The sequence below is a fragment of the Stutzerimonas stutzeri KOS6 genome (assembly GCF_000307775.2).
GTDB lineage: Bacteria > Pseudomonadota > Gammaproteobacteria > Pseudomonadales > Pseudomonadaceae > Stutzerimonas > Stutzerimonas stutzeri_B.
The window spans coordinates 320152-402118 of the sequence record NZ_KK020676.1; the positions used below are offsets into that span (position 1 = coordinate 320152).

Annotated in this window: 71 protein-coding genes and 8 pseudogenes; 46 read left to right on the forward strand and 33 right to left on the reverse strand. The window is 57.0% G+C overall.

All coding sequences use genetic code 11. From position 1 onward, the window contains the following. From B597_RS46890 to B597_RS46900, 4 genes and pseudogenes are all read left to right on the forward strand, one after another. Positions 1 to 991 (forward strand): annotated as a pseudogene (locus tag B597_RS46890) (hypothetical protein); the annotation flags it as partial. Then, a complete protein-coding gene (locus B597_RS46895; protein ID WP_139048051.1) occupies positions 981 to 2618 on the forward strand; it encodes an integrase in 1638 nt (545 codons plus the stop codon). The pseudogene B597_RS46890 and the gene B597_RS46895, both read left to right, overlap by 11 nt. Before the next feature lie 89 nt (positions 2619 to 2707). Beyond that, a complete protein-coding gene (locus tag B597_RS46035; protein WP_138412367.1) occupies positions 2708 to 3076 on the forward strand; it encodes a hypothetical protein in 369 nt (122 codons plus the stop codon). Continuing rightward, positions 3077 to 5149 carry a tyrosine-type recombinase/integrase gene (locus tag B597_RS46900; protein ID WP_139048052.1) on the forward strand — a complete coding sequence of 691 codons (2073 nt, stop codon included), beginning with the start codon at positions 3077 to 3079 and terminating at the stop codon, positions 5147 to 5149. A gap of 78 nt (positions 5150 to 5227) precedes the next feature. Here the strand turns inward: B597_RS46900 and B597_RS30020 are convergent. From B597_RS30020 to B597_RS46905, 6 genes and pseudogenes are all read right to left on the reverse strand, one after another. Further along, positions 5228 to 5431, reverse strand: a pseudogene (locus B597_RS30020) (chemotaxis protein); the annotation flags it as partial. Positions 5432 to 5655: 224 nt separating this feature from the next. Further along, positions 5656 to 8181, reverse strand: coding sequence for an ATP-dependent helicase HrpB (gene hrpB, locus B597_RS30025; protein WP_003292681.1), 2526 nt, complete (start codon positions 8179 to 8181; stop codon positions 5656 to 5658). A 212-nt stretch (positions 8182 to 8393) separates the two neighbouring features. Beyond that, positions 8394 to 8672 (reverse strand): BPSL0761 family protein, encoded by a 279-nt coding sequence (locus B597_RS30030; RefSeq protein WP_082321474.1) that lies wholly within the window; start codon positions 8670 to 8672, stop codon positions 8394 to 8396. Between the two features lie 73 nt (positions 8673 to 8745). Beyond that, the gene (locus B597_RS30035; protein WP_003292679.1) at positions 8746 to 9930 is read right to left on the reverse strand and encodes a UvrD-helicase domain-containing protein; all 1185 of its coding nucleotides are present in this window, start codon (positions 9928 to 9930) and stop codon (positions 8746 to 8748) included. Next, a complete protein-coding gene (locus B597_RS30040; RefSeq protein ID WP_015275579.1) occupies positions 9923 to 11581 on the reverse strand; it encodes an ATP-dependent nuclease in 1659 nt (552 codons plus the stop codon). Before B597_RS30040 ends, B597_RS30035 begins: the two co-directional genes overlap by 8 nt. Positions 11582 to 12059: 478 nt before the next feature. Then, positions 12060 to 12308: a hypothetical protein gene (locus tag B597_RS46905; RefSeq protein WP_101153433.1), complete on the reverse strand. Its 249-nt coding sequence runs from the start codon at positions 12306 to 12308 to the stop codon at positions 12060 to 12062. A 63-nt stretch (positions 12309 to 12371) separates the two neighbouring features. On the opposite strand from B597_RS46905, the gene B597_RS47290 reads away from it, so the two are divergent. Together B597_RS47290 and tnpC are read left to right on the forward strand one after the other, a co-directional pair. Then, a complete protein-coding gene (locus B597_RS47290) occupies positions 12372 to 12548 on the forward strand; it encodes a hypothetical protein (RefSeq protein ID WP_003292677.1) in 177 nt (58 codons plus the stop codon). Further along, a complete protein-coding gene (tnpC, locus tag B597_RS30050) occupies positions 12545 to 12907 on the forward strand; it encodes a Tn3 family transposase post-transcriptional regulator TnpC (protein ID WP_003292676.1) in 363 nt (120 codons plus the stop codon). The genes B597_RS47290 and tnpC overlap by 4 nt, the downstream gene beginning before the upstream one ends. Before the next feature lie 25 nt (positions 12908 to 12932). Here the strand turns inward: tnpC and B597_RS30055 are convergent, their stop codons facing one another. Continuing rightward, entirely contained in the window at positions 12933 to 13892 is a 960-nt protein-coding gene (locus B597_RS30055; protein WP_003292675.1) for an arsenic resistance protein, read from the reverse strand. Positions 13893 to 14101: 209 nt separating this feature from the next. On the opposite strand from B597_RS30055, the gene B597_RS30060 reads away from it, so the two are divergent. From B597_RS30060 to B597_RS30070, 3 genes are read left to right on the forward strand one after another with little or no spacing between them, the layout of a single operon-like run. Next, positions 14102 to 14536: a disulfide bond formation protein B gene (locus B597_RS30060; protein ID WP_003292674.1), complete on the forward strand. Its 435-nt coding sequence runs from the start codon at positions 14102 to 14104 to the stop codon at positions 14534 to 14536. Then, positions 14533 to 15213: a DsbA family protein gene (locus B597_RS30065; protein WP_008569955.1), complete on the forward strand. Its 681-nt coding sequence runs from the start codon at positions 14533 to 14535 to the stop codon at positions 15211 to 15213. Before B597_RS30060 ends, B597_RS30065 begins: the two co-directional genes overlap by 4 nt. Positions 15214 to 15217: 4 nt before the next feature. Beyond that, on the forward strand, positions 15218 to 15679 hold the full coding sequence (locus B597_RS30070) for a methyltransferase family protein (protein WP_003292672.1): 462 nt from the start codon (positions 15218 to 15220) through the stop codon (positions 15677 to 15679). A 214-nt stretch (positions 15680 to 15893) separates the two neighbouring features. Here B597_RS30070 and B597_RS30075 read toward each other — a convergent pair whose 3' ends face one another. Beyond that, positions 15894 to 16814, reverse strand: coding sequence for a cation diffusion facilitator family transporter (locus B597_RS30075; RefSeq protein WP_003292671.1), 921 nt, complete (start codon positions 16812 to 16814; stop codon positions 15894 to 15896). A 494-nt stretch (positions 16815 to 17308) separates the two neighbouring features. Here B597_RS30075 and B597_RS47295 point away from each other — a divergent pair, with 494 nt between their 5' ends. Beyond that, positions 17309 to 17473 carry a hypothetical protein gene (locus tag B597_RS47295; RefSeq protein ID WP_226924958.1) on the forward strand — a complete coding sequence of 55 codons (165 nt, stop codon included), beginning with the start codon at positions 17309 to 17311 and terminating at the stop codon, positions 17471 to 17473. Positions 17474 to 17706: 233 nt separating this feature from the next. Here B597_RS47295 and B597_RS46260 read toward each other — a convergent pair. The 4 genes and pseudogenes from B597_RS46260 to B597_RS0223150 form a co-directional block, all read right to left on the reverse strand. Then, a pseudogene (locus tag B597_RS46260) lies at positions 17707 to 17912 on the reverse strand (IS3 family transposase); the annotation flags it as partial. A gap of 265 nt (positions 17913 to 18177) precedes the next feature. Then, entirely contained in the window at positions 18178 to 21348 is a 3171-nt protein-coding gene (locus tag B597_RS30080) for an efflux RND transporter permease subunit (protein ID WP_003292670.1), read from the reverse strand. 16 nt (positions 21349 to 21364) lie between these two features. After that, a complete protein-coding gene (locus tag B597_RS0223145) occupies positions 21365 to 22711 on the reverse strand; it encodes an efflux RND transporter periplasmic adaptor subunit (protein WP_031323264.1) in 1347 nt (448 codons plus the stop codon). 9 nt (positions 22712 to 22720) lie between these two features. Beyond that, the gene (locus B597_RS0223150; RefSeq protein ID WP_031323266.1) at positions 22721 to 24028 is read right to left on the reverse strand and encodes a TolC family protein; all 1308 of its coding nucleotides are present in this window, start codon (positions 24026 to 24028) and stop codon (positions 22721 to 22723) included. A gap of 839 nt (positions 24029 to 24867) precedes the next feature. On the opposite strand from B597_RS0223150, the gene B597_RS30085 reads away from it, so the two are divergent. From B597_RS30085 to B597_RS30095, 3 genes are all read left to right on the forward strand, one after another. After that, positions 24868 to 26187 carry an OprD family porin gene (locus B597_RS30085; RefSeq protein WP_023444719.1) on the forward strand — a complete coding sequence of 440 codons (1320 nt, stop codon included), beginning with the start codon at positions 24868 to 24870 and terminating at the stop codon, positions 26185 to 26187. Between the two features lie 320 nt (positions 26188 to 26507). Next, a complete protein-coding gene (locus B597_RS30090; RefSeq protein ID WP_003292664.1) occupies positions 26508 to 27182 on the forward strand; it encodes a heavy metal response regulator transcription factor in 675 nt (224 codons plus the stop codon). After that, the gene (locus tag B597_RS30095) at positions 27179 to 28552 is read left to right on the forward strand and encodes a heavy metal sensor histidine kinase (protein ID WP_003292663.1); all 1374 of its coding nucleotides are present in this window, start codon (positions 27179 to 27181) and stop codon (positions 28550 to 28552) included. The genes B597_RS30090 and B597_RS30095 overlap by 4 nt, the downstream gene beginning before the upstream one ends. Before the next feature lie 122 nt (positions 28553 to 28674). On the opposite strand, the gene cadR is transcribed toward B597_RS30095, so the two are convergent. Further along, a complete protein-coding gene (cadR, locus tag B597_RS30100; protein WP_003292662.1) occupies positions 28675 to 29079 on the reverse strand; it encodes a Cd(II)/Pb(II)-responsive transcriptional regulator in 405 nt (134 codons plus the stop codon). Positions 29080 to 29171: 92 nt separating this feature from the next. On the opposite strand from cadR, the gene B597_RS30105 reads away from it, so the two are divergent. Next, positions 29172 to 30062 carry a cation efflux transmembrane domain-containing protein gene (locus tag B597_RS30105; protein ID WP_003292661.1) on the forward strand — a complete coding sequence of 297 codons (891 nt, stop codon included), beginning with the start codon at positions 29172 to 29174 and terminating at the stop codon, positions 30060 to 30062. Positions 30063 to 30148: 86 nt separating this feature from the next. On the opposite strand, the gene B597_RS30110 is transcribed toward B597_RS30105, so the two are convergent. Further along, positions 30149 to 30781, reverse strand: a complete 633-nt coding sequence (locus tag B597_RS30110) for an HAD family hydrolase (RefSeq protein ID WP_003292660.1) — start codon at positions 30779 to 30781, stop codon at positions 30149 to 30151. A gap of 57 nt (positions 30782 to 30838) precedes the next feature. After that, a pseudogene (gene tcmP / locus B597_RS30115) lies at positions 30839 to 31642 on the reverse strand (three-Cys-motif partner protein TcmP); the annotation flags it as partial. On the opposite strand from tcmP, the pseudogene B597_RS46265 reads away from it, so the two are divergent. Next, positions 31640 to 31945: pseudogene (locus B597_RS46265) on the forward strand (tyrosine-type recombinase/integrase); the annotation flags it as partial. The pseudogenes tcmP and B597_RS46265 sit on opposite strands and share 3 nt — an antisense overlap. A gap of 613 nt (positions 31946 to 32558) precedes the next feature. On the opposite strand, the gene B597_RS46910 reads toward B597_RS46265, so the two are convergent. Beyond that, positions 32559 to 33605, reverse strand: coding sequence for a hypothetical protein (locus B597_RS46910; protein ID WP_015275572.1), 1047 nt, complete (start codon positions 33603 to 33605; stop codon positions 32559 to 32561). A gap of 198 nt (positions 33606 to 33803) precedes the next feature. Between B597_RS46910 and B597_RS30125 the strand changes: the two are divergent. The 13 genes and pseudogenes from B597_RS30125 to B597_RS30185 form a co-directional block, all read left to right on the forward strand. Continuing rightward, positions 33804 to 33908 (forward strand): annotated as a pseudogene (locus tag B597_RS30125) (integrase); the annotation flags it as partial. Between the two features lie 494 nt (positions 33909 to 34402). Continuing rightward, positions 34403 to 36766 carry a heavy metal translocating P-type ATPase gene (locus tag B597_RS30135; protein WP_015275571.1) on the forward strand — a complete coding sequence of 788 codons (2364 nt, stop codon included), beginning with the start codon at positions 34403 to 34405 and terminating at the stop codon, positions 36764 to 36766. A gap of 86 nt (positions 36767 to 36852) precedes the next feature. Further along, positions 36853 to 37233: a hypothetical protein gene (locus B597_RS30140; RefSeq protein ID WP_003292653.1), complete on the forward strand. Its 381-nt coding sequence runs from the start codon at positions 36853 to 36855 to the stop codon at positions 37231 to 37233. A gap of 92 nt (positions 37234 to 37325) precedes the next feature. Beyond that, complete coding sequence (locus B597_RS30145) at positions 37326 to 38579, forward strand: TolC family protein (RefSeq protein WP_003292652.1); 1254 nt, start codon at positions 37326 to 37328, stop codon at positions 38577 to 38579. Next, on the forward strand, positions 38576 to 40027 hold the full coding sequence (locus tag B597_RS30150; protein WP_003292651.1) for an efflux RND transporter periplasmic adaptor subunit: 1452 nt from the start codon (positions 38576 to 38578) through the stop codon (positions 40025 to 40027). Before B597_RS30145 ends, B597_RS30150 begins: the two co-directional genes overlap by 4 nt. Further along, positions 40024 to 43188 carry an efflux RND transporter permease subunit gene (locus B597_RS30155; protein ID WP_003292650.1) on the forward strand — a complete coding sequence of 1055 codons (3165 nt, stop codon included), beginning with the start codon at positions 40024 to 40026 and terminating at the stop codon, positions 43186 to 43188. Before B597_RS30150 ends, B597_RS30155 begins: the two co-directional genes overlap by 4 nt. Next, complete coding sequence (locus B597_RS30160; RefSeq protein WP_003292649.1) at positions 43185 to 43541, forward strand: copper-binding protein; 357 nt, start codon at positions 43185 to 43187, stop codon at positions 43539 to 43541. The genes B597_RS30155 and B597_RS30160 overlap by 4 nt, the downstream gene beginning before the upstream one ends. 142 nt (positions 43542 to 43683) lie before the next feature. Then, the gene (locus tag B597_RS30165; RefSeq protein WP_003292648.1) at positions 43684 to 44001 is read left to right on the forward strand and encodes a co-regulatory protein PtrA N-terminal domain-containing protein; all 318 of its coding nucleotides are present in this window, start codon (positions 43684 to 43686) and stop codon (positions 43999 to 44001) included. 32 nt (positions 44002 to 44033) lie between these two features. Next, positions 44034 to 44291 (forward strand): DUF2933 domain-containing protein, encoded by a 258-nt coding sequence (locus B597_RS30170; protein WP_003292647.1) that lies wholly within the window; start codon positions 44034 to 44036, stop codon positions 44289 to 44291. 23 nt (positions 44292 to 44314) lie between these two features. Then, positions 44315 to 44545 (forward strand): hypothetical protein, encoded by a 231-nt coding sequence (locus B597_RS30175; protein ID WP_003292646.1) that lies wholly within the window; start codon positions 44315 to 44317, stop codon positions 44543 to 44545. 90 nt (positions 44546 to 44635) lie between these two features. After that, entirely contained in the window at positions 44636 to 46009 is a 1374-nt protein-coding gene (locus B597_RS30180) for a heavy metal sensor histidine kinase (RefSeq protein WP_003292645.1), read from the forward strand. A gap of 204 nt (positions 46010 to 46213) precedes the next feature. Next, positions 46214 to 47782: a hypothetical protein gene (locus B597_RS0223155; RefSeq protein WP_226924959.1), complete on the forward strand. Its 1569-nt coding sequence runs from the start codon at positions 46214 to 46216 to the stop codon at positions 47780 to 47782. A 544-nt stretch (positions 47783 to 48326) separates the two neighbouring features. After that, positions 48327 to 48782, forward strand: coding sequence for a DUF305 domain-containing protein (locus tag B597_RS30185; RefSeq protein ID WP_003292642.1), 456 nt, complete (start codon positions 48327 to 48329; stop codon positions 48780 to 48782). On the opposite strand, the gene B597_RS30190 is transcribed toward B597_RS30185, so the two are convergent. The 7 genes from B597_RS30190 to B597_RS46275 all read right to left on the reverse strand — a co-directional run bounded on the left by B597_RS30190 (position 48757) and on the right by B597_RS46275 (position 55159). After that, positions 48757 to 49482 (reverse strand): SDR family NAD(P)-dependent oxidoreductase, encoded by a 726-nt coding sequence (locus B597_RS30190; protein ID WP_003292641.1) that lies wholly within the window; start codon positions 49480 to 49482, stop codon positions 48757 to 48759. The genes B597_RS30185 and B597_RS30190 overlap by 26 nt on opposite strands. Before the next feature lie 378 nt (positions 49483 to 49860). Next, positions 49861 to 50190 (reverse strand): four-helix bundle copper-binding protein, encoded by a 330-nt coding sequence (locus B597_RS0223160; RefSeq protein ID WP_015275568.1) that lies wholly within the window; start codon positions 50188 to 50190, stop codon positions 49861 to 49863. A gap of 478 nt (positions 50191 to 50668) precedes the next feature. Then, the gene (locus B597_RS46270) at positions 50669 to 51478 is read right to left on the reverse strand and encodes a c-type cytochrome (RefSeq protein ID WP_003292639.1); all 810 of its coding nucleotides are present in this window, start codon (positions 51476 to 51478) and stop codon (positions 50669 to 50671) included. 9 nt (positions 51479 to 51487) lie between these two features. Further along, entirely contained in the window at positions 51488 to 52486 is a 999-nt protein-coding gene (locus tag B597_RS30200) for a copper resistance protein B (RefSeq protein ID WP_015275567.1), read from the reverse strand. Beyond that, on the reverse strand, positions 52476 to 52778 hold the full coding sequence (locus B597_RS30205; protein ID WP_003292637.1) for a hypothetical protein: 303 nt from the start codon (positions 52776 to 52778) through the stop codon (positions 52476 to 52478). The genes B597_RS30200 and B597_RS30205 overlap by 11 nt, the downstream gene beginning before the upstream one ends. A 12-nt stretch (positions 52779 to 52790) precedes the next feature. Beyond that, positions 52791 to 54632 (reverse strand): copper resistance system multicopper oxidase, encoded by a 1842-nt coding sequence (locus B597_RS30210; RefSeq protein WP_003292636.1) that lies wholly within the window; start codon positions 54630 to 54632, stop codon positions 52791 to 52793. Positions 54633 to 54949: 317 nt separating this feature from the next. Then, on the reverse strand, positions 54950 to 55159 hold the full coding sequence (locus B597_RS46275) for a co-regulatory protein PtrA N-terminal domain-containing protein (protein WP_015275566.1): 210 nt from the start codon (positions 55157 to 55159) through the stop codon (positions 54950 to 54952). Positions 55160 to 55583: 424 nt separating this feature from the next. Here B597_RS46275 and B597_RS30215 point away from each other — a divergent pair, with 424 nt between their 5' ends. After that, positions 55584 to 56264, forward strand: coding sequence for a heavy metal response regulator transcription factor (locus tag B597_RS30215; protein ID WP_003292635.1), 681 nt, complete (start codon positions 55584 to 55586; stop codon positions 56262 to 56264). A 90-nt stretch (positions 56265 to 56354) separates the two neighbouring features. Here the strand turns inward: B597_RS30215 and B597_RS30220 are convergent. Both B597_RS30220 and B597_RS30225 read right to left on the reverse strand, forming a co-directional pair. After that, positions 56355 to 56693, reverse strand: a pseudogene (locus B597_RS30220) (hypothetical protein); the annotation flags it as partial. 219 nt (positions 56694 to 56912) lie between these two features. Next, positions 56913 to 57359, reverse strand: coding sequence for a hypothetical protein (locus B597_RS30225; RefSeq protein WP_003292632.1), 447 nt, complete (start codon positions 57357 to 57359; stop codon positions 56913 to 56915). Between the two features lie 104 nt (positions 57360 to 57463). Between B597_RS30225 and B597_RS30230 the strand changes: the two genes are divergently transcribed. Both B597_RS30230 and B597_RS30235 read left to right on the forward strand, forming a co-directional pair. After that, positions 57464 to 57754 carry a helix-turn-helix domain-containing protein gene (locus tag B597_RS30230; RefSeq protein ID WP_003292631.1) on the forward strand — a complete coding sequence of 97 codons (291 nt, stop codon included), beginning with the start codon at positions 57464 to 57466 and terminating at the stop codon, positions 57752 to 57754. A 166-nt stretch (positions 57755 to 57920) separates the two neighbouring features. Then, a complete protein-coding gene (locus tag B597_RS30235; RefSeq protein WP_015275564.1) occupies positions 57921 to 58520 on the forward strand; it encodes a DUF6088 family protein in 600 nt (199 codons plus the stop codon). A 27-nt stretch (positions 58521 to 58547) separates the two neighbouring features. Here B597_RS30235 and B597_RS30240 read toward each other — a convergent pair whose 3' ends face one another. Together B597_RS30240 and B597_RS47550 are read right to left on the reverse strand one after the other, a co-directional pair. Then, positions 58548 to 59012 carry a DEAD/DEAH box helicase gene (locus tag B597_RS30240; protein WP_003292629.1) on the reverse strand — a complete coding sequence of 155 codons (465 nt, stop codon included), beginning with the start codon at positions 59010 to 59012 and terminating at the stop codon, positions 58548 to 58550. A gap of 59 nt (positions 59013 to 59071) precedes the next feature. Then, the gene (locus B597_RS47550; protein ID WP_003292628.1) at positions 59072 to 59572 is read right to left on the reverse strand and encodes a hypothetical protein; all 501 of its coding nucleotides are present in this window, start codon (positions 59570 to 59572) and stop codon (positions 59072 to 59074) included. Positions 59573 to 59771: 199 nt separating this feature from the next. On the opposite strand from B597_RS47550, the gene B597_RS30245 reads away from it, so the two are divergent. From B597_RS30245 to B597_RS30260, 4 genes are all read left to right on the forward strand, one after another. Next, positions 59772 to 60188 (forward strand): hypothetical protein, encoded by a 417-nt coding sequence (locus B597_RS30245; protein WP_003292627.1) that lies wholly within the window; start codon positions 59772 to 59774, stop codon positions 60186 to 60188. Further along, a complete protein-coding gene (locus B597_RS30250) occupies positions 60188 to 61108 on the forward strand; it encodes a cation diffusion facilitator family transporter (RefSeq protein ID WP_003292626.1) in 921 nt (306 codons plus the stop codon). Before B597_RS30245 ends, B597_RS30250 begins: the two co-directional genes overlap by 1 nt. Positions 61109 to 61498: 390 nt before the next feature. Next, positions 61499 to 61978 (forward strand): Lrp/AsnC family transcriptional regulator, encoded by a 480-nt coding sequence (locus B597_RS30255; RefSeq protein WP_003292625.1) that lies wholly within the window; start codon positions 61499 to 61501, stop codon positions 61976 to 61978. 172 nt (positions 61979 to 62150) lie between these two features. Continuing rightward, on the forward strand, positions 62151 to 62369 hold the full coding sequence (locus tag B597_RS30260) for a DUF2788 domain-containing protein (protein ID WP_003292624.1): 219 nt from the start codon (positions 62151 to 62153) through the stop codon (positions 62367 to 62369). A 21-nt stretch (positions 62370 to 62390) separates the two neighbouring features. Here the strand turns inward: B597_RS30260 and B597_RS30265 are convergent, their stop codons facing one another. After that, positions 62391 to 63665 carry a sensor histidine kinase gene (locus B597_RS30265; RefSeq protein ID WP_226924983.1) on the reverse strand — a complete coding sequence of 425 codons (1275 nt, stop codon included), beginning with the start codon at positions 63663 to 63665 and terminating at the stop codon, positions 62391 to 62393. Positions 63666 to 63807: 142 nt separating this feature from the next. Here B597_RS30265 and B597_RS30270 point away from each other — a divergent pair, with 142 nt between their 5' ends. After that, positions 63808 to 65799, forward strand: a complete 1992-nt coding sequence (locus tag B597_RS30270) for a TonB-dependent receptor domain-containing protein (protein WP_003292622.1) — start codon at positions 63808 to 63810, stop codon at positions 65797 to 65799. A gap of 10 nt (positions 65800 to 65809) precedes the next feature. Here B597_RS30270 and B597_RS30275 read toward each other — a convergent pair whose 3' ends face one another. Next, positions 65810 to 66490: a response regulator gene (locus B597_RS30275; protein ID WP_003292621.1), complete on the reverse strand. Its 681-nt coding sequence runs from the start codon at positions 66488 to 66490 to the stop codon at positions 65810 to 65812. 154 nt (positions 66491 to 66644) lie between these two features. Here B597_RS30275 and B597_RS30280 point away from each other — a divergent pair, with 154 nt between their 5' ends. The 4 genes and pseudogenes from B597_RS30280 to B597_RS30290 all read left to right on the forward strand — a co-directional run bounded on the left by B597_RS30280 (position 66645) and on the right by B597_RS30290 (position 69615). Further along, positions 66645 to 66962 (forward strand): hypothetical protein, encoded by a 318-nt coding sequence (locus B597_RS30280; protein WP_003292620.1) that lies wholly within the window; start codon positions 66645 to 66647, stop codon positions 66960 to 66962. Next, entirely contained in the window at positions 66959 to 68569 is a 1611-nt protein-coding gene (locus B597_RS30285) for a PepSY-associated TM helix domain-containing protein (RefSeq protein ID WP_003292619.1), read from the forward strand. Before B597_RS30280 ends, B597_RS30285 begins: the two co-directional genes overlap by 4 nt. Further along, a pseudogene (locus B597_RS46280) lies at positions 68566 to 68885 on the forward strand (DUF3325 domain-containing protein). Before B597_RS30285 ends, B597_RS46280 begins: the two are co-directional and overlap by 4 nt. A gap of 16 nt (positions 68886 to 68901) precedes the next feature. Then, positions 68902 to 69615: a DUF4198 domain-containing protein gene (locus B597_RS30290; RefSeq protein ID WP_024161800.1), complete on the forward strand. Its 714-nt coding sequence runs from the start codon at positions 68902 to 68904 to the stop codon at positions 69613 to 69615. 13 nt (positions 69616 to 69628) lie between these two features. On the opposite strand, the gene B597_RS30295 is transcribed toward B597_RS30290, so the two are convergent. Beyond that, positions 69629 to 70270, reverse strand: coding sequence for a pseudouridine synthase (locus B597_RS30295; protein ID WP_031323273.1), 642 nt, complete (start codon positions 70268 to 70270; stop codon positions 69629 to 69631). A 290-nt stretch (positions 70271 to 70560) separates the two neighbouring features. On the opposite strand from B597_RS30295, the gene urtA reads away from it, so the two are divergent. From urtA to urtE, 5 genes are all read left to right on the forward strand, one after another. Beyond that, positions 70561 to 71829 carry an urea ABC transporter substrate-binding protein gene (gene urtA / locus B597_RS30300; RefSeq protein ID WP_003292615.1) on the forward strand — a complete coding sequence of 423 codons (1269 nt, stop codon included), beginning with the start codon at positions 70561 to 70563 and terminating at the stop codon, positions 71827 to 71829. Between the two features lie 161 nt (positions 71830 to 71990). Next, complete coding sequence (gene urtB / locus B597_RS30305) at positions 71991 to 73562, forward strand: urea ABC transporter permease subunit UrtB (RefSeq protein ID WP_003292614.1); 1572 nt, start codon at positions 71991 to 71993, stop codon at positions 73560 to 73562. Between the two features lie 214 nt (positions 73563 to 73776). Then, a complete protein-coding gene (urtC, locus tag B597_RS30310) occupies positions 73777 to 74856 on the forward strand; it encodes an urea ABC transporter permease subunit UrtC (RefSeq protein WP_003292613.1) in 1080 nt (359 codons plus the stop codon). Beyond that, positions 74853 to 75704: an urea ABC transporter ATP-binding protein UrtD gene (urtD, locus tag B597_RS30315; RefSeq protein ID WP_003292612.1), complete on the forward strand. Its 852-nt coding sequence runs from the start codon at positions 74853 to 74855 to the stop codon at positions 75702 to 75704. The genes urtC and urtD overlap by 4 nt, the downstream gene beginning before the upstream one ends. Positions 75705 to 75861: 157 nt before the next feature. Next, a complete protein-coding gene (gene urtE / locus B597_RS30320; RefSeq protein ID WP_003292611.1) occupies positions 75862 to 76560 on the forward strand; it encodes an urea ABC transporter ATP-binding subunit UrtE in 699 nt (232 codons plus the stop codon). Positions 76561 to 77123: 563 nt separating this feature from the next. Here the strand turns inward: urtE and B597_RS30325 are convergent. After that, entirely contained in the window at positions 77124 to 77912 is a 789-nt protein-coding gene (locus B597_RS30325; RefSeq protein ID WP_003292610.1) for an aldolase, read from the reverse strand. 212 nt (positions 77913 to 78124) lie between these two features. Here B597_RS30325 and B597_RS30330 point away from each other — a divergent pair, with 212 nt between their 5' ends. Beyond that, a complete protein-coding gene (locus B597_RS30330; RefSeq protein WP_003292609.1) occupies positions 78125 to 79444 on the forward strand; it encodes an aspartate aminotransferase family protein in 1320 nt (439 codons plus the stop codon). A 228-nt stretch (positions 79445 to 79672) separates the two neighbouring features. Here the strand turns inward: B597_RS30330 and B597_RS30335 are convergent, their stop codons facing one another. Beyond that, positions 79673 to 80119 (reverse strand): REP-associated tyrosine transposase, encoded by a 447-nt coding sequence (locus B597_RS30335; protein ID WP_003292608.1) that lies wholly within the window; start codon positions 80117 to 80119, stop codon positions 79673 to 79675. Positions 80120 to 80246: 127 nt separating this feature from the next. Beyond that, a complete protein-coding gene (locus B597_RS30340) occupies positions 80247 to 81743 on the reverse strand; it encodes a MocR-like pyridoxine biosynthesis transcription factor PdxR (RefSeq protein WP_003292607.1) in 1497 nt (498 codons plus the stop codon). Positions 81744 to 81967 lie beyond the last annotated feature (224 nt).

The window sequence follows — 81967 nt, forward strand, 5'->3', positions numbered from 1 at the left end:
CCTTAAGAATTTTCGTTTGTATGACGACAAAGGTAGAAGATCCGGCTTTGTGAAAACCGACACCGGGTATCAGTTGGTCGGCTTCAAGGATAGAAGAGGTGGAAAGCTAAGCGAGCAGAAAATACAACTAAACGCGAACTCAACAAAGCGAATCTTCGAAGTAATAAAGATCACAGCACCGTTAAGAAAATATCTCAAGGGAATTGGCGACAGCCGATGGAAGGAGTTATTCCTGACCTGCGGGAAGGGTTTCGGTCACCCGCGGAGCGCTGTAATTCCGACTTGGAACAAAGCGCTATTCGATAAACACACACGGATTTTTGAACGACTTGCACAACAATTTTCAAATCATACTTCCTTGAGGGGTACTGAACTAAAAAATTTCTTATCTCGAGTCACCCTTTCTAGTCTTCGAGCCTCATGTGGGGTAGAGGTATATTTAAAAACCCAAAGCGTCGAAGCCATGTCCAAAGCGCTCGGCCACGCAAACCACGACTGCCTGCAACTTTCTCACTACCTGCCCGAGTCAATACTAGCCTTCTTCCAAGCCCGCTGGATAAGAATTTTTCAGCGCGGCTTAATCTGTGACGCGATGAAAGATAGCAGCTTCCTCATAGAGGCCGCAGACTTCGAGACAATGGAAGAGTTAAATCTATTTCTTAAGAACCATGCACTAAAAGACATCCCTGACCACCTGGTCAACCCGGAGAACACTCAAACAACTGAACCCTATTCAGCGAATCAGTACTCAGAGGTCTACATCTCAGTGGATCCAGGGATAATGACCGCCCTCGTATCATTAGAGAAAGCAGTGGCTACAGCGGAACGACCCGAAGAAGTGACAGGAGTAGCACGATACTGGGCAGATCTAACGAAGGCCGTTGTTGCCGAGATCAGAAGGGATAATGACGCACTACTGAAAGACCACCTTTATGTCGCCGAGCAGAGGTGTAACCCCCGCAGAATGGAGAAGTTGATATATGAATGTTGAATTACCAGCAGAGCTAGACTTCCTAAAAGCGTTCTACACCGACCCTAGGACAGAATACAAAAAATCAAGTTGGTTGCTGAGTGATTTCGACTTGCACATATGGAAATATGATTTCAATTTTGCGACCCCCAACACGATCAACTGGGACATTACATTAGACGACGAAACTTCTCTGCTTGCCCAAAAAAACAAGCCATTACTAGACGGGCTAAAGTATTTTTTAACAACATCTACACGTTCTGTTCGAGGATCGGCGATCGAATTAGGTTCACTAGCCGCACAGATGACGATGTTTAACAGGGCCATTCACGTTGCCGATTACATTCTTCTGAATGCAAAAGAATATCAGCTATCCAGATTCGGATTGGCTGGAATCAACAGCCATCACATGAAGAGAATGCTAGACGTCTTCTCAAGCGTCAACGGTTCGGAAGAGTCGGTTTACGAGTGGACCAAGACTATCAGCAAATTTTGTTTAAGCTTAATAAACACTTCCAGTTCTATCGAACTCGATAGCATTCTAGATCAATATCCACGAATGCGCATTGTGACTGACGAACAACTAGATGAGCATCACCTGGAAATACCTTTTGATTTAATACCTTATGCAAGAGCTGCCTTGCATTTGCATGGATATTATAAAAAAAGATCAACTGCTGGAGTCCGCACCCCTAACACCTTGCAGCTAGCGAAATCGCTTTATGCCAACACACTGAAAGGCGGGCATCTAAAACTAAAAACATTAAGCTCATTAGAATTCTATACTGATAATGAGAGAGAAATAATATCGAGAGAGTATCCCGGTTCATCGGTCAGGACAGGTGACCATGAAGCAATGACATCCGGTCCATTTCGCGCCTACAGATTTTTAACATACAACCTTGGAATTCTTCATGAAATTGGGCTTCCAGCTCCCGAAGTATCAGAGCTGAAGCAGATACTTGATTATGAACCATCACTCTCTGAAGCTGCTCGGTTTCGGACGCTGCCGTACCCAATAGTGAGAGACGCCTTCAGAAAATCAATCGAGTACCATTTCAAGTATGGAGAACTTCTAATAGAAGGTTTCTGCCGCATGGCAGAGCATTGCAACCTCAATGGAATTGCCCCTACGCAACTTACCAATGGAGAGTTACAAGACATTATGCCCCCTGAGCTTATCGACATGGGAATTAGGAAGCTTGGGCTTGTATGTCAAACGGTGTCTATTAGGCACGGCGCACTGAGAAAGCAGTCAAATTACTTCATAGAACTCAGAAATAATGTGGGACTGATTGAGTGCTTACGCATCTATATTGGATGTGTCCAGATGGTAGTTGGAACAATCATGGCTCGCCGAATAGGAGAAATGCTCGATTTGCACTCGACTGACTGCCTAGATAAAAGCGAAAGATGGTTGATCTTCTTAAATAGAAAAAGCACATCCAACCTGTTCGGCATAAGACAACGCCAAGCACGCCCAATCGAACCCATTGCCGTAAAAATGATTAAAAACTTAATTTCCATGCAGCAGAGACTTTTAAAAAGCGGATTCATAACTGAAATGACTAGCCTCTTTGCCCCCCCGGACTCCTCGGAAATGCCGGGCTTAGTCAGCAAACAATGTATGCCTACAATAGAAACCTAGACTTGTTGTGCGATTATTTCGAACTACCACTAAATTCAAAAGGAGAAAGGTACTATATCCGACAACATCAACTTCGACGCTTTTTCTCCATGGTATTCTTCCACTCGAGCAGTTTTGGAGGACTGGAGACACTGCAGTGGATGCTCGGGCACACCGACATGCAGCATGTTTGGAATTACATTACTGAGTCCACTGATGGTGCAGTTTTGCGTAGCGCTAAGGCTCAGTTCATAGCAGAAAGCTTGCATAATGGCGATATCACTGCTTACGAAGATCTAGCCGAAATACTAAAAATTCGTTACAACACAGATAATTTTGCTCTAGTAGACACTGCTGAACTTGAAGACGCAATCACCGACATGATAAAGACAGGGAAAGTCCAGATTGAGCCAGAGTTTTTCACAGACGAAACCGGCCAACATATGCGCGTGGTAGTAAAAATTCAGAGCACAGACTAAATGAAAAAAATCTCCGACCTAGAGCCACATGCTAGCGCCACATTAATAACCAGTGAACTTTTAAAGCTAATCTACCGTAATCCTGACTATTTTTCCAAAAACGAGAACATTCTAAAGGCTCTCAGAAGCCAAGGAGCGCTAGCCAAGCTCGAATTCAATTTCGAGGACTCAGGGGCTATAAAGTCAAAATCCCCAATGAGCATCAACACTTTAAAATCTCACGCCAACTTACAGTTCAAGGGAGGATTTAAGGAACTTGATACCCTCCGCCTAGCGGCATTGAGGGCCATTGAGAAGGTCAATGGCAGCAAAGAGGCCACTTCAACAAAACGCACTAAGTCCGGACTTTCGCGACTAGTAACTGAACTAGAGGAGAGACTTGATAAGCAGCGCTGCGCCAACATGGTCCTCCTCCAGGGATTAAGCCTGGCAATTAACGAGTTAAGAAATATACGTAGCAATCTAGATCCCGCTCTACTTGAAAAGCGGGCAAGCGATGCCGTTCAGGCACTTACTGCTCTACTGAGCCTCCCTCCAGAACAGCCACCCCCCCTCCCCTTCTTCCGGAGACGGGCGAGTTACGCGACTGGAGGAGTATCGCAAGTGACAAACCACCTTCGCCAACAACTATTTAAACCACTTAAAGAGCTAACACTCTTTAGCTACCATGCGCATGGAAGTACTATAACAAAAGATGGTTCTGGCCTGCCGTTTTGCTGTTGGCCTGATGGCACGCCCAATAACGTCGCAAATCTCTACATGCTCGCACTACGTGACCGCCCTGGCCGAGGTGGAAAAGGCCTATCAAGGCACGGCGGTAAAGGCGGAAGCATTGGGGAGTATGCATCCAAAATAAGCCCACTAGTTCGCTACTGCTTCAGATACCGAACTGACTTTATAGGACTGTCTGACCAACAGTTCTCAGACTTCATTGACGAATTAAGAAAGGAGCGATCTGTCAACGATCCCACTGTAAATAGGCGCACCGAAACTACACTCCTAGCAATTGGTAGGATCTGTCTAGATTTTTTGCAATTCGTAGGACGTCTTTATGGCGACGATGCATTTGTATCAGAGAATGGAACCATCCGCGCCGTAATGAAAACATTTACTATCACAACGCGCTCAGGAAGAACGATAAAGCGGAGTTATCTGCATCACCACTCTCTTCATGTATCTGGAACGCGCTACCACACGCGCGATCCGATCCCGAGCGAACATATAAAGCTTTTGCGAGATTCAGCAAACAAAATCCACCCATCGAGACACCTTCAACTTCGACGGAATCTGGTGATTTCCTTGCTTGAGCATACGGGCGCTCGACGCAGCGAGATAATTGAAATTACCGTTTCGGACATACGTAATGCCATGAACATGTCGTTCCCATTGCTACGTCTGCGAACCTTGAAACGTGGAACCTATTCCGAGCGTTTTATCCCGATTTCAAGAGTGGTACTAAGCGAAGCTAAGAAATATATTCAGTTTGCCCGCAGAATATCTCTTCGCAACTTCAAGGACACGGATCACGACAGACTCTTTGTTCAAGAAAAGACTGGTAAGCCGCTCGGTGCCTGCAGTATTACGAATGAAATGATTCAACTTAGAAGTCACGCCGGCATCGAAGAAAAAGTCTGTGCACACATGTTCCGCCATGCTTTCATCACCAATCTTTTCGTACTCCTAATCAAAAGACACAAGTTCAAGCAAAAGGACGACTTCAGAAGCGCCCTGCTTAATAGCAAAAAGTTTCTTTACGACGTCATGCTGTGGACTGGCCACAAAGATCCCCTCTCGGTAGAACGGTATATTCATCTTGCATTCGCCAAACTTGATGGATACGAAGACATCGTTTCATCTGCCCATATAATCAGGACTAACCGTATATATGACCAGGCCGAGGAGCTACTTCTGAACGCATTAAAAAATGGTATGCCAGTTGACGAGTACGTGCGTGAACTGGAGAAGCTAAAGCAACTTCGGCAAGAAGATCTCAAGAAAGAGACAAAGGAAGAGGAAGAGGAAGAGAATACGGAGTCAGTCAAAAGCTGGGAGCATTGGCATAACCACCTTTGAATGTTGCGATACAACTCGCTTCACTGCCGAAGCGTCCATAAAGCGCGTGTCTAATGACGACGACGTTTACCGGTCGTTCACTGGGGCGAAAGAGACAATCCGCTCCTGCCCGTGCAAGGTGGCATCCTGAATGCCCGACTCAATCCGTAGGGCTCTGTCCGGATAGATGTCCTTGAGGTTCGTCATCACCTGACCCTTGTCAAGGCTGAAGATCACTTGGCCGTTGTGATCAACCAGGAATGCATGGTCGATGCCGCCAAAGTCCACGACATCTATGATCCTCCACTAGGGTGTCAAGGGTGAACCGTCGCTTAAGTTCCGGAGCACACATTTACAAAGGGCCGAAATCTGCAAAAAACGGGCACGTCGACTCTACGAATGGCAATACGGTAAAACTCGCACGGCCCTAGTACGCCGGTTGACTGGCACACTCAACAGAGAGCCAACCTGCGTTGCTCTCGAGGCAACACTGGGTTCCGGTTCACACGCCCGCATTGAGCAACAGCCTACGATTTTCGCGGCTTAGCTCTAGCTGTAGCCTGGGCCACAAGCGGGTCCTCAGGCCAGTAATGCTTAGGGTACCTACCTCGTAAATCTTTCTTCACTTCCGCGTAGGTATTGCGCCAGAAACTCGCCAGGTCCTGGGTGACCTGCACCGGGCGCTGGGCCGGGGACAGCAGGTGCAGCTTGACGCCCTGACGGCCACCGGCGATGCGCGGAGTGTCGGCGAGGCCGAACAGCTCTTGGAGGCGCACCGCGAGAACCGGCATCTCGTCGCTGTAGTCGAGGCGGATGCGCGAGCCGGAGGGCACTTCCAGCGTACGCGGCGCCAGCTCGTCGAGGCGTTGCGGCAGCGGCCAGGGCAGCAGGCCATGGAGGATGCCGGCGAGGTCGAGGTTGGCGAAATGGCTGAGGCGGCTGACCTTGCCCAGCCAGGGCTGCAGCCACTCCTCCAGGCTGGCCAGAAGCGCCGCGTCGGAGAGGTCTGGCCATTCGCTGCTGCCCGTGTCGGCCAGGTCCAGTCGGCGCAGCAGCGCCACCCGCGCCTGCCACTGGCGCAGCTCCGCACTCCACGGCAGCAGCTCCAGCCCCTTGCGTCGCACCAGACCGAGCAGCGCACGCGAGCGGGCCTCGTCATCCAGTTCGGCAAGGGCTTCGCGGGCCAGCACCAACTCACCCACTTTCACCTGACGTTCGGCGCGCAGCACACCTTCGCGCTCTTCCCAGTCGAGCAGGTCCTGGCACCTTACCTGTTCGGCCAGAGGGCCGTCGAACAGTGCGGGATCAAGGTCGGCCGCGAGATAGATGCGCTCTTCACGCTGGCCCTGGCGGCTACCGAGATCGGCGATCACCAACCAGGGCTCCTTCATCAGCGCATCCGGCTCGCCAAAGGTGGCTGCACGGCCATTGGCCAGCCGATAATCGGCCCCTCCGGCACGACGTTGCTGGGCAATGCGGTCCGGGTAGGCGAACGCCAGCAGGCAGCCGAGCCAGCGCGGGTGATCCGGATCGGCCACCGGCTCGCTGGCCGGGCCACGCAGGTAGGAACGGAACTGCCGCGCCAGCTGGCGAGCACGCTGCACGCCGCCACGAGCGCCACGCGCTGCCTTGTCGTTACCGGCCAGCAAGGCGAGGCGGCTGTGCAGGTCGGCACCGCCACCACGCAGGATGTCGCGCTCGCCCAGTAGGGCGGCGAGGTCACAGGCCAGGCCGCCGAGTCCCAGGGCGTGGCCACGTAACAGCAGGTGGGCAATGCGCGGATGGGCGGGCAGTTCGGCCATGGCCTGGCCATGGCGGGTCAAGTTGCCATCGTCGGCCAGTGCGCCGAGGCGTTGCAGCAGGTCACGGCCCTGGGCGTAGGCAGCCGTGGGCGGCGGATCGAGCCAGGCCAGTTCATTGGGATCACCAATCCCCCAGCGCGCCAGTTGCAACGCCAGTCCGGCAAGGTCGGCCTGGAGGATTTCCGCGCTCCCGTGGGCGGCCAGTTGCTCATGCTGGGCCTCAGACCAGAGCCGGTAGCAGGCACCCGGCTGCAGACGGCCGGCACGGCCGGCACGCTGGGTCGCGGAGGAGCGGGAAATACGCTGGGTGTCCAGGCGAGTCATGCCACTGGCCGGGTCGAAGCGCGGTACACGCTCCAGGCCCGCGTCCACCACCACGCGCACGCCATCGATGGTCAGGCTGGTCTCGGCGATGTTGGTGGCCAGCACCACCTTGCGCTTGCCCGCCGGTGCCGGCTCGATGGCCGCGCGCTGGGCAGCGAGGTCCAGTTCACCGTGGAGCGGGCAGAGCAGGATCTCTGACCGGCCAGCGAGGCGCTCGGCCAACTGCTCGGCGACGCGGCGAATCTCCGCCTGGCCGGGGAGGAACACCAGCAGGCTGCCAGGTTCATCGGCCAGGGCCTGGAGCATGGTCTGTACCACCCGGGGTTCGAGCGCCTCGCCGATCTGACTCGGCCGCCCCCAACGCTGCTCCACCGGATACATGCGACCTTCGCTGCGTACCACAGGCGCCTCGTCCAGCAGGCGCGACAGGCGCTCGCCTTCCAGCGTGGCGGACATCAGCAGCACCTTCAGCGGCGGTTCGTCGCGCAACAACTCACGGCCGTTGAGACACAAGGCCAACGCCAGATCGGCATCGAGACTACGCAGATGATACTCATCAAATATGAGCAGCCCAACGCCATCTAGGGCAGGATCGTCTTGAAGCCGACGAGTAAGAATGCCTTCAGTCACTACTTCAATTCGAGTCTGTGGTCCGACCTTACTCTCCAAGCGAATTCGATAGCCGACTGTTTGCCCAACGCTTTCTCCCAGCTCGCTCGCCAGTCGCTCAGCTGCGGCTCTGGCAGCTAGTCGACGTGGTTCGAGCATGACAATAGTCTGGTCGGCCAGCCAAGGCTCTTCCAGCAGCGCTATTGGTACTCGCGTTGTTTTGCCTGCCCCCGGCGCTGCCTCAAGTACAACTTCATTACGTGCAGACAAGGCATCTCTTAAAGCGGGCAAAACAGATTCAATCGGCAACAAACTCATGATGGCTCCTAGCTGAGCCACCAATTATAGATACGAGGGAAGCTGTTACGGCACGGCGGTATGTCAATCACGCCCAGTGCACGGCTCCCTTCGGGCCGCTCAGAGATAAACGGGGCCTATTTAAACGGCATGATGGACATCAAGGCCACAGCCAGCATCTGCCCCTTGAACACCTGACGAGGGGGATCCTCTTGCCAGTGTTGCGCCCCGGCTCAGCTGGCTCCGTGATCCGAAAACATCGGATCATTTAACAGCCAGCTGACTAACACCGGATGTAGAGGTCCATGCTTGTCGGCCAATAGGGAAAGCTCTTGCTTGGATCGCTCTTCCACTCGACCAGCCAACCAGACGACTTCTGCTGTCGGGTAATGCCGAAGTAGATTATTTGCTTGGTACCGTACGTTTTCAGGAAGGCTCGTGTCCCTAGCCAGCTCCTGTAGGAAGTCCCGTGTTTGAACAACGCTACGGGTGCGCTCATGGGCCATCGTCATGGTATTGCTCCTGAAATGTCCGCGGGGAGAGGCGGCTTCTCGTCACTCAACATGAGTCGTCAGCCTCTCCGCCTCACTTTTCGATCACTGCATTGAGCGCGCCAGAGCCATCCCATATGGGGTAAGGGAGCCCTTTCACCTTCTTATCCTCGACGAGGAAGGCCAGGCTATAGCGCGCGCGGGTAATCGCGACGTATAGCTTGTTTCGCGACTCCTCCGTCTTATCCTTGTCGAACACTTTGGCATTTCCGCCAATGAACTTCAGATGTTTATCTGACGGGATCACAAGCACTCGATCAAAGCCTAAGCCTTTGCAGGAACCGAACGTATAACAGATAAGGTTACCCGGTAGGTATCCAGTGCCGGTGGTGGACGACCAGCGCAGTACTTGAGGCTGAAACGCTGCCAAGTAATCGCTCACCTGAGATTGTTTCACTATGAAGGTGCCATGGTGATGCGATATTTCGTCTGGCACTTTCTCGACACCTGTTACCGTCTTGTCATACAGCCCCAGGTGGATCGTGTCGGAGAGGTCGCAGATTTCTTGTATGCACCTGCGATTCTTCGGCATCGAATGCTTTTCGAACTTCATTTTCCCGACGAAGTAATCGACCTTCTGTTGAGGCGTCTGCGGAGCCTTATGGCCGAACGTCGTTGTGTAGATTGTCTGTCGAAAGTCGCCCACACAACAGATCGAGTCGACCATGACCTTGTTGAGTGATTTGATCACGTCGTAGTCCCAACCGACCAAATCCTGCACTTCATCAAAATAGACCCTTTGATAAATCTCCTTCAACCGCTTGGCAGGGGCATTTTTGGATAGTTTCGCAATGAGGGTCGCAAGCTTTGCCAAAAACCCGGAGTACGCCTTTGTTTTGCAGGGCGTCAGGTAATGCAGTGGATTGATCGTGCCATCTTCCGATTTTTCAGCTCTGCCTTCAATGTAGTAGGTTGTACCCGATATTAAGTGAGGGTTGTTCTCAGTGAACGAGATAGTCGTGATCCGATCTGGAAATACCTCGCTCTGATAGGGACGCACCATATCTTCCAGGTAAAAAGAGAACAGCCCCTTGACGACGAAGTGCTCACTGCTAGCACCGTACAACTCAACAAAACGAGAGCGCAACTCTGCCTGATTATTGGTTGTATAGGTGACTACAAGCACACGTCCACCAGCCTTGATGGTCTCAATGGCTTCAGTAATGATCTTGTGCGTTTTCCCTGATCCGGCGCCTGCGACCCAGAGTTCGTTAGGCAAAATCGAGCACCTCGTCTAGAAAGGCTGGGTACTTGAAGTCCAGTGCGCCATCGAACAGTTTGACCGCAGAGTCGACCTTGCGAGCGCCTTTACCGTTGCCCTTTACGCTCTTGAACCAACGGATCAAATTTTCCCTTCGATCCTCCAGAGAGACCTCTGCGTTGTAGATATTGAAGGTTTCCGTCGACAAGACTTCCTTTGCGAAAGCGTCAAGGGTTTTAATGTCAACTGCGTTGGCATAAATCATCGCTGGCTCAAGCGAAAATTCGGCGTCGTTCATCGACGAGTACAGCTTGATGTTAGGAAACGCAGCGTATTCCAGACGTCCTTGTACAACGTTACCGTTATAGTCGCCGTCATTATCCCTGAGCACATGGATCTTGGTGCCGATCTCTTTACCGACTTCGATGAACGTCTTGAAACCTACACCGCGTACCACGATGATATCTATCCCGTCCTGCTCAGGCAGTCGGTTGTGTTTTCGTTGGTAGATTTTCTTGAGCACCAGTTCGTCCGACGGCCCCTCGACCAGGATGACCTTGCCCGACAGTGCCACCCGCAAGGTGTCGTAGCCAGGAAGACGCTTGAGGGTCTTCACCACTTTAGCGTCTAGCGTGTGCAGCCTTTTGTACCCTGACTGCACAAGGCAAATTTTGTCGATACTCAGCTTGTTCAACACATACGAGCTGTGGGTGGTCAGGAACAGCTGCTTGTCTCCTCGCTGGGTTTCGATGTAGTGCACAAGCTTGTTCAGATTGGTGTGAGATAGATGATTTTCGGGCTCTTCCATCATCACCAGATCGATGTCGTGGGATTTGTTCTGAATGGCCAGTTTAATCTGCACATTGCTCTGTTCACCCTTGCCGATGAGGTGAAAAGGCACATCATCGACCTCAAGCTGTAGGCCGGTCTGGATGGAGCCCGCAGGTAACGTACTTGCTGCAATGGTGAGCTTGCTATCGGTGATAAGGTGACCCGCATCAAGGCTGGCATTGACCGTCCTGACCTCCCCGGAGTTGTTAAACACCTGCAGGTTTTCACGATAATTGAGGGTCAGCTTGACGAGCTCTTCCTTCGCCAATGCGGTGTTGAGAATGCTCGAAATGTACTGGTTCTTCCCCATGGTTGGGTGGATACGTGTGGGGTCGATGTACAGCGCCTTAAACTTCTTAGCGATCGGTTTTATCGGATTCCAACCGAAATCGAGCCATTCCACCTTATAGAATTCGATCGGAATGCTGGTGATGTTCGGCTTGGTCAGCAGGTGGCTCTCGTATACGGCCTCCAGCGACGGGTCGAAACAGGCTTGTACCAAGACGCCCTGGGCGTCAGCCTTGAGGCTGTTGTTCGAGCCTCGGTACTCAGGCACACCGTCAATGTAGGCTTCGATGATAAGGCTGGGCAGGTGCTTGGAGCTCAAGTCAGAGGCGAGAAACCGCGTGACGGCATCCTGATTGAAAAGATCAGGGGAGAACTCGCCGTTGAAGGGCCGTCCACGATGATTGTAATTGAGCACAATTTCTAACGCTTCCAAGATTGTGCTTTTACCAGCATTGTTGTCGCCGACGAAAATATTGACGTCGTCGTTGAATTCTAGAAGTTCGTCGCGAAATTTTTTGAAGTTGATCAGCTTGATGGCTTTAACGTGCACTCTAAATCCCTCTAGGCATCGCTTGATAATGGCGTATTACCATGGCAAATGAACCGTACCTTGGGTGGTGTGTGCTGTCCATATGGCTATCAGCTGAAGACGAACGTCTAGAGCAGTTTTGAATCACCTCGAGTGCCGTGGTCACATCTAATGCCTGCTTTTGGCCCAGAGTGTGTAAAAACGCTTCGTCAAAATTGAAGTGCGCGCGTCTACGTGAAATCTGAAATTTTTCGGCACCTCAGCAGATGTGGATTTCGCCCAGATGCGCGATTTCCAGTCCGGTTTTGAGTACCTGTCGCGCTCGAAAACGTTTTTACACAGCCTCGGCCGATTGCAGCCGGTGACGACAGGCACCTGTCGGCCAAAAGCTGCCTGTCGTTGAGTGCAATTTTTGACTCATGGCTGCCAGCAACGGCAGCAGTTAAAATGCTCAGAGACGATCACTCAACGAGCAATAGACCTAGTTTGTTCGACCGAGCTAGATTAGTAAAAGCTCTTTCACTTTTTGCTTGATTTCAGCAGGGCTTTCTTCAAATCCGTATTTACCGGCATTATCTTTAGAAGAGTTATATCCCAAGAAATAACCATTGTATTGAAAGTAGTTAGTGTCAATTTTTCGCCTGCTTGGCTTGCCTTTTTCCAGCATATCCAGAAGCGTTTTTAAGTGTGAGCGTGTTAGCCAGAATTTTAGAAGTAATCCGCTCCCTAGCACTTCAGTGCCGATCATTGGAGCTGCTTGAAAGCCCAAGGCCTAGCTCAGGGCTAGTCGTCTACACCAGTTCCGCTATGTATGCTGAAGGGGGCCCAACCACTCTACCTGACCAGCAACCTCAAGCGCTTCGGCGAATTCAACCTCAAGCTAAACCGGCCACCGGAGCCCTGGATCAAGGACTCGGTGTTCCAACAAGCTGCCGGCTCGCTGCGGGTGATCAGACCTAGCCAGCTAGATACCGAGAAAACGCCATGATCAACATTCCTCCCGCATCCTTCCGCCTTACACCGTACGGCGAAGTGGACGCCGTGGCGTTGGAAAACCTGCGCGACAGCTTCGACACCTCTCAACTGCTCCGGCTGGTTGATCGCTTGGACGTCTGCTTGGTGGAACTGGGTGGAATCACCTCCATTCGCGACGAGCTACTGAGATTGCATGCGATGGCTCTGACGATAGTTGAGGGCATCGCTCTTACGGTGCCTGCCGAGAGTGCTTGTATCTGGACAGAAGCCCAATCTCTACAGATGGATCTTGAGGCACTGGTTTCTTGGGCGCGCTCCGCTCAGCTCATCATTGCGCCGCTGATCAATCTTGCTCCACAGCACGAGGCATGAGCGCTCTCGCCGATTTCGACGAGGCTCAACTGTTTCTGACCATGGCTGGAATCGCCCGTAAGTAGATCAATTCACCAATCAGTTCTACGAGTGTCTGAGTAATCACAGCCGCCGCGGCCAGCGCGCGAATGGACTCCGGGAGCGCTAGGGCCAGGGGAAGCACTACAAGCGAGTTGCGAGTGCCTGAGCTAAAGGCCACTGCCCGTGCGGCAGAAGCCTCCAAGCCAAATAGCCGGGAGCTGAGTACGCCGAGGGCCGGAGCGAGTAGTAGAAACGCTCCGTATACCGGAAGCAACGGCGCCAGGATGTCGAGTTGGTACACGACAGCCGCGATCTGCGAACCCACCACCACGATTAGAACCAGGGCCATTGCAGGCACTGGCAGCCAGGCCCAACCTGCGCTCCATGCGCGAAGCAGCAGAGATCGGCGTCCGCCAAATTCGGTGAGCACAGCCGCTACCAAGGGTAGGACGATCAGTAACAGGAAGGCTTCTGCGAAGGGCCACAGCTCGATCACTGTGCCGGCTTCGGGGCCAAGGATTAGCCGCAAGTAGAGGGGCAGCAGCAGAAGCTGGAGCAACAGCAGCAATGGCGTCGCCGCGAGCACCAGACGAGAGTCCCCTTTGCCCAGGTGGGTGAAGACCACCACGTAATCGATACAAGGCGTCAGCAGGACAAGCAGCGCGCCGACCAACAAGGCCTTGTTCGATGAGAGCGGCCACGTCACCAGCCACACCATCAATGGCACCAATAGGAAGTTGGCCAGCAACAAGGCACCGACGAAGCGGCGGTTGGCAAAAGCTTCTCGCAGCTCCAAAAAAGGAATCTGCAGAAACATGGCATACATCAGCACGGCAATCGCCGGTGTGATGGCCATGGCCGTCAGTCCGGTGAATTGCGCAGAGCTCAGGCCTGCAATGGCAGCGGCCACCACCGCCGCGAAATAAAATGCTATCTGGTGTTCTTCCAGCCAGTCCCGCGACATCTGATATCTTCCCTTGTTGCGCAAGGGCGACATTCTCCCACTGGCATCGGATTTAACCCAGCGTTGAGGCTGGTTGCTTTTCGCTTTGCCGTTGGGCGAAGTCCGCAACGGTCCTAACAAGTCCTGCCGATAAGAGGATGCATGATGTTTCGAAATAACTGGATGGCGGGTCTGAGGCAAGTGCTCGCCATCGCCAGGAGTTAACCGCAATGAATCCTCAACCTTCAGGCATGCCCTGGAACCTGCTGCTGCTAACCTGGCTGGTCGCACTGGTATCGACCCTGTCCGCGCTGTTCATTGGTGAGGTGATGGGCCAGGCACCCTGCGTGTTGTGCTGGTTCCAGCGTGCCTTCATGTTTCCGCTGGCGGTGATCCTGGCCATCGCCTGCTACCGCTCGGATTTCACCGTCTGGCACTATGCCCTGCCGCTGACCGCTATCGGTGCGGCACTGGCATTTGTTCACACGCTGCTCTATGCAGGGCTGATTCCACAGCCGATCCAGCCCTGCACGGCCACTGGTCCATCCTGCTCAGGCGCCGGAATGACCCTCTTCGGCGTGGTGCCCCTGCCGGCACTCGCCTTGTTCGCTTTTATCCTTATCGCCATCCTGCTCATAATCATCCGTCGGAGAACCACCCCATGAATCGCCGTTCCGTGGTCCTGATCGTCAGTGTCGTGATCCTGGCCGTCTTTGCTGCCGCCGCATTCTTCTATTCCCCCTCGCAATCGCCTCAACAGGCCCAGGCTCCCGGTTCGACAGCCCAAGAGACCGCGACACAACCCAAACAGAACGGCGGCCAGTTGGTTCGCTTCCACTCACCAGTGTTCGGCCCGGCGCAAGCGCCAGTGACCATCGTCGAATTCTTTGACCCTTCCTGCGAGGCATGCCGCGCCTTCCACCCCTATGTGAAGCAGATCCTCGCCGAGAACCCGGAAGACGTGCGTTTGGTGCTGCGCTATGTACTGTTCCATCAAGGCTCCGAAGAGGTGGCGCGAATGCTGGAGGCGGCGCGTAAGCAAAATCTCCATGAACAAGTGTTGGGGGCTGTGCTGGAAGCCCAACCCGGTTGGCACGACGACCCCAAGGTAACGCAGGCATGGGCTGCTGCAGAGCGCGTCGGTTTGAACTTGGAACAGGCCCGCCAGGACATGCATACGCCTGGCGTCAACGCCGTGCTGGAAACGGACATGCAGGACGTTAAAGCCGTTGGGGTTCGTGGCACGCCGACTTTTTTTGTCAATGGTCGTGCGCTCAGCGAGTTTGGCCCGGAGCCGCTGCGCCAGTTGGTGAACAGCGAAGTGGCCAAGGCACGAGAATGACACTATGAGCGCGCTGGAAAACCGCGTGCCACCGCTGCTCGTGGCCGGCCTGATCGCTGTGCTGATGGGTTTGTCGGGAACCAAATTGCCGGGTTTCGAACTGGCATGGACCGCGCGCCTGACCTTCGCTTTGCCAATACTGCTCCTGGGGCTCGGCGTGTGCCTCGCCGGCGTCCTGTCGTTTCGCCGCGCGCGTACTACGGTTAATCCATTGCAGCCGCAGCAGGCTTCTGCATTAGTGGAGGCTGGCATCTACCGGTACAGCCGCAACCCCATGTACTTAGGCTTTGCCATTATCCTGGCGGCTTGGGCGCTGGTCTTGGCCTCGCCTCTAACCCTGCTTGGCGTAGTTGCTTTCGTGCTGTACATGAACCGTTTCCAGATCCCAGCCGAAGAGTGGGCGCTGGAAACATTGTTCGGCGAATCATTTGCCCGCTACCGTGCACGAGTCCGCCGCTGGCTCTGAGCGTCCGCGGCGGTAGCGACTGGCGGGGCTTGCTCGTCGCGGCAGCCTGCCGAAGGTGCCACGACCTAGCCTGATCTCCTCGTGACGAGCTGCTTTGGCCACATGCCGCTAGCATGTCTCTGGTCGAAGACATAGCGCCAACGAGTGATGTCGCAAGTTCACTCCGTTGATATCGAGATAACTGTCTAGCAACAGCGTTGAGCGCAAAGCAGGCTTATGCTTCGCTGCGATGACTGTCGGCCTGCCTGGTGTCGATACAAACACTGCCGTCTAGCTCCATTTCAAGTGTCGAGTGGCTGACTTTGAATTGCTCATGAAGTACTCGTTTTAAATCAGTCTTTACTCGTTCAATATCGGGCAGGCTAGCCTTCTTGATGACAACATGTGCTTCCAGTGCGATTGTATGCTCAGCGATTTCCCATACGTGTACGTGGTGAACACTCACAACGTCGTTTACATGTTCCATGATATTGATTATGTCGGCGATGGAAACTCCTTCTGGCGCGCCCTCCATCAACAAGTGAATGGTTTTAGGTAGCATGCTAAAGCCCTGCCATAGCACGTAACCAGCAATCATCAGCGTCAGGACAGTATCTGTCCAATACCAGCCATACAGGAGGATCAATGTTCCGGCAATAATAACGCCGACGGAGGCCAACGCATCCGACACGTTGTGCAAGAATGCCGCCTTTATATTCATGCTATTCTTAGACATTGTGTAGGTGAGCAAGGCCGTAGCGATATCTACAATCAAGGCTATTCCCGCCACCACGACCACTGTCCATCCTTCAATGGGCTGTGGGGAAAAAAACCGACCTATAGCTTCGTAGATGAGGTAGAGACCAACGATAATCAGCGTGACCAAGTTAATCAAAGCCGCTATGGTTTCACTGCGTCGGTAGCCAAAGGTTTTAAAAGCATCTGGCGGTTTGCGGCCGATCTTACGTGCGATGAGCGCAATAACCAGTGATGCAGCATCGCTCAAGTTGTGTAGTGCATCCGCTATGAGCGATAAGCTCCCAGAAAGTATCCCGCCAACAACTTGTGCCAGAGTTAGTGCAGTATTAACGCCAATAGCTGCGATTAAACGCTTATCACCCATGGCTTCGGTGTTATGGTTATGTTCGTGAGCCATATTTTTACCGCTCCTTAAAAACTAGCGTAAGAAAAATAGGGGAGCCAAACGACCGCCCATAAGAGATAATAAAAATACTAGCGCCTATACCATCTGGCCCTCCAAGCCACACTGACAGAAAATGCGACCACCCTCGAGCGAGTTCGTGCGTTATCGTCTTTAACTCGCCGACAACAGGTCGATCTCTCTCAAACGATAAACGACGTTGCTCGCTAATGATATGGATTATGCGGTGCCATGATCTGAAGATGACAAAAATGTAATCTTCCAATCAATTTTGTCGTAGGCTCAAGCCCCTTGCAGATTGGTGCGCCTTGTTGCTGCAATGACGAAGCAAGGCGCTCATGTCACTCCACAATGGAAGCATTACATTTCAATAATGTAATGCTTGGCTCATGCTGCTGTTAGCTTCAGTCAGGCAAAATTCATTCGAACCTGTAGAGCTCACCGAGAAAGCTCAGCAAGCCACCTTTGAATTTAGCGAGGACTGCCCTATGAATCTGTTGAAAGCTATTGTTGTTGGTTTGGTAATTTTCGGCTCCGCATCGTCTTATGCAGGAGATGGATACGACCGTTCAATGAAATTTAATGAAAAATTCCGAGCAGATCAAAAGCGAATTCACGGAACCGAATCCGCCGAAAAAAAACAAACGAGTTGAAGGTTAATGATATTCGCCAAGATCAGAACAACACGGAAATTAAGAAAGAAACCAAAGCTGACTAACCGCTTAATATCTGAACGATATCCGCCGCCGGCAGCTTCCAAGCACCGTTGGAAGCAGTTGTACTCTAAGCGCCCTTCGGGGCGCTTTTTTGTGTCCATCACTTGCCCGCAACATCGCTACCAGCGAATCGCCCCGGCCTTTATAGGCCGTTTCGTTAAGTCAGGCCGCTATCGCCTGATCTGTCTGTTATTAGCGTTCGCAAGAGCATATCCGATTGAGCTGAACAGACGCTGGTGGCGTACAACGCATCCACGTCAGGGTCGCCATCTCAACGGCCTCGCGGTTCGTCCATGATTGAAGGTGTCAGCTCGGCCTTGTAAAGCCCGCTGATCGTTCCAGCCAGGGCGTTTTCGTAGCTATCGCCCGTGCTGCCGCCCGGGGCAGGTCAGCCGCTGCTTGCATAATCTTTCGTCAGCTCACCGTGGGTGAAAGCCATCAGCCGAGGAGGCGTATGTAGCGCGGAGTCATACGCACTAAGCGCTGAGCACCCTTTCTATTCACCGTTTAGATGCATTAGACCTACGCTATAAAGGCTTTGCTGCCCGCTGCGCCGCCGCTGAATCTTAGCACTCCGAAACCAACACGCCCCGTTCTCGCGAGCTAGCAAGAACGGGGCGTTGTGTGCCGCCATCCAATCTCTAGCTTGTTCTGTCAGCGGCCAACGCGATTTCTTGCTCCTCCAATTCGTCTTCGCGCCGATGAGCCAGCTGGTAGAGCAACGGCAGTACCAATAGCGTTAGCACCGTTGAGGAGAGAATCCCCCCGATCACCACCGTCGCAAGGGGGCGCTGTACCTCTGCACCGGTACCCACATTCAAGGCCATCGGAACGAACCCGAGTGAAGCCACCAAGGCTGTCATCAATACCGGCCGTAGCCGGGTCAGAGCGCCCTCGCGGATCGCGGTGCCCAGAGGTAAACCTTGCTCCCGTAGGCTACGGATGAAGGAGATCATTACCAGGCCATTTAGAACGGCGACGCCCGACAGAGCAATAAAGCCAACTCCTGCTGAAATGGACAATGGGATATCTCTCAGCCACAGCGCAACAATGCCTCCGGTGAGCGCAAATGGAATCCCTGTAAACACCAACAAGCCGTCTTTGACATTGTTGAACATCATGAAAAGCAGAATGAACACCAGGAGCAGCGCCACAGGGACGACAATCTGCAGCCGCTTCGTTGCAGATTCAAGCTGCTCAAAGGTACCGCCCCAGTCGATCCAATAACCTGACGGGATATCTACCTGGGCCTGGATTTTCTGTTCTGCCTCAGATACGAATGATCCAATGTCCCGACCACGGACGTTTGCACTAACGACAATTCGCCGTTTCCCTTCCTCTCTACTGATCTGATTCGGACCGGGGGCCAAATCCAGAGTGGCCACCTCGCCGAGGGGGATATAACTTATGGCGCTGTTTAATTCCCTTGGAAGGGCAATTGGGAGCCTCTCAATTGCGGCGAGATCGCTTCGTATCTCGTCCGGTAAACGAACTACGATATCGAAACGCCGGTCTCCTTGAAACAAGGTGCCTACCTCTCGGCCCCCGATGGCTACTGCAACCGCTTGCTGTACAGTATCTAAACTCAGGCCGTATCGTGCGATTTGATCGCGATCGATATCAATCGTGAGCATAGGAAGGCCAGTCGTTTGCTCGACCGTAACCTCGGAGGCGCCTGGTACTTGTCCTAGCACCTCGGACACTTCCGCCGCCGTGCTGTTAAGAACCTCCATGTCATCACCATAGATTTTCACGGCTACAGCGGCACGAACACCGGAAATCAACTCGTTGAAACGCAGCTGAATAGGCTGGGAAAACTCGTAGTTATTGCCCGGTAACTCAGCGGCGGATGCTTGGACCTCGCTTAAGAGTTCGTCGCGCGACTTGCCTGGATCCGGCCACTGCTCTTGTGGCTTCAGCATGACGTACCCGTCAGAGATGTTTGGAGGCATGGCATCGGATGCCACCTCCGCAGTGCCTGTGCGCGCAAAAATCCGCTCGATCTCCGGAAACTCATCCATGAGCTTTCGCTCCAGCTGCTGCTGCATCTCGACAGACTGACTAAGGCTGGTAGCCGGTACACGAAGGGCTTGGATAGCGAAGTCCCCCTCGTTGAGGCTAGGCACGAATTCACTGCCCATACGTGCCCCTACGAGGCCGGAAAGTACAACTGCAACAACGGCAAAGGTGAGCACTACTGGCTTGTTGGACATCACCGCATCGAATGCAGGTGCGTAGGCCCGTTTAGCATTGCGGATTAGAAAGTTTTCCTTCTCTGTAACACGCTTGCCGATAAAGAGCGCAACGGCTGCCGGGACGAACGTCACCGAGAGAATCATCGCCCCGAATAGCGCTGTCACTACGGTAAACGCCATGGGCGTGAACATCTTACCTTCTACCCCTGTAAGGGCGAATATCGGCAGATATACGATCATAATGATCAGCTGCCCATAGAGTAGAGGCCGACGCACTTCCTTTGCCGCAGCGAACACTTCATGAAGCCGTTCGGACAGCGTTAATGCCCGCCCGTGATGGGACTGAGCGTGAGCAAGTCGACGCACGCAGTTCTCAACAATCACCACGGCACCATCGATAATGATGCCGAAATCCAATGCGCCTAAGCTCATCAGGTTGGCGCTGACCTCGTTGGCTACCATGCCGGTGAACGTAAAGAGCATCGCCAGCGGTATAACAAGTGCGGTTAGGATCGCCGCACGGATATTGCCCAAGAAGAGAAAAAGTATAACCACAACAAGAATGGCACCCTCAGTGAGGTTCTTCTTAACGGTGGATATAGCTTTGTCTACGAGTACAGTTCGATCGTAGACAGTAATCGCCTTTACGCCCTCTGGAAGCGAAAGGTTTATCTCTTTCATCTTGTCATCGACAGCCCTAGAAACTACCCGGCTATTTTCACCGATAAGCATGAAAGCCGTACCTAGAACCACTTCGCGGCCATTCTCGGTGGCTGCGCCAGTACGGAGCTCCTTTCCAACCTCTACCGTCGCAACGTCGCGGATACGTACTGGGGTACCGTCAACGTTGCTAATAAGGGTATTGCGGATGTCCTCTACTGATTGCATTTGTCCTGGAGCACGAACAAGATACTGCTCGCCGCGTTTTTCAATATATCCGGCACCTAGATTGTTATTGTTTTGCTCAACCGCCTCGATCAAATCTTGTAGTGTTAGTCCAAACGACCGCAAAGTGTCTGGGTTGGGGGCGATCTGATATTCCTTTGCATATCCTCCGATCGTATTGATCTCAGTTACGCCTGGTACATTGCGGACTTGCGGTTTGATGATCCAATCTTGAATCTCACGCAAGTCAGCAGAGGTATAAGGCGTACCGTCCGATTTGGTGGCACCGTCCTCAGCTTCAACCGTCCAAAAATAGATTTCGCCAAGCCCAGTGGAAATAGGGCCAAGTGTTGGAGTGACGCCTTCCGGAAGCTGATCTTTGGCCCCTCCCAAGCGCTCATTCACAAGTTGGCGGGCAAAATAGATGTCAGTGCCTTCCTCAAAAATAACTGTGATCTGAGAAAGTCCATATCGAGACAAGGAACGGGTCTGCTCGAGCTTGGGCAACCCGGCCATTACCGTCTCGAGCGGGTAGGTAATGCGCTGCTCCACTTCCAGCGGGGAATAACCTGGGGCCGCAGTGTTGATTTGCACCTGTACGTTGGTGATATCAGGGACAGCATCGATAGGCAGCTTTTGGTAGCTGTAAGCTCCTAACGCTGCCATGCCAAGCACGGCTAGCAAAACCAGCCAGCGATGCTCTATAGAAAAGCGAATGATACGTTCGAACACAGTCTATAACTCCGTATCAGTGAGCATGCGAGGCGCTGGCTTTGCCAAGCTCGGACTTAATGATGAAACTGTTGGCCAAGGCATAGCGCACTCCGGCCTGAAGACCTTCCTTGATTTCAACCGCTTCACTATCGCCGCGACCAGTCACGATTGGCTGAGCAGCAAAGCCATGGTCGGTCCGTACAAACACCACCGGATTATCTTCCAACGTGTGGATCGCATCGGGCTTGACTGCAACCGGCACGGACACTCCGCCAGAGCCTACCCGCACTTTGACGAACAGGCCGGGACGCCAAACACCTTCCGGGTTCGGAAGCGTGACCCGGGCGGTAGCGGCGCGGCTTTGCTGACCAACAAGTGAGCCGACATAAGAAACGGTGCCATTGGCACTGGACTCGAATGCTGTGGCTTCGATAACCGCGTTGCTGCCGACTCGTACCGCGCTGAGTGCATTGGCAGGAACGCTGATATCTGCCCAAACGGTAGAGAGATCGGAAATGATGAATATCTGGTCGTCGGTATTGACTGACTCACCGAGCGTGATGTCCTTCTCAACGATCATCCCATCGAACGGCGCCCTGAGTTCGTAGCGGCTCAATGCGTCTGGCTTGCCAGCATCACTACCAAGCGCTTGTAGCTGTGCTTTTGCATTCGCAACCGTCAGCTCTGCTTCCCGTAGAGCCTGTTGTGCCTGTAAATAATCCTGTTCTGCAGAAATACGCTCTTCCCACAGCTCCTTTTCGCGTCGATAGGTTTTCTGAGCCAATGCAAGACGTTTTTGTGCCGCGTAGAACTCGCTTCTACGTTCCGACAGGTCGGTACTCGCGATCACAGCAAGCACTTGCCCCTGTTTCACCTGTTCGCCCAAATCGACTTTGACCGCTTCAACGACACCTGAGAGACGAGGCACAACTTGCGCTGTACGATCCTGGTTAAACGTAATTTCACCTGGCAGCTCGATTGCGCTTTGTATCTTTGCGGGCTCAGCAGTTGCCAGTGAAATGCCGGCGGCTAGGATTTGTGTCTCTGAGAGTTCTACCTCTGCTGTTTCAGTGTGCTCCGCTCCCTCGGGCTCATCTTCATGCTCATCTTTCTCTGCCGCACCGACCTCGTGATCGCTATCGGCGCCTCCTTCATCATGTCCATGATCTCCTTCGGCTTCAGCATCCTCATCCGAATGCCCTTCATCCTCCTGCTCCGATGCGTCACCATGCTCGCTATGTGCGTCGCCCGCTTCGGGCACAGCTGGACTACTGCGAAGAAGCAATCCGCCAAGCACAAGTGCCACGCTTAATATGACGACGATCCAAAAAATCTGCTTCTTGTGACCAGCCAAGGAAGATGTATTCGATTTACTTTTCATATGGATTCCTTATGGCTGAGTGGCCGAGGTGATAACGGCCGACCCATCGCCGACGATTCGGGCGATTTCCGCCGCCGCCTGGTTAGCTTGCGAGAGCGCAGACAGATACTGAGAGCGGGCTTGGAAAAGCGTGCGTTGAGCATCCAGTACGTCAAGGAAGGTGAACTTTCCTAGTTCGAACCCCTTGCTGGCAGCTTCATAAGCGCTTTGGGCACTGGGGAGCATGTCGTTGCGCAACAGTTCGAACTGCTGGCGAGCAGTGCGCAGCCGCATGTGCGCTTGGGAAAGTTCGCTTTTCAGGCGTATATGGACGGCGTTAAGCTCGTCCTGCGCCTGGTAGGCCCGTTCCTGTGCTGCTCCGATGTTGCCTTGGTTTCGATCAAACAACGGCAGGGGCATCGAGATACTCACCAGTCCCAGCGTGCCGTTATATTCATCTGAGCGTTGGGCACCTACGCTAACCGTCACGTTAGAAAAGCGATTCGTCCTTTCCAGCTCCAACGCAGCCCGACGTCTTTCAGCCTCCCGACGCGCGCGGGTTAGTTGGGCGGAATCGTTCAAACGGCTATAAAGCTCAGCTAGCTCGGGAAGAGGAGGCACTGCCTCTACCGGCTCTTTTACTCGCTCAAAGCGTGGCTGTGGATTTCCCCAGTTGGCCGCCAGCCGAGTGCGCGCAGCTTCGAGTTCAGCTGTGGCCTGGGCAAGCTCTACTTGCACTCCAGTAGCCGCAACCCGCGCCCGGGTTTCCTCTACGGGAGAGACCATGCCGGCCCTCACACGTCGATTGGCAACGTTCACAGCTTGCTTCGCAAGCTTTGAAGCAGCCTGAGCGAGGTCCAGCCGTTCTTGAGCAGTAAGCACATCGTAGTATGCACCCATCACTGCCCCCCTCAGTCGAGCTTGGGCGTCCTGTAGGTCGGCGGCCGCTACGTCCATGGCGCGTTGCGCTGCCTCAATACGAGCCGAACGTTTACCACCCAGCTCTATTTCTTGGCTCAGTTCAAGCGTGGTCTCCGGGGCATCGCCCCGGATTCCCTCCTGGCTAGCGGACAATATTGGATTCGGACGTGCTCCTGCTTGGCTAATCAATGCGCGAGAAGCAGCCAGCTCACGTCTTGCAGCAGCCAGTTCAGGGCTTGCAGAGCTAGCGAGTTCCAAGGCGCGTACAAAGCTTATGGAGTCGACAGACTCAACGGGGAAGGTATTTGACACACTGACAGGTAAGGTCTGTGTGAAGGTCGGCAACTCTAAGGGTTGCGCAAAGGCGAGATTGCACGACAACGTCGTCAACCCCAGCGAGAAAAGAGCTTTTCGCACCGAAATCTCCTAAAAAAAGGGAAGGTTCGGTGAGACGTCAGATACAGATAAATGGCGCTTACTGGTTACTTTGGCGTCCCACCGGTTTTGCACCGATGCGCCAATTAGGTTTCTCAGGACGCCCCGCTTCAGCCGATGCGTAGCTAGCAGAAGGAAACGGTTTCAAGCTCATTGATAATACCGAACCAGGACAGATCCCTTTCGTTATAAGCGGCTTGATATGGTCGCCATGAAAGACACAGTCTCCATCCAGACTGATTTTTTTTGCGGCTTTTGACGATCCTTCCTCGTCAGTACCCAGAGACTCGTGCGGATGTTCGTGATGTCCAAGATGATTTGCTGCCGAACCATCCTCATGACTGCAGCTCGTGCTAACAACTGCCCATGATGATTGCAATGGGAACAAGGCTAGCAACATCAGCAAAACTATTTTTCTCATCCAAGGCAAAACGATGACTTCCTGGTTTAGATGTCGAATCCAATCATAAGAACTACCCCCGCCAAGACGCGAAACACATGCGCCTCTACTGCGATAGTGATTCGCCCTGAATTTAGTAGACAAATACACGAAAGCGTTTTTATCAGCCTTGCCAAGCCGGCGAGATAGCTGATGGCTATGGGGTGGTGACTTTAAATAAGTGTGGATAACGACCTGGTGACCGCAACATTACAAATCTGTAATCGAAGGAGTGCGCGATTGGGCTTCCTCAGATTACAAAATAGTCATTTGCCGCTAATCCTGCCGTCATCTCTAGGGGAAGAACATGGCCAAGCGCTAAAAACAAAAAGGCGAAAGGCGTCATTCGAGCACTGACCTGCCGTACATAAGGAGCATCATCATGAGCAAAAAGGCCGTTTTTTCGCTGACAGCCCTTTCACTGGCATTGGGCAGCGCCCCGGTCTTTGCCCAATCGGAAACAGCCGAGGGCTTCATCGAAGGCAGCACGCTATCGCTGATAAATCGCAACTTCTATTTCAATCGGGATTTTCGCGACGGTGAGAGTGCCGCCGGCAATGGCTACTCCGAGGAATGGGCCCACGGATTGATGGCCTTCTTCGAGTCCGGATATACCCAAGGCTCGGTAGAGATTGGCTTCGACGCTTTCGCCATGCTCGGCCTCAAGCTCGACTCCGGTTCGGGGCGCTCCGGTGTGGGCGGCAGCATCGACCTGCTTCCCCACGACAGCGCTGGCGATCCTGAGGATGACTTCACACGGGTGGGGGGCGCGGTGAAAGCACGCTTGCTGGACACCGAGATCAAGGCCGGCGATGTATTTCCCACTACACCTGTCGTGCACTTCGGCGACTCTCGGCTGCTGCCGGAGTCTTTCAAGGGTGTCACCGTTGTGAACAACTCGCTGGACGACCTCACCCTTCAGGGAGGCCGCTTGCACGCGATGAGCCAGCCCAACACCAGTAACATGAACGAAGACTTCGTCACCTTCTACGGCGGGGGCGTAGACGCGCCTTGGCTCGGCTACGCAGGCGGTGACTACAGCGTGAATGAAAATATCAGTCTTAGCCTGTACACCAGCCGCCTCAAAGATGCCTGGAACCAGCATTACTTCGGTGCGTCGGCCACCTATCCGCTCTCCGATATCGTCGCGCTGCTGGCCAGCTTCAACTATTACAAGGCAACCGACGAAGGCCGTGAGTTGCTGGGCGAGTTCAACAACAACATCTGGAGCTCCAGCCTGGGTGTCGCCTTCGGCGCGCACACCGTCACGGCGTCGTATCAGCGAAACAACGGTAACAACGACTTTGACTACTTGCGCCAGGCGGACTCGATCTACCTGAACAACTCCATTCAGTACAGTGATTTCAACTCACCTAAAGAGCAGTCCTGGATGCTGCGCTACGACCTGAACATGGCGGAGTACGGCATACCCGGGCTTACTTTCATGACCCGCTACGCCCGCGGTTGGGGCGCCGATTACAGCAACGCGAACGAGGTGTACATGCGCCAAGACGATAACGGTGCGCCGCTGACGGGACAGAACCGCTGGGAACGCGACGTCGAAGCCCGCTACGTTGTACAGACTGGCTCTCTCAAGGATTTGTCTCTGCGGGTGCGCCAGGCTACCACGCGGGCGACTGCTTTCGAGTCCGACCTCGATGAGGTCCGATTCATCGCCGAGTACCCTCTCTCGATCTTGTGAAACACCATGAGCAACACCACATCTTCTTTAGTTTTGCTCCCTTGGTTTGAAGATGTGTTTCAGGCGCCCATCAGGGCGCCTTTTTTCGTTTGGTGCACCCGCTCGCGCTGCGGGTCAACCAAATGACCGGTAGATTACAAATTCGCAAGATAGCCCTCACAGGGCTTTTACCGCGTTAAAGTGCTTCCCGCTTCCCTGGGCAGATCTTTTCGCCTCTGCCTTTCACGCTAGAGCCAAGCCGCTTTCGTCTTGACCTAGTTACTACATGGATTTTTTTGGTTCCGCTTACCGCGCACCTCCTTGCCGAGTTACCTCAAAACATGCGCATCCTGGTTGTCGAAGACGAGATCAACGCTGCGGAATACTTGCAGCAGGGTCTTATCGAATGTGGTTACTTGGTCGATTGCGTAAGTGATGGCCTCGATGGGTTTCACCTGGCACTGCAGAACGACTATGACATCGTGCTGCTAGATGTGAATCTGCCAACCATGGATGGGTGGGAGGTTCTCGAACTCATCAGGCGGCGTAAGCAGACACGCGTCATCATGCTGACTGCCAATGGCCGCTTAGAGCAAAAAGTCCGCGGCTTGGAATCGGGCGCCGACGACTATCTGGTCAAGCCGTTCCAGTTCCCCGAGCTGCTTGCCCGTATCCGGACACTGTTGCGGCGAGGCGAGGCAGTCACACTTCCGAGCAACCTGCGTGTAGCCGACCTCGAACTGGACCCGGCCCGGCATAGGGCTTACCGGAGCGGTCAGCGTATCGACCTCACCAGCAAAGAATTTGCGTTATTGCATCTGCTCATGCGCCGGACTGGCGAAGTCCTCACGCGTACGGAAATAACTGCCATGGTGTGGGACATCAATTTCGACTGCGATACCAATGTGGTGGATGTTGCGATTCGTCGCCTGCGGATGAAAGTGGACGAACCCTTCGGCGATCGCCTGATACACACCATCCGGGGTGTGGGCTACGTGCTGGAGGCGCGGCCTTGAAGCCACTCAGCCTCGCATCGCGTCTCGCGCTTCAAATCACACTGACCGGCGCCGCTTTGGTCGCGCTGCTGATTGCACTGAGCTACTGGGTACTGGTGCGCCAACTGGAACTGCGCGCCCAGGAGGAAGTGACGGCCAAGCTCTCTCAGATCGATCATGGACTCCTCGAAGACACCAAAGCCCGTATGGGCCGCTCCTGGCAACACGCATTGAGCGATACCGTACTCGGCCATGACAACCTTTCGATTACGGTCATCGGCGATACAGCGAAATCACCCATTTTCAGTATCGGCCGATTCGCCAATGCGCCGCAGCAGCTGGATCTCGTGAGCAGGGACGGCGACTATCTTGGCTGGACAACGAAAGATGGCGTGCAGATGCTAACCGGGCGCAAGCAAATCCAAGTCCCGGGACTGGCTCCAATGACGCTTTTACTTTCGCAAGATCGCAGTGCCGATCAACGGCTGGTGGCTGCATTCCTGCGCTCGGCCTTAGTGACCGTGCCGATGCTACTGATATTGATCGGATTGGCTGGATGGCTAATCGCCCAAAATGGCTTGCGGCCGCTTCGCAAGTTCCGGGCCTTGGCGACTAAGGTATCTACACAGGATCTATCACCTCGAATCCGCACCGATCGGCTTCCGCAAGAGCTCCAGGCATTGGCGCACAGCCTCAACGTAATGCTTCATCGACTCGATGACGGCGTTCAGCAACTGTCACAATTCTCGGACGATGTGGCTCATGAGTTAAAAACTCCGCTGAACAACCTGATAGGCAAGGCGCAGGTGACTTTGGTGCGTGAGCGAAGCAAGGAGCATTATCGGGAGGTGATCGAGTCGTCGGTTGAAGAACTCGAACGCATGGATCGAATCGTGTCAGACATGCTGTTTCTCGCCCAGGCCAGCCACGCCAGCCCAGCACTGAAGCTCGAACAATTATCTTTAGGAAGCGAGGCGAGGCGCGTATGTGAATACTTCGAAGTCCTTGCCGAAGAAGCGGGAGTCGCTACGACAGTAACGGGCGATGCCATGATTTTGGGAAATCGACTTATGGTCCAGCGGGCCATTTCCAACCTGCTATCCAACGCGCTGCGGCATTCAAATACTGGCAGTACGGTCGAACTTAAGATCCTTGAGGAGGACGTAGACATCGTCTCGCTGGCTGTCACCAATCATGGCGCGACTATCGAATCGGATCATCTCCCACATCTGTTCGACCGCTTTTACCGCGTTAACGGCATACAACCTCGCGGGGCAGGATTGGGGCTAGCGATTGTCCGCTCAGTGATGAACCTCCACAAAGGCCACGTGGCCGTCGCCAGCAAAGACGGTCGGACCACGTTTGAACTCACGTTTCCTCGGCAGGCCTGACTCAAAGTGATACCGCACGGAGACAGCCATCACTACGAAGGGGCAAAAACCACAGGGACAAACAACCATTTCGAGGGCATGCGCGTTGGCCGGGTAACCAGGCCCGCAAGCCCCAACGCCGTTCATTTAATGCATGCGTCCTCGCTAATTCCGGCGAGAATGCCGCAAGCCTCAACTTCCCGCCCATCGTTGCAATTAGCCCGCAGTGAAACGAGTTGTCGTTCGAGTGATTGCAGAGCGGTTATCTGGGATCTGACTTGAGAAATGTGATCATCGAGTAAGGCATTGACGGCCGTACAAGGCTGGCGAGGGTCATCCTGGTAGCTTTGGAGTGCGTGAATCTCTGGAAGTGACAGATTCAAGATTCGGCAGCGCCGGATGAAAGCTAGCCGCTCGCCATGCTTCTCGGTGTAGACACGATAGCCGTTCGCCTGGCGATCAGGCGGTGGCAACAAGCCCTGCTGCTCATAGAAGCGGATCGTCTGTGTATCAATCCCTATTAGCCTTGCTAACTGACCAATGCGCATCGTGTGAATCCTCATCGGCTCTGCGTTATTGACCTTATAGTAGCTATAAGGCTTTTAATGATCCCATCTTCGATTTCAAGTGGAGCCGTATCATGAGCAAGTCCGATGGTCCCTGCGGCTGCGATGCGACACCAGCCGCTGATGCCGATATGCAAAACCCTTCCGATACGACGGGGCAATGGGTCAGTGTTTACGCCGTGCCCAAGATGGATTGTCCATCAGAAGAGCGAATGATCCGCTTGGCGCTGAATGGTTTGGACGGAGTTCGGAAGCTGACTTTTGATCTGTCGGACCGTCGGTTAGATGTCATGCATGACAGTGCCGTTGAGCCCATAACCAAAAAGCTGGCGACGTTAGGGCTAGGCGCCACTCTTCAGAAAACTGTCGCGGCAGACCCTGAGATGATCAAAGCCGCCGAGAATCCGGCGAACTCTACACAGGAATCCCGCTCCCTACGTTTACTGTTAGGCATCAACGCCTTCATGTTCGTGGTAGAGATGACTGCTGGCCTGATTGCCAGGTCCGCGGGTCTGATTGCCGATTCGCTCGACATGTTCGCTGACGCGGCAGTGTACGGCCTGGCCCTTTATGCGGTTGGGCGCAGCGTCAATCTGCAGGTGCGTGCTGCACACCTTGCTGGTGTGCTCCAGCTGATTTTGGCCCTCGGCGTGCTCGTAGAGGTGATCAGACGCTTTATATTCGGCAGCGAGCCCGAGTCGCTGATAATGATGGCCGTCGCGTTCCTGGCATTGCTCGCCAACACGGGTTGTTTGCTGCTGATTTCCAAACACCGGGAAGGTGGTGCTCACATGAAAGCGAGCTGGATATTCTCCGCCAATGATGTGGTCATCAACATGGGCGTCATAGTCGCCGGAGCGCTCGTCGCTTGGACTGGGTCCAACTACCCAGACCTGATTATCGGTACCGTCGTGGGATTCATCGTTCTCAACGGCGCTCGGCGTATTCTGGCGCTCAAGGGTTGAAGGAGCTCCCGTTACAGAAAAAGGGTGTCTTCATGCCTGTAAGCCATCCGGGTCTAGCGGCGTCAGCTAAAACTGGCGACGCCGCTTTAGCCGTTGGCGGATGGTGGGTATTGCAGAACGTGGGCTGCAAAGTCCATCAGCGAGACGAAGCCGCACTGATCGGCTTTTCCTTCACGCTGTAGGTGGTAGCCCCGCATGCCTTGCCCAATTGGACCAAGCATATCGGCTTGCAACGTGTCACCGATCATTGCGATAGCGGAGGCCTCGCAGCCAAGCTGTTCGATCATCTGACGATAGATTGCGGGCTCAGGCTTTATTGTCCCAACCTCAAAGCTCCATCCGTAAACATCGAACGACGGCAGTAACAGTTTGGCCGGAATCGCATATGGGGCTGCGAGATTGGAGCACAACGCGAGATTCAGGCCGGCGTCCTTTAGCTGATTTAGCGACTCCAACGCATCATCGAAAAGGCGAACGCTGGCCAGCTCGGTGAAAAGGTCGCTTTCAAGGCTAGCTAACTCAGAGTTGCTCAACTGCGCACCGAAATAATCGGCAGCTCCAGCCAAGCCCAGATTTCGAGTCATCAGAGTCCGTGCGTCATCCGGCCTTGGTGTTTTGCCCTGAAGCCGCAGGTTCTGCATCAGTTGGCGGAAAGGATGGCGGCGCTCACCTATCTGGAGAAGCGTGCCAAACACATCGAAAACTACTGCTTGTATCATGCCGGTACCTCTACCGTTGGAGGCGAACCGCCCACCCGAAGAGCGATGCCGCCCCTCTCAGTTTTCTGAACTGGATTTCTTCAGAGGTGGCACGAAGAAGATGGGTCTTTGCGGGGGCGCTATCAGGATATCTGTCGACTTGATGCTTGTGCCTTTTCGACGCCTTGTTTTGCCGTTCTTGTCGACCGCCAGCAGATCACCGGTCGCGACAGCAATGTCGAGTGCCTGCTTTACGCGAAGCTCGTCAGCCATGGTGTAGTTGGTCAATCCGCTCATCAGGCCCAAAAAAGGTTGCCGTTCTACCTCGTAGACCTGTTTGGGCAAGAGCTCCGAAAGTTCTCCTCGGATGCGGTCATTGGTAGCATCGTCGAAATAATGCTCATCCAACAGCAAATCGTGCTGACCTGTCACGGCGATATCCCGATTGGCGTCGTAGCTGAAAAAGCTGGAAGGCGACAGCATATGGGAAAAGTTGTTGCGGTATTTCCAGTGGATCTTCTTCATCACATCGTTAGCGCGGTAGTTGTTCGCCAGATGGATAAACCAATAGGCCATCGGGTTGCTGCCGGCCGGACGAATGAAGAAGACGGTCATGTACTGGGCACCGCTTTCCTGCTTGATCCCCTCGGACAGATAGCGCTGGATCAGGTATTGCCAGCTCCGTGGCTGATGCGCCTTCAGCTGTTTAAGCATGTCCCATGGCACATGCTGATCCAAGCCGATATTTGCAATGGCTTTCCGGTTCGCTTGGCGGTCGGCTAGATACGTAACCAAAAAATCGACATTGAAGGTCAGCAGGACCTCGGCTTTGTTGAGATTCTGGAAAATCCATTTGATCTTAGGGAACGGCACATCGCCATACATCATGCCCAGCCCCGCAGCGAGGATTGCCTTTTTCCGAGCCGGCTGCATATCTCAGACCATCTATCCACTCGTCAATACGCTCGTATCGTCAAAGGTTGGGTGAAAGCCATTGGCCCTGATCCAGCCCTGTATGGCATTCACACAATAAGACGTACGAAGGCATCGCTGATCTATCGCAGGACGAAGAACCTGCGGGCAGTTCAACTGTTGCTCGGCCATACGAAGCTGGAGAGCACCGTTCGATATCTGGGGATTGAGGTCGATGATGCCCTAGAGATGGCGGAACAGACCGAGGTTTGACCATGCATAGCGACGGTCGAAGCCAGGCCGTCGCTAACCGGCCAATAGCCGCCCTAGTCTGCCCACCAGTTCGGTATGACAGATGCTAGGCCGGTCAGGGCGCCGACTACCCCAATCATGATGCTACTCCAGAAGGTTACCGGCTCGCGGCGCTGCCTACGCTCCTCGCGGATGTCTGCCCTGACAATGCGAATGCCAGCATCTGTGAGATACCTGGGCTCCCGCGGGTCGCTATCAAATTCGACTCGCCCCCAGAAAGTCCTGTCATCGCGATCAGGCAGTGGGACACCGAGGCGGTCTGCCTCTATCATCCAGTACTCGGTCAAGATCAGCAGCCGCCATTCGTACAGACTGTCCGACTTCTGAATATAGTCCTGAAGCTGTCCATCCTGTTCCGGTTGGACGGTGTGGGGCGGGTGCATCTTCTCCAGTTCGGACCTGGCTTTTTCGCACTTGGCCAACTCAGATCGCATCACTCGGTAATGCTTTGTCCACATCGCTCGCCCCTCCCTTGGAAGAGCGCGACGCTACCTGACTGCAAATCTGAATACCACCTTGCCCGGCCGAATCCTTGCCCGATGCGCGGCCGGCGGGCGTGCCGTGGAGTATAGGGCTAGCCCAAAATAATAGGGGATGGAAGAATCGATTGAGCATTCGGCTGAACGTATCGTCGGGATAATAGGCATTTAGTAAAATTCAATGCCAATGCTTCGGAATCAGTGGTAACTCCCGGCTGTAACATGCTACCGCGCCCTTCGACAAGAATGGCTGCAAACGACAATAAGCTAATTAAATTAAAAAGCCGCAAGAAATTACTCGGTGTTGCGTAGCCTTTAAAGAATCCATGCGCAATCCCATGCCGATTTAAAACAAAGTGCGATGGTAACGACTCTGTATGACCGTAAAAACACCCACGGAAGTACATTTCCATGCTCTCCAGCATCTGCACTCGCTCATGATATCGACTTAAATAGTTTATCGTTAATTCCTTGTCTGGATACCAATCATAACCTGCGACCAGTCGTTTCAACTCACCTTGCTTTATTCGATGAAAAACCTTTAGAAGCGTCTCTATATTCACGGCATCCTTAACTGGAAGAGAGACGTGCTTTCCAAGCTCTCTTAGGAACCCTTCTATGCAAGGCAGAATTCCAACAATTGCCACGCCGTACAGACCCAGACAGTATGCCTTTACAGCCTCAATCAGCTGTTCTTGATACTGAGCAAAAGTGATGCGCTGAGACCATGCCCCACAAATCAGGTCGGCCATTCGTGGGGGCGTGTACATTTCCAACAGCATATTATTCGCGTGAGCGTACCTTTCCTCTTCACTGTTGCTTTTCGAGATTTTTCCGCCGTATTCAGATAGAAATCCAAAGCTATGATATGGGGGGAGTACTATCTCAGTAGTCGCAAACGTATCTCTGTACCAAGCTAGCCCAGAGCCCACTTTGATTTCCGAAAGATCTCTTGGAAAAAATGCACACTCACCAGATGAAACAATTTTATATCCGCGAATATCCCGAAAACAGCTCAGCTTCGCTTCCTGCAAACTATCAAACTCATGCTTCCCTCGATGTAAGCAAGCTTCTACTGCTTTTATTCCTCGCCCCAGCGCCATCGATTTTCTGCACTGCTTGTAAGCCTTAGCGAAGTCCATAGCTGCCCTTGTTATTCGACCCACTGATTCGATCGAACCTACCTGACAACACCTAGCCACGCAAACCATCTGCCGGCGCAGCCCGGCGGTAATGACTGACACGCAATTATTAGACGAATTTGAACGTCAGCTTCTGGCCGGTTAGCGACCATTGCTCTGGCTAGCCATCCTTGTCCTCCCACACGTGGAGGACTTGCCATGAACATCATCGCTACCTGGAGCCGTCAGCCCTGGAACAAAGGGAAATTGGTCGGGCAGAAAATCCCGCTCCGACTGAGAGATATCTGGGCGATCCGAGTAAGGGGTCATGCCGAGATATAAGTAAAATTCACTCACTTCGCACGTAACGTGTTGATGCCAAGAGAATTTACCAAATCGACCGCACAGCCTCTGATCGTGGACTATCTTTTCTGACTCCTCAGAAAAGGAGTTCCTATGGCTTCATTAGAGCGTACGGCGTATCCCACTCTGCCAAAGGCGTATTCAAAAGCAGAGTACCTGCGCTTAGGCTTTTGCACGGTTCGGTATTCATCAAAATGAAGCGGCCGAGCATCGAACAATGGAGGCATAGGCTAGGCCAGCAGGCGGTATCTGCGCGAGCTACTTTTCCAGCAGCTCGCTTCAACATACATACGACCTGACATACCAGAGAACCTGACAGAAATGTAATGGTTACTTCAGCCTTTGGTCAGGACGCTTTGCATATATTGGCTGTCAGACGCTGCAAGCATTGAAAAACCGCAAATGTCCCTGCAATAGGCCAAGTTCGTCGCTAACCAATCCATAAGGTGCCCCGTATGTCCTCTCAGCAGTGCCATCACCAGCCCGACCAAACGAAAGGTACTGCAGCACTCACAGACCCCGTCTGCGGGATGAAGGTGGAAGAGGATAGCGAGCATCAAGAGCATTATCAGGGAAGCACTTACCGCTTCTGCAGCCAGGGTTGCCAGACCAAGTTTCGTTCCGACCCTGCTCGATATCTCGCTGCACCGCAGGCTCATGGAACCTCCTCTCGGGCATCTACCCCACCCGCACAGAAACCACCCGCCGGTGATGCAACGACAGAGTACACCTGCCCGATGCACCCTGAGATCCGCCAAATGGGTCCAGGTGATTGCCCTATCTGTGGGATGTCATTGGAACCTCTGATCCCTGAACTCGACGAGGAGGAGAATCCCGAACTCAAGGACTTCTCGAAGCGATTCTGGTGGTCTCTGCCCCTGACCGTAGCAGTAACCCTGTTGGCAATGGCGGGACATGCGATACCGCTGTTTCACGGGGCTAGCCAGAACTGGGTTGAACTGGCCCTCACGACCCCGGTTGTCTTGTGGGCAGGCTGGCCATTTTTCGCGCGCGGTCTCGCCTCGGTCAAACATCGCAGCCCAAACATGTGGACCTTGATCGGGCTTGGCACGGGGGCTGCCTATATTTACAGCGTCGTAGCAACCCTCTTACCGAGCATGTTTCCAGAGTCATTCACAGTAGGCGGCCGGATAGGCGTTTATTACGAAGCCGCCGCGGTGATCATTTCATTGACTCTGCTGGGCCAGTTGCTGGAATTGAAGGCCCGCTCGCAGACGTCCTCGGCAATTAAGTCCCTGCTTGGCTTATCACCTAAAACCGCTCGCCGTATCGCCAAAGATGGTTCAGAGGAGGACATCCCGCTCACACATGTTCATGAGGGCGACCATCTGCGCGTTCGTCCTGGTGAAAAGGTACCCGTTGATGGAGAGGTATTGGAGGGCGAGAGCGCCGTCGATGAATCCATGCTAACGGGCGAGCCGGTTCCGGTGACGAAGCGGACAGGCGATTCGCTTATCGGCGCGACGATGAACACGAGCGGCTCGCTTGTCATGCGAGCCACCAGGGTTGGCTCCGGGACTATGCTTTCACAAATCGTCCAGATGGTTGCGAATGCACAACGCTCCAAAGCACCCATGCAGCGAATGGCAGACACGGTTGCAGGTTATTTCGTGCTGACGGTCATCGGTATCGCCTTGCTGACATTCTTTGCATGGGGCCTGTTCGGGCCTGACCAGGGCTGGGTATTCGGCCTGATCAATGCAGTTGCGGTTTTGATCATTGCTTGCCCTTGCGCACTTGGCCTGGCAACGCCTATGTCGATCATGGTTGCCACAGGCAAAGCGGCTGGAAGTGGAGTGCTTTTCAGAGACGCAGGCGCCATCGAAAATGTCCGTAAGGTAGACACGCTGATTGTCGATAAAACAGGAACCTTGACCGAGGGCCGACCTGTCTTCGATCGGGCCATAGGCGTCACGCCGTTTGACTCGCAGGAAGTCATCCGTTTGTCTGCCAGCTTGGATCAAGGTAGTGAGCATCCCCTAGCCCACGCGATCGTAGACCATGCCAGAAGCGAAGGTCTCCAGCTGGCGAAGCCAGAGACCTTCGAGTCAGGGTCAGGGATCGGAGTCCGTGGTCTGGTGGAAGGCAAGCAGCTACAGCTAGGCAACACCGCGCTTATGGAAGATGCGGGTGTGAGCGTCGAGCCGTTGAAATATCAGGCAGAAAAAATGCGCGAGAGCGGTACCAGCATTGTGTACCTGGCTGTTGATGGGGCACTTGCCGGCTTGCTGGCCGTATCGGACCCAATCAAACCGACTTCCAAGGAAGCTGTAGCGCGGCTCCAAGCGGAGGGCGTGCAAGTCATCATGGCCACCGGCGACGGGCTTACCACTGCCCGCGCGGTGGCTCGTGAGCTATCGCTCGATGAGGTGCATGGCGAAGTGAAGCCGCAGGACAAGGAGGCGCTGGTGGTTAAGCTACAAGCCCTAGGTAAAGTAGTCGCCATGGCAGGCGACGGAATAAATGATGCGCCGGCGCTCGCCAGGGCTGATGTCGGCATAGCGATGGGCACGGGCACTGACGTCGCCATGAACAGCGCCCAAGTTACGCTCGTTAAAGGTGACCTGATGGGGATACTGCGCGCGCGCACGCTTTCGGTGGCGACGGTTCGCAATATGCGTCAGAACCTTCTGTTTGCCTTTATGTACAACGGGTTGAGCATCCCGATTGCCGCAGGTCTGCTCTATCCGTTCTTCGGACTGTTGCTGTCTCCGATGATTGCTGCCCTGGCCATGAGCCTCAGCTCAGCATCGGTTGTGTTCAACGCACTCCGGCTCCGTCAAACGCGTGTAGTTTGAAGCCTGTCGGCTTAGGCTTAGGCTTCGGTTGCGAAGCGACCGATTGCCTCATTGATTGCTCATGAATTGCCCCGTAAGCTGGAAATATGACGTCCTACATGCGCTCCTTCCTTATCCTGCTGCTAGTGCTTGCGCTTCAGATCAATGGGATAGCGGAAATGCTCATGACGGTTGGATCGTCCGGGCATCACATGATGTCCGATATGGAAGGTGTGGGCGCCATGACGACCGACCACGCTTCGATGGTTGGCGCCGATGACGGTGCTGAACACGAGTGCTGTGAAGCGAATGAGCATGGAACGGCGACCGTCTGCAAGACGGGCCAAGAATGCAAAACTGCAAGTATCCTTCAGCTTGTCTCAATAAAAGCCCAGCTGATGCCTGCTGCTAAACCCGTGACCACTCCCTATAACGGCCTGATCCCCTCTAGCCTTTTAGACGCCGTCTGGCGTCCACCCCGCGTCTAATTCCGATCAAATTATAGGAACCGCCCGAGTGAGCATTCGGGCCGGCTACTGCGCGCCTTTGGCTCGCATGAAAGATCAGGAATCCTTCGCAAATGAAACCCCGTATTTATTGGGCGCCGCCGTACGTGGCCGCCTTGATCATGGGCGCGCTCTCGTTTCCAGGGTTAGCGTCCGCTTTGACCTTAGAACAAGCTCTGAGCGTGGCCGAGCAAGACGCGCCTTCGCTGCATGCGCAAGCCGCCAACCTGGTGGCCGCACGCAGCGCTGCAATCCCTGCCGGCGAGCTTCCTGACCCTAAACTTAAGCTTGGACTGCAAAGCGTGCCCATCGAAGGTGACGCTCGCTGGCAGTTGGAGCAAGAGGCCATGACCATGCAAATGGTTGGGGTCATGCAAGATGTGCCAAACCGAGCGAAAAGGCGCGCTCGTGTCGAGGCCGCGCAGGCTAGTGTTGCGCTCGCAAACGCCCAGCAAACGGTTGAACGTCTCGGTGTGCGCCAAGCAACCGCCGAGGCATGGATCGCTAGCTTCGCGGTCGAGCAGAAGCTAAGCCTTTTCAAGCAGCTTTACAGCGAGAATCAGCTCCTTTCGCGGGCTGTTCAGGCCCGCATTGCTGGCGGCAGCGGACAAACCGCAGACAGCGTACTTCCGAGGCAAGAGGCAGCATTGCTGGCTGAACAAGAGGATGAGCTGCTGCGTAACCAGGCTGTTGCGCGGGCCGGCCTCCGGCGCTGGATAGGCGAGCTAGCAGGCCAGCCGCTTACAGGTGACTGGCCGCAATGGCTTGCCGCCGTTGATAACTATCAGCACAACCTGAACCGGCACCCGGCGTTACTCGCCTTCGACCCGATGACTCGTGAAGCGGAGGCAAAGGTTCACCAGGCCATCGCAGAGAAAACACCGGATTGGAGTTGGGGGATCGACTACCTGCGACGTGGCCGTGAGTACGGCGACATGGTGAACCTCAGCGTCAGCTTCGACCTGCCGCTGTTTACCAGCTCTCGGCAGGATCCGAAGATCGCGGCCGAACGAGCTCGCCTTGCCCAGATCGAGGCTCAGCGCCAAGCGACCTTGCGCCTGTACAACCAAGAGCTGAGTACTGACCTCGCTGAGTATCAGCGTCTGGACCGCGCACTCATCCGCCTCGACAAAACCTTACTACCCCTCGCTGAAGAGAAGGTCCGCCTTGCCATGGCCGATTACCGCTCCGGAAGCGGTGAGCTGACCGCTGTGATCGAAGCGCGACGACAGCTTGTGGAGACCCGGCTACGGCGTATTGACGTCGCCCGCGATCGATCGTTGAGCAATGCCCGCCTGCATTTCGCCTTTGGAGATACCCGACCATGACATTCCAACACAAGCGGCTGGTACTCGCCTTCAGTCTGCCTCTGATGATTAGCGCTGCAGCGCTAATCGGTCTGCCTACCGCAGCCTTCGGACAATCGCCTGCAGAAGAAGACAAGGAAGTGCTCTATTGGTATGACCCTATGGTCCCCCAGCAAAAGTTCGATAAGCCGGGCAAGTCGCCATTCATGGATATGGAATTGATTCCACGCTATGCAGATGAGGGAAGCGACGGGGCATCGATCAGTATCGACCCGAGCGTGACGCAGAATCTCGGCGTGCGCTTTGCAACCGTAACGCGTGAATCGATCAGCCAGTCGCTCGAAGCGACAGGCGCATTGATGTTCGACGAGCGAGACGTGGCGGTTGTGCAGGCGCGTGCCGGTGGCTTTGTCGAGCGCGTTTACGACCGAGCACCGGAGGATGTCATCGAAAAAGGCGCGCCGTTAGCCGATCTGCTGGTTCCCGAATGGGTTGCCGCACAGGAAGAGTACCTGGCGCTCAAAGGGATTGGCGAACCCCAGCTGCTCGCAGCGGCTCGCCAGCGGTTGCGCCTTGCTGGCATGCCGCCAGAAGTCATAGTGCAGCTAGAACGAACTGGTAAAGCGCGCCCTGTTTGGACAGTGAGGAGTCCAATAGGCGGCGTGCTGAACAGCCTCGACGTTCGCGAGGGCATGACCGTATCCACTGGTGCGTCTCTGGCACGTGTTAATGGGCTGGAAAAGGTATGGTTAGAGGTTGCGGTGCCTGAGGCGCAGGTTGCAAATGTGGCGCCTGGGCAGCTGGTCAACGCGCGCCTCCCGACCTTTGCAGGTGAAGTTCTGGAAGGGACGATCCAGGCCGTACTACCACAAGCCAACTTGGATAGCCGTACTGTGCGCGTCCGGGTTGAACTGCCTAATCCGCAACAACGGCTTCGTCCCGGCATGACGGCCGAGGTGACGTTGAGTCGCAACGTCGAAGATGTCTTGGTCATCCCGTCCGAGGCGGTCATTCGCACCGGTCGGCGCGCATTGGTGATGCTGGCCGAGGATCAAGGCCGTTACCGCCCGATTGAGGTTCGCACAGGCCGGGAATTCGATGACCAGACAGAGGTGCTTGAAGGGCTGGAAGCCGGTCAGAAGGTCGTGGCGTCCGGTCAGTTTCTCCTGGATTCAGAGGCGAGCCTACGCGGGCTGACCGCTCAGGGTTTGGAGGAGCCTGCAACTTCTACAGAACCTGCGCTGCACGAGGCTGAAGGTACGATCGTCAGCCTGGAAGATGGCATGGTTGGCCTGTCGCATGGGCCGTTCAAGACGCTGAACATGCCTGGGATGACAATGTCCTTTCCGGTTGCAGATCAATCGCTCCTAACAAAGTTGCAGACCGGCGATCACGTCCGTGTCGGCGCGCGTGAAAGCGAAGAGGGCCTGGTCATTGAGCACATCGAGAAGCTGGGGGGCCAGCGATGATCGCAGCCATAATTCGCTGGTCAGTGGCCAACCGCTTTCTGATCCTGCTGGCTACTGTGTTCGCGGTGGCTTGGGGTGTCTGGTCGGTCAAAAACACCGCTGTTGATGCATTGCCAGACCTTTCCGACGTTCAGGTCATCATCCGCACGCCATACCCCGGGCAGGCGCCCCGGATCGTTGAGAATCAGGTCACCTACCCACTGACGACGACCATGCTGTCTGTCCCCGGCGCAAAGACGGTCCGCGGCTACTCCTTCTTCGGGGATAGCTACGTGTACGTCCTGTTTGAGGACGGCACCGACCTCTATTGGGCCCGTTCTCGGGTGCTGGAGTACCTGAGTCAGGTGCAGAGTCGGCTTCCCGCCGCCGCCAAACCCGCTTTGGGCCCTGACGCCACAGGTGTCGGCTGGATCTACCAATATGCTTTGGTAGACCGAACGGGCAAACATGACCTCTCGCAGCTGCGCTCTTTGCAAGATTGGTTCCTGCGCTATGAGCTCAAGACACTGCCCAACGTGGCGGAAGTCGCGCCCATAGGCGGGATGGTCAAGCAGTATCAGGTCGTACTGGATCCCGTGCGCATGGCAAGCAGGGGCGTGACGCAGCAGCAGATTGCAAAGGCGATCGATGAAGCCAACCGTGAAACCGGCGGGAGTGTTCTGGAACTCGCAGAAACCGAGTTCATGGTCCGTGCGACCGGGTATCTCAAGACACTCAAAGACTTTCGAGCCATTCCTTTGCGTCTCGACGGCGGCGTGCCTGTGACGCTAGGGGACGTTGCGCATATCCAGCTCGGCCCGGAAATGCGCCGGGGCATCAGCGAGCTTGACGGTGAAGGTGAGGTAGTCGGCGGCGTGGTGATCCTGCGGAGCGGCAAGAACGCTCGGGAAACCATCGCTGCCGTTCAGACCAAACTGGATGAGCTGAAAGCGAGCCTGCCCCAAGGCGTCGAAATCGTCACGACGTACGACCGTAGCAAGCTGATCGACAGTGCCGTTGAAAACCTCACGCACAAGCTCATCGAGGAGTTCATTGTCGTTGCGTTGGTTTGCGCGATTTTTCTGTGGCATCTGCGCTCGTCGTTGGTCGCCATCGTGTCGTTGCCGATCGGCATCCTGATTGCTTTTGTGATCATGCAGCGGCAAGGCATCAACGCCAACATCATGTCGTTGGGTGGCATCGCGATCGCCATCGGAGCGATGGTCGATGCAGCAATCGTCATGATCGAAAACGCCCACAAGCACATTGAGGCCTGGCACAAGCGGCATCCTGACTCCACCTTGAAGGGCCAGGAGCACTGGAAGGTCATTACTGACGCGGCTGTTGAAGTGGGGCCGGCACTGTTCTTCAGCCTGCTGATCATCACGCTGTCGTTCATACCAGTGTTCACCCTGGAGGCGCAGGAAGGCCGGCTGTTCGGTCCACTGGCGTTCACCAAAACCTATGCAATGGCAGCCGCCGCGGGCCTGTCTGTCACGCTGGTTCCGGTGCTCATGGGGTATTGGATCAGGGGCAAAATCCCTGACGAACACCGTAATCCACTCAACCGTGGCCTCATCTGGATCTACAAGCCGGCCCTGGACGCGGTACTGCGCTGGCCCAAGATGACTCTGCTGGTGGCTGTTCTGGTCTTCCTGACAGGCTTGTGGCCGGCCTCTCGCCTTGGTGGGGAGTTCTTGCCCCCGCTGGATGAAGGTGACCTCCTTTATATGCCCACTGCGCTTCCAGGCCTCTCCGCTCAGAAGGCTTCTGAGCTACTGCAGCAGACGGACCGGCTCATAAAAACGGTTCCAGAAGTTGCACACGTGTTCGGTAAGGCTGGTCGAGCCGACACCGCTACAGATCCCGCCCCGCTGGAAATGTTCGAGACGACCATTCAGTTCAAGCCGAAGGATCAATGGCGCCCTGGGATGACGCCTGACAAGCTGGTTGAGGAGTTGGATCGCACCGTACAGGTACCTGGATTAGCCAATCTGTGGATCCCGCCGATTCGAAACCGTATCGATATGCTGGCGACGGGTATCAAGAGCCCGATCGGGGTGAAAGTGTATGGCACTGACTTGGCACAGATCGACAAAGCCACCCAGGCAGTGGAAAAAATCGCCAAAACGGTGCCTGGGGTCAGTTCGGCACTTGCTGAGAGACTGACCGGCGGCAGGTATATCGATGTGGATATCGATCGTGTCGCCGCCGCACGCTACGGCCTGAATATCGCGGACGTGCAATCGATCGTGGCCGGTGCCATCGGTGGTCAAACCATTGGTGAAACCGTGGAAGGGCTCGCCAGGTATCCGATCAACCTCCGCTATGGCCGCGAGTGGCGCGACTCGATATCCGATCTGCGCAACCTACCGATCTACACGCCGCAAGGCAGCCAGATCACGTTGGGGACCGTGGCCAAAGTACAGGTGACAGACGGACCGCCCATGCTTAAAAGCGAAAACGCAAGGCTGTCGGGCTGGGTTTACGTCGATGTTCGTGGCCGCGACATGGCGGCTGTGGTGGGCGATCTGAGGGAAAAGATCAGCAAAGGGGTCCAGCTCGAATCCGGCATGAGCATCAGCTATTCCGGCCAATTCGAATTCATGGAGCGAGCTAACGCGAAGCTGAAGCTCGTCGTGCCGGCTACCTTGCTCATCATTTTTGTCTTGCTCTACCTCACGTTTGGGCGCTTTGGGGAGGCGTTGCTGATCATGGCCACGCTGCCATTCGCCCTAACCGGTGGCGTCTGGTTCCTCTATTTGCTCGGGTACAACCTATCCGTAGCGACAGGAATCGGTTTCATCGCACTGGCAGGCGTTTCTGCTGAGTTCGGCGTCATTATGCTGCTGTATTTGAAGAACGCATGGACAGATCGGGTTAACGCTGGAGCCCATGGCGAAGGCGTACTGCTCGACGCAATCCGCGAAGGCGCTGTGCAGCGGGTGCGCCCCAAGGCCATGACCGTAGCAGTGATTATCGCCGGTCTGCTGCCCATCCTCTGGGGTAGCGGAACCGGCAGCGAAATCATGAGCCGCATCGCCGCGCCCATGGTGGGCGGGATGATCACCGCCCCTTTGCTCTCCCTGTTCGTTCTGCCGGCAGCTTACCTGCTGATGCGCCGCCGGCAATTGCGAGTTACCACCCAGCAAGCAACCAACCCCACTGGAGAACATCCATGAACATTAAGCACATCACCCTTGCCTCATTCTTCCTGGTGCCAGTCGCCTATGCCGCCGACAAGGAGCCAATGGACGGCATGCCGATGGATCACAAAGGCATGAACATGCCAATGGACCAGAAGTCGGCGGGACAGACCGCTACAGCCACAGGTACGGTCAAGAAAGTAAACACCGAGAGCGGAACCGTCACCATTGCCCACGGCCCGGTCGAAGCGTTGGGCTGGCCGTCGATGACGATGGGCTTCAAAGCAAAGCCTGATCAGCTCCAAACGCTGAAAGAAGGGGACCAGGTCGAATTCGAGTTCTCCTCGAAAGGTATGGATTCCACCATTACGCGCATCGAAAAGCAGTAAAGAGCAGAAAGCGACCGCCGCAGGCGCGGCGGTCGTACCAACACGAGAATGAAGCGATTACCGCTTTGTAACCTTGGCAACAGCTTCTTGTAAGTAGCAAGCCTTTAATCTACAGGCATCAACTAACCAAGAGGTGCAAACCATGAACCGCATAACCAAAGTAATCGTTCCTTTTATTCTGACCGTTGCTTCCTCGCTTGCAATGGCCGAAGGCGGAAGCGAACGTACGCTGAATCGCTTAAATGACTCGGCAGGAGCAAAGCCCACCCTTAAGGAGCTTGTCAAAGAGGGTCAAGTGCTGAGCATCGCACCTGCAGGGGCGACCGGCACGACTCGAATGATTCAAAACTATAGAACTAGTGCCCAAGTCCAGACGTATGAGATGAAGGTCAAGACCCCCGACGGGAAGATCCATACGGTAGAGTTCCTGAGCACCCCAGTTGGCGTGAACAATGGCTAATCTGCCAAGCTTAATATCCGAGGGATAGTTAGATGAGCAGCATAATATCCAAGATTAAAAGCGTACTGCAGCGCAATCCGGTCGTAACGGGGTTAACCGCAGCTGTGGTTGGCTACATGCTACTGAACCAAAGCACTGCGGCGTTGGCAACAACGCTGCCAAGCCTGCTCTTTCTCTTGCCCTGCTTGTTGATGATGGTCGTATGCATGAAGCATATGTCTAGCGGTAAGTGCGACAAGCCCAAGGAGCCCAACGTTGGCGAAAACACCTTGTTAAGCAAAAGCGAATAACCCACTGAACTTAGAGATTTAACATGCGAAAGGCCATCACCGTTACAGCAATCGCAATCACCTTGGCGAGCGGACTGAGTTTCGCAGCGGCAGATAAAGCGGACCAAAGCCATTCAGAAACCGGCATGATGAGCGGCGACAAGCATATGGAAATGATGGGTGACATGCGTGGAATGATGAAAGAGTGTCGTGAGATGATGGGGGCCGCCAAAGCCGACCACTCGCAAAATGGCGAAAATCCAGACGCAGCATAGGATATGAGGGTGTGAGTAACAATGATCGAAGCAGGTGGGGGGTGCCCCACCTGCTTTTTTGTGCTTGATGGCCTAACCAGGACCGTACTGATGGGAAAAGTGTCACTGACGAGCAGAATGGCGATAGCTTTCATGCTCGTGGTTACGGTTGTGCTGCTGGCGGCCGCAATCAGCTTTAATTATTTTTGTCAGCTCCATTTCGAACGCAAAGATGCACAAGTGCTTAATGAAAAGGCCGCTGCAGTAGAGCGTACGCTACTCAACAGCTCAGCATTCGGGCCTGAGACCGCTTCAAGGATCGATGCCGTTATTGAGCACTCCTTTGGCTTCGCGACTGCGGTTGTAGTAGACGGTAAGACGGTTTACTCCCATCACAATCTGTCTGAGAGCTTGCTACCTCTTGTCACAGACATCCAAGAGGAACGCTGGACGGTAAGTTTCGGTGGCCACCAGTACAGCGGAATTACCAGAAAAGTAAATCGGTGGGTAGAAGGGCAGGACACTGTTATCTATTTGGCTTTGGATGTAACGCACCGAATCCACTTCTTCGATATGATTCAGCAGTGGTTTGCTTATACGCTTGTCGTTAGTGCACTTCTGAGTGGCGCGTTAGGTGTTGTTCTGATCAGGAAAGGCTTAAAACCAATAGACGAACTGTCCAAGACTTCTTCTACAGTAACCGCCCACTGCTTAGATACCAGAATTCCAACCGAGTCGGTGCCAGGCGAGCTGCATGAACTCGTAGACAACTTCAACGAAATGCTTTCGCGCTTGGACGACTCTTTTCTCAGATTGTCAGGTTTCTCAGCGGATATCGCGCATGAGCTAAGAACGCCGCTGAACAGCATGCTTACCCAAATGGAGGTCGCGCTCTTGCGCGACCGCGAGAATACCGACTACAAAGACATTTTGTATTCCGCCCTCGAAGAACTTAGGCGCATGTCAAAGATGGTCGATGACATGCTATTCCTCGCCAAGGCGGACAACGGGAAGATTACGCCCAATGCCGAAGATGCCAGCATGGCTGAGATTACCGCGAGCGTTATCGAATATTACGAGCTTGCAGCCGAGGACAAAAAGGTAGAAATCGCGCTTTCAGGCGATGGATCGGTACATGGCGATAAATCGATGCTGAGACGGGCCGTCTCAAACATAGTCTCTAACGCAGTTCGATATGCAGAGGAAGGCAGCACCATCAGCGTTGAAATAAGCGAGAGCGGTGGCTCGGTTTGCACAGCCATATCCAACCGAGGCACAACGATTCCAGCCGAGCTTCAGGCCCGAGTGTTTGATCGATTCTATAGGGTCGACACCGCAAGGCGCGAAGGAACCACCATGAATGCGGGCCTCGGCATGGCTATCACTCGTTCGATAGTCGAAGCGCACAAAGGGCGCATCGCTTGCGAATCAGCTGAGGGGCATACGACTTTCACAATGACGCTTCCAAAGCTTATGTCTAGTTAATGGCAGAGTGCCAGCAACGACCCTGACCTACGCTCATAGAAACGCCAGGCTGAACCGAAAGAGGCCGAGACTTTCGAAGCTGTATGTTTGGTTCTGGAGGTTCCCGTGCAAGCGTCCTCATCGAGAAAATGCGGTACGACAGCCGCAGCGCTCAACGAAGCGTGCTTCTGCGTAAGCCTAGATCAAGCTGCGCTCGTAAACTCATTGACCGAACAGCTTGGGAATTCAGAGCTGTCGGAGCTATTGAAGTCACGTTGCCCTCATGTGTTTGCAGCACGACCGGTCTTTGTTTCATCCTTGCGGCTGCGCCAGGTTAATGAGGTTATTCAGGCCATCGAGCAGACCGTGAGCTCGCCCGGTTGGCGTGAGCATGCTCTGGATTCTGCACCTCCTATTGCCCGACACGATCCTCGGGGCGCGCGCGGCGTCTTCTTTGGCTACGACTTCCATCTGGATGATGACAAGCTTGGGCTCATCGAAATAAACACAAATGCGGGCGGAGCGATGCTAAACGTATTGCTCGCCCGCGCGCAGCGTAGTTGTTGCAGCGGCGTAGTCGGGCTTTCGCCAGGTCAGGAAGGACCCGGCGGCTTCGAGCGTTCGATTCTGGATATGTTCGCCCAGGAATGGTCTACGAGCGGCGAGCCACGTCCGCTCACGCGCGTGGTGATCTTGGATGAAAGCCCACAAGCCCAATACCTGTATCCGGAGTTCCTTCTTTTTCAGCGGTTATTCGAGTCAGCAGGAATCGACTGCCTAATCGCAGACCCAGCCGATCTGGCCTTTCACAACGAGTCCCTCTTGGTCGACGGAAAGCCTGTGGATCTCGTCTACAACCGACTCACCGATTTCTATCTGGAAGGCGACAATTGCAGCGCGCTGCGCAGCGCTTATTTGGCTGATGTCGTGACGGTAACGCCACACCCTCAGGCCTATGCCCTTTACGCCGACAAACGTAGGTTGGTTGACCTAACCAACGCACGTTTTTTGGAAGAGATTGGCGTTGATCAGCAAATCCGAACCGTATTGGCCCAATACGTCCCGCTTACCGTTCCTGTCGGGCATGGTAATGCAGAGCACCTGTGGCAAAACCGCCGTAGCCTCTTTTTCAAGCCTGTCAGCGGGTATGGTAGTCGCGGTGCATACCGAGGAGACAAGCTCACCAAGCGCGTTTGGGAAGAAATCGTTGGCGGAAACTACGTGGCCCAGTCCCTTGTAGCTCCTGGCGAGCGTAGAATCGTCGCCGACCCTCAGGTACGATCGATGAAGTTTGATCTGCGCGCTTACGCTTATGCTGGCGAGGTGCAGTGGAACGCTGCCAGGGTCTACCAAGGCCAGACGACCAACTTCAGAACAGAGGGGGGCGGTTTTGCTCCCGTTTTTACCTTAGGCGAGGAAGAGGAGCGAGCCGGTTCTACAGAGCAACGGTCGCACGCCTCGTTCATGTTCTTGCTCGACGAAACCGGCGCCGTAGAGGAACTGCCGCACCCGCTATATCTGGCGCTGGTTCGAGCCGAAATGGCTACTTCTAAGCTTGCCGGTAAGCGTTTCCGATTGGCGGACTGGTATGTGGCAATGGAAGATGGCCATCCTTCCGAAGTCATCCGAGAATTGTACGGCTGGGTTGCTTTCGACGCAGATGGCGCCTACCACCCTGAAGTTGGCCCACCAGAAAATGGTCAGCCAAATAGTATTGGCAATGTTGACTCATCTGCCCTGCCAACACCGGAAGAACATGATCGAATCGAAGGTCTGTTGTTTCAAAGTGAGTGAGGTCCCGCGCGCCACGAAAGGCGCGGCTTGGGACAGAATAACCTCGCCGCTCAGTTTTGGAGCCAGCTACACCCAGCCGTCTTAGCCGCCACACATCTAATGTGCGAATACTAACCCTGCGGTCACACTCGACAAGAACGTGGCATATGCTGGGTGCTGAATTGTTCTCTCCGAGTGTTCTATTGCTCACGATAACTCTTTGGGCTTGCTAAGCCGAGTAGTCGGGTCTCAAGGCTTGAAGGCCATCTTAGTGGGCCCGCTCTTTCGCGCAGTGGTCCATAGCGCGACGTTGGTATTGTCTGCTTATAAGCTATTAGCGATTGATTAGTTCAGGGGAACATTACGCGTAGTACAGCGCTGGCAGCGCTTTAAGCCGGTCTTAAAGCGGTCGATGATTACATTTTTGTAAGCTTCTCAAAAAATCGAAACCTCATCATCTTCGGCTTGTCCGTTTTTAGGAGAGCATTCGAAAGCCACTTCTAAGCAGGGCTGCGCGAACACGTTGAGTCGCCGATCCAGCAGCAATCATTAAAGAGGTCTAACTATGCAAATGTCTTACTGGCGCTTTGCAGCGATGGTAGCCACGTCTACGATCATTATGTATGGCGTGATGTACTTAAATACTTACTCGTTCGAGCATGTTTTTTGGAGCGAGACTCGCGCTTGGATGGCATTAGTGATGGGCGCGGTAATGGCAGTAGTCATGCTCGCATTCATGCTCAACATGTATAAGCGTAAGTCAGTAAACCTAGCGATATTGGCAGGAAGTGCAGTAGCTTTTACCATTGCACTATGGCTTGTACGTGGGCAAGCGACGGTAGACGACACGGACTACATGAAGGCCATGATCCCCCACCATTCCATAGCAATCCTAACAAGTGAACGAGCTCAGATTTCAGATCCTCGCGTCCGCAAGTTAGCTGACGAAATCATCGACGCTCAGCGCCGAGAAATCGCAGAAATGAAGTCCCTGATCAATGAACTAGAAAGGGCAAATTGATTCCCAGAAACGGTGTGTCCACAGCCCAGGGCATGACGGTGGCGACATTGATGGTCTCGCTACCGCTCAGGCGAATCTCCTCAGCGATTGCCGCGCCGAGATTTATGACGCCACCTTTGGTCGCTGCGGAGGAGGCATGATAAGCCAGCGGTATCTCGCTCTCGACTGAGCCCACGTTGACAAGCGTGCCGAAGCCTTGAGCTCTGAACTGGCGCATGGCTGCGTGGCTGCCATAGATCATGCCCTTAAGATTGACATCCACGATCCGCGCATGGTCCTCGACGGGAACGTCCTCGAAACGACCCAGCGCTCCGACCGCAGCGTTGTTAATCCAAACGTCGATCCTGCCGAAACGCTCGATGGCGGCTCGTGCCAAGTCCTGCATCTCGTTCGGGTTGCTCACGTCGGTGGTCACCACCAGTGCCGATCCTCCAGCCATGCGTATCTGCGCGGCCAGTTCTTCGAGCACGTCGGTCCGGCGGGCCGCTAGCACCACGTCGCCTTGCAGAGCGGCAAGCTTGAGCGCCACGCCGCGGCCGAAGCCACTGGAGGCACCAGTGATGACAAAGGTTTTGCGAGCAACGCTTGGCTGGTCGCTTGGTTTCAGGCGCGGGGAAACGGCGCAGCCACTGAGTTGCAGAACGGCGAGCAGTACTAGCAGCAAAGCCAATCGCTGCGATGGGAATATTCGCAAAACCATTTTCGTTTTCTCCCAGCAAAATAAGGTCGCATGGCCCGCTTGGTTGTTGTTGGACCGCCTTTTTGCCAGGAGCTTTCATGCTAATTCACTCAATTAGTTTTCAGCGCTCAATCGGGAGACAGTGGCAAGAGAATAGACCGTTACGGTGGCGATCATCGGTGGCTAAGTAAGAGTTGCTAGCGCGTAACTATCGTATTTCGCTTTGGAATGAAATGCTGCTGGACAGGGATTGATTCGCTCTTGGCAGTTGCGGGTATCGTACGCACTTTTTCGATATGTCATGGAGGCGCGAACATTAAGCGCACCATGGCTTTTCTTATTCTTCGAGGGGCTCTGACACTCCCAATTTAGTAGTGCCAGAGCAGTGAGTTACGGATGTTATCCTGCCATACGCTCACATTCCTCAGCGCAGTTCATGCACGCCTTCGCACACTCTTGGCAATGATCCATTTCATGCTTCGCGCATTCCTCTCCGCATGCACGGCAGATCTTGGCGCAAAGGGCGCAGAACTTCTTAGCATATTCACTTTCGCGGCTCATCAGTGTGGCAGCCAACCTGCAAATGTCCGCGCAGTCGCGGTCAAGCTCGATGCAGCGAGCCATCATTTTTACATCATCCTCGCGTAGGCAAGCAGAGGCGCACATTTCGCACACTAGGGCACAGTTCGAACAAGCTTGGATACAGGATGCGAACATTGAGTTTGTCATTTACGTTCTCCAGGGTTCGATAGTTGTATTTCGTCGTTTGGTTACTGGCCGATATGGCTCATCAGCCTGTTAGCAGACACTGAATTACGACACGCTCCTACCGAGCCCGTTTCGAAAAACCTCATTACAATGTTGTAAGGTAAGTCCAACCGCACCGGGGATCTGCGGGCGCAGTTGGTGGCGATGTGGCCGTCAGATTGCCTGTACGGCTTCGCTAGTCTGTTCGAGATGATTGAGTTGAAAATGAGGGAGCTCCCTGTCGCCACGACTGGAAGCATTCGTTGGGGAACGGCCGGAGCGCAAGCCGCTTAACTAGGTAAGTTACTGGCCTTGCGGCCTAACTTTTAGGAAGGAAGCAATTGCAAAGCCCTCCGGTACCGTTGCGTCGACTAGGATGGCCTAGGGCCGATCCTCTGCTTGCTGAACCGCCTTTCTTAGAGCCTCGATCAGAACCGCATAGGCACACATATACCGGATGTTAGTGCTCGTGTTGCTTCCCGTCTGCGTGCACATGGTTTTTTGAAGGGGATTTGCCTTCCGCATCGGCACTGTCACTGCCATTGCTGTGCTCAACCGCCTGGGGCTCCTCGGACGCATGATGGTCATCGCTTTCGTTATTACCATGATGACCGGAGCCTGATTGGCCGGATGCTCCACCTGTGCTGCTGGAGCCATGGTGATCCGAGCCGCCACTGTCGCCCTGATGGTGGTCGCCCGAGGCCATCTCGCCGTGTTGCTCACTATGCCCAGCTGGGGTCTCCCCACCACCATGCTGGTGACCACCGCTAGACGCAACGAGTGCTCGATACGCTCCTTCATCTAACTCAGGAAGCTTCTGCAGAAAAGCCACCATTCCCCAGATGTACGGGTCAGCCATGCTTTTACCCCACGCGGGCATCCCAGTGGCCTTAATGCCATGCTTGATGACCCAAAATGTTTTTGCTGGGTCATCGTATGGCCCCGCTTCAGCCAGGCTGGGTGGAGCGGGATAAAGGCCATTGCTTAGCTCGGTCTCAGCCATGCCTGGCGCCAAATGACAACCCACACACATCGAGTCGTAGTTCCCCGCCCCGGCGCGGATTTGGTCTTCATCGTCGAGAGATGGCACGACTATGTCTTCGGAGCGAACCTCAATCGAGCGATTGCGAGCAGTTTCCAGGAATGCGTGCACGACTCCCGTATGAGGATCATCCGCGGCAACGTTTATTAGTCCCGAGAAAACAACACCGGCCACCACCAACAGGCCTAGTGCGCAGAAGGCAGCGAAGCTAATAATTATTCTTTTCATCTAGGGTCCTTAAAACCAAAGCCTGATGCCAGCAACGAACCGCGCCTCATCTACGTCTTCGCCTTCATCTCTCGCCATATCGGCGGTATTACCGTATGCCCGGCTCCACGTGACGCCGATGTACGGTGCGAACTCACGAACGATTTCGTATCGGAGGCGGAGCCCCACCTCTGTGTTTGCGAGACCAGCGCCTACTCCGCGCGCAGGATCGTCCTTGCCATAGAAATTGAGCTCGGCAGTCGGTTGGAGGATCAGCCGGTTAGTGAGGAGAATGTCGTACTCGCCTTCAAAACGTGCTGCTGTCTGCCCACCTTCACCGACGAAGGCGGTGGCTTCCGCCTCAAAGTTATACAGAGCCATCCCCTGGACGCCTAAAGCCGCCCACGTCTGCGGCGACTCGGGCTTAAAGTCCTGGCGAACACCTGCTACCACATCCCACCAGGGGCTGATGGCACGCCCGTAGAGCGCCTGAATTTCCGCATCTTCAGTAACGCCATTCGTTCGCTCACCTTCCGAGCGAAACCAGAACCGATTGATATCGCCACCAACCCAGGCAGTAGCTTCCCAACTGAGGGTGCTACCTTCATTTGCGTTCTGGTACTCAAGTTGATCTAGCAGAAGGAACCAGGCCAGATACTTGTCATGGACTGTATGACCTTGAAGACCAGGGAAAGCCGCTTCTCTATCCGCATCGGTCAATACTGGAATGAACGAGGGATGAACCATGCCGGGCATTTCGAGCGTATCGTCATGCTTCATTTGGCCATGGTTCATCGTGCTATGGTCCATCGCACCATGACCCATCGCAGAATGGTCCGTTTGCCCACCGGAGCCATGATTCTTAGCTGCGGGCTTCGCTGAAGATGCAGGGGCTTGAGCTGCCTCAGCAGGAGGGGTTTGATGCATCGAATGATCCATCATCTCGGCAGCGTTGGCTGTCCCTCCAGCCGCTGCGCTCAACGAAACTCCGAGCGCAATCAGAGCAAAGCGAGAAGGTCTAGTGGTCATGGTGCGAATCCACCTCAGTATCAGTGGCCTTGGGGTCATGATCCATCTTGCCGTGCTCCATTTCTCCATGGTCCATCGAGCCATGATCCATGTCGTCGTGGTTCATTTTTGAGTTAGAGGTGCCTTGTGTCTGAGATGCCGGCTTGTTGCCTGGATTCTGCGATGAAGCCGATGATTGCTTGTGCTGATCATGCTTTTGCTCTGCAAACGCAGCTGACATATTCATTACGCCCAGCAGACTGAACATTAACGCGCTGCCGATAAGAGTTTTACGCTTCGTAAAATTTCCCATATAAAGTTCCTCTTACTCGTCCACTCGGACTTCACGAAACATGCCCATTTCCATGTGAAGCAGTAGGTGACAGTGATAAGCCCAACGCCCGAGCGCATCGGCTGTCACGCGGTAGCTGCGCTTCGAACCTGGAGGCATGTCGATCGTGTGCTTGCGAACCATGAACTTTCCATTCTCATCTTCAAGATCGCTCCACATACCATGCAGATGAATCGGATGGGTCATCATGGTGTCGTTGACCAAAGTGATGCGTACCCGCTCGCCATATTTGAGCCGCAGGGGCTCCGAATCAGAGAACTCTATACCGTCAAATGACCAGGAGAACTTCTCCATGTGGCCGGTGAGATGGAGTTCGATCGTCCGACTGGGCTCACGGCCGTCCGGATCGGGGAAAGTGCTTCTCAAGTCGCTATAGGTCAGGACTCGGCGGCCGTTGTCTCGTAAGCCAATACCGGGATCGTTCAGCCTATGAGTTGGGCTCATGGTCTGCATGTCCACCAGTGGGTTATTGGACTCTGAGGGCGGGTGCGATTGCATACCTGCGCTCATCCCAGCCATTCCAGAGTGGTCCATCCCGGACATCCCACCCATTTTGCTGTGATCCATGCCGGCCATTGCGCCCATGTCGCCCATCCCTTGCATGTCACCGTGGTTCATGCCGGACATGTTGCTATGGTCCATCGCGCCCATGTCGCCGCCATGGTCCATGCCCGCCATACCGCCCATGCTGCCGTGATCCATCCCCATGTCGTCCATGGTGATTAGTGGTCGAGGATCGGTTTCTGGAACAGGAGCGCTCAGCCCTTCGGCAACCGCTAGCGTGCCACGGGCGTATCCTGTGCGATCCATCGATTGGGCGAAGATCGTGTAAGCCTCCTCGGTCGCAGGCTCGACAATCACATCGTAGGTTTCTGCCACGGCAATGCGGAATTCGTCGACGCTAACTGGGTTGACGTATTGGCCATCGGCTGCGACTACAGTCATCTTCAGCCCTGGAATGCGGACATCGAAATAGCTCATGGCCGAGCCGTTGATGAACCGCAGACGAAGCTTCTCGCCGGGCTTAAAGATGCCGGTCCAGTTCCCGTCGGGTGCTTGGCCGTTCATTAGATAGGTATAGGTGTAGCCGCTTACGTCGGCGAGGTCGGTGGGACTCATTTTCATCTGAGCCCACATTTTCCGATTCGCAATCGTAGCGGCCCAGCCGTCTTCGCTCACATCGTTAATGAAGTCTCCGACAGTGCGCTTGTGGAAGTTGTAATAATCGGACTGCTTCTTGAGCTTAGAAAGGATTCGAGCGGGATCCTCATCGGACCAATCAGTCAACATCACCACATAGTCGCGGTCATAGCTGAACGGTTCGGGATCCTTCGCATCGATGACCAAGGGACCATAGACACCAAGCTGCTCTTGTAGGCCTGAATGACTGTGGTACCAATAGGTACCGTTCTGTTTAACCTGAAACTTGTAGACATACATGCCATCGGGAGCGATGCCGTGGAAGCTCAATCCAGGCACGCCATCCATGTTGGCCGGCAGGATCATGCCGTGCCAGTGAATCGATGTATCTTCGCTCAACTTATTTCTGACTCGCAGCGTGACGGTATCCCCTTCACGCCAACGTAGAAGCGGCCCTGGGATGGTCCCATTGATAGTCATCGCTGTCCGGGCCGCGCCGGTGATATTGACCGGCGTCTCCCCAATCAGCAGATCGAACTCCGTGCCACTTAGTACGCTGGGCTGGCCTGGGCTAGTCACTGCCCAGACCGGAGCTCGCCACAAGCCAAGACCGCCAAGGATGCCTGCGGCAGTCAAGCCTTTAACAAAGGTTCGCCTAGAGGTTTTACGTTGCATGTGTAGGTTCCAATCAAACTAAGGAGCCAAGCCGAAACCAGCCGTAAGGTTGGTGTTGCCAGCGTTAATTGATCTTAGAAACTCGCGCACGGTCTGTCTTATCAAGCGACTCGCCTTTAATCGTAAATATGGCATGCCTAAGAAAGACGCGGGATTACATTTTTGTAAGCTTAAAGCGCTTCAGAAATCGCCCAAAAAATCGCCTGTGAGCATGTCAATCTCCAGGTGGAAGCTGCGCAATGGCTTTTGATTTCCGTGCAAGGATCCGGTTGCAACGATACTCAAGGTGCATGGTCACAGTTGCGTAAGGTTTCGCTTCAGCAATTAGCGTGGGCGTGCTTCGCTGAAGTTGCTTTTGAGGCTACCTCCTGGGCTTGGTCCTTCTGGTCAGCCTGATAACTAGCGATCGCTATTTGGCGAGCCTGCTCCATACGAGCAAAGGTACGATCACCACCACCTTCTGCCATTGCATAGGAAGAGCTTGCTGCGATGGCGAGCAGTACAGAAACGGATCTGAAGAATTTCATTACTTGTTACCTCGTTCGAAGACATGGGAGACCCAGCGCAGCTCCATAAATAGGGGCTTTGGCTTGGTCCTGTGTCTAAGCTAACCGAGCGTTCCTGTCAGAAGCCTGATTTAGACATTACGGTTTCGTCAGTAATGCATAAAAGCAGTGAGCCCAAGCGAAAGCGCAGGTAGCGTGCATGGTGCCTTTTCGTTCAGGCAAATAGGTCTTGTTTCCAGCGGGCAAAAAAAGGGCGCCATCTAGGCGCCGATAGGCCAAAGGAGCATGGAAAAGGCCAAAAAGCAGAGTGTGGGAGCAACTGCTGATGTAGACGTTAACGCTACAAGCTGTCAGACAGATGATGCGAGCATTACGTTTCTGTAAGGTACTGGCTGCACGCCCTGACAATCGGCACACTGCTCCAAATGCCGGAGGGAATACTTTCATGAAGCTTCTTGTTGCTGAAGACGAGCCGAAAACAGGCACCTACCTACAGCAGGGGCTTTCAGAGGCAGGCTTCACAGTCGATAGAGTTGAAAACGGGACCGATGCTGCTCAGCACGCGCTTCATACCACATACGACTTGCTCATCTTAGACGTGATGATGCCTGGCCTGGATGGGTGGCAGGTTTTACAGAAAGTCCGCGCTGCTGGTAATGAGGTTCCCGTGCTCTTTCTCACCGCCCGAGACGGGGTTCAGGATCGAGTAAAGGGATTGGAGTTGGGCGCTGATGATTATCTCATCAAGCCGTTCGCCTTCTCCGAATTGCTAGCCAGGATCCGTACGTTGCTTCGCCGCGGCAATAATGTCCCCAACCAAACAATACTCAAACTCCTCGACCTTGAGGTCGATCTGCTCAGGCGTCGAGTTACGCGATCGGGGAAACGAATAGACCTAACTGCAAAGGAATTCGCACTTCTTGAGCTATTACTTCGGCGTCGCGGGGAAGTGCTCTCAAAGTCCCTTATCGCCTCCCAAGTATGGGACATGAATTTCGACAGCGATACCAATGTGATTGAGGTGGCGGTACGACGGCTGAGAGCAAAAATCGATGATGAGTTCGAACCTAAGCTCATACAAACCGCGCGTGGGATGGGCTATTTGATCGACGCGCCAGACCCCTAGAGCGAAATGCTCGGCATTTCACGCGATGGGCCAAGCTACCGGTACCGATGCGGTTAAGGCGAGCCACCGAGCAAGGAGCGGTGCCGAACCTCAGTTCTCCGAGCTGGATTTCTTCAGCTGTGGCACGAAGAAGATGGGTCTCTGCGGGGGAGCTATCAGAATATCACTGGATTTGATGCTAGTGCCCTTGCGACGCCTGGTCTTGCCATCCTTACCGACCGCCAGCAAATCACCGGTCGCAACAGCGATATCGAGCGCCTGCTTTACGCGAAACTCGTCAGCCATGGTGTAGTTGGTCAATCCGCTCATCAGGCCCAAAAAAGGTTGCCGTTCTACCTCGTAGACCTGGTTGGGCAAGAGCTCTGAAAGTTCTCCTCGGACGCGGTCATCGGTGGCATCGTCGAAGTGATGCTCATCCAACAGCAAATCGTGTTTGCATGATGGCGAGCGTTATGAGGTGCATCTCTGTGAGGCCTGCTTTTTCCGAGCGCTGAGTGGTCTCCGCCGCGAGCGTATGGTCAACACCATGTTCGACGAGAATCCCGATAGGACTGGCGATGAGTTCGGCCTTGTGCAGCGGAGCGAATTCTGGAAAGACAACTGAGCTCGGTTCAGATGGGACTATGGATACGGGTAGGAAGTGGGGCGTTAGCCTCGCAGATGTAATGCAGCAGAGAAGATCACGTGTTTACTAATTCGACTGCCGAGAGACTGACACGCTGAGGTTGAGTACGTGCGATCTCCCTCCACTCGGTACTGGTGCCCAAGCTCGCTACCTTGTGCATCACGAATTGAAAGGATCTCCAGTAACGGCTCCATCAACCAGCGACCCACCTCGTTCATATGCCCGGGACTCACAAGATACGCCTGCTCCAGCCAGGCGTGCTCGGTCTGCGCAGCTATGACCTGTTCCAGCAATGGAACCGACGGAACCATTAGCATGCTTCGAAAGGCCGCGTTTCCATCGTCCTCAACGATCTGCAGGTAGAACCAGGGCCAGGTCATCTCTAGCTCGACATATGACCAGAACTGCACGCCATCTGGCGCTGTTGAGAGCCCAGGAAGCAGTTCCGCATTCCGACTGGTTTTGAACACGCGCCAATCTCCTAATGATAATTGTACTTGATTGATGAACAATATATTTTGTAGTCATATATTGTTCAATCGCGCTTCATCGTTCCATTTTGCGGAGCAGCAAAATGGAAGTCCGGGATTCGTTCGGGAAAGCGTTGAGGCTCGTGCGGCAGCGTAGGGGGCTGGCACAGGAAGATTTCTCGCTCGTTAGCAGTCGTACCTTCGTCAGCATGCTGGAGCGCGGGGCAACGAGCCCGACTCTCGAAAAGCTCGATAGCCTCTGCACGGTGCTCGACACTCACCCTGTCACCCTCTTGGCCCTGACCTACTTGCTTGGATCCGAAGCTCCTGAAAGTTTTGAGCAGCTCCTGGAGAAGGTTGGTGAGGAGTTGAGAGCTCTAGTCGAACCTGACTGATTACTCAGCGAGGCTGTGTGAGGGGCCGGTTCCGTGGCCGCACAGTGAGTGTTGATCTTGCTGTCCCTCTGTCCCCAGTGGCTGGCCTGGAGGTCCTGTTTTTGGCAGGGCTTATAGTTTTTGTGGGCGTCAGAAAATATGTGGATTCTGACTTTTTGGGGCTCATATGTCCGTCGCGCAAGCTATTTTAAATCGAGTCAAGCACATGCCAAAGGGGAGGCCATTTGCCGGCGCGGTGTTCGCGCAGGTCGGTTCCCGTGCGTCGATTAATAAAGCGCTTTCTAGGCTGGTGCAATCAGGCACGCTGGAGCGAGTCGCTCGCGGTGTCTACATGCGCCCCAAAATGAGCAAGTACACCGGCAGGGTGGTGCGCCCGAGTCCGCTGGCTGTCGTGGAGGTCATCACGAAGGCGAACGGCGAGACGATCCAGATACACGGCGCGGAGGCTGTTCGGAGGTTGGGCCTCAGCACACAGATGCAGGTGTTGCCGACCTTTTACACCAGCGGATCTACTCGCGAGATCAAGGTTGGCAATGCGGTGGTTCGCCTCCGCCACGTATCCAAGGACCGCTTGCAGCACGCCGGCACGACGGTAGGTGTGGCGCTTACTGCTCTCTACTACATCGGGAAAGAAGGGCTGTCCGCTAATGTGGTTTCCAAGATTGTTAGTGCGCTGAGCGGCGAAGAGCTGATGAAGCTCCGGGCCTGCAAGATGCCGGAGTGGATGCGGTCGGCATTGCGCTTTGCTGCCAAGGAGATTGAGTAGTGCGCAATAGCACCTACCCGACTCCACCTACTGGCAGCTACCAAAGCCTGAGGCGAGACGTGGCTGGCTTTTCTGACAAGACAATGCGACTTCCTGCGCATTTAGCAAAACGTGGAATTCATCGAAGATCACCAGGCCGACGCCTTCCAGCGCCGGATCGTCCTGCAGGCGCCGCGCAAGAATGCCTTCGGTGACCACTTCGATGCGCGTATTCGGCCCGACCTTGCTGTCCAGGCGGATGCGGTAGCCGACGGTCTCGCCGACCCGCTCGCCCAGTTCGCTGGCCAGCCGCTCGGCGGCAGCCCGGGCCGCCAGCCGCCGCGGTTCGAGCATGATGATGCCCTGCCCCGCCAGCCAGGCTTCGCCGAGCAACGCCAGCGGAACGCGGGTGGTCTTGCCGGCGCCGGGCGGCGCCTCGAGCACGGCTTCGTCGCGCTGTTGCAGGGCCTGGCGCAGCGCTGGCAGGGCTTCATCGATCGGTAGGGAATTCATGGACACTCGCTTCGGGCAGACAACTCGGCAACTGCTGCGTCCACCCGAAGCCGGACGCATCAGTTGACGCTGTAGCCTCGTCCGGTCAGGCAGGCACCAAGGGCGCGCTTGTAGGTGTCGGCGCTCGCCGCAGCGGGCGCCGACTGGGCGCTGGCCGGATCGAAGCCGCTCTGGCTGACCGCCCAGCTATGACACTCATAGCGGTCGCGGCTCTGCAGCTCGGCACTCTGGCCCTTGGCCGGATAGGCGATGACATCATATCGCGTGGCCTCGCCGGCCGGCAGCGGCGGCTGGCTGACGGGTTCGTAGACGTTGCGCTCGGCATTCCACAGGTAATAGGTTCCGGCGGCGATGAAATAGAGCATGCTGCCGACCCAGATTTCCCGCGCACCGACCGGCAGACCATGGCCGCGCCGAGGGCCCGGCGCATGGTAGTGCACTGGCTTGCCCGGCGCCCGGTGCCCGGCAGGCCCCGGCCCGGGCGCTGCGGCAAACGTCGTCGAAGTGATGCAGAGGGAAAGCAGCGCGCCGAAACCGGCACGCGGTAATGACCGGGACATGACTGAGCTCCGAATGGGGGGAAATCGCAACGCGATTATCCGCACACCTGGCGCACTGCTTGGTCAGGGCTTGGTAAGTCCTGGGTAAAGCTCATCGCGCGTCGTGCATCGCCGAACAGCCGGGCGGCAAGCGTGGTCTGATATCGAGAAAACATCATCCAGCCCTTGTATAGTTGCGCCAATTTCCCTGGAGGTCCTTATGCGTACCCGTAACCGAATCATCGGCGGCGTGCTGGCCGCTTCCCTGTTCACCCAGCTTACCGCCTGCGGCACGCTGTTCTACCCGGATCGCCGCGGGCAGATCGACGGCCGAATCGACCCGGCCATCGCCGTGCTCAATGCGGTCGGCCTGCTGTTCTATGTCATCCCCGGGCTGATTGCCTTCGGCATCGACTTCGCCACCGGCGCGATCTACCTGCCTGAAGGCCAATACTCCATGGCACCGGAAAAACTGCAGGACGCCATCGGCGCCGACGGCCAGATCGACCAGGCCCGCCTGAAAGCCATCGTCGAGCAGGAAATCGGCCGCAGCCTGCCGCTGGACGATCCGCGCCTGATCCAGCACAACGGCAGCATCGAGCAACTGGCCGCCTTCGGCCTGCGTCCCGCGGCCTGATGCAACACACACGCGAGCGCAAAGGCGTCAGCGCCGAACACGCAAGGCTGATGCGCCGCGCCACGCGACTGGCGTTGGCGGTGGCGCTGACGCTGGCCGCCAGCAAGGCGCTGGCCTGGTGGCTGAGCGGCTCGGTGAGCCTGCTGGCAGGCCTCACCGACTCGCTGCTCGACGGCGCCGCCTCGCTGCTCAACCTGCTGGCCGTGCACTACTCGCTGCGCCCTGCGGACGACGACCATCGCTACGGCCACGGCAAAGCAGAAGCCCTGGCCGGACTTGGCCAGGGCGCTTTTATCTCGGTCAGTGCAATCCTCGTCTGCGTGCAAGGCGTCGACCGCATGCTGCACCCCGAGCCACTGGGCGCACCGGCACTGGGCATCGCGGTGATGCTGCTGTCGCTGGCGCTGACCGTGGCGCTATTGATGTACCAGCGCCATGTGGTGCGTGAAACCGGCTCCACGGCGATCCGCGCCGACTCCCTGCACTACCGTTCGGATTTATTGCTCAATGCCAGCATCCTCGTCGCGCTGGTGCTGGCCGGCTATGGCTGGGAGCGCCTGGACGCGGTCTTCGGCATCGCCATTGCCGTCTACATTTTCTGGAGTGCGCTGAGCATCGTCCGCGAGGCCGGCTCGGTGCTGATGGATACCGAGCTTCCTCCGGAGGTCAGCGAGGACATGCACCAACTGGCCTGCGCGGTGCCCGGTGTGGTCGGTTGCCATGACCTGCGCACGCGCGTCTCCGGGACCCGCTGGTTCGTGCAGTTGCATCTGGAGCTGCCGGGCCAGCTGCCGTTGATCGAGGCGCATACCTTGTGCGATCTGGCCGAGGCGGCGATTCATGCCAAGTACCCGCGAGCCGAGGTGCTGGTACATGCCGATCCGCTGGAAGTGGTCGGGCCGAAGGGTGACGCGGGGTAAGCGCGGCAATCGGTATCGCCTCAGCGCGTAGGATGGGCACGACGCCGTAAATCGATATCGATGTTTACGTCAGCCCGCAAACAAAACTCCAAAACGAAAAAGACCACGCCTGGGCGTGGTCTCTTCGATTCGTCGGGCCGAGGGTAACGGCTTCTTCGCGCGGCGCCTCGTGAGCACCGGGGCCCGGACCGTCGGTCTCGGTAAGACCTTCGCTGGTCACGGCGGGGATCGCCTGTCGTGTCCATTTCTGCCGGGGGCTGAAGTTGAGATAAAGCTTACGCCTCGAAACCCGGCACAGGATTGCTAAGGTTGCGCACTAACACGCCACTTGCGCAATGAATTCCTATCGATCAATCATCTAGCGCAATCAGAAACCAAAGAAGCCCTGCCATGAGCAAACTCGACCGATACGACCTGCGCATCCTCGCCGAACTGCAGCACGACGCCCGCATCTCCAACCAGGATCTGGCCGAACGCATCGGCCTGTCGCCTTCGCCCTGTTCACGAAGGGTCAAGCAGCTCGAAGACGACGGCTATATCGCCCGCCAGGTCGCCCTGCTCGATCGCAAGAAACTCGGCCTGACCCTGACCGCCTACGTGCTGATCGGCATGGACCGGCATACGCCGGAACGCTTCGAGCATTTCGAGGGGGTGATCGGCAAATGTCCGCAGGTGCTCGAATGCAGCCTGGTAACCGGCATGGATGCCGACTACCAGCTCAAGGTCGTGGTGCCCGATATGGAGCATTACCAGCAGTTCCTGCTCGGCACCCTGACCCGCATCGAAGGCGTCTCCAGCGTACGCTCCAGCTTCGTATTGCGGCAGGTGTCGTCGAGCACCGAGCTGCCGCTGGAACATTTGCGCAGCTGAGACCCATTGACGCGCCCGGCATCATCGATGGAGGACTTGGCGTATACTCGCCGCCGCCTTGCTATGCCCCCGCGCGCCACATTCGAACAAGCGCCTTGCTCGCTAATAACCGGTCCGCCCGCTGTCATAGCTGTTGTCGTCTGTATCCAGACTTAGCCAAGCGGAGAAATCGATGGAGCCGGAAGTTTTCGAAAAGTGGATGATGATCGTCCTGGTCGGCGGGTTGATGACCTTCATGGCGTTCATCATCTGGGACTTGGCCAAGAAATCGAAGGCCGGCCGGCTCGGCACCGCCATTCTCTTCCTGGGCCTGGGCCTGTGCCTGTTCGCGTTTCTCGCCAAACCGATCATCGGCTACATCATCGAAGTGACCCAGGGCATTCCGCACTGAGGCGTCATCGGGGCGGCGGTTCTACACGCCGTCTCTCGGCAACACGATGCGCAACATGCTCGGTTGTCCAGCGACGAACCCTATCCGCCCGCCCGCGTTCTCGACGATCCGTCGGACAATAGCCAGGCCCAGCCCGGTTCCCTCGCTGCCCTGCCGCCCCTTACGAAAGCGTTGAAACATCGCCTCTTGTTCATCCGGAGGCACACCACAGCCCTGATCGACGACGTCCAGGTTAACCTCCGCTCCCTCCGCGCATAGCGTCACCCACACCTCGCCGGCCCCGTGTACCAATGCGTTTTCCAGCAGATTGCTCAATGCCTCTCGCAACTGGTCGGCGTTGCCGCGGCATTCCAAGCCATCGGTAATGTCGACTTCGATCAGGCGGCCCTGTGCTTCGAACAGTGGCAGCAGGGCCGCCGAGCATTCACGCACTACACGCGAGATATTTGCCCGCTGTGCCGGGCCGCTGCGGCACTCCACGGCGGCGCCATCCTGACGCGCGAGCTCCAGCAATTGCGCTACCAGCCTGCGCATCTGACGCATTTCCATGCCCAGCGCTGGCCAATCAGGCTCGCCACTCTGACGCGCATCCTGAAGGCGCAGATCAAGTACCGTCAGGGGAGTACGCAATTCGTGAGCAGCATCAGCGACGAAACGTCGCTCGGAAGCATAGGCCGACGCAAGCCGGTCCAGCGCGTTATTGGCCGCTTCGGCCAGCGGATGGATTTCCTGGGGCAAGTCGTCCAGTGCAATGCGCCGCTGTGGCTCGTTCGGACCAATCTCACGCGCAAGCACAGCGGCGCGGCGCACCGGACGCAGCGTCCAGTTGAGCAACAGGAGGATCAGCGCTACCGACACCAGCCCCAGCGGCAGCATGATCACCGTGCTCTGACGCAGCCGATCCTGTAACAGATCGTCGATCATTCCGCGCTCGGCTGCGTCATTGCGCGAAACCATCAAAATCGCGCCGTCTTCCAGACGCACCGGGACGTTGACCACGGCCCCACCGTAAGGGCTCCAGCGCCACCAGCCCGACTCACGCTCCAACAGAGCGGTGCGCAACCGCCGTGGCCGTTCCATATTTTCTGAAAACCACAACAGTTGCCCTTCAGCGGAATACAGCGTGTAGCCCAGCTCAGCGCCGCCATAGCTTCGCGGCAACGCGCTCAGGTCGCCATCGCTGCGCATCCCCTCACTGACAGCGCGAGCCTGGATTGACAGCACCGCACGGCGAAGTTCATCGCGAGTGCCGTACAGGTGCACGGCAACGTTTCCGAAGCCCAGCACGAACACCACCAACAAGGCGATCAGTACCCGCCGATGCAGGCTGCGCCGCTTCGGCATCGTCAGGTTCGTGTCAGGTATTAATGACATAGTCACACGGGGTAATGAGATTTATTAACGTTTGAGATTTATTCACAGGGGAGATTGTTTTTCCATGTCTGCATTGCGTATGCGCCGTCACCAGTTATTTCAGACCACACTTGCCATGGCCATCGCCGGGGCCGTGGCGCCGTATGTGGCAGCTGATAATTCCAAGGCAGTGGGTCTTGACGACATCGTCGTCACCGCCGCCGGCTACGAACAGCAGTTGATCGACGCGCCAGCTTCGATCACGGTCATCAGCAAGGAACAACTGGAAGGCAAATACTACCGCGACGTGACCGATGCACTGCAGGACATTCCTGGGGTGTCCATCGAGGGTGGCGCTGGCGGCAAGCTGGAATCCACCTCAATCAACATTCGTGGCCTGGGTGAGGAATACACGTTGTTCCTCGTCAACGGCCGGCCGCAGGGCGCATCCAGCGAGGCCTACTACAATGGCTTCGGCAGTGCCACCCGGTTCGGCTGGCTGCCACCGCTGTCGGCCATCGAACGCATCGAGGTGATTCGCGGCCCGATGTCCTCGCTGTACGGCTCCAGTGCCCTGGCCGGTGTGATCAACATCATCACCAAGAAGGCCACCGCACGTGAATGGTCAGGCACCGTTAGCTATGACCGACTGTTCCATGAGAACAGCGATGCTGGCCCCGCCAATCAGGCCCGCTATTACCTGAGCGGTCCGCTGATGCAGGACCATCTGGCGCTGAGCCTGTATGGCTCGCGCAACCATCGCGACGAGGATGAGATCGAGGGCGGCTATGCGGAAAAGACCAGCATCGACAACACTGCGCTGCTCGACATCGTGTTCAACGACATGCACAGCTTTCAGCTTGAGGCCGGCCGGGGCGAAAGCGACAACGAGCGTACGCAAAAGAGTGGTGCTGCCGGCGAAATGGACAATGTCCGCACCCACTACGGCATCAGCCATGCGCTGAACTGGGGCAACGGCTCACTGACCGACACGTTCCTCACCAACGAAAAGGTTGAAATCGAGAACGGCTCTGCCTATTCGGAATACACCGCCACGCTGCTCAACAGCAAGACCGTATTACCGTTCGATCACCACACCATGACCCTGGGCGGCGAGTACAAGTGGGAAACCACCGATCACGATGTCGGCCGTTTCTACGGAGCCGACATGGAACTGGAACGCTGGCAGCGCGCGCTGTTCGTCGAAGACGAGTTTTACGTCACCGAAGCCCTCTCGGTGACCGCCGGCCTACGCTATGACGAAAACGAACACTACGGCGAAGAGTTCACCCCAAGGCTGTATGGCGTCTACCGCTTCACCGATGAATTGGTACTGAAAGGTGGCGTCAGCGGTGGTTACAAAACGCCAACCCTGAAGCAGGCCGATACCAGCATCGTGGAAAACGCCGGCCGGGGTCGCTCCTATGACATGGGCAACTCGGCTCTCAAGCCGGAAAACAGCGTCAACTATGAAATGGGCCTGATGTGGGATGCAGCCAACGGCATCCGTTCGGGCGTCACGGTGTTCTACACCGAATTCGAGGACAAGATCGGCAAGCGCCTGTTCTGTACCAGCCCCGCGTCGGCGCCCGCTTGCACCGTCAACGGCATCGCACCGCGCCAGACCATCAACCAGTACATCAACCAGGACGCCGCCGAACTACGGGGCGTGGAAACGTTCTTCAACGTACCGCTCACCGCATCGCTGGACCTGAAGACCAACTACACCTATTCGGACAGCGAGATTACAGAGTCGGAGGATTCCCCAGACGACATCGGCAAGCCGTTCAACAACCTACCCCAGCACATGTTCAATATTGGCCTGGACTGGCGTACCACAGAGGCTCTGAAGCTCTGGGCGAAAGCGCGCTACAAGAGCGAAACCGTTTCGGATGAAGACCTGGAGCAGCGACCGGCTTACACGATGGTCGACCTCGGCGGACTGTACCGGGTGAGCGAAAACATGAACGTCTATGCCGGCCTGTACAACGTATTCGACAAGGAAATCTCGAACGCCGACTACGGCAAGACGCTGGACGGTCGCCGACTCAATGTCGGGGTAGCGCTGAGTTTCTGAAAAGCGCCGCTTACGGAGCGCTCGGTATCAGTCGGTAACCCAGCCCGCGCAAGGTCTCTATGCTGCTGTCGGCTCCGGCCGACATCAACTTGCGTCGCAATCTCGAAATCAGCGCCTCAATGGCGTTTGGCGTGACGGCCGTGTCGAGCGAATACAGGCGCTCTTCGAGATGATCCTTGATGACCACACGCGGCGCGTTGCGTAGCAATTCGCCGAGCAGCGCGACTTCTCGCTTGGAGAGGATTAGCGGGCGCTGCGCAACCTGCACGCAGCGGGTGTCCAGACAGAGGCTGAGGTTGCCCAACTGCAAGTTCCGTGCGCTACGGGTACCTGGACGGCGCAGCACCGCGCGTAAACGCGCCTCCAGTTCAGCCATTTCGAAGGGCTTGAGCAAATAGTCATCAGCGCCGGCGTCGAGCCCCGCGACTCGGCTTTCCAACGCATCACAGGCGGTGAGGATGATGCACGGCAGGTCGCTGTTGAGTGTCGAGGCGCGGGTGGCGAGTAACGACAGCCCGTCCATGTCGGGCAAACCGAGGTCGAGAATCATCGCGTCGTAGCGGCTTAGTCCCAGCATCGCCTGCGCCTCGCGACCATGTTCGGCGGCATCGACGACACAACCGGCACGCTCCAGATGCTTCACCAGCAACTCACGTAGTACCGAATGATCTTCAACGACAAGCAACTTCATGAGTTTCACCGCGACAGGCTGGCGTCAGGCTACGGTCAGCCAAGCCTGAGATAGTAGATAAGAATCAACCTCAATTGACATATATTATGATTAACTCGCATCTTTCTGAAACTGATCCGTTCCATTTTCCCTTGGCGATCGGGCGGCACACCTCATGCCGCCGGTAACCAAGTACCTCGCCTGGACGGCCTCTCCTCGTTCGCGTCACCGTGTGGCCATCGCCGCCCGGACGATCCTGGCCATCTTTGGTGGCTATGCATTCGCCGCCCTGGCCACTGCAAGCCTGGCACTGGCGTTGCCTTTGCCGCGACCACAGGCGGTCCTCACCGCGACCTTGCTGTCGTTCGCCCTGTATTGCGCCCTGGTGATCTGGGCGTTTGCAGCCGCCAGCGCAAGTCGGGCATGGTGGGTCACCGGCGTGCTGTGCGGTCTGCCGGCGGCGCATTTGATGCTCGCCGGAGCTCAGCCATGAAAGCGCTAGGTTTTCGTCAGGCCAATGCCTGGTTGCATACCTGGGTCGGACTGCTGCTTGGCTGGTTGCTCTACGTAATCTTTGTCACCGGCACACTGAGCTTCTTTCAGGACGAAATCAGCTTCTGGATGCAGCCCGAGCAGCACGCCTCGATGGCGCAGCCCGACACCGCCGTTCGGGTGATCGAACACATGCAGACGCTGGCACCCAGCGCCGCCATGTGGAATATCAATTTACCGTCGGAACGCAACAGCGCGGTACGCGTGCAATGGTTCGAACAAGGCGAACGCCAAGGCAAAGGGGGCGGCCAGCGCCGCGTCCTCGACGCCACCAGTGCCGAGCCGATCGAGGTGCGTGAAACCCGCGGCGGCGGCTTTCTCTACCGCTTCCATTTCGAGCTTTACGGCATGCCGCGCATTGTTGCGCGCTGGATTGTCGGCATCGCCACGCTGGTCATGTTGGTGGCGATCGTCAGTGGCGTGATTACCCACAAGAAAATCTTCAAGGATTTCTTCACCTTTCGCCCGCGCAAGGGGCAGCGTTCCTGGCTGGATGCGCATAACGTCACGGCTGTGCTGGCGCTGCCGTTCCATCTGATGATCACCTACAGCGGCCTGCTGTTATTGATGTTCATGCTGATGCCGTGGGGCATCGAGAGCGCCTACCGCGGCGACGCCCAGGCGTTTTTTGCCGAGAGCGGCGGACGCAGCGGCGGGCGCAATGCGGGCAGTGAGACCGCACCCGGCATCGATGTCCAGGCCGCGCCGCTGACCGACCCGCGGCCCTTGTTGGCGCTAGCCGAGCAACGCTGGCCACGCGGCGTTGGCAGTGTGCAGGTCAGCCAACCGGGTACCGCCAACTCGATTATCGAACTGCGCGAGCGTGGCGGTGACAGCCTGATCGACCGAGGTAGCAGCGAGCGTCTGCGCTTCAACGGCGTCACCGGCGAACAGCTGAACGGCCCTGCAAACAACCCGATAAGCGGCGCGAACGCAACCTATAACGTGCTGACCAGCCTGCACCTGCTGCGCTTCGCCGGAACGCCGCTGCGCTGGGCATTCTTCCTCAGCGGCCTGCTCGGCACAGCGATGATCGTCACCGGACTTGTGCTCTGGGTGAATAAACGCCTGCCCGAGCGGCAGAAGCTTGGCCGTACGCCTTTCGGTCATCGTCTGGTGGAGGTTCTCAATGTCGCCACGCTTGCCGGATTGCCCTTGGCGATCGCGGCATACTTGTGGGCCAATCGCCTGTTGCCGGCCGCACTGAACGGCCGCATCGAATGGGAAATTCGCTGCTTCTTTGCAATCTGGCTGGTCAGCCTGCTGCACGCGCTATCCCGCTCGCACCGACGTGCCTGGATCGAGCAGCTGAGTGCCAACGCGGCGCTGTTCGCGGCGTTGCCGCTGTTCGCCCTGCTCCTGCCGCACAGTCATCTTCCGAACACCCTGGGCCGCGGGCAATGGTTGGTCGCGGGTGTCGACCTGACGCTCTGGGCGTTCGCTGCGGTGTTTGCAGGCGCAGCCTGGAAGGTCGCCACGCATCGCCCCGCCGTGCGAGCGCCACGGCGGAGCAATCCGTGTACCAATGTAAAGGAGCTCGCCGCATGATCTGGTTAAGTCTGGCGCTGTGCTTCAGCGGCTTCGTCGCGCTATGCCTAAGCATCGATCGACATCATGAGCAAATACTGGGCAAGCGCCCGCACGCGGCGATACGGCTGACGCTGCGTCTCGCTGGCTGGCACTGGCGACGGCCGCCGCGCCCTGCATCAACCCACTCGGCGTCTCGGTCGGCCTAACGCTATGGGCCGCTCTGCTCAGCGTCGCCGCCCTTCTCCAAGTGCTGCTCCTCACTTACGCACCGCGCTTTATCGTTCCGCTGGCGCTCGGCGCGCCGTCGTTCACGCTTCCCCTGCTGCTGTTCTAAAAAAATGGAGTCGATCATGTTCAAACCCGTTGCGCTGGCGCTTTTGCTGGTTCCGTTATTCACCCAGGCCCATACCTTCCTGATCAAGCCCGACAACGCCACAGCCAACCCCGACGAACCACTGCAGTTCTCAGTGCTGATGACCGAGAAGTTATTCCAGGGCGAGCGTCTGCTTGACCCTGAGCAGGTGGAGGTACATTTGCTGCAGAACGGTAAAACGACGCCACTGAATCTCGAAGCCGACGAGACAGCCAAGGCCCTGCGTGGTGAAGCCGCCGCGCCGACAGGAGATGCATTGCTCGTGGCGCGAGCCGCGCCTCGCTACCGTCCGATCGACAAGAAGGAAAAAACCGACGACCCGGCGAAGATGTTGCGCATCGAAAACTTCTCCAAGGCGCTAATCAATCCTGCCACCGACGGTGTCGCCTATCACGCACGCAGCGGTGACCGCCTGGAGCTGATCGCGCTGGACAACCCCGCCAGCCTCAGTGCCAGCAAGCCAATGCGGGTTCAGGTGCTGTTCGAGGGCGAACCGCTGCCCGGCAAAGTGCAGGCGCTGAGCCCGGGCCGCGAGCGCATTGTCGCTGAGACCGATGCCGAAGGTATTGCCAGCCTGACGTTACCCACCGCCGGCGTCTGGATCGTGCGCAGCAGCCACCACCGCGAGGAAGCCGACGCTCGCAGCGCCCGCTACGAAGCTAGCGCCAATCTGGTGTTCGCGATCGATTGAGTGATCAGCCCGTTCAGTTCAGCTGAGCGGGCACTTCCCGCCACTCCCCCGGCTGCAGGCCATCCAGCGTCCACGGACCGATCCTGACCCGCACCAGCCGTAACGTCGGTAACCCGACCGCCGCAGTCATGCGCCGTACCTGGCGATTGCGCCCCTCTCGAATCACCAGTTCCAGCCAACTGGTCGGCACGCTCTTGCGGAAACGCACCGGCGGATTGCGTGGCCACAGCTCCGGCTCGTCCATTCGCCGCGCCTCGGCCGGCAGGGTCATGCCGTCGTTGAGTTCGACCCCCAGGCGCAGGCGCTGCAACTGCTGGTCATCCGGCTCGCCCTCCACCTGCACCCAGTAGGTCTTGGGCAGCTTGTGCTTCGGATCGGCGATACGCGCCTGCAGCCGGCCATCATTGGTCAACAGCAACAGGCCCTCGCTGTCGCGATCCAGGCGACCGGCAGGATAGACGCCGGGCACCTGCACGAGATCCTTGAGCGTCGCCCGGCCATCGGCGTCGGCGAACTGCGTCAGTACGTCGAAAGGCTTGTTCAACAGCAGCAGGCGCGGCTCCGCAGGCGGCGCCTTGGCCACTCGGCGCGGCGCCGCCGGACGAGCGGCTGCGGCGGTCGAACGTGAGGCTGGGAAACGCGGTGGGCGGGGCATGACGACTCGTCTCGGTGCGGGCCGGCCATGCTAGAAGCCGTGGTCGACCGCCGCAAGTGGCAGCCTGCCGACGGCAGGCACCGAAATCGGGCGCTGCGGGCACCAGCAGTGCACCGCGAGCCCCAACTCGCACCAAAATGGATCGCAGCCGAGGCCGACCAACCACGCACATTCCGGCGCGAGCCCTTGCCATTGCTGGCTTTGCGCGATTTGGCACGGATGCTGCCATTACTCCTGGCGTTCCGATGAATTCAGCCCACAGTTGCGCACGGACAGCCAAGGAGCCCCAAATGAAACGCCGTCCTCTTATCAAGTCCACCCTCGCCGCCAGTGCCCTGATGCTCAGCGGCCTGTTCCCATTCACCCTGCAGGCCGCCGAAACCATCAAGGTCGGCATCCTGCACTCGCTGTCCGGCACCATGGCCATTTCGGAAACGTCCCTGAAAGACATGGCGCTGATGACCATCGACGAGATCAACGCCAAGGGCGGCGTGCTCGGCAAGCAGCTCGAGCCGGTGGTAGTAGACCCCGCGTCCAACTGGCCGCTGTTCGCCGAGAAAGGCCGCCAGCTGCTGACCCAGGACAAGGTCGCGGTGACCTTCGGCTGCTGGACCAGCGTGTCGCGCAAATCCGTACTGCCGGTCTATGAAGAACTCGACGGCCTGCTGTTCTATCCCGTGCAGTACGAAGGCGAGGAACTGTCGCCCAACGTCTTCTACACCGGCGCCGCACCGAACCAGCAGGCCATCCCGGCCGTGGAATACCTGATGAGCGAGGACGGCGGCAGCGCCGAGCGCTTCTTCCTGCTGGGCACCGACTACGTCTACCCGCGCACCACGAACAAGATCCTGCGCGCCTTCCTGATCAGCAAGGGCGTGCCGGAATCGAACATCGAAGAGGTCTATACCCCCTTCGGCCACAGCGACTACCAGACCATCGTCGCCAACATCAAGAAATTCTCCGCCGGCGGCAAGACTGCGGTGGTGTCGACCATCAACGGCGACTCCAACGTGCCGTTCTACAAGGAACTGGCCAACCAGGGCCTGGAAGCCACCGACGTACCGGTCGTGGCCTTCTCCGTGGGCGAGGAAGAACTGCGCGGCATCGACACCAAGCCGCTGGTCGGTCACCTGGCCGCCTGGAACTACTTCCAGTCGGTGGAGAACCCGGTCAACGAAGCCTTCGTCAGCCAGTGGAAGGCCTATGCCAAGGCCAAGAACCTGCCAGGCGCCGACAAGGCGGTGACCAACGACCCGATGGAAGCCACCTATGTCGGCATCCACATGTGGGCACAGGCGGTCGAGAAGGCCGGCACCACCGATGTCGGCAAGGTCCGCGACGCGCTGGCCGGCCAGACCTTCAAGGCGCCATCCGGCTACACCCTGACCATGGACGAGAAGAACCACCACCTGCACAAGCCGGTGATGATCGGCGAAGTCCAGGAGGACGGCCAGTTCTCCGTGGTCTGGGAAACCGAAAGCCCGGTCCGCGCCCAGCCGTGGAGCCCGTACATCCCGGGTAACGACAAGAAGCCGGACTACGCGGTGAAGTCGAACTGAAGCGGCGTGTAACAAGCAACGTCGTACGGCTTTTGTAGGGTGGGCTTCAGCCCCCCTACGAACACTGGACCTTTCGTAGGGTGGATGACGCTTTTCTCATCCACCATCCGACGCCGCAAACTCCACCAAGAGAGCACGCGGCGCCCCTGGGGAATGCATAGATGAACACTGCCCTGCACCGAATTTTCATGCTGCTCCTGCTGGCCCTCCCTTGGGCCGCTCACGCCGGAGACGCAGCCGATTACGCCAAGGCCAGCGCGGCCAAACAGGCAAAGCTGCTGCAAAGCTGGGCGGCCGAGCCGGCGCCCGAACGGCTGGCATTGATCGAAGCGCTGCGCGCCAGCCGCGTGGCCATTGACGACAACAAGACCCCCTTCATCGAGGAGAACGATACCTACCGTGCCCTCGAAGGCGACGCAGGCCCCGTCGGCACGCCGAAGAAGCTGCGCCTGAACAACCGCCTGCGCGGGCTGCTCAATACTGCCCTGGCCAGCCATCAGCTGTTCGCCGAGGACCCGGCGCAGCGCCTGATCGCGGCAAAACGCCTGCAGCGCAGCGGCAAACCCGAGCAGCTCCAGCTGCTCCAGCAACGCCTCGAAGCCGAGGAGGACCCAGCCGTCAGCGAAGCGCTGGCCCTGGCCCTGGCCAACCTGCAACTGACCGCCAGCGACCCGGCCGTGCGTCTGGCCGCCGTGCGTCTGCTCGGCGAAACGGGCGCTCCCACGGCCCGCGTGCGACTGGAAAACCTGCTCGCCGATGAGGCGGAAACCGACGCTGCCGTACGCAAGGCGGCCGAGACCAGCCTGGCCCAGGTCAAGCGCAAGCTCTTGATCGGCGAATTGCTCGGCCAGGCCTTCAGCGGCCTTTCGCTGGGCTCGATCCTGCTGCTCGCTGCCCTGGGCCTGGCCATCACCTTCGGCCTGCTGGGGGTGATCAACATGGCCCACGGCGAAATGCTGATGCTCGGCGCCTACACCACCTACATGGTGCAGGTGCTGATGGCCCGACTCGCACCCGAGGCGCTGACCTTCTACCCGCTGGTGGCATTGCCGGTGGCCTTCTTCGTCACCGCCGCCATCGGCATGGCACTGGAGCGCACGGTGATCCGCCACCTCTACGGCCGTCCGCTGGAAACCCTGCTGGCGACCTGGGGCATCAGCCTGATCCTGATCCAGCTGGTGCGCGTGCTATTCGGCGCGCAGAACGTGGAAGTCGCCAACCCCGGATGGCTCTCCGGAGGGCTGCAGGTACTGCCGAACCTGGTGCTGCCGTACAACCGCATGGTGATCATCGGCTTCGCGCTATTCGTCGTGCTGCTGACCTGGCTGCTGCTGAACAAGACGCGCCTGGGCCTCAACGTGCGCGCGGTGACGCAGAACCGCAACATGGCCGCCTGCTGCGGCGTACCAACAGGTCGCATCGACATGATGGCGTTCGGTCTCGGCTCCGGCATCGCCGGGCTCGGCGGCGTGGCCCTGAGCCAGATCGGCAACGTCGGCCCGGACCTCGGACAGAGCTACATCATCGATTCCTTCCTGGTGGTCGTGCTCGGTGGCGTCGGCCAACTGGCCGGCAGCATCTTCGCCGCATTCGGCCTGGGTATCGCCAACAAGATCCTCGAACCACAGATCGGCGCCGTACTGGGCAAGATCCTCATCCTCGCGCTGATCATCCTGTTCATCCAGAAACGCCCGCAGGGCCTGTTCGCGCTGAAAGGGAGGGTGATCGATTGAGCTCGCTCCCAATGAATTCGCCCCTACATGAATCGATCTGCAGGCAGCGCAGCAGTGCCAACGGAATCCTTCGATGCGGTATCGCCGCCCAGTCTGTTCGGCGCGTTGTACCCACCCTTGCTTGCGCATCGACTCCGGTGCAGATGCCTTCCCCCTTTTCGCGAGCGAGCTCGCTCCTACAGGCGAGTCTGACCCGCCCAGGAGAAGACCGACCATGAACCAGCCCCTCACGCTCACGGCCGCGCAGAAAGCCGGCCCGAAACTCACCGCCGTCGCCCTCGGCCTCGTGCTCGTCATCCTGCTGGCCATGCCGCTGCTGCACCTGCTGCCGGCAGACAATGCCTTTCACGTCTCGGCCTACACCCTGACGCTGGTCGGCAAGATCCTCTGCTACGCCATCGTCGCCCTGGCGCTGGATCTGGTCTGGGGCTATGCCGGGCTGCTGTCGCTTGGCCACGGCTTGTTCTTCGCTCTCGGCGGCTACGCCATGGGCATGTACCTGATGCGTGAAAGCGCCGGCGATGGCCTGCCCGCGTTCATGAGCTTCCTCGCCTGGAACGAGCTGCCCTGGTACTGGTACGGCACGTCAAGCTTCCTCTGGGCGATGTGCCTGGTGGTACTGGTGCCGGGCGTGCTGGCCTTCGTCTTCGGTTTCTTCGCCTTCCGCTCGCGGATCAAGGGCGTGTACTTCTCGATCATGACCCAGGCGCTGACCTTCGCCGGCATGCTCCTGTTCTTCCGCAACGAGACCGGCTTCGGCGGCAACAACGGCTTCACTGACTTCAAGACCATCCTTGGCTTCTCGATCTCGGCACCGGCGACCCGCGCCGCGCTGTTCCTGGCCACCGTGGCACTGCTGGCCGGCAGCCTGTACCTGGGCTTTCGCCTGGCGCGCAGCAAGTTCGGCCGGGTGCTCACCGCGCTGCGCGATGCCGAGAACCGGCTGATGTTCTGCGGCTACGATCCGCGCGGCTACAAGCTGTTCATCTGGACGCTGTCCGCCGTGCTCTGCGGCCTGGCCGGTGCGCTCTATGTGCCGCAGGTCGGCATCATCAATCCCAGCGAGATGGCACCGACGCAATCGATCGAGGCCGCCGTCTGGGTCGCCCTCGGCGGGCGCGGCACGCTGATCGGCCCGCTGCTGGGCGCCGGCATCGTCAACGGCATGAAGAGCTGGTTCACCGTGGCCTTCCCGGAGTACTGGCTGTTCGCCCTCGGCGCACTGTTCATCATCGTCACCCTGTACCTGCCCAAGGGCGTCATCGGCCTCATCAAGCGGAGGGGCGAACAATGAAAACCGTACCCTGCAGCGCCGTCATCGACGGTTTCGACCCCACCGGCGGCGGCCTGACCCGCGATGCCATCGGCCTCGGCCGGGTGGCCGAAAAGGGCCTGGACGTGCGCCACGGCACCATCCTCAGCCTGGAAGACATCAACGTCAGCTTCGACGGCTTCAAGGCATTGACCAACCTCAGCCTGTACATCGGCGTCGGCGAGCTGCGCTGCATCATCGGCCCCAACGGCGCCGGCAAGACCACCATGATGGACGTGATCACCGGCAAGACGCGCCCCACCAGCGGCAGCGCCTTCTTCGGCGAAACCCTGGACCTGACCCGCATGAGCGAGGTGGACATCGCCCAGGCCGGCATCGGCCGCAAGTTCCAGAAGCCCACGGTGTTCGAGGCCCTCAGCGTGTTCGAGAACCTGGAGCTGGCACAGAAGACCGACAAGTCGGTGTGGGCGAGCCTCAGGGCCAGGCTTTCCGGCGAGCAGAAGGACCGCATCGACGAGGTGCTCGCGACCATCCGTCTCGACGCCTCGCGCCACCGCCCGGCCGGGCTGCTGTCGCACGGGCAGAAGCAGTTCCTCGAGATCGGCATGCTCCTGATGCAGTCGCCGCAGCTCTTGCTGCTCGACGAGCCGGTGGCCGGCATGACCGACGCCGAGACCGAGTTCACCGCCGAGCTGTTCAAGAGCCTGGCGCGCAAGCACTCGCTGATGGTGGTCGAGCATGACATGGGCTTCGTCGAAACCATCGCCGACCACGTCACCGTGCTGCACCAGGGCCAGGTGCTGGCCGAGGGTTCGCTGCAGCAGGTGCAGGCGGATGAGCGGGTGATCGAGGTGTATCTGGGGCGTTGAATGGTTCGACGCCGTTCATCCTCCGATGGCACTTCACGGTGGATGGGTAAAGCGCCATCCACCCTACACCCGCCGAACGCCCATGCCTGCATCATCACAAACCTAATCGTAGGGTGGATAACGCCAGAGGCTTATCCACCAAGGGAAGGAGTCGCACATGCTGCAAGTCCAGCAACTGCATCAGTACTACGGCGGCAGCCACATCCTGCGCGGCCTCTCGTTCGAGGCGAAGGTCGGCGAAGTCACCTGCCTGCTCGGGCGCAACGGCGTCGGCAAGACCACCCTGCTCAAATGCCTGATGGGCCTGATCCCGGCCAAGGAAGGCGTGGTGAACTGGGAAGGCAAGCCGATCACCGGCTTCAAGCCGCACCAGCGCGTACACGCCGGTATCGCCTACGTGCCGCAGGGCCGCGAGATCTTCGGTCGACTCACGGTCGAGGAAAACCTGCTGATGGGGCTTTCCCGTTTCAGCGCGAAGGAAGCCAAGGAGGTACCCGAGTTCATCTACGAGCTGTTCCCGGTACTGAGGGAAATGAAGCACCGCCGCGGCGGCGACCTTTCTGGCGGGCAGCAGCAACAGCTGGCCATCGGGCGCGCCCTGGCGAGCAAGCCGCGCCTGCTGATCCTCGACGAACCGACCGAAGGCATCCAGCCCTCGGTGATCAAGGAGATCGGCGCCGTGATCAAGAAACTCGCCGCCCGCGGCGACATGGCCATCCTGCTGGTGGAGCAGTTCTACGATTTCGCCGCCGAACTGGCCGACCAGTACCTGGTGATGAGCCGCGGCGAAATCATTCAGCAGGGCCGCGGTGACACCATGGAAGCCGAAGGCGTGCGTGGGTTGGTAGCGATCTAGCATTTTGGGCGAATGAATTCGCCCCTACGGATTGCCCTACCAAGCCAGCCGCCGCTTCGTGGAGGCGAACCTGTTCGCCCACTGCTGGCATCGGTCCTTCGCTGTCGCTCGGCGGGCAACAGGCGAATGAATTCGCCCCTACGGGTTGCCCTGCCAAGCCAGGCGTCGCTTCGTGGGGGCGAACCTGTTCGCCCACGCTGGCATCGGTCCTTCGCTTTCGCTCGGCGGGCCGCGGGCGAATGAATTCGCCCCTACGGGTTGCCCTGCCAAGTCAGGCGTCGCTTCGTGGGGGCGAACCTGTTCGCCCACGCTGGCATCGGTCCTTCGCTTTCGCTCGGCGGGCCGCGGGCGAATGAATTCGCCCCTACGGGTTGCCCTGCCAAGTCAGGCGTCGCTTCGTGGGGGCGAACCTGTTCGCTCACGCTGGCATGAGCCCTTCGCTGTCGCTCGGCGGGCCACAGGCGAATGAATTCGCCCCTACGGTTCGTGCCGCCTACCGCCCGTACAACCGGGCGCATGTAGGGGCGAATTTATTCGCCCGCTTTTTACCCGCTTCACCCGCTTCACCTCGCAAACTCCGGCTCGCTGCGCAGCAACTGGCGTTTGACGCTTTCCAGGTGCAGCCGCGCACTCTCGGCATTGCCCTCCATCATTTGCCTGCAGGCAGCATGGGCAATGTCTGGCCCGACCGGCTTGAGCGGCCTTCCACTCGCCATCGCCTTGAGCTGCACCTCGGCGGCACGTTCCAGGTAATAGAGGTCATCCCAGGCCTCGGCGACGGACGGGCCGAGTACCAGTGGGCCATGATTCTTCAGCATGATCACGTCGGCCTCGCCGGCCGCCCGCGCAATCCGCTCACCTTCGGCGTAGTCGAGGGCCAGCCCGTTGTAATGTTCGTCTACGGCGAGGCGGTCGTAGAACTTCAGCGCCGTTTGCCCGGCCCAGACAAAAGGCTCACCCTGCAACAGGCACAGCGCCGTGGCATTGGGCATATGCGTGTGAAATGCGGCGCGTGCACGAGGATTGACCCGATGAAGCTGCGCATGGATGTAGAAGGCCGTGGCTTCGGGCCGGCCGTCACCGAGTATGACGTTTCCATCGAAGTCGCAGATCAGCAGCGACGAAGCCGTGACCTCGCAGAAGGCCAGCCCGTACGGATTGACCAGAAAGAGGTCATCATGCCCCGGAACCACGACTGAAAAGTGGTTGCAGATTCCCTCACCCATGCCCAGCCGTGCCGCCATGCGAAAGCACGCGGCAAGATCCATGCGCGCCTGGAGAATGGCGGGAGATTCGAGCCCAGGACGACCAGGATTGCGGTCATTGGAAGCAACATCGAAGGCATGGGCCATGGGCTTTTCCTCGGCGGATAGACGAACCCTCAGCCTAGCGGGAAAAGGCGCGCGGCCAAGAGCCAGTTAGCTGCCGGCGGCGGGCCAGTCAGACAAGGCAGGCTGACCCAGCCACATCCGGCATCTGGCCCTACGGGCCGAACCGGTTTGTTCCTAAGGTGATCTCACCATGCGTCGACTGACCGACGCTCAATCACCACGCCGAGGCCGACATGAGCACGCCCGTCACCAATGACTATGTCCGTTCGCTGGACCGCCAGCACGTCTTCCACTCCTGGTCGATCCAGAGCACGCTCAACCCCCTGGTGATCGCAGGCGGCGAAGGCTGCCGCCTCTGGGACCATGACGGCAACCGCTATCTGGACTTCAGCAGCCAGCTGGTCAACACCAACATCGGCCACCAGCACCCGAAGGTGATCGCGGCCATCAAGGCGCAGGCGGACAGCCTATGCACGGTCGCGCCAGCGACTGCCAACCTGATGCGCGGCGAAGCGGCCAAACGCATCCTCGCCCGGGCCCCTGCCGGCTTCAGCAAGGTCTTCTTCACCAATGCCGGCGCCGACGCCAATGAGAACGCCATGCGCATGGCGCGGCTGTTCACCGGTCGCGACAAGATCCTCTCGGCCTACCGCTCGTATCATGGCAGCACCGGCGCGGCCATTGTCGCAACCGGCGATCCACGCCGCGTACCCAACGAATTTGCCCGCGGACACGTGCACTTCTTCAACCCCTACCTCTACCGCACCGAATTCGATGCACGCGACGAGGCCGAGGAATGCGTTCGCGCCCTGCACCACCTGCGCCGGGTGATCGAGTGTGAAGGCCCTGCGGCGATCGCGGCGATCATCCTCGAAACCATCCCCGGCACCGCTGGCGTCCTGGTGCCACCGGAGGGCTATCTGCAAGGCGTGCGTGCGCTGTGCGACGAGTTCGGCATCGTACTCATCTTCGACGAAGTCATGGCCGGCTTCGGCCGAACCGGGCAGTGGCTGGCGCTGGACAACTTCGGGGTCGCGCCTGACCTGATCGCCTTCGCCAAAGGGGTCAACTCGGGTTACGTACCGGCTGGTGGCGTGATGATCTCGCAACCGATCGCCGAGTACTTCGAGACGCGCTTCTTCCCCGGCGGCCTTACCTACTCCGGCCACCCACTGGCAATGGCCGCCATCGTCGCCACGCTCGACGCCATGGCCGAGGAAGGCATGGTCGAGAACGCCCGCCACGTTGGACAGGAAGTGCTCGGCCCAGGGTTGCACGCACTGGCGAGCCGGCACGAACTGATCGGCGAGGTCCGCGGCGTCGGGTTGTTCTGGGCGATCGAGTTTGTCTCGGATCGTCAGCGCAAGACGCCGCTCGCCGCACCGATGATCGCGCAGATGAAGGCCGCCTTTCAGGCCCGCGGCCTGTTGACCTTCACCGTGGAGAACCGCCTGCATGTGGTGCCGCCGTGCATCGTCTCGCCGGCAGAGGTGAACGAAGCCCTGGCCATCCTCGACGAGGTGATCGGCGATTTTTCTCGGCGCGGCGCCTGAGGCGCGATGGGCGAACAAGTTCGCCCCTACAGAGTCTGCGACTACCCGTCGCCAACGCCCAGACCGTAGGGGCGAATTCATTCGCCCAACGGGGCACCGCCAATCGCCCCCGGGCGAACAAGTTCGCCCCTACAACACGCGGCATGGCTTGTGATTGCACGAAGGCGATCCCATCGCCCGTAGGGGCGAATTCATTCGCCCGCAAGGTTCAGTGAGACATTCAATCCATCACAACCACGCCGCATCCCACCAGGGGTAATCGCCTACACACCGGACCAGCCCAGCCCGTAAAGGGTTCGCCACGATATAGCGGGCAACGGCCTGCAGATCTTCCTCGTGCCGCAACGCATGGTCGTGATAGCCACGCTGCCACACCGGCCCAGGCCCGATAGAGAGGCGCAGCGCAGTCGCCGAACGGCCCTTGAGCCGCTTGATCACAGAGGACAGCTCGCCGGTGTGTCTCAGCGCGAACAGCCAATGCAGATGGTCGGGCATGAGCACCCAGGCCAACGATGACACCAGATGGTCTTCATGCAAGGTTCGCATTTGTCCAATAACCACGCGCGCACAGGTGGCGTCGGCAAACAAGGGGCGTCGTTCACGGGTGCAGGTGGTGATGAGATAAAACTGACCGGGCGCCGAGTAGCGGCCACGAAGCAGAGCGTCGCGTGACATGTCCTTATGTCCTGGTTCAAATCGAGTGAAGCGTAGTCCCGGGCTCTTGGGCGAACAAGTTCGCCCCTACATCAATCGTCCAATCGCCGAACCCGCCCGTAGGGGCGAATTCATTCGCCCGAGAAAATCACAAACGATGCAGCACCTCACCCAAAACCCGCGCGCCCTCACCGATACGCGCGGCATCGATGGCATGGAAGCCCAGGCGCATGAAGTTGGTCGGGGGCGCCTCGTTGAAGAAGATCTGCGCGCCAGCCTCGAACAGCACGCCCTGCTGTGCTGCAGCCCAGGCCAGGCGTTGCGTATCGACTCCCTCAGGTGCCTGCAGCCAAAAGGCGCTGGCACCGGGACTGCCCATGGGCTGGCAACCGGGCAGCTCATCATCGAGCGCCAGGCGCAGGGTATCGCGGCGGCGTCGATGCTCTTCGCGGAAGCGTCGCAAATGCGAGTCGTAATGCCCCTGCGCGAGAAATTCAGCGAGCATGCGCTGGTTGTTGAGCGGCGGGTGACGATACATCAGCCGGCGCAGCGCACGCAGCTCGTCGATCAGCTCGGCATCGGCCACCAGATAGCCGATTCGCAGCCCCGGTGAAAATGCCTTCGACAGGCTGCTCATGTAGATCACTCGCCCACTGGCATCGCTGGCCTTGAGTGCCGGCTGGGCCTGGTGATCGAGGTTGAATTCGGCATCGTAGTCGTCCTCGATCACCACCTGGTCGTGCTGGCGGATCTGGCGCAACAACGCGGTGCGCCGCGCCGCGCTCATGGCCACGCCGGTCGGTACCTGGTGGCCCGGCGTGACATAGAGGTAGTCGCAGCCATGCAGACGACTGTCCAGCACCAGGCCCTGGTCGTCCACCGACTGCAGCTGGATGTCAGCCCCGCGCAATTCGAACAGGCTCAGTGCATCGCGAAAGCCGGGGTTCTCCATCGCCACCCTCACGCCCTTACCCATCAGCAATGTGGCGAGCAGGTACAGCGCGTTCTGCGAACCGAGCGTGACCAGAATTTCATCGGGACGCGCCCAGATGCCTCGTTTGGGCAGCACGCGCGTGCGCAGTTGCTCGACGAGCATCTCATCGTCGCGATCGAACCGATCGTTCATCCAGCTTGGATCACGGTCGCCGCGCAGCACCGTGCGGGACACTTCCCGCCAGCGCTCCAGCGGGAACAGTTCGCGGATCGGCTGGCCGTAGACGAACGGATAGGGGTAGCGCGTCCAGTTGCTCGGGCGCAGCACACCGTGTTTCAGGCTGGGCTGCATCTTCAGTCGCGCGCTCCAGTCTGGTGCACGGTCACCCATCACATCGCAAGACGGTTCGCCCTTGTGCAACAAGGCGATTCGGGGCGGCTCGTGGGCTGCATCCCCCGAACGGTAATCCGGATGCAGGTAGTAACCGCTGCGTGGCCGGCTGACCAGATATCCGTTGTCCAGCAGGCTTTCATAAACCAGCGCCACCGTGTTGCGCGACACCGCCAACTGCTGCGACAGCTTGCGACAGGAAGGCAGTGGCTCATCGACAGGAAAGCCGCCACTGAGGATCGTGGAGACCAGCGTTTCGCGCAATTGCTCCTGCAAGCCTCGTTGATGATCGAAGTTCAGGTGGATGTAGTGATCGATCATGGTGCCTCCCTCAACAGCCTGCCAGGGCCCAAGCAAGGACTGCGCCACGACTGGCGGACCACCCGGGCGAATGAATTCGCCCCTACACCGGATCACGCAAAGCACCGTAGGGGCGAACTTGTTCGCTACAGTCCCGGCGTGTTGCAGCGGGGACCGGCCCTGGCTGCAACCACCCGGGCGAATGAATTCGCCCCTACGCAGGATCACGCAAAGCACCGTAAGGG

Excerpts from the sequence above, each read along its gene's own strand:
- B597_RS46895 (WP_139048051.1), top strand. The coding sequence starts at position 981 with ATGAATGTTGAATTACCAGCAGAGCTAGACTTCCTAAAAGCGTTCTAC.
- B597_RS46035 (WP_138412367.1), top strand. The coding sequence starts at position 2,708 with ATGGTATTCTTCCACTCGAGCAGTTTTGGAGGACTGGAGACACTGCAG.
- B597_RS46900 (WP_139048052.1), top strand. The coding sequence starts at position 3,077 with ATGAAAAAAATCTCCGACCTAGAGCCACATGCTAGCGCCACATTAATA.
- hrpB (WP_003292681.1), bottom strand. The coding sequence starts at position 8,181 with ATGAGTTTGTTGCCGATTGAATCTGTTTTGCCCGCTTTAAGAGATGCC.
- B597_RS30030 (WP_082321474.1), bottom strand. The coding sequence starts at position 8,672 with ATGACGATGGCCCATGAGCGCACCCGTAGCGTTGTTCAAACACGGGAC.
- B597_RS46905 (WP_101153433.1), bottom strand. The coding sequence starts at position 12,308 with ATGATCGGCACTGAAGTGCTAGGGAGCGGATTACTTCTAAAATTCTGG.
- B597_RS47290 (WP_003292677.1), top strand. The coding sequence starts at position 12,372 with ATGCTGAAGGGGGCCCAACCACTCTACCTGACCAGCAACCTCAAGCGC.
- tnpC (WP_003292676.1), top strand. The coding sequence starts at position 12,545 with ATGATCAACATTCCTCCCGCATCCTTCCGCCTTACACCGTACGGCGAA.
- B597_RS30055 (WP_003292675.1), bottom strand. The coding sequence starts at position 13,892 with ATGTCGCGGGACTGGCTGGAAGAACACCAGATAGCATTTTATTTCGCG.
- B597_RS30060 (WP_003292674.1), top strand. The coding sequence starts at position 14,102 with ATGAATCCTCAACCTTCAGGCATGCCCTGGAACCTGCTGCTGCTAACC.
- B597_RS30065 (WP_008569955.1), top strand. The coding sequence starts at position 14,533 with ATGAATCGCCGTTCCGTGGTCCTGATCGTCAGTGTCGTGATCCTGGCC.
- B597_RS30070 (WP_003292672.1), top strand. The coding sequence starts at position 15,218 with ATGAGCGCGCTGGAAAACCGCGTGCCACCGCTGCTCGTGGCCGGCCTG.
- B597_RS30075 (WP_003292671.1), bottom strand. The coding sequence starts at position 16,814 with ATGGCTCACGAACATAACCATAACACCGAAGCCATGGGTGATAAGCGT.
- B597_RS47295 (WP_226924958.1), top strand. The coding sequence starts at position 17,309 with ATGAATCTGTTGAAAGCTATTGTTGTTGGTTTGGTAATTTTCGGCTCC.
- B597_RS0223145 (WP_031323264.1), bottom strand. The coding sequence starts at position 22,711 with ATGAAAAGTAAATCGAATACATCTTCCTTGGCTGGTCACAAGAAGCAG.
- B597_RS30085 (WP_023444719.1), top strand. The coding sequence starts at position 24,868 with ATGAGCAAAAAGGCCGTTTTTTCGCTGACAGCCCTTTCACTGGCATTG.
- B597_RS30090 (WP_003292664.1), top strand. The coding sequence starts at position 26,508 with ATGCGCATCCTGGTTGTCGAAGACGAGATCAACGCTGCGGAATACTTG.
- cadR (WP_003292662.1), bottom strand. The coding sequence starts at position 29,079 with ATGCGCATTGGTCAGTTAGCAAGGCTAATAGGGATTGATACACAGACG.
- B597_RS30105 (WP_003292661.1), top strand. The coding sequence starts at position 29,172 with ATGAGCAAGTCCGATGGTCCCTGCGGCTGCGATGCGACACCAGCCGCT.
- B597_RS30110 (WP_003292660.1), bottom strand. The coding sequence starts at position 30,781 with ATGATACAAGCAGTAGTTTTCGATGTGTTTGGCACGCTTCTCCAGATA.
- B597_RS46910 (WP_015275572.1), bottom strand. The coding sequence starts at position 33,605 with ATGGACTTCGCTAAGGCTTACAAGCAGTGCAGAAAATCGATGGCGCTG.
- B597_RS30135 (WP_015275571.1), top strand. The coding sequence starts at position 34,403 with ATGTCCTCTCAGCAGTGCCATCACCAGCCCGACCAAACGAAAGGTACT.
- B597_RS30140 (WP_003292653.1), top strand. The coding sequence starts at position 36,853 with ATGACGTCCTACATGCGCTCCTTCCTTATCCTGCTGCTAGTGCTTGCG.
- B597_RS30145 (WP_003292652.1), top strand. The coding sequence starts at position 37,326 with ATGAAACCCCGTATTTATTGGGCGCCGCCGTACGTGGCCGCCTTGATC.
- B597_RS30150 (WP_003292651.1), top strand. The coding sequence starts at position 38,576 with ATGACATTCCAACACAAGCGGCTGGTACTCGCCTTCAGTCTGCCTCTG.
- B597_RS30155 (WP_003292650.1), top strand. The coding sequence starts at position 40,024 with ATGATCGCAGCCATAATTCGCTGGTCAGTGGCCAACCGCTTTCTGATC.
- B597_RS30160 (WP_003292649.1), top strand. The coding sequence starts at position 43,185 with ATGAACATTAAGCACATCACCCTTGCCTCATTCTTCCTGGTGCCAGTC.
- B597_RS30165 (WP_003292648.1), top strand. The coding sequence starts at position 43,684 with ATGAACCGCATAACCAAAGTAATCGTTCCTTTTATTCTGACCGTTGCT.
- B597_RS30170 (WP_003292647.1), top strand. The coding sequence starts at position 44,034 with ATGAGCAGCATAATATCCAAGATTAAAAGCGTACTGCAGCGCAATCCG.
- B597_RS30175 (WP_003292646.1), top strand. The coding sequence starts at position 44,315 with ATGCGAAAGGCCATCACCGTTACAGCAATCGCAATCACCTTGGCGAGC.
- B597_RS30180 (WP_003292645.1), top strand. The coding sequence starts at position 44,636 with ATGGGAAAAGTGTCACTGACGAGCAGAATGGCGATAGCTTTCATGCTC.
- B597_RS30185 (WP_003292642.1), top strand. The coding sequence starts at position 48,327 with ATGCAAATGTCTTACTGGCGCTTTGCAGCGATGGTAGCCACGTCTACG.
- B597_RS30190 (WP_003292641.1), bottom strand. The coding sequence starts at position 49,482 with ATGGTTTTGCGAATATTCCCATCGCAGCGATTGGCTTTGCTGCTAGTA.
- B597_RS0223160 (WP_015275568.1), bottom strand. The coding sequence starts at position 50,190 with ATGACAAACTCAATGTTCGCATCCTGTATCCAAGCTTGTTCGAACTGT.
- B597_RS46270 (WP_003292639.1), bottom strand. The coding sequence starts at position 51,478 with ATGAAAAGAATAATTATTAGCTTCGCTGCCTTCTGCGCACTAGGCCTG.
- B597_RS30200 (WP_015275567.1), bottom strand. The coding sequence starts at position 52,486 with ATGACCACTAGACCTTCTCGCTTTGCTCTGATTGCGCTCGGAGTTTCG.
- B597_RS30205 (WP_003292637.1), bottom strand. The coding sequence starts at position 52,778 with ATGGGAAATTTTACGAAGCGTAAAACTCTTATCGGCAGCGCGTTAATG.
- B597_RS30210 (WP_003292636.1), bottom strand. The coding sequence starts at position 54,632 with ATGCAACGTAAAACCTCTAGGCGAACCTTTGTTAAAGGCTTGACTGCC.
- B597_RS46275 (WP_015275566.1), bottom strand. The coding sequence starts at position 55,159 with ATGAAATTCTTCAGATCCGTTTCTGTACTGCTCGCCATCGCAGCAAGC.
- B597_RS30215 (WP_003292635.1), top strand. The coding sequence starts at position 55,584 with ATGAAGCTTCTTGTTGCTGAAGACGAGCCGAAAACAGGCACCTACCTA.
- B597_RS30230 (WP_003292631.1), top strand. The coding sequence starts at position 57,464 with ATGGAAGTCCGGGATTCGTTCGGGAAAGCGTTGAGGCTCGTGCGGCAG.
- B597_RS30235 (WP_015275564.1), top strand. The coding sequence starts at position 57,921 with ATGTCCGTCGCGCAAGCTATTTTAAATCGAGTCAAGCACATGCCAAAG.
- B597_RS30240 (WP_003292629.1), bottom strand. The coding sequence starts at position 59,012 with ATGAATTCCCTACCGATCGATGAAGCCCTGCCAGCGCTGCGCCAGGCC.
- B597_RS47550 (WP_003292628.1), bottom strand. The coding sequence starts at position 59,572 with ATGTCCCGGTCATTACCGCGTGCCGGTTTCGGCGCGCTGCTTTCCCTC.
- B597_RS30245 (WP_003292627.1), top strand. The coding sequence starts at position 59,772 with ATGCGTACCCGTAACCGAATCATCGGCGGCGTGCTGGCCGCTTCCCTG.
- B597_RS30250 (WP_003292626.1), top strand. The coding sequence starts at position 60,188 with ATGCAACACACACGCGAGCGCAAAGGCGTCAGCGCCGAACACGCAAGG.
- B597_RS30255 (WP_003292625.1), top strand. The coding sequence starts at position 61,499 with ATGAGCAAACTCGACCGATACGACCTGCGCATCCTCGCCGAACTGCAG.
- B597_RS30260 (WP_003292624.1), top strand. The coding sequence starts at position 62,151 with ATGGAGCCGGAAGTTTTCGAAAAGTGGATGATGATCGTCCTGGTCGGC.
- B597_RS30270 (WP_003292622.1), top strand. The coding sequence starts at position 63,808 with ATGTCTGCATTGCGTATGCGCCGTCACCAGTTATTTCAGACCACACTT.
- B597_RS30275 (WP_003292621.1), bottom strand. The coding sequence starts at position 66,490 with ATGAAGTTGCTTGTCGTTGAAGATCATTCGGTACTACGTGAGTTGCTG.
- B597_RS30280 (WP_003292620.1), top strand. The coding sequence starts at position 66,645 with ATGCCGCCGGTAACCAAGTACCTCGCCTGGACGGCCTCTCCTCGTTCG.
- B597_RS30285 (WP_003292619.1), top strand. The coding sequence starts at position 66,959 with ATGAAAGCGCTAGGTTTTCGTCAGGCCAATGCCTGGTTGCATACCTGG.
- B597_RS30290 (WP_024161800.1), top strand. The coding sequence starts at position 68,902 with ATGTTCAAACCCGTTGCGCTGGCGCTTTTGCTGGTTCCGTTATTCACC.
- B597_RS30295 (WP_031323273.1), bottom strand. The coding sequence starts at position 70,270 with ATGCCCCGCCCACCGCGTTTCCCAGCCTCACGTTCGACCGCCGCAGCC.
- urtA (WP_003292615.1), top strand. The coding sequence starts at position 70,561 with ATGAAACGCCGTCCTCTTATCAAGTCCACCCTCGCCGCCAGTGCCCTG.
- urtB (WP_003292614.1), top strand. The coding sequence starts at position 71,991 with ATGAACACTGCCCTGCACCGAATTTTCATGCTGCTCCTGCTGGCCCTC.
- urtC (WP_003292613.1), top strand. The coding sequence starts at position 73,777 with ATGAACCAGCCCCTCACGCTCACGGCCGCGCAGAAAGCCGGCCCGAAA.
- urtD (WP_003292612.1), top strand. The coding sequence starts at position 74,853 with ATGAAAACCGTACCCTGCAGCGCCGTCATCGACGGTTTCGACCCCACC.
- urtE (WP_003292611.1), top strand. The coding sequence starts at position 75,862 with ATGCTGCAAGTCCAGCAACTGCATCAGTACTACGGCGGCAGCCACATC.
- B597_RS30325 (WP_003292610.1), bottom strand. The coding sequence starts at position 77,912 with ATGGCCCATGCCTTCGATGTTGCTTCCAATGACCGCAATCCTGGTCGT.
- B597_RS30330 (WP_003292609.1), top strand. The coding sequence starts at position 78,125 with ATGAGCACGCCCGTCACCAATGACTATGTCCGTTCGCTGGACCGCCAG.
- B597_RS30335 (WP_003292608.1), bottom strand. The coding sequence starts at position 80,119 with ATGTCACGCGACGCTCTGCTTCGTGGCCGCTACTCGGCGCCCGGTCAG.
- B597_RS30340 (WP_003292607.1), bottom strand. The coding sequence starts at position 81,743 with ATGATCGATCACTACATCCACCTGAACTTCGATCATCAACGAGGCTTG.